This window comes from Chryseobacterium angstadtii (genome assembly GCF_001045465.1).
In the GTDB taxonomy this organism is placed as follows: domain Bacteria; phylum Bacteroidota; class Bacteroidia; order Flavobacteriales; family Weeksellaceae; genus Chryseobacterium; species Chryseobacterium angstadtii.
The window spans coordinates 346,029-461,371 of sequence record NZ_LFND01000001.1; the positions used below are offsets into that span (position 1 = coordinate 346,029).

105 protein-coding genes (2 of these 105 cut by a window edge) are annotated in these 115,343 nt (G+C 38.2%); 70 read left to right on the plus strand and 35 right to left on the minus strand.

The annotated features are described in order from the left end of the window. The 28 genes from ACM46_RS01505 to ACM46_RS01640 all read left to right on the plus strand — a co-directional run. A protein-coding gene (locus ACM46_RS01505; RefSeq protein WP_048505556.1) for a UDP-glucose dehydrogenase family protein crosses the window boundary here: on the plus strand, positions 1-558 show its final stretch. The gene continues 759 nt to the left of window position 1, outside the view; 558 of the gene's 1,317 nt are visible here — the last part of the coding sequence; its start codon lies off the left edge, out of view; the stop codon is at positions 556-558. Then, the gene (rfbB, locus tag ACM46_RS01510) at positions 559-1,638 is read left to right on the plus strand and encodes a dTDP-glucose 4,6-dehydratase (protein ID WP_048504849.1); all 1,080 of its coding nucleotides are present in this window, start codon (positions 559-561) and stop codon (positions 1,636-1,638) included. Positions 1,639-1,645: 7 nt separating this feature from the next. Continuing rightward, positions 1,646-2,095 carry a hypothetical protein gene (locus ACM46_RS01515; RefSeq protein ID WP_048505557.1) on the plus strand — a complete coding sequence of 150 codons (450 nt, stop codon included), beginning with the start codon at positions 1,646-1,648 and terminating at the stop codon, positions 2,093-2,095. A 2-nt stretch (positions 2,096-2,097) separates the two neighbouring features. Next, on the plus strand, positions 2,098-2,961 hold the full coding sequence (gene rfbA / locus ACM46_RS01520; protein ID WP_048504850.1) for a glucose-1-phosphate thymidylyltransferase RfbA: 864 nt from the start codon (positions 2,098-2,100) through the stop codon (positions 2,959-2,961). A 201-nt stretch (positions 2,962-3,162) separates the two neighbouring features. Next, positions 3,163-3,576 carry a sugar 3,4-ketoisomerase gene (locus ACM46_RS01525; protein ID WP_048504851.1) on the plus strand — a complete coding sequence of 138 codons (414 nt, stop codon included), beginning with the start codon at positions 3,163-3,165 and terminating at the stop codon, positions 3,574-3,576. A 54-nt stretch (positions 3,577-3,630) separates the two neighbouring features. After that, positions 3,631-4,158: a GNAT family N-acetyltransferase gene (locus ACM46_RS01530; RefSeq protein ID WP_048504852.1), complete on the plus strand. Its 528-nt coding sequence runs from the start codon at positions 3,631-3,633 to the stop codon at positions 4,156-4,158. Between the two features lie 4 nt (positions 4,159-4,162). After that, on the plus strand, positions 4,163-4,393 hold the full coding sequence (locus tag ACM46_RS01535) for an acyl carrier protein (protein ID WP_048504853.1): 231 nt from the start codon (positions 4,163-4,165) through the stop codon (positions 4,391-4,393). Between the two features lie 10 nt (positions 4,394-4,403). Continuing rightward, the gene (locus ACM46_RS01540; protein WP_048504854.1) at positions 4,404-5,372 is read left to right on the plus strand and encodes a 3-oxoacyl-ACP synthase III family protein; all 969 of its coding nucleotides are present in this window, start codon (positions 4,404-4,406) and stop codon (positions 5,370-5,372) included. Positions 5,373-5,396: 24 nt separating this feature from the next. After that, positions 5,397-6,497 carry a DegT/DnrJ/EryC1/StrS family aminotransferase gene (locus ACM46_RS01545; RefSeq protein WP_048504855.1) on the plus strand — a complete coding sequence of 367 codons (1,101 nt, stop codon included), beginning with the start codon at positions 5,397-5,399 and terminating at the stop codon, positions 6,495-6,497. A 270-nt stretch (positions 6,498-6,767) separates the two neighbouring features. Further along, the gene (locus tag ACM46_RS01550; RefSeq protein ID WP_048504856.1) at positions 6,768-7,616 is read left to right on the plus strand and encodes an ABC transporter permease; all 849 of its coding nucleotides are present in this window, start codon (positions 6,768-6,770) and stop codon (positions 7,614-7,616) included. Positions 7,617-7,633: 17 nt separating this feature from the next. Continuing rightward, a complete protein-coding gene (locus ACM46_RS01555) occupies positions 7,634-8,890 on the plus strand; it encodes an ABC transporter ATP-binding protein (RefSeq protein WP_048504857.1) in 1,257 nt (418 codons plus the stop codon). Between the two features lie 58 nt (positions 8,891-8,948). Continuing rightward, entirely contained in the window at positions 8,949-9,926 is a 978-nt protein-coding gene (locus ACM46_RS01560) for a hypothetical protein (protein ID WP_048504858.1), read from the plus strand. Between the two features lie 16 nt (positions 9,927-9,942). Beyond that, positions 9,943-10,839, plus strand: a complete 897-nt coding sequence (locus ACM46_RS01565; protein ID WP_048504859.1) for a glycosyltransferase family 2 protein — start codon at positions 9,943-9,945, stop codon at positions 10,837-10,839. 4 nt (positions 10,840-10,843) lie between these two features. Next, positions 10,844-11,716, plus strand: coding sequence for a glycosyltransferase family 2 protein (locus ACM46_RS01570; RefSeq protein WP_048504860.1), 873 nt, complete (start codon positions 10,844-10,846; stop codon positions 11,714-11,716). A 3-nt stretch (positions 11,717-11,719) separates the two neighbouring features. After that, the gene (locus ACM46_RS22745; RefSeq protein ID WP_053082655.1) at positions 11,720-12,646 is read left to right on the plus strand and encodes a glycosyltransferase; all 927 of its coding nucleotides are present in this window, start codon (positions 11,720-11,722) and stop codon (positions 12,644-12,646) included. 73 nt (positions 12,647-12,719) lie between these two features. Continuing rightward, entirely contained in the window at positions 12,720-13,388 is a 669-nt protein-coding gene (locus ACM46_RS01580) for a Rossmann-fold NAD(P)-binding domain-containing protein (RefSeq protein ID WP_048504861.1), read from the plus strand. 7 nt (positions 13,389-13,395) lie between these two features. Beyond that, entirely contained in the window at positions 13,396-14,346 is a 951-nt protein-coding gene (locus tag ACM46_RS01585; RefSeq protein ID WP_048504862.1) for a glycosyltransferase family 2 protein, read from the plus strand. Positions 14,347-14,355: 9 nt separating this feature from the next. Next, positions 14,356-15,144, plus strand: coding sequence for a glycosyltransferase family 2 protein (locus ACM46_RS01590; protein WP_048504863.1), 789 nt, complete (start codon positions 14,356-14,358; stop codon positions 15,142-15,144). Positions 15,145-15,154: 10 nt separating this feature from the next. Beyond that, positions 15,155-16,117, plus strand: coding sequence for a glycosyltransferase family protein (locus ACM46_RS01595; RefSeq protein ID WP_048504864.1), 963 nt, complete (start codon positions 15,155-15,157; stop codon positions 16,115-16,117). A gap of 5 nt (positions 16,118-16,122) precedes the next feature. Continuing rightward, on the plus strand, positions 16,123-17,256 hold the full coding sequence (locus ACM46_RS01600) for a hypothetical protein (RefSeq protein ID WP_048504865.1): 1,134 nt from the start codon (positions 16,123-16,125) through the stop codon (positions 17,254-17,256). A 25-nt stretch (positions 17,257-17,281) separates the two neighbouring features. After that, entirely contained in the window at positions 17,282-18,229 is a 948-nt protein-coding gene (locus ACM46_RS01605; RefSeq protein WP_048504866.1) for a glycosyltransferase family 2 protein, read from the plus strand. Positions 18,230-18,245: 16 nt separating this feature from the next. Beyond that, on the plus strand, positions 18,246-20,042 hold the full coding sequence (gene asnB / locus ACM46_RS01610) for an asparagine synthase (glutamine-hydrolyzing) (protein ID WP_048504867.1): 1,797 nt from the start codon (positions 18,246-18,248) through the stop codon (positions 20,040-20,042). Positions 20,043-20,096: 54 nt separating this feature from the next. Then, positions 20,097-20,915 (plus strand): FkbM family methyltransferase, encoded by an 819-nt coding sequence (locus ACM46_RS01615; RefSeq protein ID WP_048504868.1) that lies wholly within the window; start codon positions 20,097-20,099, stop codon positions 20,913-20,915. Between the two features lie 2 nt (positions 20,916-20,917). Continuing rightward, on the plus strand, positions 20,918-21,853 hold the full coding sequence (locus ACM46_RS01620; RefSeq protein WP_048504869.1) for a glycosyltransferase family 2 protein: 936 nt from the start codon (positions 20,918-20,920) through the stop codon (positions 21,851-21,853). Between the two features lie 2 nt (positions 21,854-21,855). Further along, positions 21,856-22,791, plus strand: a complete 936-nt coding sequence (locus ACM46_RS01625) for a glycosyltransferase family 2 protein (RefSeq protein WP_048504870.1) — start codon at positions 21,856-21,858, stop codon at positions 22,789-22,791. Then, complete coding sequence (locus ACM46_RS01630; protein ID WP_048504871.1) at positions 22,788-23,786, plus strand: acyltransferase family protein; 999 nt, start codon at positions 22,788-22,790, stop codon at positions 23,784-23,786. Before ACM46_RS01625 ends, ACM46_RS01630 begins: the two co-directional genes overlap by 4 nt. 60 nt (positions 23,787-23,846) lie before the next feature. Continuing rightward, the gene (locus tag ACM46_RS01635; protein WP_048505559.1) at positions 23,847-24,803 is read left to right on the plus strand and encodes a glycosyltransferase family 2 protein; all 957 of its coding nucleotides are present in this window, start codon (positions 23,847-23,849) and stop codon (positions 24,801-24,803) included. 77 nt (positions 24,804-24,880) lie between these two features. Beyond that, the gene (locus ACM46_RS01640) at positions 24,881-25,822 is read left to right on the plus strand and encodes a glycosyltransferase family 2 protein (RefSeq protein WP_048504872.1); all 942 of its coding nucleotides are present in this window, start codon (positions 24,881-24,883) and stop codon (positions 25,820-25,822) included. 235 nt (positions 25,823-26,057) lie between these two features. On the opposite strand, the gene ACM46_RS01645 is transcribed toward ACM46_RS01640, so the two are convergent. The 9 genes from ACM46_RS01645 to ACM46_RS01680 all read right to left on the minus strand — a co-directional run bounded on the left by ACM46_RS01645 (position 26,058) and on the right by ACM46_RS01680 (position 33,790). Beyond that, positions 26,058-26,981, minus strand: coding sequence for a hypothetical protein (locus ACM46_RS01645; RefSeq protein WP_241485949.1), 924 nt, complete (start codon positions 26,979-26,981; stop codon positions 26,058-26,060). A gap of 1 nt (position 26,982) precedes the next feature. Next, positions 26,983-28,395: an MBOAT family O-acyltransferase gene (locus tag ACM46_RS01650; RefSeq protein ID WP_048504874.1), complete on the minus strand. Its 1,413-nt coding sequence runs from the start codon at positions 28,393-28,395 to the stop codon at positions 26,983-26,985. 2 nt (positions 28,396-28,397) lie between these two features. Next, positions 28,398-28,778, minus strand: a complete 381-nt coding sequence (locus tag ACM46_RS01655) for a VOC family protein (RefSeq protein WP_048504875.1) — start codon at positions 28,776-28,778, stop codon at positions 28,398-28,400. Then, the gene (locus ACM46_RS01660) at positions 28,778-29,017 is read right to left on the minus strand and encodes an acyl carrier protein (protein ID WP_048504876.1); all 240 of its coding nucleotides are present in this window, start codon (positions 29,015-29,017) and stop codon (positions 28,778-28,780) included. The genes ACM46_RS01655 and ACM46_RS01660 overlap by 1 nt, the downstream gene beginning before the upstream one ends. 9 nt (positions 29,018-29,026) lie before the next feature. Further along, complete coding sequence (locus tag ACM46_RS01665; protein ID WP_048504877.1) at positions 29,027-29,932, minus strand: class I SAM-dependent methyltransferase; 906 nt, start codon at positions 29,930-29,932, stop codon at positions 29,027-29,029. Next, positions 29,929-31,656 carry an HAD-IIIC family phosphatase gene (locus ACM46_RS01670; protein WP_048504878.1) on the minus strand — a complete coding sequence of 576 codons (1,728 nt, stop codon included), beginning with the start codon at positions 31,654-31,656 and terminating at the stop codon, positions 29,929-29,931. Before ACM46_RS01670 ends, ACM46_RS01665 begins: the two co-directional genes overlap by 4 nt. A gap of 16 nt (positions 31,657-31,672) precedes the next feature. Beyond that, positions 31,673-31,804 (minus strand): hypothetical protein, encoded by a 132-nt coding sequence (locus ACM46_RS23775; RefSeq protein ID WP_277619843.1) that lies wholly within the window; start codon positions 31,802-31,804, stop codon positions 31,673-31,675. Positions 31,805-31,834: 30 nt separating this feature from the next. Continuing rightward, complete coding sequence (locus tag ACM46_RS22900) at positions 31,835-32,863, minus strand: acyltransferase family protein (RefSeq protein ID WP_083997312.1); 1,029 nt, start codon at positions 32,861-32,863, stop codon at positions 31,835-31,837. A 156-nt stretch (positions 32,864-33,019) separates the two neighbouring features. Continuing rightward, positions 33,020-33,790 carry a class I SAM-dependent methyltransferase gene (locus ACM46_RS01680; protein WP_048504879.1) on the minus strand — a complete coding sequence of 257 codons (771 nt, stop codon included), beginning with the start codon at positions 33,788-33,790 and terminating at the stop codon, positions 33,020-33,022. Between the two features lie 106 nt (positions 33,791-33,896). Between ACM46_RS01680 and ACM46_RS01685 the strand changes: the two genes are divergently transcribed. From ACM46_RS01685 to ACM46_RS01695, 3 genes are read left to right on the plus strand one after another with little or no spacing between them, the layout of a single operon-like run. Beyond that, on the plus strand, positions 33,897-34,439 hold the full coding sequence (locus ACM46_RS01685; RefSeq protein ID WP_048504880.1) for an acyltransferase: 543 nt from the start codon (positions 33,897-33,899) through the stop codon (positions 34,437-34,439). A gap of 6 nt (positions 34,440-34,445) precedes the next feature. Beyond that, positions 34,446-35,285: a glycosyltransferase family 2 protein gene (locus ACM46_RS01690; RefSeq protein WP_048504881.1), complete on the plus strand. Its 840-nt coding sequence runs from the start codon at positions 34,446-34,448 to the stop codon at positions 35,283-35,285. Further along, a complete protein-coding gene (locus ACM46_RS01695; protein WP_048504882.1) occupies positions 35,285-36,451 on the plus strand; it encodes a glycosyltransferase in 1,167 nt (388 codons plus the stop codon). The genes ACM46_RS01690 and ACM46_RS01695 overlap by 1 nt, the downstream gene beginning before the upstream one ends. Here the strand turns inward: ACM46_RS01695 and ACM46_RS01700 are convergent. From ACM46_RS01700 to ACM46_RS01710, 3 genes are read right to left on the minus strand one after another with little or no spacing between them, the layout of a single operon-like run. Further along, a complete protein-coding gene (locus ACM46_RS01700; RefSeq protein WP_048504883.1) occupies positions 36,448-37,206 on the minus strand; it encodes an SDR family NAD(P)-dependent oxidoreductase in 759 nt (252 codons plus the stop codon). The two genes, ACM46_RS01695 and ACM46_RS01700, sit on opposite strands and share 4 nt — an antisense overlap. Further along, positions 37,206-37,439: a phosphopantetheine-binding protein gene (locus ACM46_RS01705; protein WP_048504884.1), complete on the minus strand. Its 234-nt coding sequence runs from the start codon at positions 37,437-37,439 to the stop codon at positions 37,206-37,208. The genes ACM46_RS01700 and ACM46_RS01705 overlap by 1 nt, the downstream gene beginning before the upstream one ends. Before the next feature lie 34 nt (positions 37,440-37,473). After that, the gene (locus tag ACM46_RS01710) at positions 37,474-38,448 is read right to left on the minus strand and encodes a 3-oxoacyl-ACP synthase III family protein (RefSeq protein ID WP_048504885.1); all 975 of its coding nucleotides are present in this window, start codon (positions 38,446-38,448) and stop codon (positions 37,474-37,476) included. Between the two features lie 44 nt (positions 38,449-38,492). Between ACM46_RS01710 and ACM46_RS01715 the strand changes: the two genes are divergently transcribed. From ACM46_RS01715 to ACM46_RS01750, 8 genes are all read left to right on the plus strand, one after another. Next, positions 38,493-39,062, plus strand: a complete 570-nt coding sequence (locus ACM46_RS01715) for an acyltransferase (RefSeq protein WP_048504886.1) — start codon at positions 38,493-38,495, stop codon at positions 39,060-39,062. Positions 39,063-39,107: 45 nt separating this feature from the next. Further along, positions 39,108-40,259, plus strand: a complete 1,152-nt coding sequence (locus ACM46_RS01720) for a glycosyltransferase (RefSeq protein ID WP_048504887.1) — start codon at positions 39,108-39,110, stop codon at positions 40,257-40,259. Positions 40,260-40,270: 11 nt separating this feature from the next. Continuing rightward, positions 40,271-40,822, plus strand: coding sequence for a serine acetyltransferase (locus tag ACM46_RS01725; protein ID WP_048504888.1), 552 nt, complete (start codon positions 40,271-40,273; stop codon positions 40,820-40,822). Positions 40,823-41,274: 452 nt separating this feature from the next. Then, complete coding sequence (locus tag ACM46_RS01730; protein ID WP_048504889.1) at positions 41,275-46,239, plus strand: T9SS type A sorting domain-containing protein; 4,965 nt, start codon at positions 41,275-41,277, stop codon at positions 46,237-46,239. 335 nt (positions 46,240-46,574) lie between these two features. Next, a complete protein-coding gene (locus ACM46_RS01735; RefSeq protein WP_048504890.1) occupies positions 46,575-47,243 on the plus strand; it encodes a carbonic anhydrase in 669 nt (222 codons plus the stop codon). A 21-nt stretch (positions 47,244-47,264) separates the two neighbouring features. Then, positions 47,265-47,564, plus strand: coding sequence for a hypothetical protein (locus ACM46_RS01740; protein ID WP_048504891.1), 300 nt, complete (start codon positions 47,265-47,267; stop codon positions 47,562-47,564). A gap of 142 nt (positions 47,565-47,706) precedes the next feature. Further along, a complete protein-coding gene (locus ACM46_RS01745) occupies positions 47,707-49,299 on the plus strand; it encodes a SulP family inorganic anion transporter (RefSeq protein ID WP_048504892.1) in 1,593 nt (530 codons plus the stop codon). Between the two features lie 45 nt (positions 49,300-49,344). Continuing rightward, complete coding sequence (locus tag ACM46_RS01750) at positions 49,345-49,980, plus strand: carbonic anhydrase (RefSeq protein WP_048504893.1); 636 nt, start codon at positions 49,345-49,347, stop codon at positions 49,978-49,980. Between the two features lie 193 nt (positions 49,981-50,173). Here ACM46_RS01750 and ACM46_RS01755 read toward each other — a convergent pair whose 3' ends face one another. The 3 genes from ACM46_RS01755 to ACM46_RS01765 are packed head-to-tail and all read right to left on the minus strand — an operon-like array spanning position 50,174 to position 54,231. Then, positions 50,174-52,702, minus strand: a complete 2,529-nt coding sequence (locus tag ACM46_RS01755; RefSeq protein ID WP_048504894.1) for a TonB-dependent receptor — start codon at positions 52,700-52,702, stop codon at positions 50,174-50,176. Next, positions 52,687-53,646, minus strand: coding sequence for a FecR family protein (locus tag ACM46_RS01760; RefSeq protein ID WP_048504895.1), 960 nt, complete (start codon positions 53,644-53,646; stop codon positions 52,687-52,689). Before ACM46_RS01760 ends, ACM46_RS01755 begins: the two co-directional genes overlap by 16 nt. 9 nt (positions 53,647-53,655) lie before the next feature. Beyond that, positions 53,656-54,231: an RNA polymerase sigma-70 factor gene (locus tag ACM46_RS01765; RefSeq protein WP_048504896.1), complete on the minus strand. Its 576-nt coding sequence runs from the start codon at positions 54,229-54,231 to the stop codon at positions 53,656-53,658. 175 nt (positions 54,232-54,406) lie between these two features. On the opposite strand from ACM46_RS01765, the gene ACM46_RS01770 reads away from it, so the two are divergent. Then, entirely contained in the window at positions 54,407-55,024 is a 618-nt protein-coding gene (locus ACM46_RS01770; RefSeq protein WP_048504897.1) for a hypothetical protein, read from the plus strand. A 346-nt stretch (positions 55,025-55,370) separates the two neighbouring features. Here the strand turns inward: ACM46_RS01770 and pth are convergent, their stop codons facing one another. The 7 genes from pth to mfd form a co-directional block, all read right to left on the minus strand. Then, complete coding sequence (gene pth / locus ACM46_RS01775; RefSeq protein WP_048504898.1) at positions 55,371-55,934, minus strand: aminoacyl-tRNA hydrolase; 564 nt, start codon at positions 55,932-55,934, stop codon at positions 55,371-55,373. 86 nt (positions 55,935-56,020) lie between these two features. After that, positions 56,021-56,887, minus strand: coding sequence for a hypothetical protein (locus tag ACM46_RS01780; RefSeq protein WP_241485950.1), 867 nt, complete (start codon positions 56,885-56,887; stop codon positions 56,021-56,023). 164 nt (positions 56,888-57,051) lie between these two features. Then, on the minus strand, positions 57,052-57,927 hold the full coding sequence (locus ACM46_RS01785; RefSeq protein ID WP_048504900.1) for a hypothetical protein: 876 nt from the start codon (positions 57,925-57,927) through the stop codon (positions 57,052-57,054). A 153-nt stretch (positions 57,928-58,080) separates the two neighbouring features. Next, positions 58,081-58,824, minus strand: coding sequence for a hypothetical protein (locus tag ACM46_RS01790; RefSeq protein ID WP_048504901.1), 744 nt, complete (start codon positions 58,822-58,824; stop codon positions 58,081-58,083). Between the two features lie 8 nt (positions 58,825-58,832). Continuing rightward, on the minus strand, positions 58,833-59,648 hold the full coding sequence (locus ACM46_RS01795) for a hypothetical protein (protein ID WP_048504902.1): 816 nt from the start codon (positions 59,646-59,648) through the stop codon (positions 58,833-58,835). A 3-nt stretch (positions 59,649-59,651) separates the two neighbouring features. Continuing rightward, positions 59,652-60,473: a hypothetical protein gene (locus tag ACM46_RS01800; protein WP_048504903.1), complete on the minus strand. Its 822-nt coding sequence runs from the start codon at positions 60,471-60,473 to the stop codon at positions 59,652-59,654. A gap of 336 nt (positions 60,474-60,809) precedes the next feature. Continuing rightward, positions 60,810-64,178, minus strand: coding sequence for a transcription-repair coupling factor (gene mfd / locus ACM46_RS01805; protein ID WP_048504904.1), 3,369 nt, complete (start codon positions 64,176-64,178; stop codon positions 60,810-60,812). A 254-nt stretch (positions 64,179-64,432) separates the two neighbouring features. Between mfd and ACM46_RS01810 the strand changes: the two genes are divergently transcribed. The 19 genes from ACM46_RS01810 (at position 64,433) to ACM46_RS01900 (ending at position 89,892) form a co-directional block, all read left to right on the plus strand. Beyond that, on the plus strand, positions 64,433-64,825 hold the full coding sequence (locus tag ACM46_RS01810) for a hypothetical protein (RefSeq protein ID WP_048504905.1): 393 nt from the start codon (positions 64,433-64,435) through the stop codon (positions 64,823-64,825). Between the two features lie 183 nt (positions 64,826-65,008). Further along, a complete protein-coding gene (locus tag ACM46_RS01815; RefSeq protein WP_048504906.1) occupies positions 65,009-65,284 on the plus strand; it encodes a hypothetical protein in 276 nt (91 codons plus the stop codon). A 130-nt stretch (positions 65,285-65,414) separates the two neighbouring features. Then, positions 65,415-66,914, plus strand: coding sequence for a GH3 auxin-responsive promoter family protein (locus ACM46_RS01820; protein WP_048504907.1), 1,500 nt, complete (start codon positions 65,415-65,417; stop codon positions 66,912-66,914). A 69-nt stretch (positions 66,915-66,983) separates the two neighbouring features. Beyond that, positions 66,984-67,346: a hypothetical protein gene (locus tag ACM46_RS01825; protein WP_048504908.1), complete on the plus strand. Its 363-nt coding sequence runs from the start codon at positions 66,984-66,986 to the stop codon at positions 67,344-67,346. 93 nt (positions 67,347-67,439) lie between these two features. Further along, a complete protein-coding gene (locus ACM46_RS01830; RefSeq protein ID WP_048504909.1) occupies positions 67,440-68,675 on the plus strand; it encodes an MFS transporter in 1,236 nt (411 codons plus the stop codon). Positions 68,676-68,767: 92 nt separating this feature from the next. After that, positions 68,768-70,903 carry a T9SS type B sorting domain-containing protein gene (locus ACM46_RS01835; protein WP_048504910.1) on the plus strand — a complete coding sequence of 712 codons (2,136 nt, stop codon included), beginning with the start codon at positions 68,768-68,770 and terminating at the stop codon, positions 70,901-70,903. A gap of 99 nt (positions 70,904-71,002) precedes the next feature. Beyond that, positions 71,003-73,120 carry a T9SS type B sorting domain-containing protein gene (locus ACM46_RS01840; RefSeq protein WP_048504911.1) on the plus strand — a complete coding sequence of 706 codons (2,118 nt, stop codon included), beginning with the start codon at positions 71,003-71,005 and terminating at the stop codon, positions 73,118-73,120. 273 nt (positions 73,121-73,393) lie between these two features. After that, positions 73,394-74,983 carry a replicative DNA helicase gene (gene dnaB / locus ACM46_RS01845; RefSeq protein WP_048504912.1) on the plus strand — a complete coding sequence of 530 codons (1,590 nt, stop codon included), beginning with the start codon at positions 73,394-73,396 and terminating at the stop codon, positions 74,981-74,983. A 78-nt stretch (positions 74,984-75,061) separates the two neighbouring features. Further along, complete coding sequence (rnhA, locus tag ACM46_RS01850; protein WP_048504913.1) at positions 75,062-75,538, plus strand: ribonuclease HI; 477 nt, start codon at positions 75,062-75,064, stop codon at positions 75,536-75,538. 158 nt (positions 75,539-75,696) lie between these two features. Next, positions 75,697-77,949, plus strand: coding sequence for a T9SS type B sorting domain-containing protein (locus tag ACM46_RS22750; protein ID WP_053082657.1), 2,253 nt, complete (start codon positions 75,697-75,699; stop codon positions 77,947-77,949). Positions 77,950-78,193: 244 nt separating this feature from the next. After that, positions 78,194-80,452, plus strand: a complete 2,259-nt coding sequence (locus tag ACM46_RS22755) for a T9SS type B sorting domain-containing protein (RefSeq protein WP_053082658.1) — start codon at positions 78,194-78,196, stop codon at positions 80,450-80,452. 130 nt (positions 80,453-80,582) lie between these two features. Beyond that, positions 80,583-81,209: an NAD(P)H-dependent oxidoreductase gene (locus ACM46_RS01865; protein ID WP_048504914.1), complete on the plus strand. Its 627-nt coding sequence runs from the start codon at positions 80,583-80,585 to the stop codon at positions 81,207-81,209. A gap of 30 nt (positions 81,210-81,239) precedes the next feature. Then, a complete protein-coding gene (nadB, locus tag ACM46_RS01870) occupies positions 81,240-82,811 on the plus strand; it encodes an L-aspartate oxidase (protein WP_048504915.1) in 1,572 nt (523 codons plus the stop codon). Positions 82,812-82,829: 18 nt separating this feature from the next. Further along, positions 82,830-83,471, plus strand: coding sequence for a hypothetical protein (locus ACM46_RS01875; RefSeq protein ID WP_048504916.1), 642 nt, complete (start codon positions 82,830-82,832; stop codon positions 83,469-83,471). Positions 83,472-83,482: 11 nt separating this feature from the next. Continuing rightward, positions 83,483-84,343 carry a carboxylating nicotinate-nucleotide diphosphorylase gene (gene nadC / locus ACM46_RS01880; RefSeq protein ID WP_048504917.1) on the plus strand — a complete coding sequence of 287 codons (861 nt, stop codon included), beginning with the start codon at positions 83,483-83,485 and terminating at the stop codon, positions 84,341-84,343. A 209-nt stretch (positions 84,344-84,552) separates the two neighbouring features. After that, complete coding sequence (locus ACM46_RS01885; RefSeq protein ID WP_048504918.1) at positions 84,553-87,249, plus strand: TonB-dependent receptor; 2,697 nt, start codon at positions 84,553-84,555, stop codon at positions 87,247-87,249. 89 nt (positions 87,250-87,338) lie between these two features. After that, the gene (locus tag ACM46_RS01890; RefSeq protein WP_048504919.1) at positions 87,339-87,770 is read left to right on the plus strand and encodes a hypothetical protein; all 432 of its coding nucleotides are present in this window, start codon (positions 87,339-87,341) and stop codon (positions 87,768-87,770) included. Between the two features lie 74 nt (positions 87,771-87,844). Continuing rightward, entirely contained in the window at positions 87,845-88,837 is a 993-nt protein-coding gene (locus tag ACM46_RS01895) for an aspartate-semialdehyde dehydrogenase (RefSeq protein WP_048504920.1), read from the plus strand. 53 nt (positions 88,838-88,890) lie between these two features. Continuing rightward, positions 88,891-89,892 (plus strand): cation diffusion facilitator family transporter, encoded by a 1,002-nt coding sequence (locus ACM46_RS01900; RefSeq protein ID WP_048504921.1) that lies wholly within the window; start codon positions 88,891-88,893, stop codon positions 89,890-89,892. A 187-nt stretch (positions 89,893-90,079) separates the two neighbouring features. On the opposite strand, the gene ACM46_RS01905 is transcribed toward ACM46_RS01900, so the two are convergent. Continuing rightward, positions 90,080-90,520: an exosortase F system-associated membrane protein gene (locus ACM46_RS01905; RefSeq protein ID WP_048504922.1), complete on the minus strand. Its 441-nt coding sequence runs from the start codon at positions 90,518-90,520 to the stop codon at positions 90,080-90,082. Next, positions 90,507-91,037 carry an exosortase family protein XrtF gene (gene xrtF, locus ACM46_RS01910; RefSeq protein ID WP_048504923.1) on the minus strand — a complete coding sequence of 177 codons (531 nt, stop codon included), beginning with the start codon at positions 91,035-91,037 and terminating at the stop codon, positions 90,507-90,509. The genes ACM46_RS01905 and xrtF overlap by 14 nt, the downstream gene beginning before the upstream one ends. 289 nt (positions 91,038-91,326) lie before the next feature. Between xrtF and ACM46_RS01915 the strand changes: the two genes are divergently transcribed. From ACM46_RS01915 to ACM46_RS01935, 5 genes are all read left to right on the plus strand, one after another. Continuing rightward, positions 91,327-92,346 carry an aminoglycoside phosphotransferase family protein gene (locus ACM46_RS01915; RefSeq protein ID WP_048504924.1) on the plus strand — a complete coding sequence of 340 codons (1,020 nt, stop codon included), beginning with the start codon at positions 91,327-91,329 and terminating at the stop codon, positions 92,344-92,346. A 134-nt stretch (positions 92,347-92,480) separates the two neighbouring features. Continuing rightward, positions 92,481-92,897: a RapZ C-terminal domain-containing protein gene (locus ACM46_RS01920; RefSeq protein WP_083997313.1), complete on the plus strand. Its 417-nt coding sequence runs from the start codon at positions 92,481-92,483 to the stop codon at positions 92,895-92,897. Between the two features lie 66 nt (positions 92,898-92,963). Then, positions 92,964-93,677, plus strand: a complete 714-nt coding sequence (locus ACM46_RS01925; protein ID WP_048504926.1) for a nucleotidyltransferase family protein — start codon at positions 92,964-92,966, stop codon at positions 93,675-93,677. An 8-nt stretch (positions 93,678-93,685) separates the two neighbouring features. Next, positions 93,686-94,438, plus strand: coding sequence for an LOG family protein (locus ACM46_RS01930; protein WP_117614416.1), 753 nt, complete (start codon positions 93,686-93,688; stop codon positions 94,436-94,438). Between the two features lie 58 nt (positions 94,439-94,496). After that, entirely contained in the window at positions 94,497-94,967 is a 471-nt protein-coding gene (locus tag ACM46_RS01935) for a DUF6702 family protein (RefSeq protein WP_241485952.1), read from the plus strand. Between the two features lie 352 nt (positions 94,968-95,319). On the opposite strand, the gene ACM46_RS01940 is transcribed toward ACM46_RS01935, so the two are convergent. The 4 genes from ACM46_RS01940 to ACM46_RS23850 form a co-directional block, all read right to left on the minus strand. Then, a complete protein-coding gene (locus ACM46_RS01940; RefSeq protein WP_048504928.1) occupies positions 95,320-95,688 on the minus strand; it encodes a hypothetical protein in 369 nt (122 codons plus the stop codon). 174 nt (positions 95,689-95,862) lie between these two features. Further along, positions 95,863-97,260 carry a M949_1556 family lipoprotein gene (locus ACM46_RS01945; RefSeq protein ID WP_048504929.1) on the minus strand — a complete coding sequence of 466 codons (1,398 nt, stop codon included), beginning with the start codon at positions 97,258-97,260 and terminating at the stop codon, positions 95,863-95,865. A 20-nt stretch (positions 97,261-97,280) separates the two neighbouring features. Beyond that, positions 97,281-99,194 carry a TonB-dependent receptor gene (locus ACM46_RS01950; protein ID WP_420911824.1) on the minus strand — a complete coding sequence of 638 codons (1,914 nt, stop codon included), beginning with the start codon at positions 99,192-99,194 and terminating at the stop codon, positions 97,281-97,283. Between the two features lie 10 nt (positions 99,195-99,204). Further along, the gene (locus ACM46_RS23850; protein WP_420911825.1) at positions 99,205-100,152 is read right to left on the minus strand and encodes a carboxypeptidase-like regulatory domain-containing protein; all 948 of its coding nucleotides are present in this window, start codon (positions 100,150-100,152) and stop codon (positions 99,205-99,207) included. Positions 100,153-100,398: 246 nt separating this feature from the next. On the opposite strand from ACM46_RS23850, the gene ACM46_RS01955 reads away from it, so the two are divergent. Further along, complete coding sequence (locus tag ACM46_RS01955) at positions 100,399-101,586, plus strand: endonuclease/exonuclease/phosphatase family protein (RefSeq protein ID WP_048504930.1); 1,188 nt, start codon at positions 100,399-100,401, stop codon at positions 101,584-101,586. Positions 101,587-101,641: 55 nt separating this feature from the next. After that, complete coding sequence (locus tag ACM46_RS01960; protein ID WP_048504931.1) at positions 101,642-102,061, plus strand: DUF6146 family protein; 420 nt, start codon at positions 101,642-101,644, stop codon at positions 102,059-102,061. Positions 102,062-102,239: 178 nt separating this feature from the next. On the opposite strand, the gene ACM46_RS01965 is transcribed toward ACM46_RS01960, so the two are convergent. After that, entirely contained in the window at positions 102,240-102,836 is a 597-nt protein-coding gene (locus ACM46_RS01965; RefSeq protein WP_048504932.1) for a superoxide dismutase, read from the minus strand. Positions 102,837-103,193: 357 nt separating this feature from the next. Next, entirely contained in the window at positions 103,194-105,047 is a 1,854-nt protein-coding gene (gene rho, locus ACM46_RS01970) for a transcription termination factor Rho (RefSeq protein WP_048504933.1), read from the minus strand. Between the two features lie 145 nt (positions 105,048-105,192). On the opposite strand from rho, the gene ACM46_RS01975 reads away from it, so the two are divergent. The 4 genes from ACM46_RS01975 to ACM46_RS01990 all read left to right on the plus strand — a co-directional run bounded on the left by ACM46_RS01975 (position 105,193) and on the right by ACM46_RS01990 (position 109,790). Further along, positions 105,193-105,582, plus strand: coding sequence for a DUF4293 family protein (locus ACM46_RS01975; RefSeq protein ID WP_048504934.1), 390 nt, complete (start codon positions 105,193-105,195; stop codon positions 105,580-105,582). Between the two features lie 894 nt (positions 105,583-106,476). Continuing rightward, positions 106,477-107,397, plus strand: coding sequence for a M28 family peptidase (locus tag ACM46_RS01980; RefSeq protein ID WP_048504935.1), 921 nt, complete (start codon positions 106,477-106,479; stop codon positions 107,395-107,397). Positions 107,398-107,582: 185 nt separating this feature from the next. Further along, complete coding sequence (locus tag ACM46_RS01985; protein ID WP_048504936.1) at positions 107,583-109,415, plus strand: ABC transporter ATP-binding protein; 1,833 nt, start codon at positions 107,583-107,585, stop codon at positions 109,413-109,415. A gap of 27 nt (positions 109,416-109,442) precedes the next feature. Beyond that, positions 109,443-109,790, plus strand: a complete 348-nt coding sequence (locus ACM46_RS01990) for a DUF1801 domain-containing protein (protein ID WP_048504937.1) — start codon at positions 109,443-109,445, stop codon at positions 109,788-109,790. Between the two features lie 53 nt (positions 109,791-109,843). On the opposite strand, the gene ACM46_RS01995 is transcribed toward ACM46_RS01990, so the two are convergent. The 5 genes from ACM46_RS01995 to ACM46_RS02015 form a co-directional block, all read right to left on the minus strand. Further along, positions 109,844-111,643 (minus strand): autotransporter outer membrane beta-barrel domain-containing protein, encoded by a 1,800-nt coding sequence (locus tag ACM46_RS01995; protein WP_048504938.1) that lies wholly within the window; start codon positions 111,641-111,643, stop codon positions 109,844-109,846. Between the two features lie 253 nt (positions 111,644-111,896). Then, the gene (locus ACM46_RS02000; RefSeq protein ID WP_048504939.1) at positions 111,897-112,889 is read right to left on the minus strand and encodes a helix-turn-helix transcriptional regulator; all 993 of its coding nucleotides are present in this window, start codon (positions 112,887-112,889) and stop codon (positions 111,897-111,899) included. Positions 112,890-113,507: 618 nt separating this feature from the next. Then, entirely contained in the window at positions 113,508-114,161 is a 654-nt protein-coding gene (locus ACM46_RS02005) for a phosphatidylserine decarboxylase family protein (RefSeq protein ID WP_048504940.1), read from the minus strand. 4 nt (positions 114,162-114,165) lie between these two features. Then, on the minus strand, positions 114,166-115,038 hold the full coding sequence (locus ACM46_RS02010; RefSeq protein ID WP_048504941.1) for a phosphatidate cytidylyltransferase: 873 nt from the start codon (positions 115,036-115,038) through the stop codon (positions 114,166-114,168). A 24-nt stretch (positions 115,039-115,062) separates the two neighbouring features. Then, positions 115,063-115,343, minus strand: partial view of an LUD domain-containing protein gene (locus tag ACM46_RS02015; protein WP_048504942.1) — the final stretch only. Its footprint extends 301 nt past the window's final position; 281 of the gene's 582 nt are visible here — the last part of the coding sequence; the start codon falls outside the window, past its right edge; it ends in the stop codon at positions 115,063-115,065.

The following is a 115,343-nucleotide window of genomic DNA, read 5'->3' on the forward strand; positions in this document are numbered from 1 at the left end:
GGAATCGGGTACGGCGGAAGCTGTTTCCCTAAAGATGTAAAAGCACTGATAAAATCCGGAATACAGGAAGATTTCAATTTCCAGATCCTGGAGGCTACAGAAAAAGTAAATACCACCCAAAAGGTAATTTTAGTTTCAGAAATTGAGAAATATTTCGGAGGAGACATCCGCGGAAAGAAAATTGCGATGTGGGGACTGGCTTTTAAGGCCAATACAGACGACATCCGTGAAGCATCATCTTTAGACAACATTGCACTTTTACTTGAAAAAGGCGCAGAAATTGCTGCATACGATGCGGTAGCCGAAAACAATGTACAGAAAATTCTTGGTGACAAAATACAATATGCAAAAGGAATGTATGATGCCCTTGAAGATGCAGATGCCTTGTTTATTGCTACGGAATGGCCTGAATTCAAAAATCCTAATTTTGAACTGATGGCCAAAAAGATGAAAAACAAAGTTATTTTTGACGGAAGAAATATGTATCCGCTGGAAATCCCAGAACAGAACGGGTTCCATTATAAAAGTATAGGAAGAAAGACCATAGAAAATAAATAGATGAAGAATATAATTATTACCGGAGGAGCCGGATTCATAGGTTCTCATGTTGTGAGAGAGTTTGTAAAAAATAATCCTGGCACCACCATCATCAACCTTGACGCTCTTACTTATGCCGGGAATTTAGAAAACCTGAAGGACATTGAAAATGAACCGAATTATGTTTTCGAAAAAGCCGACATCACCCAACCGGAAGAATTAAGAAAGGTTTTCGAAAAATACAATCCGGATGCAGTAGTACACTTAGCAGCAGAAAGCCATGTAGACCGAAGTATTACAGATCCTATGGCATTTATTAATACCAACGTAAACGGTACAGCCAATCTTCTCAACCTATGTAAAGAATTCTGGACCCTGAACCCCGATCATACCCACGGAAGATTCCCGGACGAAAAAAGAACCAACTTATTCTACCATGTTTCTACCGATGAAGTATACGGAAGTCTTGGTGAGACCGGATTTTTCCTTGAAACAACGGCTTACGATCCACAATCTCCATACTCAGCCTCAAAAGCAGCGTCCGATCACCTGGTAAGAGCATACGGAAATACGTACGGAATGCCGTTCATTGTATCTAACTGTTCGAACAACTACGGGCCTAATCATTTCCCTGAAAAGCTGATTCCGCTTTGTATTTCAAATATCATCAATGAGAAGCCATTACCTATTTATGGTGACGGAAAATATACCAGAGACTGGCTGTATGTGATAGATCATGCCCGGGCGATTCATCAGATATTCAATGAAGCGAGAACAGGAGAAACTTACAATATCGGAGGTTTCAACGAATGGCAGAATATAGATCTGGTGAAAGAGCTTATCAAACAAATGGATGCCAAACTTGGGAAACCGGAAGGCTATTCCGAAAAGCTGATCACCTTTGTAAAAGACAGACCGGGACACGACAAGCGTTATGCTATAGATGCAGACAAACTGAATGAAAATTTAGGATGGAAACCATCTGTAACTTTCGAAGAAGGTTTAGGAAAAACCATTGACTGGTATCTTGAGAACAAAGAATGGCTTGAAAACGTAACCAGCGGTGATTACCAGAAATACTACGAAAATCAATATAACTAAGAGCATCATGAAGTGTATTCTTCTGTTGTTTTCCATTGTATTTTTTTCTTTGGCAAAGGCTCAAGTTCCTCCGCCTCCGGCAACGGCGAATTTGGTTCAAAAAGAACTTATCAATGAATTCATAGAGGTTTCCCACTATAAGGAAGCATTGATTAATTATGCCAAAGATTATATCAGCCTCAAGAGGATTGATTACAATGTAGACCCTCCTAAAGAGCTTTTCACCAAAGAACAGGCCCGCTCTATTATAGATCAGTTTGATTTTGAAGAGTTAAGATTTTCACTGCAGAGTGCCCTTTCCTTTATACCGGAAAAAAATTTAAGGGAACTGATTAAGTTTCATAAAAGCTTAGGCGGTACCCTGTCAAAAGACAACACCATACTTTTAATGAGCCCGACTATTGATCTGAATATTAAAAATCAGATAAGTTATGCCATAGAAAACATAAACAAATAATAATGAAAGGAATCATATTAGCCGGAGGATCCGGAACAAGACTTTACCCTCTTACCATCGCCGTAAGCAAGCAGCTGATGCCTGTTTATGACAAACCGATGATCTATTACCCGCTTTCGACTCTGCTTCTGGCAGGAATTAAAGACATTCTGATCATTACTACTCCACACGATCAGCCCGGATTTATCAAACTTTTAGGTGATGGATCCCAGATTGGATGTAATATAGAATATGTTGTACAACCCAGCCCGGACGGACTGGCACAGGCTTTTATTTTGGGAGACTCCTTTATCGGGAATGATCCTGCAGCATTGGTTTTGGGCGATAATATTTTCTACGGTTCAGAAATGGGTACCTTATTAAAGAACAAAACCAACCCGGATGGCGGAGTGGTTTTCGCTTATCACGTTTCTGATCCGGAAAGGTATGGCGTGGTAGAATTTGATGACGACTTTAAAGCTATTTCAATTGAGGAAAAACCTTTAAAGCCGAAATCAAACTATGCAGTTCCCGGTCTGTATTTTTACGATAATGACGTGGTTGAAATTGCAAAGAACATTCAGCCTTCCGCGAGAGGAGAGCTTGAAATTACAGATGTGAATAATGTTTATTTAAGCAAAGGAAAACTTGAAGTAGGCGTTCTGGATAGAGGTACAGCGTGGCTTGATACCGGAACTTTTGATTCTCTGAATGATGCTTCTGAATTTGTAAGTGTCATTGAAAAAAGACAGGGCTTCAAGATAGGGTGTATAGAGGAAATAGCATTCCGAAATAAATTCATCAACGAGGAAAAACTGCTAGAAACAGCAAAAAAATACGGAAAAAGCGGCTACGGGGAATACCTGAAACAGCTGGTGAAAAAGTAATACCGTATCATAATAAATATAAATAACTATTGGCTTTGCGGCTAATAGTTATTTAACATAAAAATCTTACTTATTTTCTTAATCCGAAGCAGATCTCCGGTATATAATTTAACGTATCACCACATAATAATGACAGGGTTCTTTCCGATAGTAATTTTATAATTAACTTTGAAAACTTTAAAGAATTATTTAGAAACATTAATGGAATACAATAAACCACAAATCATCACATTCGATAAAATAGGATCATCTCAATTAGGCTATATCACTATAGCTGAAACCCAGAAAAATGTTCCTTTCGAAATACAGCGTGTCTACTGGACGTACTACACCCCTCACGATGTGACACGAGGCGGACATGCCCATAAAGAGCTGCAGCAGATGATATTCGCCGTTTCCGGCACCATTATTTTTAATACGGAAGATAAGGACGGCAACAAAGAAACTTTCACTTTAGATCACCCTACAAAAGGCTTATACATTCCTAAACTGGTATGGAGAGACATTCAGTTTTCGCACAATGCGGTACTGCTGTGTCTGGCTTCTGAAATATATGATGAGGAAGACTATTTCAGGGATTATGAAAGTTTTAAAGAAACAGTAGGCAAAAAATAAATCTTCCTGTCTCAGTAACCTGGACAATGAAGACATTAATATAAATAACAAAAGATGATAATTGAATACAAAGGAATTAAACTGAGATTCGTTGAAACGGAAGATGCTGCATTTATAGTATCCATCCGGAACAACGAAAAAAAGTCAAGGTTTATTTCAAAAACTTCTCCGGATGTAGAGGCACAAAAACAGTGGATTTTAAATTATAAAGAGCGTGAGCAGCAGCAAAAAGAATACTACTTCATTGCATTTGACGAAAATAATGAAGAGTTTGCTACGTACAGAGTATATAAAATAGATTCCGGACTGCCTGAAATAGGAAGCTGGGTTTCCAAGCCTGACTATTCAAACGTAAAGAATTCAATCAAAGTGGATATGGCTGTGAAGGATTTCGTGTTGAATGAATTAAATTTTGACACCATCCAGTTCGAAGTAAGAAAACAGAACACTTCAGTGAACGGCTATCATAAACTTTTCCAGCCTGAGCTGGTGAGAAGTGATGATGAAAACAATTATTATCTGTTAAAAAAAGAGACCTTTAATACCATCCTTCCGGATATTCTCAAAAAATTTAAAATATAAGATTATGTCAGTAAATGAATTTATCAAAAATTTTCAGTCTCAACTGGAAAATACGGATACAGCAATAGAACCTGAAACTGCATACAGTAAAGAAAGCTACTGGGACTCACTGACCGCAATGGTTATAAAAGTAATGATAGAAGATGAATATGGTGTAGATATTGAGCCGGAGCAAATCACTGCATTTAAAGATATCAACGAGCTTTATTCTTTTATTGTTGAGAAAAAACAGTAAATACTAAACAATGGCTTTTATAAAATATATTTCCACCTATATTCCCGAAAAAGTTATTTCCAATGAGGAGATTTCAAAAAAATTTCCTGACTGGGAAAGTGATAAAATTCTGGAAAAAATAGGGATCAGAAACCGTAATATCACCGGAGACGATGAGTTTACGTCCGATATTGCAGTTAAAGCACTTAATAAACTCGTTGATGAGTATCAGATTGACAAATCTACCATAGATTATCTGATTGTCTGCACCCAAAGCCCGGACTATTTCCTTCCTGCTACAGCCTGTATCGTACAGTCCCAGGCAGGTTTAAATACCAGCTGTGGCGCTATAGATATCAACCAGGGATGTTCGGGGTATATTTACGGATTATCTCTGGCCAATGCCCTTATTGATTCCAAAATGATGAAGAATGTTGTTCTGATAACAGCAGAAACCTATTCTAAACATATTCATGAGGACGACAAAGGAAACATCAGCCTTTTCGGGGATGCTGCTGCAGCTACCCTGATCTCTGAAGACGGAGATTTTGAAATTCTGAAATTCTCTGTAGGAACAGATGGAGAAGGAGCCAAAAACCTCATCGTAAAAAACGGAGCGGTAAGAAATAAAAAAACAGAAGACAAAGAAGACAAAGACAATTACCTTCACATGAACGGTCCGAAAATTTTTGATTTCACCTCTAAAGCCATTCCCGGTCTTGTAGAAGAAAATTTAAAGATCAACGGATTCGAGAAAAGTGATATTGATACTTTTATCTTCCACCAGGCCAATACTTTCATGCTCGATTTTTTGAGAAAAAGAATCAAGATTCCGGAAGAAAACTTCGTTATAGATATGCTGGATTACGGAAATACCGTGTCATCTACCATCCCGATTGCCTTTAAAAACTCAATGGGGTCGCGGGATTCAAAAAATGTAATGCTCGTAGGCTTTGGCGTAGGTTATTCCTGGGGTGCAGTATGTCTGAGAAAAAAATAACTGACCTTTTTAAACCATACTATTATGATAAAATTTCTTGATCTTCAAAAGGTCAATTTACAGCATCAGGAAGAGATCGAAAATAAACTTTTAAGCGTTTTCCGAAGCGGCTGGTATCTGCAGGGAAGCGAACTTAAAAACTTCGAAACCAACCTGGCATCTTATATCGGTTCTGAATATGCTTTAGGGGTAGCCAACGGTTTGGATGCGCTGCGTCTGATCTTCCGCGCCTACATTGAATTGGGTGTTATGAAACCCGGCGACGAGGTTCTTGTTCCGGCCAATACCTATATCGCTTCCGTTCTGGCTTTATCAGACAACGGACTGGTTCCTGTATTTGTAGAACCGGATGCCAATACTTATAATATTGACATTGCAAAAATTGAAGAAAATATAACTCCGAAAACCAAAGCCATCCTGATTGTTCACCTTCAAGGAAGAATTGTATTTTCGGAAGAGCTTAAAAATATCGCACAAAAGCACCAGTTAAAGATTGTAGAAGACAACGCCCAGTCTATCGGAGCGGAATGGAACGGGATCAAATCCGGAAATCTGGGTGATGCTGCCGGATTCAGTTTCTACCCTGGTAAAAATCTTGGAGCTTTGGGAGATGCCGGAGCCGTAACGACGAATGACAAAGAGTTGTTTGAAGCCATCCGTGCAATTGCGAACTATGGTTCAAATCAGAAATACGTTAATATTTACAAAGGATTAAATTCCAGGCTGGATGAAATTCAGGCTGCCGTTTTGGATGTGAAACTGAAATATATCGGCCATGAAAACGGAACCCGAAGAGCGATTGCCAAAAGATTCATTTCTGAAATCAACAATCCAAAAATCATCCTCCCGGAAAATCCTGCTGATGAAAACGAGCATGTATGGCATGTTTTTGTAGTGAGAACGGAAAAGAGAGATGAACTTCAGGCTTATTTAACGGAGAAAGGAATCCATACGATTATCCACTATCCTATCCCGCCTCATAAGCAGGAAGCGTACAAAGAATATGCGGACCTTTCATTCCCTATCACCGAAAAAATGCATGAAGAAGTACTGAGCCTTCCGATATCTTCTGTTTTAGAGGAGGAGGAAATTCAGGCTATCATCAAAGCGGTTAACGGGTTTTAGTTGAGCTACACAATGAAGTAAGAGCAGATACAAACCCTTTATCACAGCGGAAAAAGTTCCTCTGCAATAAATGATCCGGAGACTTCATTACAAACAAAAACAATTATTATAAAATTAAAGAACTATTGGCTTTATGGCTGATAGTTTTTTGCTCATACTAACAAATATTAATATATTAGTTGCTGTTTTTAGTTTTATGTGAATAATTATTCACTAATCAGTAAAGTTAGATAAGAATTAAATATTTTAAATTTGCAAAAACTTACACAAATGAATAACCCACAGCAAAAGTGGACAGAAACGATTGATGCCAACCATTCCTTGTTTGATTTACGGCTTAGAGAAGTTTGGAGATACAAGGATCTGATCTATATGTTTGTAAAAAGAGACTTTATATCAAGTTTTAAGCAGACTATTTTAGGCCCGATATGGTTTTTCATCAATCCTATTTTAACAACAATCGTATACCTGATTGTATTTGGCAGAATCGCCAACCTTCCCACAGACGGAGCTCCGCCTATCCTCTTTTATCTGGCAGGAGTTACCCTTTGGAATTATTTTTCAGGCTCCCTTCTGGGAACATCTTACACGTTTGTAGGAAATTCAAATATATTCGGAAAAGTATATTTCCCCAGATTGGTCACCCCGATTTCCATCGTTATATCCAACCTTATGAGGCTTGGTGTACAAATTTTATTATTTGTAGTCGTATGGGCCTATTACCTTGCCATAGGTGAGATTCACCCCAACATATGGGTACTGGCCACTCCTTTCCTCATTCTACTCATGGTGGTTTTTGCTTTAGGTGCGGGAATGATTTTCTCTTCACTTACGACAAAATACAAAGACCTCGGCATGCTATTAGGTTTCGGGATAAGTTTGTATATGTATGCAACGCCGGTTATTTACCCCGCCTCTGCATTGATCGGACCGTTTAAAAAGCTGTCTTATTATAACCCGTTAACAGGTATTTTTGAATGTTTCAAATATGGCTGGCTGGGTGTAGGAGATTTTTCTCCCCTTATGCTGGGAATAAGTACGATCATCATTTTTGTGATGTTCGCAATAGGCCTTGTTATTTTCAACAAAGTTGAAAAAACATTCATGGATACTGTATAATTTAAACTTAAAAAAAAATGCTGGCTTTAAAAGCGGAAAACATATCAAAACAATATCGTTTAGGACAGGTGGGAACAGGAACCCTTTCTCACGATCTGAACAGATTCTGGCATAAAGTAAGAGGAAAAGAAGATCCTTATCTCAAAATAGGAGAAGCTAATGACAGAGCAAGTAAAGGAGAATCTGAATATGTATGGTCTTTAAGGGATATCAATTTCGAACTTACACAGGGAGATGCCATAGGAATCATAGGAAGAAACGGAGCAGGAAAATCTACCCTTCTGAAACTTTTGAGTAAGGTAACCAAGCCCACAACGGGTAAAATCTATACGCAGGGGAGAATAGCCTCACTGCTGGAAGTAGGAACCGGTTTCCACCCTGAAATGACAGGCCGTGAAAATGTGTACCTCAACGGAGCTATCCTGGGAATGACCAGAAAAGAAATCACAAGGAAATTTGACGAAATAGTAGACTTTTCAGGAGTAGAAAGATATATTGACACCCCTGTAAAAAGATATTCTTCCGGAATGTATGTGCGTCTGGCTTTCGCTGTGGCAGCACACCTGGAATCTGAAATCCTGATCGTAGATGAAGTTCTTGCCGTTGGAGATGCCGAATTTCAAAAGAAATGTCTCGGAAAGATGGGCAGTGTTACCAAAGGCGAAGGCCGTACGGTTCTTTTTGTAAGTCACAATATTACAGCGATAAAGGAATTGTGCAACACTGCACTCCTACTCGACAAAGGTAAACTGATTTCTCAGGGTGACGTTAACAAATGCATCATTGAATATCAGAAAAACAGTGACACAAAACTGTTCTACAACTATCTGGAAGATCCTACAGTTCTCGAAAACGAGAACATTATGGTGAAATCCTACAAAGCAGAACCTATCAACGGAGATATCATCACTACTAAATCCGGTATCCGGATCACGGTAGGTTTTACCTCCAAGATGGAAGGCGTGGATATTGATCTTTCATTCTTCCTGAAAAACAGTCATGATCTTACCATTATGAGTACAGGTTTAATGATCAGCCAGAATAAAGATATAGAGAAAAGAGATTATACGGCAAGTTTTGAAATTCCTCCTTATACCATTAATGAAGATTCTTATTATTTTGATTTCTTCTGGGGTATCAACAGGACGGATGTAGCATTCAGAACAGAGCTGTTCGGTTTCGAAGTACATGGAATACAGAATGAATTTGGTGAAATTGTAAAATCACCGGGAATTCTTTTTCCAAAAATCGTTCATTCAATCGAGAAATTATAATCAGTTTCTCCTGCATGATCTATCGCCAAGTACTGCCAACCCTAAACTCCTATCACTTATGATACTTAATGTAATATTTTCTTTCAACCGGGCCTTACAGCTGGACTATCTGCTCCAGTCTTTTATCCAACGTTTTAAAGCGGATGCCAAGGTTGTTATTTTATACCATACCACCGGAGCCCATCAGCAAGGCTATGACTTGCTGAAGAAAAAATACAGCCAACACTCAAATATATCTTTTGTAGAAAGAAAGCATGTGTTTTTTGATACCTCTTACATCCATGCCCTTCATACAAAAAGAGACTGGGAGTTTTTCAAAGAAAAAAATCTGTTCAAAAAAAACGGCGACAATTTTAAAGGAGCTCTTCAGAGAATCATCAAAACCAGCGGCTGTGAATTTGTTATGTTCTGTACGGACGACAGTGTTTTCTTTGAAGATGTGCATATCCCGGATGAAATTTTAAGCATTATAAGAAACAATCCCGAAAATGCGTCGTATAGACTTTATGTAGGGGAAAACCTGGAAGACTTCCCTAGCTATCTGGAGAAAAAAGACAATTATTATCAATGGGATTATTATGCAGACACCAATATTCACCATTGGTCTTATCCTTTTGCCGTAGACGGAACCATCTATCACTCCGAAGGACTGCTGAAGCACCTGAAACCTATTCCTTACCATAACCCGGTTACCCTGGAAGACAAAGGATTCAGCTACATCAAATACCGTAAGCTTTTCCGCATCGGGATGAGCCCTATCAAGTCAGAATTACTGGCTACCAAACTGAACAGGGTTTCTGTAGACAGCCTCAACCCTACCCTGCATATCAAACCGGATTTTCTTAATGAAAAATTTCTGGAAGGATATACTCTGGAACTTACGATTCCCGAACACGTAGATCAGTCCAGCATTGTTCCACCGGAAATCTTTCTGGTAAAAGGAGATGTGCGTGAAATGATTTATTCGATGGATGAGCAGGGGAAAAAAGTGCAGAGCATGCTCGGCATCGAGGGATCAAAAGAACAAATGGAATAAACAGGTATCAATAGCAATGGAGAATCCTTTAGTAACCGTAGTTGTTGTTTCCTATAATCATTCAAGGTTTATCAGGGAAAATCTGGACAGCATAAAAAACCAGACCTACAAAAACATTCAGCTGATTGTAGGTGATGATGCTTCTCCAGACCACTCGGCCGATGTGATTGAACAATGGCTGCAGGAAAACAGCTTTCCGGCAGAAAAAAACTTCCATACCAAAAACACGGGACTGGCCACCATGCTTAATGAATGTGTGGCGCTTGCCAAAGGAAAATACATCAAGCTGATTGCGGCCGATGATTTTCTTCACCCTGAAGCCATCGAAAAATCGGTTGAAAAACTGGAATATTCGGGAGAAGAATTCGGAATGCTTTTCACCAATACTCATACAATAGATAACGACAGCATTATCATTGACGATATTGCTGATTATGATACGTTAGGAAACGTTGATCCTTATGTTTTCAGAAAAGAACTGGTAAAAGGCAACAGAATAGCAGCCTTAACCGTAATGCTGAGAACGGATGTTTTAAAAGAAACAGGGAAATATGATTCCAGATTTACGGTGGAAGACTACTTTCGCTGGCTGAAAATCAACGAAAAATATTTAACGGCCTATATCCCTGAAAAACTGGCTTATTACCGTTTACATCCTGAAAATATCTCAAAAGTAAAAGCAGAAAAAATAGAAATGGAAACCATTCTTCTTCAAATGATGTTTGATAAGGACGGTACCGTAAAAGAAAGGATTAATGTACAGACGCTGAAATTTTATCTGGAGGGAAGAAAATTTCCACCGGAATACAGATTAGCCTACAGTAAATATCCGTTTCATATCAAAAGACTGAGCCTTGCTGTAAAAAACAGGCTCCCTCTTTCACTTTACAAACTTTTGAATAAATTTATTTAAAAAAATGAGCCCGAAAATTTCTGTCATAATCGCCTGCTACAATCAGGGTATTTACCTCGATGAATGCCTGCAGTCTGTAATGGATCAAACCTTTGCAGATTGGGAATGCATCATCGTGAATGATGGTTCTACAGATGAAACAGAAAAAATAGCCGGAAAATGGACCGGAAAGGATCCAAGATTTCAGTACATCTATAAAGAAAACGGAGGAATCTCTTCCGCAAGAAATGCCGGACTTGAAAAAGCGTCGGGTGCCTACATCCAGTTTCTGGATTCTGATGACCTGCTGGACCGGGAAAAATTCACCAAAAGCCTTTCCGGAGATAAAGAATATCCTTTAATACTAAGCCAGTTCACCATTTACAAAAACAAAACGCATTATCCGGGTTACAACCGTATTGAAAAGGAGTTTGCTGCATTTGAAAGCATCGTATTCGGGTGGAATCTTAAATTTACGATTCCTATCCACTGCGGACTGATTTCCAGGACGCTTCTTGAAGGTTTCAGGTTTGAACCAACGTTAAGCATCAATGAAGACTGGCTGATGTGGATTTATATTACCAGAAACAACCCTGAAGTTCTTCTGATTGATGAGCCGCTGGCCCATTACCGCAAGGAAGACGATAAAACAAGTTTATCATCAGATCCTTATAAAGTGATCCGCCAGAGAACCGCCATACTTCCCCTGTTAAAAAAATTATACGGTGAAGAGCTTCACGACAGGCTTGCCTATCATATGATTGAAGTATACACCACCCAGCTTTCCCAGCTGAAAAATGAATTCAATAAAGCAACAGGCGGAAAAGTAGTTTCCGGATATCTTGCAATGAAGCGATATTACTACAACCTTTTACAGAAAAAACCGAAAAATACATAAACAATGACCTCATCTGTAGCCCTTTGCACCTATAATGGTCAGACTTATATTGCCGAACAGCTGGAGAGTATTCTCAACCAGACCTGTCCGGTGTCTGAGATTATCATCTGTGATGACGGTTCTACGGATGGTACCCTGGAAATTCTTTCCGGCTATGCAGAACGGTATCCCCAAATCATTAAGGTTCATCAAAACCCTGAAAATCTGGGCTATGTAGGAAATTTTGAAAAAGCCATGAGTCTGTGCAGCGGCGATATTGTATTGCTGTGTGACCAGGACGACCGATGGCTTACAAATAAAACCGAAACCATTACGAAAATCTTTGAAAACCGTAATGACATCAATATTATATGCCACAGTATAAGGCTTTTCGGAGATTCATTAAAAAGTTCCGATGAAATGATTTACTGGCATATTGAATCTTTTGATCCGGACGACTTTACACAACCCGAAGATATCATGAAGCGCCTGCTGTACCAGGGAAACCTATTTCCGGGAATGAGCATGGCTGTACGAAACAGCTTTCTAAAAGTCCATCTGCCTTTGAAAAGAATAAATTCTGTGGTTATCCACGATTATGAACTTCTTCTCCTGGCTGCAGATCAAAACGCTATTTGGGTTGAAAAATCCGTTTTAGGAGAATACCGCATACACCCTAAGCAAAATATCGGCTATAAAGCATTTACTGAATTCTCTGTTTCCGGAAAGAAAACCTTTTCCAGAAAAGAACTTTTTACCGTATTCCAAAGATATCCTTTTGTAAAAAAAGTGATTTCCGGTTTACATCTCAATACCCAACTTGATGCAGGATATAAAGAGTACTGCCATCGGAAATACCAGGACTATCTCAAAAATCTCCCTCTTGTGGATCGTCTTGTGAACCGAATCAAAATGAAATACTATTTTCATATATTTGATTATCTGAAATAACAAAACTCTTGACTTTAGGAAACCTTGAAACCCTGCAATTTTATAAGACACAATTAATGAAAACATTTAGCGTATGATTATTGGAAATGGTATTATAGCCAATGCTGTAAAATCTTATGATACAAACGATGTCGTCTTCTTTGCTTCCGGAGTCTCTAATTCCCTGGAAACAAGACCTTCAGAATTTGAAAGAGAATTGTCTCTTCTTAAAACCGTGATGAAAGAGCATCAGGAAAAAAAACTGATTTATTTCTCTACGTTAAGCATCCATGATCAGTCTAAACAGGACAGTCCGTATGTTCTGCACAAAAAAACCATTGAAGAATATATCAAAAACAATACAGAGAATTTTCTGATTCTGAGAATCGGTAATATTGTAGGAAAAGGAGGAAATCCCAACACCCTTTTTAATTTTCTGACTTCGAGGATTAATGAAAACAATACATTCACACTCCATTTAAAGGCCAGAAGGCTTCTTCTGGATATTGAAGATATTTCAAAATTTCTGGGTTCTCACCGTATGAATCCGGAAAACAAAACCATCAACCTTGCTTTTCCTTATTATTATGATCTGAAAGAAATTGTAAAGGGCATCGAGAAAAGAACCGGGAAAAAGGCTTATTTCTCTGAAACAGATGAAGGTGATTTTTACCGGGTGGATTTTGATGAAGATATCGAGAAATTTTTCTCGGGAATACATCCGCAGGATTATCTGGAAACTTTAACCCAAAAGTATATTTAAGAGTACAATGCCTACAATTCACGTTATTATCGTTACATACAATGCCATGAAGTGGGCCGAAAGGTGTTTTACCAGTTTAAGACATTCTTCCGTTCCCGTGAAATGCACGGTTATAGACAACGGATCTACGGACGGAAGCCAGGAATATATTCAAAAGCATTTCCCTGAAGTTGATTTTATACAGTCGGCCGAAAATTTAGGTTTTGGAAAAGCCAATAATCTGGGAATAGAAAAAGCATACCGGGAACAGGCCGATTTCTTTTACCTCATGAATCAGGACGCCTGGATTTTCCCGGACACCTTTCAGCATATGCTGGAAGTGTACAACAATGCTCCGGATCAAAGTACAATCGGTATTTTAAGTCCTATGCATCTGGATGGCAGTGAAAAAAAATTCGACATTCATTTCGAAAATTATCTGGCCAAAGATGTCAGAAACAACAGAATGTTTTCCGATGTGTATTTTGGAGAGGCAAAACCGTCTTACGAAATAAGCTTCGTCAATGCCGCCCACTGGTTTATTCCAAGAAATATCATTGAAAAAGTAGGCGGTTTCAATCCTTACTTTTTTTATGGTGCCGAAGATTATGAGTACGTGAACAGAATTACGTACTTTGGATTAAAAATATGGGTCTGCACAAAGAGTAAAGTGGTACACGATGCTGTACAGTCTTTCCACAAAAAGCAGCCAAAAGATAAGGCCGAATTGCTGGCCAATACACGCCTTTCGATGAGAATGCAGCGGGAAACCAAGTATCTTGACCCGAATTACGATTATAATACCAAGAGAGAAAAAACAGCCATTCTTTCTTATATTTTAAAATTAAGTGCAAAAGGAAACCTCAACGAATCCAGGTTTTATCTGGATCAGTATTCCTACTTTTCAAAAAAATTTAAAGAGATAGAAGCGGCAAGAAAGATCTCAATGACTGGCAAACACCCTTTTCTCAATCTTTAACTGATTCCTATGGAGAAATTACCTATAAGCATCTGCATCCTCTCCTGGAAAACCGGAGGAACGCTGAAAAACACGTTAAAATCTTATAAAAAATACGGTCTTCTGGAGATGACTGATGATATTGTCATCCTTTTTCAGGAAGTAAGTGAGCAGGATAAAAAAACGGCCGGAAAATACGGAATCAGATACATAGGACTGGATGAAAATATCGGGATTGGCAAGGGCATGAAAATGCTGGCCGAAAACGCTTCCTCCGAAAACATTCTCTTTCTGGAACACGACTGGGAACTTATTGAAAACCGCGAGATGACCCTTTCACAGCTTAAAGGCGGTATCAGGCTTCTTAACGAGGGATTTGATGTGGTACGGTACAGAAGCAGACAAAATCCGGGATACCCGCTTATCTCTATCCGGCATAAAGGAAATGAGCTGGATTACTATGACGACTGGCACGAATGCACCTCTCCTCACCTTTTGGAATCTCTCCACTGGCTGGATCCCGCAAAAGAATTTCCCGACAAAATACAGAAGCAGGGTGAATACTTTGTTACGACATCCCGCTGGGCCAACTGGACCAACAACCCTTACCTTGTCCGAAAAGATTTTCTGCTGGGCAAAATCATCCCTTTTTCCGGGGAAACAGCTTCCCTTGAAAGAAATATTGCTCCGTGGTGGGTAAAGCAGAATTTCAAAATTGCACAGGGCGAAGGCCTTTTCAAACACAATGATCTTACGAAGTACCCTAAGAAAAACATTATTCGAAAAATACTTAGTAAATTGAAAAATAAATTTAAATAAGCAGGACACAATGAAAATTCTTTTCCACGAGAATGAACTCAACTACCGCGGAACTTCCATCGCCTTGTATGATTATGCAGATTTCAATGAAAGATATCTTGGGAATGAATCGTTGATTGTATATGATAAAACTTCAAAAACCAATCATCCATTAGGCATTGAAAAATTCTCAAAACGTTTTCAGGTGTTCGGCTATTCCGATTTCAAAGAAGTAGATGATCTTATCCTAAAAAACAATATCGATCTGTTTTATGCCATAAAAAACGGGGATATCGACCAGATAGAGACTAAGGAGTGTAAAACCGTTATTCATAGTGTTTTCAAGCATTTTGAACCTCACGGAGATGTCTATGCCTATGTTTCGGAATGGCTGAGTGAAGAAATGACAGGTTCCAAATATCCCTATGTTCCTCATATGGTCAATTTTGAAACAGGAACAGATCAGGATCTCAGAAAAGATTTACATATTCCTCCTCATGCAAAAGTATTCGGGTACTATGGAGGCCATGCCAGCTTCAACATTCTTTTTGCCCAGCAGACGATAGAAAAAATAGCATCCAGATACAAGGACATCTATTTTATTTTTATGGGTGTAGATCCGTTTGTAAAAAAAAGATGGTGGAAATCTGTTCCTTCCAATATTATTTTTCTGCCGCCCAGTTCAGATGTTCTCATGAAACAGAAGTTCATCAATACCTGTAACGCCTTGCTTCATGCCCGGGAAAGAGGAGAAACCTTCGGAATCACAGTCGCTGAATTTGCCATTAAAGGAAAACCTGTGATCGCATTTGCCAATCCTCCGGAAAAAGCCCATATCAGCCACCTCGGGGATAAAGCCTACTATTACCGCGATGAAAAAGAGCTTAGAAATATCCTTTTGGATGCAGATCTTCATGTATCTGCTGAAGAACTGTTCCGGAAGTTTCTTCCGCATCCTGTGATGGATACGTTTAAAAAAGTTTTTATTGATTAACAGACATGAAAACTAAAATAATTAATTATCTCATTAGCCTTGTACTGATCATTTATTATTATGTCAGTATAACAACTACCTACTCTCTGATTGTCACTAAAAAAGGAGGCTGGTATCTTGGTGAATGGCTGATTAATTATCAGGATGGCGGTTTTAAAAGACGCGGATTTTTCGGGTCCTTATTTGTTTTCATCAATGAAGTTACCAGGGTCAACTTAGAATATATTGTCTTTTCTTTTTTACTTCTGGTGTACACCTGGTTCTTTTACCTGCTCATCAGGCTTTTCCTGAAAGAAAAAAACAATCTTCTTGTACTGGCGCTGGTACTGCTTCCGGCAGGATTCGGTATGATGATAAAGGATCCTACTATTGCGGCCAAAAAGGAAATCCTATTTTTTCTTTTATATCTTATCTATATCATATGCCTTCGTGCTAAAGTCACGATTAAAGATTATGTGCTCACTTTATTTATCCTTATTGCTATTTTAACCCATGAGGCAGCATTTTTTTATCTGCCTTTTGTAGGCTTTGCCTATTTTATGAAGAATGAGGGTTCTGCTTTGGATAAATTAAGAAAGATCTTTTTTTATCAATTTCTTCCGGCTGTCATTACCATGCTCCTTCTGTACAAATTCGGTCTCAGCGTCAATACCGAAAATTCGGTGCTGTTTCTGAAAAACCACGGACTGGTATTTGATGAACTGGGAATTTATGAATACGATACCAATTACAATGTCCGAAGCTTTTATAAAGCTCATATATACTCCTACCAGACTTATGCTATAAGCGTACTGTTCGGATCTCTTACTTTTTTGATATACTGTAAACTGAACAGACTCAAAATCAATCCCGTATTTCTGATTATTCAGACCACCTTTTTAATTCCTTTATTTTATATGGCTTTGGATTGGGGCAGATGGATCAATATATTTTTTATTTTATTAACTCTATATGTGGCTGCAGAAAACAAACTAACCCTGACAAGGAAAGGAGAACTCATTGCCATTATCGTGATCGTATTTAATCTTTCATGGAGAATGATGCTTAAAATAGAAGGCTTTTCCACTTTCCCTGCCTTAGATGCTTTTCTGAAGCAGGTCTATTATTTTGTGTACTATAAAATCATTAATCTGATATAATCTGATCAAAAAATTAAAGTTGAATATGCCTGAGATACATATCATAATCGTTACTTACAACGCCATGAAATGGGCGGAGCGATGCTTCAGCAGTTTAAGAAAGTCTTCTGTTCCTGTGAAGTGCATTGTTGTGGATAACGGTTCTGCAGACGGGACACAGGATTACATCAAAAACAACTTTCCTGAAGTAGAATTCATTCAGTCTCAAACCAATCTCGGTTTTGGAAAAGCCAACAATATCGGTATTGAAAAAGCTTACGAAAACGGAGCCGATTTTTTCTATCTGATGAATCAGGATGCCTGGATCTATGAAAACAGCATGGAAGAAATGCTGAAAGCATACAATTCTTATCCCAATAAAGACGAAATTGGAATTATCAGTCCCATACATATCGACGGGACAGAAAAATACCTGGATATTTTCCTCGATCAGTATATCGCCAAAAATTACGAAAAGACCAGAATGATTTCAGATCTGTATTTTCAGACGCTGAAACCCTGGTACGAAATTCATTTTGTGAATGCCGCACACTGGCTTCTTCCCAAAAAAACAATAGAATCTGTAGGCGGATTTAATCCTTATTTTTTCCATTACGGAGAAGATGACGAATATGTAAACCGGGTTCATTTTCACAGGATGAAAGTATTATTGGTTCCGGGCAGCAAAGTGGTGCATGACGGTGTTCAGCTCCTTCATAAAATAGATTTTACAAAATATGAAGATGTCCGTGTTGAGATTAACGCCATGAATCCCAATTTACCCAACGGTCTTCATTTGGAAAAGAAATCTCTTAAACAGAGTATGTTTAAAAACCTCATCACAGGAAATATCGGCAGCTACAAAAAGTTGTCGGAAAAGTATAAAAAAATAGCATCCGAAAGTACAAGACTCAGCAGTCTGAGAAATCAGGTGATGCAGAAAGGACCGGTTTTTCTTAATCTGTCGTACATTAGCATAGACAAAAATAAATGATGAAAAATAATACAGTATGTGTGGAATAGCAGGAATCATAAGCAGTAATGCCAGAAACTACAGGAACGAGATCCAGAAAATGACGGATTCTCTGATACACCGTGGTCCCGATTCATCACATTTTGAATTTTATGACAATGCGGCTCTGGGCCATCGCAGGCTTTCCATTATAGATCTGTCTGAAAATGGTAAGCAGCCTATGTTTTCAAATACCGGAAATGAATGTATTGTCCTTAATGGTGAGATCTACGGATATCAGGACATTAAAAGAAAATATGCAGATTATCCTTATCACGGAGAATCCGATACGGAAGTGATCCTTGCCATGTACCAGAGAAAACAGGAAAACCTCATCCATGATCTTCCGGGAATGTTTGCATTTGCCGTCTGGGACGATCAGCAGCAGCAGCTTTACTGTGCCAGAGACAGGTTTGGTGAGAAACCGTTTTATTATGCGTTCGGCAGTAATAATGAATTTATTTTTGCTTCTGAAATCAAAGCGATTCTGGCTTCAGGATTAATTCAGCCTAAAGTAAGTCCGGAAGCCCTCTCCCATTATCTTCAGTATGGCTATGTAAGCACTTATCAAAGTATCTACAGTAATATTTTCACCCTTCCGCCAGCTCACCAACTGGTCTGGAAAGACGGAAAAATTACGGTTTCCCGCTACTACAGCCTTCCTGCAAAAGACAGAACCATCAGTTTATCCGAAGCTAAGGAAGAATTTCTTTACCTCCTTAAAAATGCAGTCAAAAAACAGCTTATTGCAGATGTAGAAGTAGGAAGCTTTCTGAGCGGAGGCCTGGATTCTTCTTCGGTAGTGGCTCTGGTGGATGAATTTCTTCCCCATCAGACAACCATCAGCTTTGGATATGACCATAAAGACAATGAGCTGAAATATGCCAAAGAAATTGCCGATAAATACAATACCAATCATATAGAAGTTCATGAGAAAAAAGAAGACCTTGTTGCATCCCTGCTGAAGATCTCCCCTTTTTTTGACGAGCCTTTTGCAGATGCTTCTTTTATTCCCCATTATGAAATATGCAAATATGCCAAAGAAAATCTCACCGTAGTATTATCCGGTGATGTAGGTGATGAGCTTTTCGGCGGCTATCATTTCTATACAGTTGAAAATAAACTGAGAAATCATTTCAGTTATAAAAATATGGTGGCTCAGTTTGGACTGAAGCTCTATAAAAAAGTAAGGCCCACGTCTTATCTCACCCAGAAAAACCTGGAATATTCTTCTGTCATGGATTTCCATCTGAACTCCGTGAGAAATGCATTTAACAGAAAAGAACGGGCTCTTCTAGGCATTACCGCAGATTATCTTCAGTATTACAGTTTTCAGCCTGATCCGGACTCTCTGAACGATATTATGAGAGTGGATCTGGAAAACTATGTCCCTGCCAATATGATGGTAAAATCCGACAGAATGGCTATGGCCAATTCACTGGAAGTAAGGACGCCATTCCTTGATCTTGATTTTGCAGAATTCTGTATTCAACTGCCTGACCAGCTGAAACTGGATGAAAAAAATGACAAGATCATCCTTCGTGAAGCGATGGGATCCTACTGGACGGAAACTATCAGAAAACGTCACAAACAGGGATTCGGGCTGGGTGTTAAAAACTGGTTTGAGGAAGAAAATCTGATGAATCTTTCCAATGATCTGCTTAAAAATTCCAATCATAAGATATTCAATTTCATAGATTATAAAGCCACCCAGCAATTTCTGAATAAGGATGAGAAACACTGGAATTTGCTGCAGCTTACGCTTTGGGCGGAGAATAATCAGATTCACTTTTAGTATAAAATTATTTCTTTATTTTTAATACTAATACAAATCATAAAAACTATTTATATGCCCAGCTATTTAAAATCCATTCAAAGTATTTTTTTTCAGGAGGGATTAATGAGTTTTATCAAAAGAAAGTTCAATATTTCCTATCTTGATAATCGGAAGCTTTTTACTATTAATTATAATAACAGAAAAACGAAAATCTATCTGAATAAAAAATTCGGATATGTTGATTTCTATATTTTTGAAAATGGAATTTATGAAAAGTATATTATTGATGATATAAGATCGGTTCTTACCAAAGACAAGGTTTTATTAGATATCGGAGCCAATATCGGGCAGCACAGTTTGCTTCTTTCCCCTTATTGCAAACAGATTTATGCATTTGAGCCTATTCCTGATGTTTACCATGAGTTTAATGAAAGCATCAAACAAAATAACTTCCGGAATATTAAGCTTTTTAATTGCGCTGTGGGTAATTCTTCAGAAGTAAAATCTTTTAATTATGTAGTTGGGCATGCCGGAATGAGTTCATTTGTCGCAACGAAGAATCCAGGGCAAAAAAAAATAAATGTTCAGATTGAACCTTTAGAAAAAATGATCAATGATGCAAAGTTTGATGTTGTGAAAATGGATGTTGAAGGATACGAAGCTATCGTTATATTGGGAAATAAAGATATTTTCTTAAAAAACAGGCCTGTTTTCTTTTTAGAATTTTGCCCGTCTGCCATTGATGAACTGAAAGAGCATTCTTCCCGTGATTTATTACAGTTCTTCTTTGATCATCATTTTAAAATATACAGCAGAGTGCTTAATAAAGAATTTCACCACATAGAATCTGAGCTTTTTGTTAATGACAATCTAATAATTACACCCATATAACAATGACAATATCTGTCATCATACCTGTTTACAATGCTGCCGGTTTTCTGGAAAAGGCGGTGAATTCTGCGGCACAATTTGAGGAAGTAAGGGAAATTATTCTGGCTGAAGACCGGTCTACAGACGGTTCACTGGAAATCTGCAGGAAATTGGCTTCCGAAATCCCGAAAGTAAAGCTGTTTCAGCATCCCAACGGAGAAAACCGTGGTGCCGGTGCGTCAAGAAATCTAGGGATAGACAAAGCTACAAGTGATTTCATTGCATTTCTGGATGCCGATGATTATTACCTTCCGAATAGATTTGATGCTGAAAAGGAATTATTCAATGAAGCTCATATAGATGGGGTATTTGGTGCTATCGGCACGGAATATTTAACCGAAAAAGGAAAGCAGGAATTTGAGTCTAAATTTAAAGAGGTTTCTTTAAGTACCGTCAACTATCCTGCGGAGGGAGAAGAAGTATTCAGAGGACTTTTAAGTTTAACACCTAAAACTTTCGGTACTTCTTTTCACCTGAATTCACTTACCTTGAGAAGAAGTTCACTGGAATCTCACAAAATCCGTTTCAATGAATCTCTGCGGGTTCATCAGGACACGGAACTGATTATCAGGCTCGCCTATCATTGCTGCTTAAAAACAGGAATTATAGACCGTGCAATTGCTATACGAGGAATTCATGATGACAACAGAATTACAAAAATCATAAGATACAGCCCGCAATATAACCAGAGACAGCACCTTTACTGGGGATCTCTGTACCGTTGGGCGGTGGCCAATAAGATTCCTGATGAGTATAAAAAAAGAATCTATCTGGTATATAAATCGTTTGATCTGTCATTAAAAAAAGGTCTGTCTAAATACGGCAGCATCCTTTTAGAAATCCTCAAAAATCCGGAAATCGCGAAAACCAAGTACCGCTTTACCTATTACAACAGATAATCATGAAGATATCAGTCATCATTCCTGTATACAATGCCGAAAAATATGTTTCTAAAGCTGTGGAATCTGCTCTACAGTTTGAAGAAGTGTATGAAGTGATTCTGATAGAAGATCAATCTCCGGACAATGCACTTATGGTTTGCCGGAAACTTGCAGAAAAAGAGGAAAGGGTGAAACTTTTCCAGCATCCGGATAAAGGAAATCATGGTGCTGGCGCATCAAGAAATTTGGGAATAGAAAAATCTAACGGAGATTTCATCGCTTTTCTGGACGCAGACGATTATTTCCTGCCGAACAGATTTGATGCTGAAAGAACTTTTTTCAAAAGCCCTGAAATAGATGGAGTTTTCAATGCTATCGGTACGGAATTTCTGACTGAAAAAGGGAAAGAAGAATTTTTATCAAATATCAATGACCCGCATCTCCTGACAGTCAATTATGCAGCGGAAGGCAGAGAAGTTTTTAAAGGGCTGTTGGGGCAGACTCCAAGAGTTTTCGGTACATTTTTCACTCTGGATGCACTTACGGTAAGAACATCTGCGCTTGAGAAAAGCGGCCTTACATTCAATGAAGATTTACGGGTTCATCAGGATTCTGATTTCATCATTAAACTCGCTTATCACTGTCATTTAAAATCCGGGATTATAGATGAGGCGGTGGCGGTACGCGGTATGCATGATGACAACAGAATTACCAAAATCTCCAAATATTCTCCTCAATACAACCAGAAGCAATTTCTTTTCTGGAACTCTTTATATGTATGGTCCCAGGAAAACAAACTGGATCCGGATACCAAACGGCACATCACTTTGCAAAAAAGGGCTTTTGAGCTTTCTGTAAAAAAAGGATTCTCTAAAGCTGCACTGCTATTGGCTGCCATTTTTAAAGATCCCAAAATTTTAAAAACCAAGTACCGATTTACCTACCTCCAATCATGAAACTGAACAATCTACAAATATTAAGAGGCATAGCTGCCCTGCTGGTGTGCTGCTTCCATTTCCTTGAATATATCAATTTTAAGGATTTGCGTCTTGGTGATATCTTATTTAAAAGAGGAAGTATCGGGGTCAGTGTTTTCTTTGTGATCAGCGGGTTTATCATGGCTTTTACAACATTAAAAAAAGATTTCAGCATTAATACTTCCAGGGAAGTTATTTTATTTTACAAACGGAGAATTATCAGAATTGTTCCGCTTTATTTTTTGCTCACCGGAGCCTGGATGGTTGTGGGAGGAACTTTGATGGTGTATTTCCAGGGAGAAGGTTTATCCAGACTGATTCATTCCATTTTTTTTCTGCCCCAGAAAAATACTTTCCCTGTACTTTATCTGGGCTGGTCTCTTAATTATGAAATGTTTTTCTACCTGATATTCGGTATCGCTCTGGTATTCAGAAAAGGAAGGTATATTTTTATTGCTGCATTTTTTATTCTTACTTATGTAGCGGGGCTGTTCTACCCCACTGAAAGTTATTATCTGAAAATGATTTCCAGTCCCCTGAACTTATATTTTGTGGCAGGAATTGTTTTTGCTCTTTTACTGGACAAATTTACGATCAGTAAAAAATGGGCAGTTGTTTTATCTGTCATTGGTATTTTGTCGTTTTCAGCCGTTTTATTTAGCTTCATAACGATATCAAACAGTCTACTCATGTTGCTGATTGTATCATCATTTGTATTTACATTTTTACTATTCGATTATACATTTCACTTAAAAGGGAATAAATTCTTAATATTTTTAGGTGATATCTCATATTCATTGTATCTTTCACATCCTTTTGTAGAATTATTCTTCAGAAGATTCAAAGTAGAAGGATACATCAACATTCCTTATTTTGTATTAAAACTCATGATTGTCATTGCTGTTGCCGCATTTTTATATTATTTTGTAGAGAAAAAAATAACTGAATATTTAAAGCACAGATTTAATGCTTAAATGAGGCAGTATCATTTGAATTATAAACACGAATATTATTTTAATTGTTCAAAAATGAAGATGAAAATATCAGTAATTATCCCTGTTTACAATGCAGAAAAATTTGTTTCTCAGGCTGTAGAATCTGCATTGCAATTTGAAGAAGTATATGAAGTTATTCTGATAGAGGACAAATCTCCCGACAATGCATTGCAGGTATGCCAGCAGCTTACCGAAAAGTATGAAAGGGTAAAGCTTTATCAGCATCCGGACAAAGGAAATCATGGAGCCGGGCCCACCAGAAATCTGGGAATGACAAAAGCAACCGGTGATTTTCTGGCATTTCTGGATGCCGACGACTATTATCTGCCTAACCGCTTCGACGCAGAAAAAGTACTCTTCGAAGATTCTGATGTGGAAGGGGTGTATGGAGCGCTTGGTGTACACTACTATTCAGATAAAGCAAAAGAACAGTATTATCATCTGTTTGGAGACAGGCTTACCACAGTGTACAAAAGACATCATCCAAAAGATGTTTTCTTTGGTCAGATGCATATGCTTGGTCCTTTTGGGCTGTTCAGTATTGATGCGCTTACGATCCGCAGAGAACCCTTAGTAAAAAAAATGGATATCTGGTTCAAAGGCCATTTAAGACTTCACGAAGACACTGAATTTCTGTTCCGCTTGTCGTATTATCTGAATCTGTATCCCGGAATTACAGATAAAGCGGTAGCCGTACGGGGTGTACACGAGAACAACAGAATTACAAAAGTAGATACCCGAATTATAAATCCGGCGATTACTAAAGGCCTTCTCTGGCAGGAAGTACACAATTGGGCAGAAAAAGAAGGCACGGTTTCGGAAGATGCCAAAATTCATATCAAAAGAATACTCCGCAGCTTTGAAATTGCAAAAGCTCCCAAAATAAAAAAATGGCGTATGGTCATGAAATATTTAGTGACGGACTATCCCAGTATACGTTCCGGTTTGTACAATGTTAACTTCAAACATTCTTTATTTTTTAACATAAAAAAATAATCCGGAATATGGTATGTCAGAAGACACATTAATTTTTTCCCTTCCTTATATTTGTTATTGCAAACTTTTAATACAACATGAAGATCTCAGTAATCATTCCCGTTTACAATGCTGAAAAATTTGTTTCTCAGGCAGTAGAGTCTGCCCTTCAGTTTGATGAAGTACATGAAGTCATTCTGATAGAGGACAAATCTCCGGACAATGCTTTGGAAGTGTGTCGGCAGCTTGTGGAAAAACATGGCAGAGTAAAGCTTTACCAACATCCGGACAAAGGGAATCATGGAGCCGGGCCCACCAGAAATCTGGGTATAGAAAAATCTACGGGAGATTTTATTGCCTTTTTAGATGCAGATGACTATTATCTTCCCAACCGTTTTGATGCTGAAAAAGAACTTTTTGTAAAATCTGAAGTAGAAGGAGTATATGGAGCACTGGGTGTACATTACTACTCCGAAAAAGCAAAAGAACAATATTATCCGTTATTTGGGGATAAACTAACTACTGTTTATAAAAAACACAGCCCAAAAGATGTTTTTCTCGGGCAGATTTACATGCTGGGAAGTTTCGGCCTTTTCAGTATTGATACCCTGACTATCCGCAAGGAATCCATGATCAAAAAAATGGATCAATTATTCAGAACCAATTTAAGGCTTCATCAGGATAGCGAATTTCTTTTCCGACTTTCTTTCTATCTTGATCTTTATCCCGGAATTTTAGATAAGGCCGTTGCCATGAGAGGTGTTCATGAAAACAACCGGATCACATTGGTAGACTCAAAAAAAATAAAACCCGCCAGTACAAAAGTCCTTTTCTGGAAAGAGGTGGACAGCTGGGCTGCCGATGAAGCAAAAATTCCGAAAAATGTAAAACAGCATATCAGCAGGATGTACAGAAGCTTTCAGATTGCCAATGCACCTGCCCTGAAAAAATGGTCCATGATCCTGAAATACCTGATTGTGGATAATAAAAGTATCCGTTCAGGCCTTTATAATATTAATTTCAGGAACAATCTATTTTAACGTGAGTCCGGGATTCGTGATATGGGATATGGGTTTGAGAGTTGGAGGGTTTGAGGGTTTTAGAGTATGGAAGTTGCTGGTTACTGGTTGACAGTTATTGGTTGCTGGTTGACGGTTGCTTGCTGGATTGAAGAGCTTTACATTTACATTTCACTTGCGTAGCAAAATTGACCAATGATCTTTCTCAATCTCAGCCTTAGCCTGGAGATCTGAAATATTTCTATACAGAACCAGATTATTTTAAATTTTTACGGTCTCTTTTAATAGAATCTGCTATTTGTGAAGTCAGTAATTTGCCAGAGTCTTTATACATATGATTTCCGTCTACGTACACAAAATCATCAGGATGACCGGAGAAATCATAAAATTTCACATTCTGTTTTTTAGCCAGCTCTTTCATCAGTCCATTGAATTCCGGAAACCTTTTATTTTCAAGGGTAAGAATATTTTTAGAAACCGGGATTCTTACCAGATAAACACTTCCTTTAGGCTTCAGATAATCTATAATCCCGTTGATGGCTTTCATACGCTCCTGAGACAGTGAATATCCATACATCATCTCTTTAGTATCTTCGGTTTTCCTTGCTGTTCTGGCGGCTATGGAATCTTTGTTCATATCTACATTTACTTCCATCCATCCGTCTTTATGAAGAAAAGTATTGGATCTTCCTACGGCTTCCCGGTCAAGGTATATTCTGAACCAGCTTTTATGCAGGTTTTTGATCAGATACTCGTAGTTGGGAGACATATCGTAAAAGTACATATTATTGAATGGAGACTCTTCTTCCGGAAAGTCTTCTTTTTTCTTCACATCATTTCTCAGAGCCAGATTCCATGGGTTTACGGTAAGGATAAAGATTCCGTTTTTAGTATCCGGATCCAGTTTTCTTTTTAAAGCTTTAAGATAAATTTCGCCGTAAGGAGAATGGACAATATTCAGTGAAAAATTGTCAAAAGGCATATCCAGCTTATTCTTCAGCACATCAGGAACAACTCCCTGTACGCTTCTGGAATCGCCCAAAATAATATTCTGAGGTTTCGGAACAGCAAAATGCATATAATTATCGTCCGTATTACTGTCTGCGTAGGAACCCAGAAGCAGCAGAACGGCCGCAATACCTATGAAATAAAATGATATTTTAAATAAAAACTTTCCCATATTAAAACTGTTCATAAATAAAACTTCCGTTGGAAAATACACCGTAGTACATGATCAGGAAGATGAGAAAAACATACAAAGCTCTGCGGATTACAGGATGGAATCTTTTGATATCAAGCCCGTGTTCCTGATCTTTGTTGATCCAGTCAATTAAAACAATGATGCCTATTAATCCTAAAATCTTAATTTTAATAAACTGAGGAATTGAAAAAAGTGAAAAGCTGAAAATTTTTCCGTACATCCCAAAAGCCTCTTTTAAGCCAGGAGCCACGAATAAAACCAATGCAAAACAAACCAATGCCATCGTATAGACCATATTCCCCAATTCTTTGAACGTAGGAATGGTTTTGGACAGCTTTTTCTTTTTATTGATCTGATTATTAACAACCAAAGGGACATAATACAAGCCCTGCAATGCCCCATACACAATAAACGTCCAGTTTGCGCCATGCCAGAAGCCTATGATGACGAAATTGAGAAATACGGCAAGCATCAATCCTTTTTTATCATAATCCCTAAAGGCAATAACCAGTGGCGTGAATACATATTCCGTAAGCCATGAGGTAAGGGAAATATGCCATTTTCTCCAGTAGTCTGCAATATTCTGGGCAAAAAGAGGAAAGGCGAAATTTTTGGTTGTTTTAAAGCCCAAAAGCTTTGCAATTCCTATTGCCATATCAGAGTATCCCGAAAAATCGGCGTACATCTGAAAGAGAAAAAGGATGGCGCCAAAAGCTACAGTACTTCCGGAAAGATGTTCGTAATTCTGGAAAATATTCTGTGTAATAGGAGCAATACTGTTGGAAACCACCAATTTTTTAAAGGCCCCGAATAAAATTTGTCTTGCTGCATCTGAACCGTTTTCTAGTGTAAAAACTCTTTCCTTTTTCAACTGTGGAAGAAGCAGTCCTCCTTTATCAATAGGCCCGGAAGTCATACTTGGGAAAAAAGAAATATAATTAAAAAATGCCAGCGCATCTGTTTCCGCTTTCAGTTTATTATTCTTAATATCAATCAGATAACTGATCATTCTGAAAGTATAAAAACTGATTCCCAGCGGCAGAATGATCTTTAAAGTCAGATTATTTTTAATTCCAAACAAGTCGGTAAAAGACTCAATAAAGAAGTTGAAATATTTAAAATACAGCAATGTTCCGATAGAAAAGATGAGTCCTAAATTAACCCACAGCTTTCTCCTGGAATCATTTTCGGCAATTTTCAGCCCTAAAAAGTATATGATGACAGAGCTTCCGATCAAAAGGATAAGAAATCTCCAGTCCCAATAAGCATAAAAGACATAATTGGCTGCCAGCAAAAAAATATTCTGAGCTTTGAAATTCTTCCCTAAAATCCACCAGTAAACTGCAAAAAAAACGGAGAAGAAAAGAAAAAATACCAGAGATGTAAACTGCATGATCAGTTCTTATTTAAAAGTTCAACAATTCCATAAGAAAGCATTAAAAAAGCTACTTTCCGGTTATTGAAAAGTATAGCTTCTTTAGGTGGTGAGATGAGCAGTCCTCCTTTTTCTGTAAGATTTTCTATAGTTTCATCAATATTTTCCACCTCATAACAGATGTGGTAGTATGAAATTCTCTTTTTCAAAAGGTTTTCTACCGGTTTTCCTGATACAAGTTCGATATTGAGACCATCTTCAACAGTGATCATGCATAGTTCTGCCTGCTGATTAGGATCAAAAACCACCGGAGTTTCTTCTATGATTTTATGTAACTGCCTTATACTTTGGAGTTCTGCCTGTATATCTTTACAGGCAACTCCTACGTGGTGAAATTTCATTATAATTTGGAAGCAACAGAATCTGCCATTTCGCCTACATTGTTCCAGCTTTGAATTTCAGAAGACGTAAAACGGATTCCAAAAGCTTTTTCAACGGCCACAATTAACTGGATGTGAGAAAGTGAGTCCCATTCTTCCACGTCATTTGCAGTAGTTTCAGCAGTTAGCGTAATTTCTTCGTTGTCTAATTCTTCACGGAAGATTTCTGATAGTTTTGTTAAAATTTCGTTCTTATTCATAGTGTTTGATTATTTTTTAATTTTTAAAAATGATGCATACATCGTAGCCACTTTTCTTTTTTCTGCTTTTTCAAGGTCGATATCTTCACTTACAAAATACCTTTCGTTGATGATCTCCAGCCCCGCTTCTTCAATCAGATCCCTGATTTCCTGAATGTTGTTGAAGAGATAAATGTGATCAATAGAAGGCGCATTCGTAGGCGTTGTAATAAAGATGGTTCCTTCAGGTTTGATTAAGTTTTTAATTTTCTTTAATAATGACAGCGGATCTTCTACATGTTCCAGCACTTCGCCCATCGTAATAAAATCTTTCTTTTCATCATCATCGTTGTAATCGAATACATTTTTAAGATGATAAACCACTTTATCGCTTTTAATCAGGCTTTTGGTCAATTCAAGGGAAGATTCGCTGATATCAAGTGCCTCGAAGCTGCAATCCTCTCCAATTTTCTCCATAGCAGCCTCAAAATACAAACCGTGCCCTGCACCAATTTCAAGATACGTTTTTATAGGTGAATAATTCTGAATATTATTTTTAAAATACTGATAAACAGCATAATGATGCTTCCATAAAAACTGGGAAAGCAATAAACCATGCATATGAGATACCATCACATCAGGGTTATTATACATCGCCTTATTTACGGCATCAAATGATGTATTTCTGTATTTTCCGGTTCTCACAAAATCGAGCATTTCTTCATTAAAATCTCCGATCATTTTCAGATAATAATTAATGGAATCGTCTAAAGTAAGATTCTTTTTCTCAAGAATTCCTTTATACTTATTGATGAAAACAGTATAGTCCTCTATAAAATTGTCTTCCTCTTTCAGTAAAGAAAAATTCTTTTGAAGCTTTTTACCGTGAATGGCATTTTTGGCTGCAATATTTTCGATTAAGTGTTCTATTTTCATATTTTGGTGCTTATAAAAACTTCTTTCGTCTGATAATCGCTTACATTCAAAATCCATTGATCTTCTTTCACTGAAAACCCAAGTCTTTCATAATGGTCTTTTACCATCTGGTTTTTGGCTGTCGGAAGATACTCTCCCACCACATATTGGTAACCGTTTTTTCTGGCGGTATCTACAATCGTATTAAGGGTAAAATCTTCCATTCCTCTTTTCAGAACCCTGCAGCTCATCAGCCATGTATCAATGAAAAGGGTTTCCGGAGCTTTCTTTTCCAGGACAATCACACAGATCAGTCCGTTGTCTCCGTATTTATCTTCCAGCGTAAATGAAAGGGTATAATGCTCATCAGAATGAATCAGATGGTCTACATCCTGCTCCGTATATCTTACCGTTCGTAAATTAAACTGGTTGGAACGCTGCGTAAGCTGGGAAACTCTTGGTTTTGAAAAGCTGTCGAAAGACTTCACATCAGATGTCATATTCATACTTTTCAGGAAGTCTTCCACATTCGTAAAGCTGTCCAGATCAACAGCCCGCTGTGCTTCCACCTGATACTGTTTCGTTCTTTCCGCATCATTTTCTGAAAAACTGGCGGTTTCAAAAAGATTCAAACCATACAGATATTCCAGATATTCTGCCGGATCTTCAGGCAGTTTGGGAACACAGACTTCAGGAAGGTTTTCACGGACAATATTTCTTTCGAATGGGTTGTCATCCAGAAATACCATAGAATCAAACCCAATATTCAGGATGCTTTGAATTTTTCTGATATTATCTGCCTTATTTTCCCAATTCGCTACAAAAACGGCAATATCATCCAGTTTAAGGACCATATCGGGATGTTTTTCAAATGGTTCTTTGGCTTTATCTTCATCATTTTTACTACACACCGCCAGGATCACGCCTCTTTTTTGAAGAGCTTTGATCCAGTACTGGAATTCTGTAAACGCCTTTCCGATTCCCAGACTTCCGATCTGAATTTTCTCCAGTCCATCGTCCCCAATAATTCCACCCCATGTGGTATTGTCCAGATCCAGGATAAGACATTTCTTAAATTTTCCTTCCAGAGAAGAAATAATTCCTGTGATATGATGCGCTACGATTGGCAGAGCATCCAGTGAAAGTACCATTTCCGTATTCACATAAATATTGGGCGAAAACATAAAGTTTCTTCCCCATTTATTCTGAATCGAAAGAAGGTCTGCAATAAAGAAATTATCATAAGCTATCGCAAGTTTCGCCGACAGCAGATAATTAAGTTTATTCAGCTGGAAAACAAATGATGATTCTACCTTACCGGAAAAATTTCCAAAAACCTGATTATCAATTCCCGGGAAATTACAGTAAATCACCCGGCTCTTGGTTCTGCTCTGGATGGTGCGGTAAAGGTCTTCTATGTAGGAAATCTTCTGATCTGCAAAACCAGCCTGTGCATCGTAAGATTTATAATACTGGCTCAGCAGTTTATGAGAAGATTCAAAAATAATGGTATAGTCTGCATTGAACTCATAATATTCTGAAGAAGGATCCAAAATTTGGCGTGAAATCTGACCAAAATCGGCTTCGAAAATTTCAAATTCAAAACCTTCATTTACCGCAGTTCCTTTCAATGCAACATTGAGAAACTGGGTAGCGGTATCGCCAAGCAGGGCAATTTTGATCTTCTTTAGATGAGGGACTTCTCTGCGGAGTTCTTTTTTCAGTTCCGAAAACGTTTTGTACATAAATTCTTTTATCGTGTTAAAATATGAATGTACCCGGTCTCAATTCTATGTGTTCTTTTGTATTCTTTTTACAGCCTTCCCCAAGTTCAGGATTCGGGCTGTAAGTAGATTCTGTGTATGTTTGGGGAACATTGATGATCTCTTTCATTGTGTTTGCTTTATTACAAAAATAAAAATTTTATCTGATATTTACTTTTTTAAGATAATCTCTGAGCGGTTTTTCGATAAATTGATAAAATAATATCGACGTGATCACCAGAACCGCTAGGTAAATCCAGAATACACTGTTGATATCCAGCTTAAAGTTTTGCCACTTCAGAACTTCCCTGAGGATATACAAAACCGGGATATGGGTGATATAAACCGCATAACTGGCTTCTCCCAGATATTCCAAAGGTTTTAATGAAAACAGTTTGGTCACAAAACCATTATTCCATGAAATTAAAATGATCAGTGGAATAAAAAGTACCGCCATCAACCCGTTGTGATAAAAAAGCGGAACAAAAATCAGCGAAAGCATAATGGCTGTAAAAATCAGAATCACCGGAATATCATAATTCTTCTGCTTAAAATGATTCACAAAAAACAATCCCGCAAGATTTCCGACCAGAAATTCACTCACATGCATGAGAGGAAAATAGTACAGAAATTCATGACTGTCCGTATGCGGTCCTTTATAAGACGGCGAAGCTTCATAAAGATGAGAAAATACCTGCGTAATAACCCACAAAGCAATACCGAATACCCAGATACTTTTATTCTTTTTGGAATACAGATAATTATACAGCAGCGGAAACATCAGATAAAACAGAAATTCTACGGAAATAGACCATCCCGGAAAATTCAGAATCATCGCTTTGCCCGGAATCCAGCTCTGTACCCCAAACAGGTATAAAAACATATTTCCTATGCTGAAATTTGAATACCGGGTCACCAGATAAAGCAGCAATCCTACGACATACAGCGGATATATTCTTGCAAACCTGTTCTTGTAATATTCAAAATAATTGATTTTCTCTTTTTTATGATACGCCACGATCATAATAAATCCGGACAGAATAAAAAAATAACTGACCCCGACATTGGCTTTTAAAAAGATATTTGAAATATAATCCGTCTTGTAGACAAACATATCTTTATTAAAATGAGAAATCACGATGGCTATGGCAGCAAGAAATCGGGTAAAGGTAATCTGACTTATCTTCATTCAAAAAAGCTGTTCAGCAGCCTCATATAGTTTCACTTCAATATAAATAGCATTCAGGGATTTCAAATAAAAGACAGAGTCCGCCCGTGAAATTCAACAGTATCTAAAAGTGCTGTTAAAATATATGAACGAACATGCCATATTTCAATTTAAAATCTATTTGATAAAGACGCCGATGTATTTTCCTTCGTACTCTACAACCGTAGTTTCTATGCTGTTTTTTTCACAGAAATCCTGATAAGCAGAATTGTCTCCGATATCGTCACTGATAAAAACCCCACCTTTTTTCAGGTGCTTATACAACTCGTCATAAGCCCACATTCTTCCGTTGTAGCTCTTATCCGAATCATAATGAAGGACATCAAAAACCTGATTTTCTTCAAAAATTTTCGGAAGCGATTCTTTATCTGCAAAGCGGAACAGTTTCCAGCTTTTTTTCAGATTTTCCGGAACTACATAGCCCACATACTGATCGCCATCCTGTGCCAGATAAGGCATATCTGAGCTGTACAGCGTTCCGTTTCTTTTGGCAAGAGACAGAAGAGAAGCCAGCGAAGACCATCCGTAAGCTACGCCTGTTTCCACAACATGTTGTGCATTGGCAAATTCACATGCATAATAAATAAGCTCTAAAGCTCCGGGACCACCCATTTTCACTGGACAGGCTTTTTCCTTTTGCTCTGCAATTTTTAAAACATCCGCATAGTCTGTACGAAAAGCATCTATACCCAAACCAAACAATTTTGAAACTGCTTCTGTCTGGGAAATCGATCTTTCAGCAGCCCATGAATTTGTTTTTTCTTTGCCTTTGAAAGCATTTCCTCTGTTGACGGTGTTTTTGATAATTTTCCGGCCAAGCTCCGGATAGAGATCAGGCCTTTTCAAATAGCCGATAAATGTTTTGAGAACCCTTGTTATTTCACTCACTGTGTTGTCTTTAATACCGCAAAAATAAATATTTTTTTCTCATTTATGTAAAAACAGATTATATTTGTGAGACTCAAGTGAAAATGAAAAAAATAAAAGCTTCAATATGTTCTACAATCTTTTTGAGAAAATATACAGAAAACAGCAGCTTTCGTTCCTAAAAAATCACCCCAACGTTTTTTTTGAAAATATCCGTCTGGGAGTAGGCGGCCGCTTTATTCTTGATAAAGACCTGAAAAAGGTAAGCATCGGAAAATCGGTGGAATTCAGGAATTACACCTGTATTCTGGTTACGAAAGAAGCTCAGCTGGAAATCGGCGACCGGTTCTTTATGAACAATTTTTGCTCCATTAATTGCCTGGAACATATCTCAATCGGTGAAAATACTTTGTTTGGTGAAAATGTAAAGCTTTACGATCATAACCATACTTACGAAACCTCTCCGGTATTTAAGCTTCATCCCTCTAAATTTACGAAAGCCCCTATAAAAATCGGCAACAACTGCTGGCTCGGAAGCAATGTAACCGTGCTGAAAGGCGTAACGATAGGCGACAACTGTATCATTGGAGCCGGATGTACCATATACAAAGATGTTCCTGCCAATACGCAAGTCGTAAACAAACAGGATTTAGTATTCAATTCTCTATAAATTTAAATGAAATTCTCCGTACTTATTGCTCACTACAACAATGCTGTATTGTTCAAAGACTGCTACAGCTCACTGCTTGCCCAAACGTACACAAACTGGGAAGCTGTCATTCTGGACGACGCTTCTTCCGACGAAGAAAAAGCTCAGATAAAAGCAATCATTGAAGGAGATCAACGCTTTACGTTTTTTGAAAACGAAAAAAATTCCGGTGTAGGTGTTACGAAAAGTAAACTTATTGAGCTCGCTTCGGGAGAAATCTGCGGTTTTGTAGATCCTGATGATGCCATTCTTCCTGAGGCCATAGAAAAAGCCGTTCATGTATTTACACAGAAAAAAAATGTGGTTCTGGCTTATTCCCGTTTTATGAGCTGCGACCAGAATCTTAAACCCATAGCTCCGTTTAAATCTGCAATGCAGGTTCAGAACAAAGATCCTTATTTTTTCAACTATCCTATTCAGATTGCTCATTTCGTGACATTCAGAAAAGAGGTATACGAAAAGACAGAAAAAATGAATCCTGCTTTGAAGATTTCCGAGGATCAGGATCTGTATTTAAAAATGTATGAAAAAGGAGACGTCCACTTTATAGACGATACCAATTATCTTTACAGAACTCATACAGGAGGAATTTCACAGAACGAGAATAAAGCAAAATCGTACGAATATTTTGCGCAGGTGGTATTTAATGCCATGAAAAGAAGAAATCTCAAAAATATTAACGGAATGAAAGTTCCTGAAACGTATCCCGGCCAGCAGGAAATCTTCAGGCTTCTGGAGTATCAGAATTCCATTCCTTACAGAGTAAAAAGAAAAATATCCATTACTTTACAAAAAATTTTCAGGTAATGTCTTCAGAAAATCAGAAAATAAAAGTTCTTTTCAGGCACCGTTCTATGGAAATGGGTGGTGTGGAAAAAGTAATTCTCAGCATTCTTCATCATCTGAATCCTGAAAAATTCGACATAACAGTCTGCCTGAATCTTAATCAGGGTGAACTGAGGGATGAATTCCCGAAACATGTAAAGAAAATCTATATCACAGACGGTAAAGAGGATTTCTCTACAAATCCGCTGATCCATAAAATTCAGCTGATCCGAAGAAGGCTTAAACTTTCCCGTGCCCTGAAAGACCACAAGGTTTCCGACCGTCTTTTAGGCAATACAAAATTTGACATTGAAATCGCGCCAACGTATTCAGCCTTTAGCTCTGTCATTAACTCCAGCAATACAGCTTCAAAAAAAATAGGATGGTTTCACTCTGAGATCAATGTTCCCACTTTGCAGCCGCTGGTTCCTGATATCCTTAAAAATTTCCCGCAGTTTGATCATATGATTTACTGCTCACAAAAGATCAAGGATCTGATGCACCAATATTATCCTGACCTGGGATATCCTGAGGAAAGTGTTGTCATTAATGCCATCCCGATCGACCAGATCAAAATAAAAGCAGAAGAAAAAATAGAAGATCTTCCGGAAGGACCTCTTTTTGTTTCCGTGGGACGTCTTCACAACCGCAAAGGATATCACAAACTGATTGATGCCCACAAAAGATTAATAGATGAAGGATTTCACCACACAGTTATGGTTTTGGGCAGCGGTGAGGAAATGAAAAACCTTTCAGATCAGATTCGTTCGAATCAGGTTCAGGATACTTTTATTTTAGGGGGCAACAGAATGAATCCTTATCCTTACGTTAAAAATGCGGATTACTTTATTCTGCCTTCAGAATCCGAAGCGTGGCCATTAGTCATTGCTGAAGCATTAATCCTTCAGAAGCCGATTATTGCTACCGATACAGGTGATGTGGGCGTAATGATCAAAGACAGGGAAACCGGATACCTCATCAATTATGAAACTGATGAAATGTATGCTGCCATGAAAACTTTCCTAACCGATCCCGAGCTGATTGCCAGAATCAGAAAAAACCTGGAAACGATAGAGGACCAGTTTGATAATCAGAAAATTTTCGATGCTGTGGAAGGAATTCTTGAAGGCCTTCACTCAAAAAATTAGTGAGCGGAATAACCTCCGTCTACTACCATATTGGATCCTGTAATCCATTTGGAAGCATCTGATAACAGGAAAATACATGCATTGGCTACATCTTCAGGCTGTCCTATTCCCAGCGGATGTTTTTTAAGGATCTCTTCAGCTGCATCTTCACCGATGTTTTCAAACATTTTTTCCAATATCGGAGTGTTCACCATAGCCGGACTTACACTGTTTACCCTTATTCCGCTTCTTGAAAGTTCCATAGCCAGAGAACGGGCTCCGGACACTACAGCGCCTTTACTGGCCGAATAAGCAGCTTTTCCTATTTCACCTACCATTCCGGCTACCGAGGAAATAAAAACAAAACTGGAAATTTCGTTTTTGTATTTTTTAAGGGATAAAATTTTAGCAATTTCGAAACCGGAGATCACATTGACGGCAAAAATATCTGCATACAGCTGTGCATTGTGTTTCTTCAGCGGAAGTGTTTTCTCTATACCTGCACAATGAATAAACCCTGAAATCTTTCCTAAAGTGGTTACTTTTTCAGCAATCAGCTCTTCCAGATTCTCTGTTTGGGTAATATCTGCAATAATGGTTTCAGCTTTGGTATCTGCAGCCAGTAAAGAAAGGGTTTTCTGCAGTTCTTCTTCATTTCTTGCGATAAGAATAAGGCTCGCTCCGCTTTTGCTGCATTCTACAGAACAGCTTCTCCCGATGCCGGAAGAAGCCCCTGTAATAAGAATTGTTTTATCTTTTAAAGAAAACTTATTCATTAATCTTCAAAGTTTTCTTTACCAATCACATTCATCAGATCAGAAACAGTTTCTATATCTTTAAAGTGCTTTGTATCGATTTTCTTATCGAAATTCTCATCCACAAATGCAATCACGGAAAGCAGACTGATAGAGTCATAACTTTCCAGATTTTTTAAATTGGTGTCAAGCGTAAGCGTTTCATCTTCTTCTAATTCTTCCTGTAATTTCTCTAAAAAAACGGATGTCTTCATATATTTTTTATTTTATGACTTTATCTATTATTATTTAAATCTCAAGTACGGTTGCTCCCCAGGAATACCCTACTCCAAAACCTGCCATCAGCACACGGTCTCCTTCTTTCAATCTGCCCTTTTCCATCATGTCTTTCAGAGCAATCGGAATGGTGGCAGAAACGGTATTTCCCGTATTTTCCATATCAATATAAAACTTTTCTGCCGGAATTTTAGTCTTTTTTCTTAGATAATTCAGCATAAAAGAATTGGCCTGGTGAAAAACAAAATGATCAATATCCTCCATGGTCAGACCATTTGTTTCCAAAGTTTCTTTTACAAGCCCGGGAATATTTTCAATGGTGAAATTAAAAATTTCGGGCCCGTTCATGTAAAGATTTTCAGGATCAAAATCATTTTCAGGATTAAGTTCAAAATCGGTTTTGAATGCTCCTTTCTTTACGATCAGGTTTTCGGCACCGCTTCCGTCTGTCCCCAGGCAAAACTGATAGTCTTTAGCGTTTTCGTCTTTCTCTACAATGGCAGAAGCTGATGCATCTCCAAAAATACTACGGTTTCCTTTATCTTTTGGATGAAGATGTTTGGTATAGGTTTCCGAAGTGATCAGTAAAATGCTCTTTGCAATTCCGGACGCTACTAATCCTTTAGCAAAAGCCAGTCCATAAACGAATCCGGAACAGCCAAGATTAAAATCTATAGCTCCGATATTTTTTCTGAGCCCTAATCTGTCCTGAAGGATACAGGCCGTAGTGGGAAGAAAATAATCCGGGCTTTGGGTACAGAAAAGGATAAAATCTACTTTATTTCGGTCATAGTTCTCGAAAAGTTTTTCGGAAGACTTTACGGCAAGTTCCAGTACAGTCTCGCTTTCTGAAGAAATATGACGTTGTCTGATGCCCACTTTTTCATGAATTCTGTCGGAACTCCATTCGGGAAATTCTTTCTCAAGATCCTCATTTGTAAGAATCTGCTGGGGCAAATAATATTCTATTTTGGAAACTTTTATCATATAAATTCTTTTTCTTTGCAAAAGTAAAAAACAAATTTACAAAAATGATCTTCATATTCAGAATCGTATTAAAAATACACTCCGTATATCATGCTTTTCTCAATAAAGCAAGCCTTGAGGCGGCAAAAAACCGCGGCATGAAGGTCGGAAAAAATTTCAATATGCCGGACAAAATCTATTTCGGCACAGAACCTTATCTGATTGAAATAGGCGATGACGTCAATATTGCCGCAGGGGTAAGATTTGTGAACCACGGCGGTACCACTACCCTTCTGAGAAAGCTTCCTGGGTATGAAGATGCCAGGATATTCGGAAGGATAAAAATCGGGAACAACACGACCATCGGAATCAACTGTGTAATTACTCATGAGGTGCAGATCGGAAACAACTGTATTCTTGGAGCCAATTCGGTTTTATCACAATCTATGCCTGACAACACTGTATTTATCGGTAATCCGGCCCAATTTTTATGTACGATTGAGGATTATGGTGATATTGTTTTGAAAAGCAGTCCCGAATATCCGAGGGAACTGGAAAACGACAGAAAAAAACTGGACGAGTATATTAAGGCCAACCTCCCTTATAAATTCAAAAAAGCCAGAAGAATCAAATAAAAACACAGACCAGAAAAAATTTATTCGCGTTATTAATTAACATCTATGCCCCAAAAGAAAAAAATACTGATCAGAATAGGCTCGCTCCGACATGGAGGTGCAGAAAAAGTTCTCGTTAACTTTCTTAAAAACCTTCCTGAGGACAAATATGAAGTTGACCTGCTGATCAACCTGTACACAGGAATGTATATCAAAGAAGTCCCATCCTGGGTTAATTTATATTATCTGTTGAAAGGTGAAATGATCACCACCAACAAACCTCACGAAATTCCTGTAAAAGCATACAGAGTTCTTTATCAGAAAATGTTTTTGTGGTTTCCTTCTCTTCTTTACCGATTTGTTTTAAAAAATAAGAAGTACGACGTAGAAATTGCAGCTATCCACGGTATGTACAGAGAACTGCTTTCCAGCCCGCAAAAGGATTCCAAGAAGATCATCTGGATTCAGAATGATATTTTTAACCTGAAAGAATATACACAGGATGTCATCAGACAGCTTTTTAAATTTGACAGGATCCTGGTGATTTCCAACAAGCTGAAAGAGGAAATGCAGAAGCTGGCACAAAATGATCTGGAGAAACAAGCAGTTGTTAAAATTTTTAATCCAATTGATAAAGAGGACACTTTAAAAAAGGCGAATACAGCTATTGACGATTATCCTTTTTCCAACGATATCCCTACTTTTATCACCATTGGAACGGTTTATCCGCAGAAAGGCTACGACAGGCTTCTTGATGTTCATAAAAAGCTGACGGATGAAGGACTGAAACACCAGATCATCATCATTGGTGACGGTTTCGAGTTTGAGAAAACCCAGGCACAGCTTAACGAATTGGGGCTTCAGGAAACGGTAAAAATGCTGGGCTTCAGAAGCAATCCTTATCCTTATTTGAAAAAGGCAGATTTTTATGTGATGTCTTCCCGACACGAAGGATTTCCTACCATCATTGCAGAAGCGCTGATCCTGAACAAGCCTGTTGTTTCTACAGATGTTTCCGGAATCAAAGATCTTCTTCAGGACGGAAAACTGGGACTGATTACCCCAAATTCAGAAGACGGAATATATGAAGGTATGAAAAAATTCCTTACAGAAAAGGAGCTTGCGGGCCGTTATGAAACTGAAATTAAAGTTGCGGATCTGCCTTTTGTATTGGAAAAATCGGTAGCGCATCTTCAGGAAATTATTGATGAATTATAAATAGTTTAGACATGGGTTATACACAGATACAGAAAGACTTTTACAGGGAAAGCGGAAAATGGCTCTCTTCATTTGAGATCTGGAAAAAATGTATCAATCCTAATCTGCATTTTATTTATATCCTGCGAAAAACCCAGAAGCATGGCAGAAAACCTGTTTTGGGACTATTCTGGAAACTCGTTCTCAGACATTATCAGATCAAATATGGCTATCAGATCTATCCCGAAACAGAAATCGGGGAGGGTTTTTATTTAGGACATTGGGGAAGTCTGGTTATTAATCCCAAAACTAAAATCGGGAGAAACTGCAATATCGCTCAGGGCGTAATTCTTGGCCAGCAAAACCGCGGCAAGCTTCAGGGCGTGCCTGTCATTGGAGATGAAGTCTGGATTGGAGCCAACGCCGTTATTGTAGGAGGCATCAGTATTGGGAACAATGTTTTAATCGCCCCTAATTCCTATGTTAATTTTGATGTCCCGGCCAATTCCGTTGTTGTCGGAAATCCTGGAGTCATCTCTCCAAACGAAAGAGCTACAGAAGCTTATATTAATCATAAAGTATAAAATACGTCGTATAGATTTATATCGATATCGGTTATTTTTTCGTCAGAAAATCAATTTCTCTATTGTGGGAAAAAATTTTTTTGTTGATTTTTGTTATATAAATTTTTAAGAATTAAACTTTTAGTTAAAATTTTTAATCATTGTAAAAAAAACAACATAATTCTGAAACACACACATGAAAAAAAATAACTTTTTAAAGGACTCTGTACTTTTCTATAGTACCCCCTTTCCCACTGGCTCTGAAAATTCCTCATCTGCTGGAACTTCATTTAAATCATTGCTATAGCCTGTTTAAATAGACCGTAGTTACTTTTTCATTGTATAATTTCCTTTTTCTTTTCCCAAGTAGATATTGGAATTTCATGAGTTATCATTGATATTCTTCTGTCATTTACAGGATCTTATACGGACTACTTTCTGATTCATAAAAAAACACTTTTAATTCTATACGTATGAAAAAAAAATCGACATTGAAGATTTTTGCTGCAGTCTTTTGTATTGCATCGACTCATGCTTTTTCGGAAACCATACCGATTCCGAAATCTAATGAGAAACCCGGAAGGACCGGATTTAAAATGCCTACACCACCCGGTGTTTATGATCTGGATCCTCTGATTGTCATTTCACAAAATGTGAACGAAAAAGGATTGGTTGTGATGAACGGACAGCTTTCCAAACCTTTCACCAACAGCAACATCCTTCTCTCCATCAAGTATCAGAATGCACAGGGAGAATGGATTACAGGATGGTGCAAAACACTGTACTCTTATAACCAGTACAACGAAATTTTAAATGCTAATTTTGAACTTCCGGCTTCTGTAAACTCCTCCTACAATCTGAAGGTGGAATTAAGCTCAGACTCCGGAACAGCCAATTTCAGCAGCGTAGTCTGGGGAAAGACAGTGAACCACTACAAACAGGGAGATTATTCCATTGGAAACTGTGAACTGGATGAAAATGAATATACGATGCTTTTAACCCCTAAAAAAGCAGGAACCCTGATTACAGACCTCAACGGAAAAGCAACAGGAATTAAAGACAGGGTAACCTCAGCCCATTCCTGGAACAAACTGAGTAATGTTTTAATGGACAATAAGAAAAATGATGTTGTTTTTTCCCCAACCAATCCGTCAGATATTATTACAGAGTCCAATGATACCAAATCTGTAAAACTGGCCAATACCGGAGCAATTGCCAGCACGCTTGGTTCTACTCCCGAATTTATCTACAATGAAGCAGCCGGGCACCCGATTCCTTATCTGTACAGCTATGATGATCCGGTGTATATGTTTGCCGGTAAATTCTCAGCCAATGGTTTCTTCGTGAAATTCAGCCAGTGGCCGGGAGAGCCAGACGGTCCGGGCTATTTCAATTTCAAGGATCCGGCCCGTTTGGAAAGCAGGTATTTCAATCTTTATAACAGAACATGGAAAGCCTTATCTGAATTTGTTCCGGATCAGCAGCCTTTAGTAATTGTATCAAGTCTTGCTACAGGTTTAAGAGCTTATAAAAGTGACGGTACCTATATTGATTTAAACCCCAACACGACCAGTAATTACGGAGGTCCTTATTTTGGATATACCAATACTCAGGGAATTCGAAGAGGTCCCGGATCTGAAAATCTGATTATTTCCGATACTTCTGAAATGACACTTTATGGCGTGGGAGCATTAAGAAATGATGTGAATACCTCTTATGAAACCAAAAGATCATTACAGGACATTGAACGGGAAATTTCCAAATTCATTAAATATACCGGAGTTTTCGGAAACTCTACAGCTTATAAAAATGAATCATCGGAATGTTCTGTTAACTGTTACACGATCAATCCGGGAGCGCAGCCCACTCTTGTCACAGACTGGACCAAAGCTCCGAACAGTTACATTTTCACTGGAAAAGATAAAAACGGAAGCCCGGTAGACGGCTTATATATTCCCGTAAAAAAAGCTTACGAAATGTGGGCGAAAGGCGGTGAATTCATGAAAAACGATAACGGAGATTACACCAAAATTCCGGACGGCACCGCTAAAGCAGGACTTTACTGGGAAGATGAACCGGGTCTTATAAAATCTGTTACTCTGGAGGGAACGGGTGAAAATGCCAGAATCAAGGTACTCGTTAATAAAATAAAAGAAGGAAATGCTGTGGTATCTTACAAAGTAAACGATCAGATTTACTGGACCTGGCATGTATGGGCTACCGATGATCCAAGTATTAACGGAAGCACTTATCATCACGGTTTTGAAAAAGATAAAGAAGGAAATCTAGTGACCAACTGGAAGTGGATGGACAGAAACCTGGGAGCCACCAATGCCAGTTTTGTAGGAAACGACTGGCACAAATCTGCGGGACTTCAGTATCAATGGGGCAGAAAAGATCCTTTTCCATCGTTTGGACTTAAAGATTTAAGCCTTTATCCAATCAATGGTGAGATCAATTTATCTTATACTGATCCTGCTTTCCAGTCTAAATTCATTAAAGTAAGAGGAAATAAATACTCTGCTCAGCTTAATACGGGAACAGACACCCCGAACGGAAACGTAAGATTTTCTATACAAAACCCGATCAGTTTTATTGCAACTCCGATATTTGTTGCTAAAAAAGGAGAAGCCTTACTCAATGACGGGGAAGACTTTTTAAAACAGAATGATAACAACAGCTGGACTCAGGTGGGGATTACCAACTGGTTTTCAAAACAGAAGTATAAAAAGTACAATCCTCCTTATCGTGAAAATATAGCTGCGTGGGATTTATGGGGAGACACCCGCCAGGGTAATTATTCGGATATAGATGACGCTGCGGTAGGAGAAGCCAGTGCCAGATATGCCATGAAATCGCCATATGACCCGTGTCCTTGTAACTGGAGAGTTCCTTCAAGCTATTTTTCAGGAGGAAGAAATTCCAGTACACCTATGCCGAATGAAAACAGATACAGTCCGTGGGGAAAACATACCGGAAACACTGTTGATCCGGAATTCAATGCCACTGCTTTAAATGCTGATTATCCGGGGATCAAAGTCTATCCACAGTTTGGATTTGATTTTTCAGGCGTTTCAGGAATGAATCTGGGTAAATTCCCTATTAACGGAAATTACGAATCCTATCCGAACGGAACCAGTCCTTTAAAATACGGAACAGGATGGATAACTCCGGTGATTAATTTCCAGGATCAGAGTGCAGACGGCGGTTTACTGACTTCTACATTTATGACAGCTACAGAAGTGATCAATCAGGTAAGATATCCTTCTTTCGGAGCAGCAGGACTGACTTTAATTTCAGATCCATTGAGCGGCAGCAAACCAAGACCGGGATGGCATAGATTCTCAACCAGCGCTTACACCGGAAACGGAGGCGTACGTTGTATATATGATCCTAACAGTGCTTTTATGCCGAAAGCGTTTGAAACTGAATTTGTAGCTTCATCTCCTGAAACTTATTCTACCGAAACTATAAAATCATGGACGAAATTACCTAACAGCTACGTAGAATATACCAATCCGGCTTTAGTAACTCCTAATCCGAACGGAAACAAAGTGGATCCTAACAAAGACAATGACAGGATTATTGAAATTCCGTTAAGAAAGGCCTATGCCATGCACAAACTGCATTTAAGCACCGACTTTTCTTTCCCGGCAGAGAGCACAAAATCTTCATCGGTAGTCTGGACCAACAATACGAATCTGATCCAAAAGATGGAGATCATAGATGGTTCTATAGATACTGCTGTATTAAAAGTTACTCTTAATCCGAACGCTACAGGAAATGCCGTAGTTGCACTCCATGTAGGCAGCGGCACCTGGACGGCCAACAAGCACAACGATCCTGTGCTTTGGAGCTGGCATATCTGGGCACCGAGATCTGTCATCGAAACCTATACTTTTGATCCGGAAAATGCTGCAAATGGCGGAGTTATTCCTGCCAATGATCAATTTGTAGATCCTATGACGAGTGCAGGAGTTCCTATGAAAACTACTTTTATGGACAGGGATTTAGGAGCCAAGCTTCCTTTTATTAACGAACATATTTACGGATACAATACATCTGCCTACACAGGGCCGCTGGGATCTTACAATAACAACAACCCTGCTGCAGTGGCAAGATTGGATCAAATGCGCGACAGCGGAGGCCTTCACTTCCAATGGGGAAGAAAAGATCCTCTACCTGTATTCTATAATCCCGGAATGTTCTATAACCACGTCGTGAGCGGTAAAAGACCATTCAATGACTATTTTGTATACAGACAGAACAATCCTGCCAATGCTACTACAGGAGTTATTCCTTATGCAGGTAATATGCTGGAACCTGAATATTTAACCAATTATACCCAGCCATACAATACCTATTCTGCAACGGCCAATGTTTCTGCCTCTGACTCAAAGGCTGATAAACTGAAGAAAGTCGTTAAATATTCGGTAACCAATCCGCTGAGCTATTTATATCAGTCTGATACGGCAAAAACGGACTGGGTTTCGGATGAGAATGGCAATATGCCGGAAAGATGGGGCCATGCTACAGAAAAGTCGGCCTATGACCCTTGTCCTGCAGGCTGGAGAATTGTAGATATGGAAAGTGTTTCTACAGGTGTTATCCTGGGGAATCTTATTTCAAAAGGAAATACGCCGTGGTTCTATAATGCAAAATTCACGAATTCTTATGGATTGGATCCGGGTAAAGACAACACTTATGTGAACAATGAATCTTATGATATCAATAAGCCGAATTATGTAGGTAGCTTTGTGTATGGAAATGCTTCAGGAATTGGTTCATTCAGATATGGATTTGTTTTAACGAAACCGGAATACAATATCGGAACTTTCCCGAATAACGGAATAAGAGGATTCAATGGCGGAAATACTCTGGATGCTTCCAAACTGGGAGGTAACCCTGATACGTTTATGAAATCCGGAATCTGGACTTCTGCGAATCAGGGAGGTGCCGGATCTTCTCTGGGTATGTTATTTAATGCCGTGATTACGCAAACCGTAGGAGCAACTGACAAGTTGTATTACTTAACACCCACTTTCGGATTCCGTCCGCAGGCTGCTATGTCCTGCCGTTGTGCAGAAATAAAGTACGATGCCAGCGGAAACGAAATCGGAAGATATGAGCCTTTTGCCATTCCGGTTCCTAAGAATGCTTTGGCTAAAGCAAACAATGTTCTTTCAAAATCGGTAATCGAGGAGAAAGTAGCTCAGAACAAACTTGAGTTCTTCCCTAATCCGGTGAAAAACATGCTTTATATCAAAGGAAATGATAAGGCTAAAGAGTATTACTATCAGGTTTACAATCTATCCGGACAGCTGGTAAAATCAGGGAAATTTGAAAATGAGCGCACCGATCTCTCTTCTTTAATTTCCGGAGCTTATCTGGTAAGAATCAACAATTCTGAAACAGTAGTGAAAATTATTAAAGAATAATTTTTATATAATGTAAAATTTAAACCGTCTCAAAACTGAGGCGGTTTTTTTTGCAGAATTAAGAATATTTTAATCTTCAATTTTATTTTTTTCGTTTATAGTTTGTAATTTTAGATAGAGTTTTAGAGTTTGAATTATCAATTTTTCAAATAAATTATCCGGAATTGGGCTGTATAGGGCCATTTAAACATGATTTTAAGCATATTTTAATATTAAATATTGTTAAAAGTGATTGGCTTTTCCGTAAAAATTATATTTTTGCATGATTATTGATTTAATCTATTGAATTTGAAAATAATTTAAACGAAATAAATAATTATATATCTTTTAAAATTATGTCACAATCGTACGAAGTTATTTTTGAAAACAATAGAAAATGGGTAGAATCTAAAATCGCACAGGATCCGGAATTCTTCCATGAACTTTCAAAAACTCAAAACCCTGATTATCTGTACATCGGATGTTCAGACAGCAGGGCCACAGCAGAAGAAATCATGGGTGCAAAACCGGGCGAAGTCTTTGTTCACAGAAACATTGCGAATGTGGTGAATACTTTGGATATGAGTTCAACAGCGGTCATTCAGTATGCTGTAGAACACCTTAAAGTAAAACACATTGTAGTTTGCGGACATTACAACTGCGGTGGCGTAAAAGCTGCGATGACTCCTCAGGATCTGGGATTACTGAATCCCTGGCTGAGAAACATCCGCGACGTTTACAGATTACACCAGGCTGAGCTGGATTCTATAGAAGATGAGGGAAAACGTTATGACAGACTTGTAGAACTGAATGTTCAGGAGCAGTGCATCAACGTGATCAAAATGGCCTGCGTACAGGAAAGATACATCACTGATGAATATCCTATTGTACATGGCTGGGTATTTGACCTGAGAACAGGTAAGATCATAGATTTGGATATTGATTTCGAGCAGATTTTGAAAGACATCCAAAAAATCTACAACCTTACAAGTTCTGATTGGGTAATGAGCAGAAAAACACATTAGTTTTTCTAAAATAAATAAGAGATGAAATTCTGGAGTATTATTGTATTGACTTTTTTCCTGAACTTTACAGCGCTGCCTAGCATTGCTGCTGTTGCGGGCTGGGATCTGGTAAGAACCAATATAATAGTCAATGAAGAGGAACCCCATTCTCACCCATCATCCTTTATCGTGTACGAAAAGACACTACCGAAACCTTTAGATGTATTCGATTATGTCAAGTTTTCCGAACCTGATCTTCAGGGGGTTACTTTTGAGCTGATAGATGATTCCTTTCATCTGTCTCCTTTACTTACCATATTTTCTCCGCCTCCGGAAGCCTAGTTTTTAAGTATAGTTAGATTTTTTTAATAGTATTCATGTCAGAACTGATATCGGATACGTGTGCTTTAAAACTAAATTTCCAATCTTTTATAACTGATGCTCTGAATGCAGATCAGCCGGTTATACTATTTTTCAAAACATTATGAAAAAAACATCATTCGTAGGAGGAATCAAGGAGAATTTCCCTTCCGGACTCGTTGTATTCTTAGTAGCGCTTCCCCTATGTCTTGGGATCGCTTTAGCATCTGGTGCACCACCATTGTCCGGTATTATCGCCGGTATTGTAGGAGGTCTTGTTGTAGGATCTATCAGTAATTCAAATATATCGGTATCTGGTCCTGCTGCAGGACTTACTGCCATTGTTTTAACCGCTATTACAGACTTGGGAGCTTTTGAGCTTTTCCTTTGTGCAGGTATTATTGCGGGACTTATTCAATTGGTTTTAGGATTTATCAGAGCCGGAAGTATATCCAATTATTTCCCGAACAACGTTATTGAGGGAATGCTTGCCGCCATCGGTATCATTATTATTTTAAAACAAATTCCTCATGCCATGGGGTTCGATAAGGATTACGAAGGGCATGAATCTATATTTGACAATGGTATTAATTTCGGATACTTCACAGAACTATTCGGAGCTATACATGTTGGAGCCATCGTAGTAACGCTGGTTTCGGTAGCCATTCTTATTGCATGGGATAAAATTCCAACGCTAAAAAGAATGAAAATGCTTCCCGGAGCATTGGTAGCCGTAGTAGCAGGAATACTTCTGAATGAATTATTCAAACTATCCGGAAGCTCACTGGCCATTGGTACACAGCATTTGGTTTCACTACCCGTTCCTAAGTCATTGGATGATTTCAAAAATCTTGTTACGATGCCTGATTTTGGAGGATTCACCAATCCTAAGGTTTGGATTGTAGGAGCTACAATAGCCATTGTAGCTTCTATTGAAACCCTGCTTTGTATTGAAGCATCAGACAGACTGGACACCCAGAGAAGAATTACCGATACCAACCTTGAGCTTAAAGCACAGGGAATCGGAAATCTGATCAGCTCATTTATCGGAGGGCTTCCTATGACTTCCGTAGTAGTAAGAAGTTCTGCCAATGCCAACGCAGGGGCAACTTCAAAACTTTCTGCGATGATTCATGGTGTACTTTTGCTGGTATGTGTACTTACTATTCCGTTTATATTAAACTTAATTCCGCTTGCCACCCTTGCCGCAGTACTGATTCTGGTTGGATATAAACTGGCAAAACCTGCCACATTCAAGCATTTCTGGCATTTGGGTAAATTCCAGTTTATTCCGTTCGTTGCAACTGTTGTGGCTGTTGTGGCTACAGACCTTCTGAAAGGAGTAGGTATTGGTCTTGCGATCTCGGTATTCTATATCCTTCAGGGAAATATGAAACGGGCATATTATCTGAGCAGAGAAAAGCTGGATGATGCAGACGGAATTACTATTAAGCTTGCCGAAGAAGTTTCTTTCTTAAACAAGGCTGCTATTAAAAAGACCTTAAAAAACATAAAATCTAACTCATCCGTAACCATTGATGCGAGAGGAACTTCGTATATTGCAACGGATGTACTGGAAATGATTCAGGATTTTGCCAATATCAGAGCAAAAGAAGAGGATATTAATGTGGAACTATTAGGCTTCAAAACTTCATACAAAGACTATGAAAGAGATGAAGACTCTCACATCCTGATCACCCACAGAAGAGCAATGTAAGCTCATGACAATAATTATTAATTTTAAAAAGAACAAAACAATCATATGAAAGCACATACACACGAAACTCAATCTACCATTACTCCTGAGAAGGCATTAGATTTTCTGAAAGACGGTAACCAAAGATTTGTTAATAATCTGAAAGCCAACAGAGATCTTTTGGAACAAGTGAACGCAACGCGTGAAGGTCAATGGCCTTTTGCTGTAGTTTTAAGCTGTATAGACAGCCGTACTTCTGCAGAACTTATCTTTGATCAGGGGCTGGGAGATATTTTCAGTATCAGAATTGCCGGTAATTTTATCAATCAGGACATTTTAGGTTCCATGGAATTTGGCTGTAACGTAGCAGGCTCCAAGCTTGTTGTTGTTTTAGGACACACTAAATGCGGTGCATTAAAAGGAGGTCTTGATGCAGCACAGATCCAGGGAATGGGAATGGATAACCTGAACCATTTGATTAATCATTTCGACCCGATCATCAATGAAATTATTGAAGAAGGAGAAGAACGTTCATCAAAAAACGGTGCTCTTTTGGAAAGACTGAATCAGCAAAACGTAAAAAGTGCCATCGAAGATATCCGCCTACAGAGCTCAACACTTAAAAAGCTTGAAGACGAAGGTAAGATTAAAATCGTCGGAGCCAATTATGATGTTGAAACCGGAGTTGTAACCTGGTTGTAAGCAATACAATTTGCACATTTTTATTACACATACATAAAAAATCATGTTATAGTTAGATTGGAAACTGATTTTTTAAAGCACAAAAGAAGACCATCGGAAAATCCGATGGTCTTTATTTTTGAGTAACAGGCCAATCAATAACTATGCTTTTCAACCATAGATTAAAGCACACACAATCATTCACAAAAGAATCTTAAAATCTGAAAGAATAGCTAATATAGGGCAAAAACTTAATGGATTTGGTTTGATATATCCGAGATCTATTATCTTCGGTTTCTGTATTAACGAATAACGGAGCAGGATTGCCAATCACATTATTCATCCCAAAGCGCAGCACTCCCTGCCTGCCGGACCGGTATATTTTTGAATAGGCCGCTCCCAGATCAAGGTTATAATTATCTGAAAGTTTATAATTATTGGGTTCCCGATCATACCCAACAAAATTTTCTACCCTTTTTTTACCACCCAGCCCGTCACTAATATCTTCAAGCGCATACTGTGCTACAGTGATATATCTTCCCGTACTATAATTAAATACACCTGAGATACTCCATCTTTCACCCAGATCAGCTGTTACCATACAGCTTACCTGATTTCTTAAATCGGTCGGGGCTTTGAACGGTTTTCCTTCATTGATCTGCGCAGATGAATACATCGTTTTACTAAGGGTATAATTAGCCTGTAATGTCAGCCAATTTAATTTTTGTTTATATTCTATTTCTAAACCTTTACTATACCCTTTACCGGAAATGATCCTGTCCGGCCAAGGGGCAGTTTCATCAATGGGCATATAGTTTTCATCCAGCCTGTACATTAAAATATTGTTGAAATTCTTACGGTACAATTCAATACTGATCCCTGCTTTAGAAGAAAATGAATGCCGGTAGCCCAATTCAAAAATTACAGACTCTTCAGGTGGCAGATCCTTATTGCTGGGTGCACGAAATTCATTGGGTACAGATATGCCGCTCAAACTGATCTGATGATAAAACTGAGCCATAAAGGAGTAGCCGGCAAAAAATCTGCCGGAGGCATTCAGATCATAAGAAATTGCGGTACGCGGCTGAAAAGAATGATAGGTTTTATTTTTTACAACAAACGATGTGTAATGTAGACCTGCCTTCAATTTCAATTTATCCGAGAGGCTGATATCATTATCCGAATAAAACTTTAAGTGCACCGATTTCTGTGTTTCTACATTCGGTACAGGTTCAGAATAAAATTCTGATGCGGCGGCACTGAATCTTGTAAAATTTACCCTAAAGCCAATAAAACTCTGCAGGTTGTTATTCCACTGATAGGTTAAATCATTATCAATGCCTACATCGGTAATCCTGTTGAACTGTTTAGTGTCTGTTGTCCCGCCATCTTCTACAACGTTGCTGTAATGACTTAATAATAATGTGCTGTTCTGAAAAAGCCTGCTGTTATGAACCTTGTTCCATCGGACAGAAATCAGCTTGTTACCCCAATTGAGTGAAAAAGCCAGACGGTTTTCATCGGACAGCCCTAAACTAAACCGATCGCTGCCCAAATAAGAGGAAAGATAGACCCTGCTGGTTGAATCAATTCTATAATTCAGCTTAACGTTTACATCATAAAGATAATATTTAAAGTCTGAAGATCCTTTATCCAGAAGGCCAATAAGGCCATCAATCCAGCTCCGGCGTGCACTTGCGATAAAAGAAACCTTGTCTTTTACGATTGGTCCTTCAAACATAACCGAATTGGTAAGAAGTCCCAGGTTCGCAGCTCCGTGATATTCACGCATATTACCTTCTTTTGTTCTGACATCTATTACGGATGACAGCCTGCCTTCATAACGTGATGGAAAAGAGCCTTTATAAAAATCGATATGCTTAACTATATCTGTATTAAAAATTGACAGGAGCCCTGTAAAATGATTATAGTTATATACAGGGGCGCCATCCAGCAAAACCAGGTTTTGATCTGAAGTTCCACCCCTGACATTCATGCTGCCACTAGCCATACTCCCCGAAACACCTGCCCTAAGGTGTATTGCTTTTAATGGGTCCTGCTGCCCCAGGATGAAAGGCAGTCCGGAGGCTTCTTTCAAATTTACTGCATGCGGATCCTTAAACTGGTTTTGCCTGCCCAATATCTTTATCTCAGCCAATTTTATTTCCCCTTTTAAATGGAAATCATGCACTTTATCACCTTTTAGGTTAATGGTGTCAATCTGCGGCGGATAACCGATATGACTAGCCTCAATAATATAAGTGCCCGGTTTCAGATCCATACTGTAAAAACCATAATCATTTGCTCTGACAGTCAAATTATTAAGTGGAGATTTTAAAGTTGCATAAGGAAGCGCTTCAAGACTGTTGTCCATATATACAAAACCGCTGAGTTTAAAATTTTGGTTAGGCTTTAGCTGAATGGGATACAGTAAAATTTTATTTCCAAGGTCTTCAAAATTCACCCGTTCTTTAGCCAAGAGTATGGGCAGTAAGGAGGACATTTTGTACCTTCCTTTTTTCATTTTAATTTTTAATGTTAATCTAAGCTGGTTACTGCTGTAGGATAAAGGGATGCCCTGCGCCGCAATTTCGGAAAGATACCCTCCGAGCGTTCCATTTTCGTTTGTAATGTTGACTTCTTTATTTAGCAGACCTTCTTTTACCTGTGCAAACAGGCAGCTGAAGCAGCAAACAATCAGCAGGGAACATAATATGGTAAGTTTGATTATTTTTTTTCGCATATCACTCCGGATACGGTTACCTTTGTGCCAGAAAGTTGATAAGTAAAACCAAAAATACGGCTCATTTCTTCGAGTACTTTGTTAAGAGGCTGACGATCAAACTGTGATGTTAATAAGCATGAACCTTTATAGCCATCCTCAACAACTATTGAAACATGATAATAATCTTCCAGCGTAGTAAAGACCTTCTGTAAAGGCACATCTTTAAAATTGAGTTTTCCGCTTTTCCAGGCAAGGTAATTTTCGTTGGCCGACTCCTTTAGTATGGTACCATTGGAAATAGAAACGGCCTGATTGGCGCTCAAAATGGCAGATTGACCACTCTGTTCATCCTTTACGGACACTTTTCCACTGTTTACATATACATGCTGAGCTTTTCCATAATTTTTAACAAGAAAAGTAGTTCCTAAAACCTGGACCAGCAATTGATTTGACTTCACCTTAAAAGGTTTTCCCGCATCATGTTTTACTTCAAAATAAGCTTCTCCGGCAAGCTCAATTTCGCGGTTTGATGAAAAATATCTTGGATAGGTTATTTCGGAGTTACCGTTAAGTGTAACTATTGAGCCATCATGAAGTGAAACTTTTTTAATTTCGTTGGCCAGTGTATTCACAGTTACTGAACTGTTGAAATAATACAGTAATCCTGAAACCATTATCAAAACTATTGATGCAGCAGCAATCCAATAATTAGACTGCTTTTTCCTCACATTGCCTTTTTCTGTTAAAGCTGAACCTATCTGTTGTTCTGTTTTCTCCCAAGCCTTATCCACAGGAAATAATTGAGGACTGGTGATCTCATGGGTATCCGCCCAAAGAATTTTCAAGGCCACATATTCTTCACGATGGTCTACAATCCATTTTTCCAGAACTAATTCCTGTTCTTCGGTAGTTTCGTTGGCAAAATGTCTGGCCAGCAATATATTTATTTGTTCTGTATCCATGTTATTATCTCATTTATAAAACGCATTATCTACAAAACCCCCTACGTATTCATATAAAATATAAAGCATAAACAAAACGAAATATAGTGGGTTCCTGTCAATAAAATCCCGCATATGTTTAATGGCCTTGCCCATTTGGTTTTCAACCGTTTTTATAGATATGCCCAGATGTTCTGCAATTTCAGCATATTTTAATTTCCCAATGCGGCTGAGCTTAAAAACTTCAGCACATTTTGGCGAAAGATCCTCAAAAGCTTTTTCGAGAAGTAAGGATATATCTTCCCCATTATGCTCTTTGTTAGTATCTTCAATACTTTCAAAATTGTGTTCATCAATAGGAACAAATCTGATATTATTTTTTTGACGGAGCATAGAAATACTCTTGTTCCGTACAGCGGCAAAAAGATAGTTCCGCATAGCCTGATCGTTTGGTATTTCTTTTTTTAGCTCCCAAAAGCGGATCAGTACCTCTTGTACCACATCCTCACTCTCATCCCGGTCAGAAAGATATTTAAAAGCGTGGTTACAAAGCGGCTGATAATATTTGTAAAAGAGCGCTTTGAAATTCTGTATCTCTTTTTCCATATTTTAACAGATGCAACAAAGCTACATTTTATAATATAGAAAGATAATTAATATTTCAATGACATTTTAATTTTTTTAGAGATGGCATAGGGGTATTTATTTTTTGTGCGTATTTAAAGAGAAACCAGCTAACAAAATGCTGGAGAATTTAGCAAAAAAAATAAATATTTAAAAAATGAAAAAGTCAATTATTATTATCGCAACCGGTTTAATGTTCTCAGCTACAGTAAAAGCGCAGACGGGCAAACATGAAATACGTATTACCGGTTATAGCGAAGGCAGTTCCATAAGAATAAAGGATGATGTTTCAGACGGTTTTGCAAGAGCACTTGCATCCGCATTAGTGCCTGGCTTAGATATCTATGTTCAAAAAGACTACAAACTGTATGGCTTTTTTGGTCTGGGCTACCGCAATCAAATTACAGAACGTATTAAAGTTGGAGGTGATTTGGGGTATATGAAATCAGAGCAAACATTCGGCCCAAAAACAGCCACTACGAGCAATACCGATGATATTAAAAAAACACGGCATATGTTTATCGCCATGCCTGTAGTGGAATATTCTTATATCAAAACCCCTTGGTTGAATTTTTATGGTTCGGCAGCTGCAGGCATTAACTTTACTTCATCAACAGAGCGTAAAAACCGCCAGACCGAAAAAGACAACAAAGTAGGCTTCGCTTACCAGGTAAGTCCTGCGGGGTTAAGGGTCGGCAAGAAATTGGCAGGATTTGTTGAAGTTGGATATGGGAATAAGGGGATTGTTACCGCAGGTATCAGTTATGGATTCTGATAGAAAGATAACAGATTAAAAATATGGAACGTTTATTAAAGTTAGTTTTTCTATTTGGCTTTATTGCTTCTTTTTTCTTTGGTAAGAAAGACAATGACGAAAAAAAGTAACTTTCCTCAGGAAAGTCCATAATATACTATCATCCATTAAAAATACAAAACAATTATATATTGATTAACCTGAGTCGGGGTCTGAAGCCTGAAGAGGAAAATTATAAAAATCAAAAGGCAGAAATGCAGTCGAATTTTATTCTTTCTACTGTTCAATACATTAAAGGGTAACTATTTAATAGTACATTCTATATTCCAGCCTTTTACTATTTACTTCTTAACCCCGGCTCATATTTTTACTTCCCATTAAATGCGGACATGGTATTTCCAATTCCGGCAAAAACAAAAGACAGGCTGGCTTTAGCAAACTTTTCAATCCGTTCTCCAAGTTTTTCAGATTCTTCTTCATTCCATGTTCCCAATACATAATCTGCCTGGCGGCCTTCAGAAAAGTCTGCAGAAATTCCGAAACGGAGCCTGGCGTAATTTTGGGTGTTTAACATTTCATTGATGCTTTTCAGTCCGTTGTGACCTGCATCAGAGCCTTTCATTTTCATTCTCAGGGTACCGAACGGTAAGGCAAGATCATCGGTAATAATGAGTACGTTTTCCAAAGGAATATTTTCTTTCTGCATCCAGAATCTCACGGCATTTCCGGAAAGATTCATATAGGTATCCGGCTTCAGTATAAAAACCTTTCTTCCTTTATGCTTTCCTTCTGCCATCCATCCGAAATTTGTAGTATTGAATGATGCTTCAAGGGTTTCCGCTATTTTTTCAGCAACTTTGAATCCTATATTGTGACGTGTATTTTCATATTCGGGGCCTTTGTTTCCGAGGCCGACAATTAAATATTTCATTTAGAAATTTTTTGCAAAATTAAGGGATAAAAAATAAAAAAGCCCAATCTTATTCAGATTGAGCCGGTATATTTAAAATATTCTTATTAGAAAGGTTTATAAATATAATTAATACCAAATCCTTTTCTCATATAGGTCTGAGGATCGTAGTTATAATTTGTTGTTCTTATAACCGGAACAGGAATCGGAGGTACAAGATCTGTTACAGATGCTTTTTTAGGATTGTTCGGTGATAAGATATGGCTTTCTCTGTCATTGGCTTCCGTAGATAGAAGTCTTGAAATTTTATAGGCCGTTGGAAGCAGTGTAAACGGACTGATCTGAGTATCATACTCATAGAAGTCGTAACCCAGTCTTGTGATAGGTCTTCCAAATACTCCATTATTATAAGGGCCATATTCTCTTACAACTTTAGAAACATTATCTCCTAAATACGTATACTCTGTCTTAGAGTAATCTGTAAATGCGAAATTAGTTCCTGCAACATCAGGTCCGTTTTGCATAAGGATGGAATTCATCTTAGCTGTAGAAGCATCATATCCTAAGGTATAAAGGGATTTTGCTTTTCTAAGAAGCGCCATTGGACCAGGTGTAGTAGCCGGAGGTACCGGTGGCGGTCTTCTGAACACCGAACGGTTTTCAGAAATTGTGGTAAGCCTGCCCCCTGGACCATAAGTAAACAGCTGAGTATAAGAAATACTGTCTGTATCTATTGTTCCGTCTCCATCCAGATCCAGGAAACCGTTAAAAGTAATCTGGCTCACTTTATCTCCACTGTAAGAGAGATCCGTAACGGATTTCTTAGGAGTCAGGACTCTTGTCATCAAAAGTCCGCTGTAGTGATATTCTGCGATTGTATCTTTGTCTGTAATTTCTCTGTATAATCCTCTAGGCCCTATTAAGCCTCCGGTATCATTAAGATCCAATAGAGGATCCCCATCTTCGTCCAACATATTTTTGCAGGAATGTATTGAAGATAACCCTGCTATTAATAAAATAAAGTAGAAAAGTTGTTTCATTTCCAGGTAATTGTTTATTTTTTGACAAATATAACTTTTTTCTGAACAAAAGTTATGTTTTTATTTATATTCCAATAAAACCGATAATCAAATATGGTTTATAACGTTCTGTATGTATATTTTAGTATCTGATCTTTATCCGAAACAGGATAATTGAAAGCATCATACACATACGTCATCGGAGTGTTTACTCCCGGCGCCGGAGAAGGAGGCATTACAAATAACGATGTAGGGTTGTTCGGAGAAATTCTGTAGAAATTTTCAGGACGCGCCAGACTCCATGCCGTAAAAAACGATTTTGGAATCGTAGAAAAAGGATTGATTTTGGAATCATAGTTCTGGAAGCTGTATACCGTCAGCTTTGCTGTAGCGAGATTAGGATCTCCGGTTGCCGTAAGGGTTCCTTTGGTGCTTTCCACTTTGAAAATATTATCTCCGTTATAGGTAAAAGTATTTTCCGTGAACAGGCTGTATGCCGTATTTCCGGCTACTTTTCTTTTCTCAAGAATTTTCGTCAGTTTTTTTCCTGATGCATCATAGGTGAAAATATAATCACTTACATAGGAGTCCAATGCTGTAGCAGCTGTAGCAGTACAGGTAGCACTGTAAACATTTCCTTTACTGTCTTCACTTACACTGAAGTCATAGGACATACTTCCGCCAATACTGCCCAGAAATTTTATTTTCCCTATTTTATTGTTGATATAAGTTACAGTTCCTGTATAGTAATTGTTGGTATTTCCATCTCTCAGCATTCCCTTCTGGAAAGCTGTTCCATTCATTGTATACTCTTCCTGAACATTGTTGTTCAGTGTAATTTTTTCGATAACCCTGGCTGGCGGCGGCGTTGTATTTCCATTGTTTCCACCATTATTAGCACTCGGTTCAAATTGGTCTGAAGAAGAATTGTCACATGAAACCAGAAGTCCGAAAAACACTCCGGTAATGACTTTAAAAAGGTAGTTTTTTCCCATGAAAAAATATTTTAGTGAGTTCACAAATATAATTCATTTTTTTGATGAAAACATTCATTTATTAAACAAATCAACAACGATCTATATCTTTTTTCAAAAAAAACCTAAAAACATGGAGTTTTTAGGTCTTTTAATATGATTATCCTATGAAAATTAATATGGCTGCAATACGGAGGTCGTTAAAACAGACTGGGACATTTCGCTGTTTAAGAAGGTTGTATTCACAGCTGTACCTATTCCCAGGGTTCCTGAGTTAAGATTTCTTTTGGTACACGCCATCTTTACCGTATAATTATTTTGTGGAGTAAGATTGGTAAGTGTAGCATTCAGATTAAAGATTTTATAACTTCCTTCCGAACCTATCAGAACGTCCGTTCTTACTGCTCTGAGTGTATTGTTTACAAAAACCCCGCAGGCAAAACCTGAGGAAGAGTTTCCATTTCCTGTTTTCTGTGCTGTTGTCTGAAAAGTAAACACTACTTTATTCACACCATTGGTAATTGAAAAAGTATCGTTGGTTCCGGGCAGTACCGTCCAGTCACTCGTAAGAGCTGTTCCTTCTGTGTAAGGATTTGTAGAGCCATTTGGTGAGGAAAATACCGCACCGGTCTGGTCCGCAACCGTATTCAGTGAAAATACAGACATACTTCCCTGCCCGTCCGCTATTTTAATACCCTTCCAGTCATTCGCCGTAAGCTCAGAATTATTGTGAAGAATAGTTCCTGCAGTACCCGCCGAACCTTTAAGAAGGTTGGTTCCTCCTGTTCTTACTTCTTTTCTTACATTCACATCTCCGTTTACATCAAGAATATTAACAGGACTGGGCGTATTTATTCCGACCTGGGCACTTGCAAAAGCAGCCAGTAAAAGAGATTTTATAATAATTATTTTTTTCATGACCTGGTTTAATTGATGATAGGATTGAATACCTGAGGAATTTCGTATACATCTACTTTAAGAGAAGACTGTGCTATGAAATCATTAATATTGGTGGCCGCATTAATTCCTACGGCAAGTACCACATCATTGGCTGTTCTGTAAGATCCCAACCTTGAGCAGGCCACACTTACCATATGTGATCCTTTGGAAAGGTTGGAGACCACTCCAATCTGATTATGTGTAATGAAGGTACTGGTAGCACTACTGGCTTTCAGGTTTCTCTGTCTTAAATTCACCAGTTTGTCATCTACAAAAATCCCGCAGGCATAGTCTATAGAAATATCCGTTGTTCCATTAGCAGGAAGATTAGCCTGTACCACCGTTTCAAACTGAAAATACGTTTTACTTTCTCCACTGTATACACTGATTGGCTGTGACAAACCTGCAATTTTCTTAAACCCCGGAAGGCTGGAAATATCAGCACCTTTTGTAAAAGCTGCACTTTTAGAAGTAATAGAGGACTGCTCAGTGCTGGTGAACTTCACTCCCGCTCTGTCTGAAAAGGAATTATTGAATATCAGATAAAATTTGTTCGGCTCGTATTCCGGAATACGAAGACTTTTCCAGATGGGTGGATAACCTTCTCCCTGAGAAACCAGAATCTGATCATTATTCCCCTGAGAAAGGGTATTATCCGAAGTGTTCAGAACCACAATTTTATTTCTTAAATTAACATCTCCATTGACATCCAGCCTGGCTTTTGGCGAATCGGTGCCTATTCCCACCTGGCCAGAAAGAGACAGTCCTGCCATAAGAAACAGGATTGATATACTATTTTTCATCAATTAATTGCTTTTATAAGTTACGTATTCAATAACATCTATCTTCATGACAGATTCAAGAGTAAATGCATTGGAAACCGTATTGGTATCTGAAACATTCCGCCCTACTGCGAATTGTGAATTTAAATTTGAGGTATCAATTTTACGGCACGCCACTTCAAGTTTCTGTGCCCCCACCGGTACATTCTGCTCGGTATAATTAAGTGTAAAAATATAATCCTGAATACCGGATTTCTCTGTATTATTATTAGAAACAACCTTATCCGGTCGTACCGCCACCAGTTTTCCGTTTCTGAAAACACCACAGGTGAAAGTGATAGACTGGGAAGCAGCCCCGTCCGGAGCCTTCATTTCTATCCCCGTCTGAAATTGGTAGGTAAGTCTGTTTTTTCCGTTTTTTATAATAAAATTGTTTTCAAGGCCGGCAATTTTAGCCCATCTACCCTTTGAGGTATCACCAACATCGTCTCCTACACTGTTTTTGTAAATACCATCTGCAGCTATTCCGTTTGAAAGGTTTGTAATACCCGCCTGATCTGATGACAGATACGAATTGATCAATTTGTACTGCCCTTCTTCCATAAAAGATACATTCAATGATTTCCAGACCGGAGGTAAGCCTTCGCCCTGCGAAACCAAAACCTGGCCGTTCAACCCAGCAGTTCCAACCTGGCTGGAAGTGCCGCCTACTCTGAGTTCTTTTCTCAAGGTGATTTTCCCGTTGACATCGAGAGTAGATTTGGGAGAAGTCGTCCCAATTCCCACCTGCGCTTTGACGTTAAACGACAGAATTCCTGCCGCACAACAATAGATTATTCTTTTCATAATGAGGGCTGCAAAGGTATGAATTTAAATCATAAAAAACCATTTACAACCCCTTAAACAAGTAGAAATAAAGAGATTACGATGTAAAATTAATCGTACAAAAAAGTAGAATTATTACTACAAAGCACAACTTTTTGCTGTGTTTTCACCAAACAACTTCCTCTAAACCCTGATGTAGTGGCAGATAGCGCAAATATTTTTATCATTATATAGTGATTTTCAAGCGCTTTCAAAGTGGTTTCATCTTCTGCTATACTGATAAAAAAAGACCTGAAAAATGAATTTTCAGGTCTTTTTTTAACAATGCACCGAATACAAAATCCGGCCTGCTTCTTATTAATGATGTCCTATAATGGTCTTCAAAAGCACATTAACCTCATCCACGTTTTTCACTTTTTCTTTTCTCATCATCAGCAGATTCCCTTCTTTTCCTACCTTTTCTTTCAACTGCGCTTCTGCCGGATTTTGGGTTAAATAACTGATGATATGTCTGAATCTTTCCGTCTGATAAAACTTATCCTGTGGATTCGCAGGGAAATATCCTAAAAATACCCCGTTTTTCATGACAATCTTTTCAAAACCAATCTCCGAAGCCAACCACTTCAAAGCAACACTCTTCAACAGATTGACAGCTTCTTTCGGAAGTTCCCCAAAACGGTCGATCAGTTCAAGTTCAAACTGATGAAGATCTTTTTCATTGTCGATTTCTGCAATCTTCTGATACAGTAAAAGCCTTTCTTCCGTATTCGAAATATAAAAATCGGGAAGCATCAGCTCCAGATCAGTATCAATATTAACATCTTTCACAGATTTGAAAAGCTTCTGCCTGTCTTCTTCATTATCGAACAGATTTTCAAACTCTTCATCATCTTTCAGCTCTTCCAAAGCTTCCTGCATTAGTTTCTGATAGGTTTCAAAACCCATTTCATTAATAAATCCGCTCTGCTCTGCACCCAAAAGATCTCCCGCACCACGGATTTCCAGATCTTTCATCGCAATCTGAAAACCGCTTCCCAGATCAGAAAACTGTTCAATCGCTTCGAGACGTTTTCTGGCATCGGAAGTTATCATATCATAAGGAGGCGTAATGAGATAACAGAATGCTTTCCGGTTGCTCCGCCCTACTCTACCTCTCATCTGATGCAGATCTGCCATCCCGAATCTGTGGGCATCATTAATGAAAATGGTATTCGCATTAGGAACATCCACTCCACTTTCTACAATGGTGGTTGCCACAAGAACATCATATTTCCCTTCCATAAAATCAAGAACATTCTTTTCCAGCTGCTTTCCTTCCATCTGTCCATGCCCGGTAATAACCCTTGCATCCGGCACCAACCGCTGAATAAGCCCCGCAATATCTTTAAGATTCTCTACTCTGTTATTGATAAAATACACCTGCCCGTCTCTCTGAAGTTCGTAAGACACAGCATCTCTGAGGATTTCCTCGTTGAAACCTATCAGCTGAGTATCCACAGGCTGCCTGTTCGGCGGCGGTGTTTTGATCACAGAAAGATCTCTCGCCGCCATCAGCGAAAACTGAAGCGTTCTCGGAATCGGAGTTGCAGTTAAAGTAAGGGTATCCACATTATTTTTCAAGGTCTTCAGCTTATCTTTAACCGAAACACCGAATTTATGTTCTTCATCAATGATCAGTAATCCAAGATCTTTGAATTTCACAGAAGCACTTACCAGCTGATGAGTTCCTATAATAATATCTACTTTTCCATTTTTAAGTCCGTCCAATGCTTCGGCCTTCTGTTTGGCCGTTCTGAACCGGTTCACATAAGAAACATTTACAGGGAAATCTTTCAGCCTTTCCTTAAAACTTCTGAAATGCTGAAACGCAAGAATAGTAGTAGGAACTAACACCGCCACCTGCTTACCGTCTGTTGCCGCTTTAAATGCAGCACGGATAGCCACTTCCGTTTTTCCGAAACCTACATCTCCGCAAACGAGTCTGTCCATCACCGTATCGGCCTCCATATCACGTTTTACATCAATCGTTGCCTTTTCCTGATCCGGTGTATCTTCATAAATAAAACTTGCCTCCAGCTCATTTTGCAGGTAAGAATCCGGTGTATAGGAAAAACCTTTTGCCGTTTTTCTTTCTGCATAAAGCCTTATAAGATCGAAAGCAATCTGCTTTACTTTTGCTTTTGTTTTCTGTTTCAGAGATTTCCAGGCCGGAGAACCAAGCTTGCTCAGTACAATTTCTTTCCCGTCCGGGCCATTGTATTTCGAAATTTTATGAAGTGAATGGATGCTTACATATAAAAGGTCACCATTTTTATAGGTGAGTTTAAAACATTCCTGAATCTTGCCGTCATTATTCACTTTCACCAATCCCATGAATTTTCCAATTCCATGATCGATATGGGCTATATAATCGCCGATCTTCAGGGACATCAGGTCTTTCAGGGTAAGCTGTTCAGATTTCGCAAAAGTATTTTTTGCTTTGTATCTCTGGTACCGGTCAAAAATCTGATGATCTGTATAAACCAGAATTTTATGGATGTTATCTACAAAACCTTCATGCAGTTCAGACTTAAAACTTTTAAAAGGAAGCTGATGTTCCAGTTCTTCAAATATAGATTCCAGTCTTTCTTTCTGTTTTTCCGTTGAAAAAGAGATCCAGGTATCATATCCCGCATTCTGCTTTTCTTCCAGATCTTCTATCAGCAGTTCAAAATTCTTGTGAAAAGAAGGTTGTGGAAGCTGCTCTGCTTTTATTTCAGTGATTTCTTTCAGTCCTTCCATAGAAGTTCCGGCAAAATCAATGGTTTTAAATTTTTTAAAATCAAACAGAAATTCCTGATCAGAAATAAAAAGTTCCTGTGGTCTTCTGTGTGCGATATCTTTACTTAACGCCTCATATTTCACCAATGACTTTTCATAAAAGGTTTTGATCTTCTGCATACCGACAGCTCCATTTCTGGTGACTACAAAACTATCATCCGGAATCAGCTGCAATAATGAAACCCGGCTTCCTGTTACCGAGAAGTTCATATTGGAAACCAGTTGAAAGTCTTTTACTTTATCTACGGAAAGCTGAGTTTCAATATCAAAGGTTTTAATACTTTCCACTTCATTTCCAAAGAAGGTAAGACGGTATGGTTTTTCATAGGAATAGGAAAACACATCCACAATCCCTCCACGTACCGAAAATTCTCCCGGCTCAGAAACAAAATCCGCCTGCTGGAAGTGGTAATGATTCAGTAATTCATCCACAAAATCAAAATCCAGCTGGTCTCCTACTTTTATATGATGCGAAATGGCTTTAAAATCTTCTTTCTTTAAAACCTTTTCTGATAAAGCCCCTGCGTAAGCCACAATAACTTTGGGAGATTTCTCTGAGTTGATTTTATTTAAAACTTCCGTTCTGAGAACAAGATTGGCATTCTGGGTCTTTTCCACCTGATAAGGTTCAAGATGAGTCGCCGGAAAATACAATACTTTTTCTTTTCCGAGCAGATCTTCCATCTCCGTATTGGCATAAAGAGCATCTTCTTTGTCATCTAGCAGATAAAGAACTGTTTTCTTCTGCGTCAAAAAAAGTTCGGCAACGAAAATAGAAACCGAAGAGCCTGCACTTCCTTTCACGGAAATATGCCGGCTGTTTTCCAACTGAATAAAAATTTCTTTTCCAAATTCTTTCTGAAGCAGATCGGGAAGAAACTTTTCGTGAATAGGTTTTAGCTGCATAAATAGTAATGATATAAACGACAAAAGCGATTTCGGGAGTATTCCGAAACCGTTTAAGCATAACAAAGGTAAGGATATTTTTTCGTTCAGCTGAAGCCTGAAATTATCTAAATAATCAACAAAATCAATTTAAAATATGAAAATCTTAATTTTTCATCAAATTACTTAATTAAAAGTTAAAAAAAAGCAGAAACATCTACATGGCATAATGTTTGGCAATTTCACCCTATCCAAACTTTTAAAGAAATAGAATTATGAAAAAAGCAATCAAAATCTTAGGAATTTTTATGCTGGTGTTGATGACCACGCTATCATTTGCCTCGTGCAGTAAGGATGATGATCCGGCCAACAATGACTTCTTTGCAGGAACATACAAAGGAAAAATTTCGTATAATGACGGGACTACAAGTAACACCAAAGATAACGGAAGCGTATTTGTAACCAAAATTGCCAGCGGCACGAAATATAATTTTGCCTTCTCTGATGGCATCCCGGATCTTAACGGAGTGGAGTTTCAGAAGCAGGGAGACAATACTCTGGTGATGGTAGGTTCCAATGCTACAAGCTATATCAGAATAGACAATAACGAACTGAAAATCCTTTATGGAAAAGACGGTAAAACATGGACCGCCAACTGTACCCGATAAACCAACTATTCATACCTATATCAAAGCCTGTTTTCCTCATGAAAGCAGGCTTATTTTATTCTTTCAACAGCTGCTTTAAGTTTTTTTTAATCAGTAATAAACTTTAGTTAAGGTTGTAAATACCTATTTTCCAGCCCGTTTTTTGTATATCTTTACTCAAGAAAAAATAAACCATACACCCTCATGAAAAAATTATTAACAGCAATGTCTCTAGCATTAGGACTAGGCTTTGCAACTGCTCAACAGACTGCTCCGGCTACTGCCTCAGCTCCTCATCCAACTACAAAAGCTGTAAAAGCTCCGGCAGCTAAAGTAACACAACCTGCTGCTAAAACAGCGCAACCCGCTCAGCCGGCAGCCAAAATGAAAAAGGACGGAACTCCGGACAAAAGATATAAAGAGAACAAAAAGCTGAAAAAAGACGGTACTCCGGATAAGAGGTACAAAGAAAACAAGTAAACTTTAACATATAGTTGTTATTTTCATAATCAAATTTCGAAGAACCGATGAAACTCATTCATCGGTTTTTTTTGTGGCATATCTGAATCAAAATGATTTCATATTCTCTACTTATTTATAAATTTGAGGCATGTTAAACTTCTTCAAGAAAAATGCGGCGCTTGTCTGGGCAAAAAAACATGTTCAGAAAACCGGGGAATTCAAAAAAAACTCAGAAAAGAATCAGGAAACGCTTTTGTTGTCTCTCGTAAAGACAGCCCAGAAAACGCTTTTTGGAAGAGAACATGATTTTGAGAATATTCATTCCATCAAAGAATTTCAGGAAAAAGTACCCGTTGCAGACTATGAAGATCTAAAACCCTACATCGAAAGAGTAAAAAAAGGCCAGGCCAATATTCTCTGGACAGAAACTCCCGAATATTTTGCAAAAACCTCCGGAACAACTTCCGGTTCAAAATACATTCCTATTTCAAAGGAGGGAATGCCTTTTCAGATTGCCGGTGCACAAAGTGCATTGTTCCATTATATAGCACAGAAAAACAATGCTGATTTTGTGAACGGAAAAATGATCTTTCTTCAGGGAAGTCCGGAAATGGAAGAGGTTTTTGGAATAAAAACGGGAAGACTTTCCGGAATTGTGGCCCATCATATCCCTGCCTATCTTCAAAAAAACAGGCTTCCAAGCTGGAAAACAAACATCATGGAAGACTGGGAAGCAAAAGTAGATAAGATCATTGAAGAGACGGAACATGAAAATATGACGCTGATCTCAGGAATTCCGCCATGGCTGATTATGTATTTCGAAAAACTTACCGAAAAACACGGCAAGAAAATCAAACAGCTTTTCCCTAATCTTCAGCTTCTGGTAACCGGAGGTGTGAATTATGAGCCGTACAGGGATAAAATGGAAGATCTGCTCGGTGGAAAAGTAGACATTATTCAAACATTTCCTGCATCTGAAGGCTTTTTTGCTTTCCAGGACGATTATACTAAAGAAGGATTGCTGTTGCTGACCAACCATGGGATTTTCTATGAATTTATTCCTCTTGAAGATTATGGCAAGCCGGGAGCGCGAAGATTAACCTTAAAAGAGGTAGAAATTAATAAAGATTACGCTCTGATTCTTACCACAAACTCAGGTTTATGGGCCTATTCGATAGGAGATGTTGTGCGGTTTATTGATAAAGATCCGTACAAGATTTTGGTAAGCGGAAGAACTAAGCATTTTACATCTGCCTTTGGGGAACACGTAATTGCTTTTGAAGTAGAAGAAGCGATGAAAGCCACTTTGGAAAAATATCCTGCTCAGATCACAGAGTTTCATCTTGCCCCACAGGTGAATCCTGCCGAAGGACTTCCCTATCACGAATGGCTGATTGAGTTTGAAAAGGAACCAGAAAACAGGGAATTGTTCAGACTTCAGCTTGACCGTGAACTCCGGGAGAGAAATACTTACTATGATGATCTTATTTCGGGAAATATTCTTCAGCCTCTCCATATTTCTGTTTTGAAAAAAAATGCTTTTCATGAGTATGCAAAATCTCAGGGCAAGCTTGGAGGACAGAATAAAACACCAAGACTGGCCAATGACAGAAAAATTGCAGATCTATTAGAAATTTATAAACTTTAAAGATATTTTTTCAATTCAAAAAACATATATTCAAAAAAAATTATAAATTTGGGAAAATAAATAATAATAATGAAAGCATCTGTATTCTTAAAATCATCTTTACTAACATCTTTATTTGTCATTTCATCCTGCGCTACCACAAAGTACAGTGAGGATGTTTCAAAAAACAATTATTCCAACCTTCAGGCTGGAAAAATGTATGTTGTTACCATGAAAGATGGTTCTCCAAAACAGAAAATGCTATTTCGAAATATTGACGGTGATAACCTTATAGGAACTGCCGGAAAAAAAGACAGCACAGAGGTGATTATTCCAAAAGCCAATGTAGCAGCCGTAAAAGACAGATCCAAAGCCAGAGTAACAGCAGGAGCTACCGTAATTGGTGCGGCAGGTGTTGCTGCTATCGTCATCAGTTCTTTGAGAGCGGACTAAAATAGATTTTATCTTTCGGAACCTATTTGATTTATCATTTAAAAAACCAGCATATAAACGGCCTTAAATAAATATTTAAGGCTATTTTTGTGCATGATTTCTCTTACGCCGTTAAAAACATTGCAAAATGTTGAATTCAGGAATCTTCTTACCGGAAGATTTTTTATTGTTTTAGCTTTCAGAATGCTCGCAACTTTATTGGGATGGTGGGTATATCAATTAACAAAAGATCCGTTTTCAATAGGCCTGATAGGTCTTTCGGAAGTAATCCCTGCGGTAAGCTGTGCCTTGTATGCGGGACATGTTATTGATATGAATGAAAAGAAAAGGCTTCTTCTGATCTGTAATTACACCTATATTTTCCTGATCGGGCTGTTGCTAATTCCTGCATTTTTTAATGTAGAAATGCATTTCAACGGACATGAAATCACCTACTTTATTTATGGAGTGATATTTTTCACCGGGATAGCAAGGGCTTTCATAGGACCTATTGTTCCTTCTATGATCCCGAAAATTGTAAAAAAGGAAAATCTTCCGAATGCCATTACCCTGAATCAGGCTACGTTTCTGATCTCTTCAGTCTGCGGACATGCTGCCGGAGGACTTCTTATCGGGTTATTCGGCGTAAAATGGACACTTATCGTCATTATTTCATTAATATTTATTGCTTCTTTATTCTTCTGGCAGCTGAAACAACAGCATTCTGAATATAAAAAAGAAGAAGTTAAAGTTATTGAAAGTATGCGCGAGGGAATTTCTTACATCTTTAAAACCAAAGAAATTTTAGGAGCCTTATGTCTTGACATGTTTGCGGTTTTATTCGGAGGAGCAGTGGCTATGATTCCGGTCTTTGCCACCGATATTCTGGATGCCGGAGCTGAAGGTTTCGGTCTTTTGAATGCCGCATCAGATATAGGTTCCATGTGCATCATCACTCTTTTATCTATTGTTCCGTTAAGAAAAAACCAGGGGAAAATTCTTTTGATTGCGGTAACCGGATTCGGGCTTTGTATTATTGGTTTTGGTTTGTCTAAGCTTTACTGGCTTTCCTTTATGTTTCTTGTGATGAGCGGAATGCTTGATGGAATTTCGGTGGTTATCCGGGGAACTATTGTTCAACTGAAGACCCCTGACCACATCAGAGGACGTGTACTGAGCGTTAATTCCATTTTCATCATGTCAAGCAATGAAATGGGACAGTTTGAAAGCGGGCTGATGGCCAAATTACTAGGCGTAGTAAGGTCTGTAGTGTTTGGAGGGAGCATGACTGTACTGGTTGCTCTTCTTGTAGCAAGTACAAATCCCAAGCTGAGAAAAATGAATTATTAAACAATAATATCCTCATTCTATTAAATATATCACAAAAACTTTAATTTAACTTTAATAATTTTTTATATTTGTTTTTTATTAAATCCCCCTTTATGAAAAAAACATTACTCATTTTTCTAATCGTCTGCTCACGCATCTTATATGCTCAGTCAGATTGTATTAGTGCAATATCTGTCTGTGGAAACTCTGACATCTCTTACACTCCTTCCGGGCCGGGAAATATACTGGAAGGCATTGGGGTAAACTCATGCCTGAGTGACACGGAAAATGAACACTTTTCGGTGTGGTATTCTTTTACGGCAGCCACTTCCGGGACATTGGCATTTGTTATCAACCCTGTTATTGACACGGATGACTACGACTTTGCCGTGTATGGCCCTACAACAAACGGCTGTACTTCGTTGAATAACAACAATATTTTTGTGACACCGGTAAGATGTAACTTCAACGGAACAGGTGCCTCTCAGGGGAATACAGGTTTACTTTTGACTATTCCGCCGCCACCACCGCCAAACACCAACGGAAGTGCTGGAAACCAGGCAGAATGGAGCCCGCATATGGTAGTTCAGGCGGGTGAAACTTATTATCTTGTTGTAGATAACTATAGAAGTTCTCCGGATGGGTTTTCATTAACCTGGTCTGGTACTGCAAGTTTAAGTTCTGCATTCAATGATCCTGCTTTGTCTCCGAACCCTTTTACTACGCCTGGGCTTCCTGCAGCTAACCCTGCAAATCCAAACGAGGTAACGGTATGTTCACTGGCTACTCCATTTAACTTTACGTCATTGAGTGTAGGAATCATTAATGGTAACAGTCCAAATTTCAAGGTATCTTACCATAAAAGCACCAATGATGCCATTACAGGAGGGAACCCTGTGACCACTGAACTGGTCAACCTTCCGACTACTTATTTTTACAGAATTGTTTATCAGGATCCTACAAGCCCTAACGACCCGAGGAATGGCTGTTTTATTACAGGAAGATTCAAATTCAGGGATGGCAACTTTGCCTTAACTAATGCCACGCTTACCAGCTGTAGCAATAACGGTTCCGGCACTGCACTGTTTGATCTTACCACGGCAGCAGTAGGAGCAGGACCTACTCATACATTGAAGTATTATCCTACTATGTTTGACCTGAATGCGGGGACAAATGAAATTACAAGCCCTGCCATTTATCAGTTTGTATCGGCAGAAGGAAGAGTATTTGTAAAAGCAACTAATGAATTCGGATGTACGGCAACTGCTGAAATCACGCTAAGATTCCATCCTCTGGTAGTGGTTACGGATGCATCTTTAAGAGCTTGTTTCCTTGAAACCAATCATTCTTTAGGAACATTTAATCTGAGCAATGCGCCTGTAACTGTAGGAAATGCTCCGAAAAAATATTACAAATCTCTGGCTGACGCAGTAAGCGGAACCAATGAAATATTAAACTTCCTTACCTATGATGCTCCAACAGGGGTTGTTTATGTGAAAGTATTCAATGCACAGGGATGTTATTCGATTGCTAAAGTAACATTAACCGTACTTTCGCCTGTTTACTCAAATGTTTTACAGGACAAAATAATCTGTATTGAAGATAAAACAACGCTGGATGCCGGACCTGGATTCAACGGTTACGAATGGAGTACGGGAGCAACTACTCAAGCTATCAACAATGTAGCTGTAGGAACTTACTGGGTTAAGCTAAAGACAGGAGACTGTATTACTTTACAAAATGTAAAAGTATATGCTTCAGACCAGCCGGTTGTTTCAAACATTGACATTTCCAATACAACGATCACCGTAAATGTTATCGGAGGAACTCCGGATTACAAATATTCTATGGACAATATCAACTGGCAGGATTCTAATGTATTCACCAATATTTCCAGAGGAGATCACAAAGTATACGTAAAAGACGCCTATGACTGTGAGCCTATTGAAATCAATGTTGTAGTACCTAATCTTATCAACGTAATTACTCCAAACGGAGACGGCGTGAATGATGTGATAGACTATTCTGCATTATCAGGAAAACAAAGCTTAATATTAAGTATCTTTGACAGATATGGCACAAAAATCCACCAGGCTGATAAGTCTAACGGATATAAGTGGGACGGAACTGTAGCCGGTAAAAAGATTCCAACAGGAACATACTGGTATTCTGTAACATGGAATGAAAATGACAAAAAGAATACGCCATTCAAATTCTCCGGATGGGTAATGGTAAAAAACAGAGAATAATTTATAATCAAAAAACCGCTCTCCGGAGCGGTTTTTCCTCATAAATGCTGATAACTTATTTATTTTCTCAAATCTTGTTTCACAAAAATCATTTTAAACATGAAAAAAACATTACTTTTTTTAATTTTATTCATAACACAGGTGTTTTACGCACAGTCCGATTGTGTTTCGGCTATTCCACTCTGCGGAAACTCTGATATCTCCTATACTCCATCCGGACATGGAACTATTCAGGAAAATTTATCTGCAGCCGGATGTTTGGGTAGAAATGAAAACTTCTCGGTATGGTATACTTTTACGATAGCAACATCAGGTACATTATCATTTACCATTGATCCTAATGTAAATACAGATGATTACGATTTTGCTATATATGGCCCTACCACTAATGGATGCACCTCTTTAAACACCAATGGTACTTTTGTAACACCTATCAGATGTAACTATGCTGGTAGAGTACCTAACGGAGATACCGGACTTAGCCTGAACATTCCACCTCCCGGAGCTCCCAACGGTACCGGAACTGCTGGTAACCAAGGAGAATGGAGTCCTTATATGGATGTTGTAGCGGGACAAACCTACTATCTTATTGTAGACAATTTTGAAAGTTCTCCTGATGGATTTAGATTGATTTGGGGCGGTACAGCTACTTTAAGCTCTGCATTTAATAATCCTACTCTGGCTCCCAATCCATTCATTCCTCCGGGTATACCAGGAGCAGCCCCTACTGATCCAACAACGATTATGGTATGTGGGCTTCCTTCACAATTTAACTTTGATACTCTTACTGCCGGAATTATTAATGGTAACAGTCCTAACTTCAAAGTTACTTACCATGACAACACCAATGATGTAGTTACAGGAGACGATCCTCTAACCATTGCTACGGTAAATGCAACCACCGACTATTACTACAGAATCCGATATCTGGATCCTGTCGATCCTAACAATGTGATCAACAAATGCTTCATAAGCGGTAAGTTTAAATTTGTAAATGCCAGCATCACTGCGAGGAACGCCACTATTTTTGCATGTAACAACAATGGGGAAGGAACCGGAAAATTTGATCTTACAACAGCAGATGTCTTTACCGGAGGTACCAAAAAATACTATCCTACCCTTGCTGACCTAAATGCAGATACCAATGAAATTACAAACCCGACCAACTACATTTCTGCACAGAAAATAGTGTATGCAAAAGTAATTTCTGCGTTCGGATGTACGGCTGTAGGAAACATTACCCTGTCTTTCCACCCTGTTGTAACGTTAAAAGATGCTACTCTACAGGAATGTTATATCGAAAATGATATCACACAGGCTAAATTTGATCTTACCAAAGCAGACGTAGGCATGATAGCAGGCCAAACGCAAAAGTTCTATAAAACACTGAACGATGCTAAAGCGGAAACCAACCCTATTACCAATCCGGATGCTTACGTTACAACCAGCACGGATGTATATGTAAGAGTAACCAATGCCAACCAGTGTTATGCTATTGCTAAAATTACACTGAAAGTTCTTCCTCCTGTAAAATCTGCAGTTCTGAAAGACAAAACCATCTGCGCTGAAGCGAAGACCACACTGGATGCAGGACCTGGATTTGACGGATATGAATGGAGCACAGGTGCTACCACACAAGCGATCAATAATGTAGGTATCGGTGTTTATTGGGTAAAACTGAAAACAGGAAAATGCTTTACACTACAGACTGTAACTGTTTTTGCTTCTCAGCAGCCGGTAATTTCAAGTGTAGAAATCAGTAACAATACCATCACGGTAAATGCTTCAGGCGGAACTCCTCCTTATATGTATTCAACAGACGGTGTTAACTGGCAGGAATCCAATGTTTTCAGCGGGCTTCCTAGAGGAGACAATAAAGTATTCCTGAAAGATTCTTTCAACTGTAACCCAATCCAGATTACCATTACAGTTCCTAATCTTATCAATGCGATTACTCCGAACGGAGATAAGATAAATGACGAGATTGATTATTCTGCACTGGCTTATAAGAAAAATCTGGTCTTCATTGTGTATGACAGATACGGAAACAAACTTTATGAGGCCAACAAAATAAGAAACTATAAGTGGGACGGAATGGCTTCCGGTAAGAAAATCCCTACAGGAACTTACTGGTACACGATCTCATGGAACGAGAATGATAAGAACGGTACCGAAACGAAATATTCAGGCTGGATACTGGTAAAAAATAAAGAATAATTAATTTCTTATAACACATAAAAAAGACTGTCGGTAATGACAGTCTTTTTTTGTGCTTTTATTTTCCAGCTGGCTTATGGCTATCCCCCCAACATTAGAAAAATAAAAAAATATGAATCATTTTCATCATACAGACTGTTACTTATTGAAAAATTTATATTTTTGACCCCCTACATTTTCGCCAACGTCTTTTTGTATTCTGTTCATAACACCTTCAGAGGAATGCTGGTAACTTGTTAGTTATTATTTTTTTAAATAAACTATCTTTGCACCATGGCGCAGAAAGAAACATTATCATCCCTTACACACGGAAACTTTGCAAAAGAGCTGTCTATTGCGGATGGAAAAATGCCTCCCAATGCTGTAGATTTTGAAAGACTGGTTATAGGAACTTTTTTGATAGATAAAAAGGGACTGGACCACTCTATTGACCTCCTTACTCCGGAAGTATTTTACGACCCAAGACATCAGGTTATTTTTTCCACCATCTTAAAGCTTTATGAAGGTAACCATCCTGTAGATCTGATGACGATTATTCAGGAGTTGAAAAAAGAAGATAAATTAAGTTCAGCAGGAGGAGATCATTACATCATAGATCTTACGATGGGAGTAAGTTCATCTGCCCATATAGAATACCATGTACGTGTTATTCTTGAAAAATATATTTTAAGGAGCCTTATTAATGTTTCTGCCAATGTGATTGATTCTTCCTATAAAGAATCTACAGATGTATTTGAACTTCTGGACAAAGCTGAACAATCTTTCTTTGAAATCACCAACGGAACTATCAAAAAAGGATTTGATACAGCCAATTCATTGGTAAAACAAGCCATTGACACTATCAAATCCCTAAAAGATAAAGAAGGTCTTTCCGGAGTTCCTTCAGGATTCAGGGATATTGACAAAGAAACCGGAGGCTGGCAGAATTCCGACCTTATCATTATTGCGGCACGTCCGGCGATGGGGAAAACAGCATTCCTTCTATCCATGGCCAGAAATATTGCCGTAGGACACAAAATCCCTATGGTACTTTTCTCTCTGGAGATGGCATCGGTACAGCTTATCACCAGGATGATTGCTTCCGAAACAAAAATTTCTTCCGAAAAACTGAGAAAAGGAACTTTGGATGATGAAGAATGGCAGAGACTGTTCTCCAATGTATCTGAACTGGAAAATGCTCCACTTTTTATAGACGAAACGCCTTCCCTTTCGATATTCGACTTCCGTGCAAAATGCCGAAGACTGGTGATGCAGCACGGGGTAAGACTCATCATGGTCGACTACCTTCAGCTGATGACTGCCGGAGGCGGAGGAAAAGGAGTCGGAAACCGTGAACAGGAAATCTCCATGATATCACGTTCCTTAAAAGCGATTGCCAAAGAACTTAACGTTCCTGTGATTGCACTTTCCCAGCTGTCGAGAAGTGTGGAAGCCCGTCCGGGAAAAAGACCTCAGCTTTCTGACCTTAGGGAATCAGGAGCGATTGAGCAGGATGCGGATATCGTATCATTCATTTTCAGACCGGAATACTATAAAATTGCCGTTTGGGATAATGATGAAGAAGGTCAGGAAACATCAACGGAAAACCAGGCCGAGCTGATTATTGCCAAGCACAGGAATGGTGCTACCGCTGATGTGAGGCTTTCATTCTTAAAACATTTTGCAAAATTCGGAGATATTGAAGCGGCTTTTGATGGTGGTTTAGGTGGCTATCCTTCCAATTTCGGATCCAATGAGCCAAGCGGTTTTGATAAAATTAAAACTACGATTCAGCCGGGTGCGGCATTTGATCTTCCGGACAGCTCAAAACTATCAGGATCTTCTATGAATGATTTCGATGATGACGATGACTTCCCATTCTAAAACGCACAGCATTTACATTTAATAACAATCCTGTATTCCTTATTATTTTAAACAGAATACTATTTTTACATACAGCTTTTGAGAATAGAAATATATACCGACGGTGCATGCAGCGGAAATCCCGGAAAAGGAGGTTACGGAATTCTCATGCGTGTTCCTGAAAAAAATTATCAGAAAACATTCTCCAAAGGCTTCAGAAAGACCACCAACAACAGAATGGAACTCTTGGCTGTAATTACCGCCATGGAAAAACTAAAGTCTTCGGAAAACGACATCCACATTTATACAGACAGCAAATATGTAGCTGATGCCGTGAATCAAAACTGGATTTCAGGATGGATTAAAAGAGGATGGAAAAATGTAAAAAATCCGGATCTCTGGAAAAGATTCATTGAGATGTATAATAAGCATACCCCAAAAATGCATTGGGTAAAAGGTCATGCCGGACACTTCGAAAATGAACTTTGCGACAAGCTTGCTGTTGCTGCCGCCAATTCATCCGACCTTGAGATTGACTCTTATTTTGAAGGATTAGAAAGCAATTCTCTTTTTTAATCAATATAAATTGATACGCATTACATACGACATTATCTGATTTAAGGTCTTTTTTATTGAAATATTACTATAATTTTAGTGAAATTAACATTAAATACACATTAATTAATTGGGATTTAATATATTTACATCATCTAATATAAAGTAATCCCAATTCAATGAATAAATTTCTCCTACCTTATATTTTTCTCCTTTTGCTCTTTTTATCAGGAGGATTGTTTTCCCAAACCTATCAACTTTCCGGAAATCCAGTGAATACTACCGGATGGACAATGGTAGCTCCTACACAAGTAAACGGAGACTTCGTCCAACTTACCCCGGATACAAATAATCAATCCGGATCCATAAGACTTAACGACCCGATTAACTTAAAATACTGCGACAAATGGAGAGTAGAATTTGATTTCAGAATGGATTCCAACCAGACTTCAAACGGGGACGGAATTGCATTCTGGTATCTTGCCAACCCTCCCGTTGCCAGTGTATTAGGCTCAGGGCTTGGTGTTTCCCAAAACGCTGTTGGCTTTATTGTAGGGTTTGACACGTACAACAATACCACAACGGCTACGATGAGCAAGGTACATGTTGCTTACGGACAGGTTCAGAATACAACCGACAACAACAACGTAGAGTTCTTCAATGTACCGGGAAGTTCCTTTCACTCTCCGGATCTGAATACTACCCAGCCATTTCAGGGAACTACTTTTAAACATGTTGAAGTAACCGCCGAAGTAGATCCTGCTAATCCTGTCAACTGGATTGTAAAAATTACCATTGACGGAACAGTGATCTGCAATCAGTCTTTCGCTCCTTCCGGAACTGCTGCAGCAATGACTGTAGGATATTTTGGGTTTTCGGCTTCTACAGGAGGTGCAAGATCAAGACATTCTATTAAAAATGTAAAAATTTACACAGATAAAGTTCCTATTCTTCAAAATACGGTAACCCAGTCTTTCTGTCCAAACCCCACAACAGGATTCGGCACGGTGAACTTAACGACTTTCAACCCTCAATTTGTAAACAACCCTACCAACTACACATTCACCTATCTGCAAGGGGTGACTCCTATTGCCAACCCTACGAATTTTCAGTTCAATGCCAATACAAATGTTACGGTCATTGTAAAAGATAATGCAGGAATACTATGTGATAATCCGGACGGGAAAATACAGCTTGTCCTCGCTCCTCTTCTGCTGACTGATAAAACGTTAACTACCTGTAATAATAACAGGATAGGAAACGGAGTATTCAACCTCAATGCAGCAGATGTAACCGGCGGGATCAACGCGGTTAAAAAATACTACAGAACTCTGAACGACCTGAATGCAGGAACAAATGAGATACTTAATCCCGGCAGTTACACTTCGGCGGCAGGAAGCGTATATGTAAAAGTGACTACCCCTTTGGGATGTACAGGTAATGCAAAAATTACCCTGGCATTTTATCCGGACACACCGGTACAAGAGGCTACACTGCGTTCATGTTTCCTGCAGAACAATATTACGAACGCTGTGTTTGATCTTACTTCTGCCAATGTAACAACCCTGATAAACGGCTATACCAAGAAATATTATACTTCTATAGCAGATGCTCTCAGCGGAACCAATGAAATTGTAAATCCATTGCAATACATGTCTGTAAGCACGGCAATTTATGTAAAGGTAACTGATTCCAATGCATGTTTTGCTCTGGCCAAAGTGAATCTTATTGTACTTCCTCCTGTAATGTCTACGGTTTTAAAAGATAAAATAATCTGTATAGACGGGAAAACGAACCTGGATGCAGGTCCTGGTTTCAACGCTTACGAATGGAGTACCGGAGGTACCACACCTTCTATCCAAAATGTAGGCGTAGGTCTTTACTGGGTAAAACTAAAAACAGGCGACTGTATTACCCTGCAGACGGTAAAAGTGATTGCGTCTGCGAACCCGGTTGTTACGAGTATTGATATCAATAACACCACCATTACAGTCAATGTATCCGGTGGAACGCCACCTTATCAGTATTCTTTGAATGGTGTCGACTGGCAGGACTCCAATACCTTCTCGGGGCTTCACAGAGGAGAAGCCAGAGTTTACGTTAAAGATTTTTACAACTGTACGCCTGTTGAAGTACAGATCACTGTCCCTAATCTAATCAATGCCATTACTCCTAACGGAGACAACGTAAACGACTTTATTGATTATTCTGCACTGGCTTACAAGAAGAATCTTGTTTTCATAGTGTATGACAGATATGGCAATAAACTTTACGAAGCCAACAAAACAAGAAACTACAAATGGGACGGAACTGCTTTTGGTAAAAAAATCCTTACAGGAACTTACTGGTACTCTATCTCCTGGAACGAAAATGACAAAAACAATACCCCGACTCAATATACAGGCTGGGTATTGGTAAAAAACAGAGAATAATCTGAAATACTAAAAATCACTCCTTAATTGGGGTGATTTTTTTAATAAAATCAATAACAAACAAATTATTAGTTTATTTTTTTATCTAATACACTAAAAAGAGAATATTATTTTATTAGTAATATTATTCCATAAATATTAACTTAAAATTGACAATTTAAACCAAACAATTGACAATTATTCATTATATATAAGAAAACAAAATAAATATATTTATATCGATAACCTTAAACCAACTCGCTTCATGAAAAGAAAACTACTCATTTATTACTTAATCACACTACTTAGTTTTTCAGGACAGCTGTCTGCCCAGACCTATCAGCTTGCAGGAAACCCCGTTAATACCACAGGATGGAACCTTGTTTCAAATGCAGCTGTTGACAACGATTTTATCCGGCTTACTACAGATAACACCGGCTTATTCGGAGCTATAACACTGGCAGACCCTATCACATTAAGTTATTGTGATAAATGGAAGGTGGAATTTGATTTTAGAATTGATGGAAACGGAACCACACAATTCGGCAGGGGAGACGGATTCACTTTCTGGTATCTGGTAAACCCTCCAACAGGTTTTGTATCCGGAGGAGGACTTGGAATTCCGGCAAATGCATCCGGGCTTATGGTAGGATTTGATATCTTCAACAATACCACAGAAGGCCAGATGAGTAAAATACATTTACTGTACGGAACCAATAATACGGCCGGAAATAATATTGAATTCAACAATACACCGAACAGTACTTTTCACTCTCCGGATCTGATCACTACACAGCCTTTCGTAGGCCCGACCTTTAAACATGTTGAAGTAAACGGCGAAACGGATCTTATGAACCCTACGAACTGGATTATAAAAATCAGACTTGACGGCGTTCTTATTGTTGACCAATCATTTGCGCCATCCGGAGGAGCAGTGGGAATGACACAGGGATACTTTGGTTTTTCTGCTGCAACAGGAGGAGCAAGTGCAAGACACTCCATCAAGAATGTGAAAGTATATGTGGATAAAGTTCCTATCCTGAATGCCACCGTTACACCATTTGTATGTACCAATCCGGCTACAGGTACCGGAACAGTGGATCTTACCTCTTTCAACGCACAGTTTGTAAACAATCCTGCAAACTATCTGTTTACTTATTATGTTTTAGGAAGCCCGACACCTATCACCAATCCAACGAGCTTCCCTTATTCAGGCAATACAACCATTAAAGTCGTCATTAAGGACCCAAGCTCTACGCTCTGCGACAATGGGGACGGAGTTATACAGCTTAATCCGACACCATTTGCCGCAACAGATGCAACACTCACGGGATGTAACAATAACAATGCAGGGACAGCAACATTTGACCTTACTACTGCAGCCCTCACCAATGTACCGGGAGCTACCATGCAGTTTTACAACACGATGTTTGATCTGAATGCAGGAATCAACCAGATCCCGAATCCTACTGCATATGCATCAGGAGCAGCTGTACTGTTTGCAAAAGTGACAACCCCACAGGGATGTGTCAGCACAGCAAAAGTGACATTGAACCTGCACCCGGTAGTAGTCGTAACCGATGCTTCTTTAAGAACATGTTTCCTTGAAACCAATCATTCACTAGGAACATTCAATCTGAACAATGCACCGGTAACGGTAGGAAATGCTCCGAAAAAATATTACAAATCTCTGGCTGATGCTGAAAGCGGAACTAATGAAATATTAAATTTCCTAACCTATGATGCTCCATCAGGAGTAGTTTATGCAAAAGTATTCAATGCACAGGGATGTTATTCCATTGCAAAAATTACATTAACGGTTACAGCCCCGGTTCTTTCTAATGTTCTGAAGGATAAAATCATCTGTATTGAAGATAAAACCACACTGGATGCAGGTCCTGGATTCAACAGCTATCTTTGGAGCACCGGCGCCACAACGCAAGCTATCAACAATGTAGGAGTAGGAACGTATTGGGTAAAACTAAAAACCGGAGACTGTACCTCATTACAATCCGTAAAAGTGTATGCTTCTGAACAACCGGTAGTGACCAATATTGACATTTCAGGAAGTACCGTAACCGTATTTGTGAACGGAGGAACCCCGCCATATCAATATTCAATGGATAATATAGGCTGGCAGGATTCCAATATATTCACCAATGTTGCCAGAGGTGAGACGAAAATCTATGTAAAAGATGACTATGATTGTGAGCCTATTGAAATCAACATCACGGTTCCTAATCTTATCAATGTGATCACTCCAAACGGAGACGGTGTAAATGATGCTATTGATTATTCTGCACTGGCTAACAAAAAAAATCTGGAAATCGGAATCTTCGACAGATACGGATATAAACTTTTCCAGGCTGATAAATCCAACAGATACACGTGGGACGGCACTACGAACGGAAGTAAAAAAGTTCCTACCGGAAATTACTGGTATTCTATCACATGGAATGAAAACAACAGTAAAAATACACCAATCAAATTCTCGGGTTGGATTATGGTAAAAAACAGAGACTAAAATTTAAATTGATTATTTTAAATACCCTGAGATCACTCCGAATGTGGAGTGATCTTTTTTTGTTTTTTTGTGAAGGGAGATATTTCATTTTAAGCACCCTTTATTCGCATTCAATTCTTAAATTTGTCCTATGAATTATTTGGAAGCTTTAAGCAGAAGATATTCTGTGAAAAAATTTAATCACGAAATCATTCCTCAGGACACACTGCACAACATTCTTGAGTCAGGAAAACTGTCTGCCAGTTCACTTGGACTTCAGCCCTACAAGATCATTGTGGTTGAAAGTGAGGAAATGAAACAGAAATTAATTCCCGCTTTCTATAATCCGTCTCAAATCTCCACCTGCTCGCATCTTATTGTGATCATTTCGAAGAAAAGTATTGAGGAGAATTATATCCATGGTTATTTCAATCATATTTCTGAAGTACGGGAAACCCCCATTGAGAACCTTGATCTTTTCAGAAAAAGCATTAACCAGCATATTACCCAAAAAACACAGGATGAAATTTTCAACTGGGCTGAAAAGCAGTCTTATATAGTATTGGCCAATCTCATGTATGCCGCCGCTATTGAAAGTATAGACTCGTGCCCTATGGAAGGCTTCCGCCAGGATCTGATAGAAGAAATCCTGAATATAAATCCGGAAACAGAAAAAGTAACCGTTACCCTCGCTTTAGGCTACCGTTCTGAGGAAGATCCTTTCCAGCACATGAAAAAAGTAAGAAAACCAAACGAAAAATTGTTTAAATTTATTTAATATTTAAATGATTGTACCTAAAGCAAGCCTATGATAAAAGCGGATGTATTAGTAATTGGTTCCGGCATCTCGGGACTTTCCTATGCCATTAAAGTGTCTGAACAGCTCCCTGATGCTAAAATCATCATCGTAACCAAATCTGACGAGGACGAAAGCAACACTAAGTATGCGCAAGGCGGGCTGGCCGTAGTCACCGACTTTAAAAATGACAATTTCGAGAAGCATATTGAAGACACCATGCGTGCCGGAGACGGAGAAAACAAACGCGATGTGGTAGAAATGGTGGTAAGGGAAGCTCCGGCAAGATTCAATGAAATTGTAGAATGGGGTGCCAATTTCGATATGAAAAACGGGCAATTTGCTTTGGGAAGAGAAGGCGGACACACCGAAAACAGAATTGTACACCATAAAGATATTACGGGATTTGAAATAGAAAGAGCGCTGCTGGAAACGGCAAAAAACAGCCCGAATATTGAAATCCTTGATCATCATTACGTTATTGATATCATTACCCAGCACCATGTTCCGGGAAAAGAAGTAAGCGAAGGTGATATCAACTGCTATGGCGCTTATATCCTTGATGAAAAATCAAAAATCATCAAAAAAATCACTTCAAAAATTACATTGGCAGCCACCGGAGGTGCAGGCCATGTGTACAAAAATACCACGAATCCTACCATTGCCACCGGAGACGGAATTGCTTTCGTTGCCCGTGCCAAAGGAAAAGTTTCGAATATGCAGTACTACCAGTTTCACCCTACGGCATTATACAGCAAGATCAATGGAATGCTTTTTCTGATTTCTGAGGCTGTAAGAGGGGATGGTGCTAAATTAAGAACTAAGAAAGGCGAAAAATTCATGCACAAATATGATGAGCGTGAAGAATTAGCCTCAAGAGATATTGTAGCGAGAGCCATTGACAACGAAATGAAAATTTCCGGTGATGAATATGCCGGCCTCGATTGCCGTGAAATGAATCACGAAAAGTTTCTTGAACATTTCCCGAATATTTATAAAAAATGCAGAGAAGAAGGAATTGATCCTTTTACCCAACTGATTCCTGTAGTACCTGCCTGCCATTATCTGATGGGAGGAATTGAAGTAGACCGTGATGGACAATCTTCCATCAGAAATCTTTTTGCTGTAGGAGAATGTACCAATTCCGGACTTCACGGAGCGAACAGGCTCGCTTCCAACTCTTTGCTGGAAGGTCTTGTTTTCGGGCATAATGCAGCGATTAAAACAGTGGATCTTCTCAATGAAAACAATTTCAATTTTGATGATCTGAAGGCCGTTCCGGAATGGAATGAAGAAGGGATGAAAATTATGGATGAAATGGTTATCGTAAGCTACCTCAGAAAACAGCTTCAGGAAATGATGAGCGACCTTGTAGGTATCGTAAGAAGCAACAGACGTTTGAATATGGCTTTGCAGAAACATCAGGAGATCGCAGCCGCTGTAGATGAAATTTACCACTACTCTATTCTTTCGCCACAGCTGTCTGAACTAAGAAATCTTACAACCGTTGCCCACCTCATCATTACCCAGTCTATAGAGATGACGGAAAATAAGGGGGCATTTTATAATAAAGATTTGGCTTAAAGGAATTAAAGCAAGTCAATGGAAATATTCAGACTGAAAATTCTTACAATTATTAAACTTTTATATTTTCTAAGAGGTTTAATTATACTCGTAATTTTAGGTATTTTCTGCACTCTTTTTTATGTCGTTAAATTTAACGATTCAAGTGATCTTCTATTCTGGATACTAGGAGTTGTTGCTGTATTATTCGGAAGAAATTTCTTCAATTACCTGAAGAGAGTCATTATTTCAAAGGCAAAGCATCCTCTTCCTTTAAACTTGTTATACAATATCCTGGAATTGGGAAAGCCATATTATTTCGGAAAAGATCAATTTGATCCGGATGAAATTATTGATGACAATCAGCTTCCATTAACATTTTATTATATCAATAATCATCAACATCCTATTCTGCAATTTAATAAAGACAAAGTTCTTTTTCACCATCAGGAATATTACTGGAAAAACCTCAACTGGAAATATTTTTTTTATTCCGAAAATCCATATTCATCTAGACCCCGAGGTAAATATTTAATAGAATTTTCAGCAACCAATCAAAACAATATTCGAATAAAAAATAAAATCGAGTTTGAAAAAATGAAAGCTAAAGAAAATGAAGTAATTTTGCTTTTTATAATCCACGATTTGTTATTCGGAACAAAAGCATCTTACTATTATTAAAATTAAAAATAATGAAAAGACCAAGCTACGCTACAGATAAAGTATTAAAAACGTTTATAAAAAATGCCCTGGAAGAAGACATTCAGGATGGAGATCACTCTACCCTTTCTACTATTCCGGCTGATCTGAAACAAAGTGCTAAACTTCTGGTAAAACAGAACTGCATTTTAGCAGGTGTTGAACTGGCAGAAATTATTTTTAAAACTTTTGATAAAGATTTAAAAGTTGAGATATTTATTAAAGACGGAGAAGCTGCCAAAGTAGGAGATATCGCTTTAACTGTTACGGGAAGCGCCCGGTCTATTCTTTCCACAGAAAGGCTTATTCTGAACTGCATGCAAAGAATGAGCGGAATAGCTACCCTCACCCACGACTGGGATTCCAGATTGGTAGGAACCAAAACCAAGCTTTTAGACACCCGAAAAACCACTCCTAATTTCAGAGTATGTGAAAAATGGGCAGTTGCCATAGGTGGCGGAACCAATCACAGATACGGTCTTTATGACATGATTATGCTTAAAGATAATCACATCGATTATAACGGAAGCATTACCAATGCGGTAAAAATGGCGAAAGATTATGTTAAAAATTCCAAGAAAAAGTTAAAAATTGAGGTTGAAACAAGAAATCTGGACGAAGTAAAGGAAGCCATCAAAGCCAAAGTAGACAGAATCATGCTTGATAATATGGATGTACCTACGATGAAACAGGCCGTAGAAATGATTAACGGTTCCTGTGAGTCTGAAGCCTCAGGCGGAATTACCCGCGATATGTTAAAAGATATAGCCTCAATAGGGGTCACTTATATCTCTGCGGGAGCCCTTACCCACTCTGCTGAAAATATCGATTTGAGTCTCAAAGCAGTGAAATAGCGTTGTATTTTTAATAAAAACAGCCCCTATTTGTTAAAAACTCAATAATATGATTTTCTTCATGTAAAAAACCAATTTTTATTCATCGTACTGATTTTCAACACATTAATTCTTATTAAGATTGAGTAAAAATTAACATACAGTTAATATTAGTTAAATTTTATTTCGCGAATTTTGCAGAAAATTAAATCTAACTATTACTAACGATTATGAAATTAATCAACAAATCGATGCTATCTGCAGTGATTACGTTATCTACAGCCAGCGTCTATTATGCTCAACAGGTTCAGGATACAGTGAAAGCTAAATCCAACGACATTGAACAAGTTGTACTAACTGGGGTTGCTGATATCGCAAAAGATAGAAAAACACCGGTAGCAGTTTCGACAATCAAAGAAGCACAAATCGTACAAAGATTGGGGAATCAGGAATTCCCTGAGATTTTATCTACAACTCCTTCCATCTATGCTACAAAAGGTGGCGGTGGTTTTGGAGACGGACGTATGAACGTAAGAGGCTTTGATACTTCTAATACCGCAGTAATGATTAATGGGGTTCCCATTAATGACATGGAAGGTGGTACAGTATATTGGTCTAACTGGGCTGGGCTTTCTGATGTAACTTCTGCAATGCAGATACAGAGAGGTCTAGGAGCTTCAAAATTAGCAATTGCTTCTGTTGGAGGTACAGTTAACATTGTTACAAGAGCAGCAGATAAAAAGAGAGAAGGTAATGTAACTGTGGGACTTGGTAATGATGGTTATCTTAAAACTCTATTTTCTTATAATACAGGAAAATCTGCAAAAGGATGGTCTACTTCATTTTTGATGAGCAGAACAGCCGGAGCTATGTATATTGACGGTTCAGATTTTGAAGCGTACAACTATTATTTTGCTCTTGGATGGCAGCCAAACAAAAAGCATGATTTCCAATTTACCTTCACAGGAGCTCCACAATGGCATAATCAAACATTTAATAACACCATCGCAACTGATTTAGATATGGGCGATGGAAGATTAGACGGTGTTTTGTCTGATAAACCAAACAGAAAATACAACTCTAACTGGGGATATTTGAACGGAAGACAATATTCACAAAGTGTAAATTTCTATAGCAAGCCTGTTGCATCCATCAACTGGGACTGGAACATTTCTGAAAAATCAAAATTATCCACGGTAGGATATGCATCTTGGGGTAGAGGTGGTGGAACTGGAATTTTAGGTTCTATCAATGGAAAAGGTATCAATGCATTGCCAAAATCAGCAGACGGTTTAATTCGTTTTGATGATATTTATGCATGGAACACAGGACAAACAGTAGCCGATTTCGGAGCAAATAATAAAACTCCTTTTGTTGGCACAAGTTCCAATGGTATTACCAGAAGAGCTAGTGTAAATTCACACGACTGGTATGGAATCCTATCTAATTTCCAACATAAAGTGAACGAAAACTGGAACTTCTCAGTAGGTCTAGATGCAAGATACTACTACGGTTATCACCCAGGTCTTGTTACTGATTTCTTAGGAAACAAAGAATATCGTGAAGCAGGAAACTTCAACCAATCTCCTTACTATACCGTTACACAATCATATGATGCAGCACCTTCAGCAAACCCGTTTGCAACTGCTGTAAAAGACAAATCACAGATTGTATATAGAAATTACGACGGTAAAGTTCTTTGGGGAGGAGTTTTTGGACAAGTAGAATATACAAACGATAAAATTTCAGCATTCATTCAAGGTTCTGCATCTGAGCAGAGCAACCAAAGAATCGATAAGTGGGTTTGGGATGGAACATCTGCCGTTCCTACTGGTGTATCTACTACACAGCAAGGACAAGCGGTAAGCCAAACAACAGATCAAAAATTCAGATTTGGATATAATGCAAAAGCAGGTGTGAATTATAACATCGATGAGCACCACAATGTTTTCGTAAATATGGGTATTTATTCTAAACAACCAAATCAGAATGCTATTTTCCCATATAATTTACCAACAAAAACATTTGGTTCTTTGTATCAACAAATCGAGAACAAAGATATAAGAAACGAAAAAGTATCTTCTGCTGAGATCGGTTATGGATTCAAAAGTGGAAAATTCAGAGCAAATCTGAATGGATATTATACGGATTGGAAAGATAGATTTGTTCGTGTTACTGGTATTACTTATACTAATGCTGATAATACTATCGGTACAAACGGTACTGCAAGTTTGACAGGTGTAAGAGAAGTGCATATGGGTGCTGAATTAGAAACATTCTACAAACCTTTGGACTGGTTAGAGTTTAACGGAATGCTTTCTATAGGAAACTGGAAATACAAAAACAATCCAACAGGAAGAATAACTGACGTAAACGGTGATCCAATTTCCACAAACGGGAAAGACGAAGTTACTCTAGCTTTGGATGGACTGAAAGTTGGGGACGCTGCACAAACAACAGCTGCATTAGGAGCTACAGTTAGACCTATTAAAAACCTTGATATTTTCGGTACATGGAGATATTATGATAATTTATACGGAACATTTAGCATCAATAATAGCTATATTATTAAAGATGATGGAAGCATTCCTGCTGCCAGAGCAGAAAAAGGATCTTTAAAAGCACCATCTTATAATCTTACTGATGTTGGAGCTTCTTATACATTTAATTTGAAAAATGGTAGCAGACTAATCGTTACAGCGAATATCTATAACTTATTTGATACCACTTACATTTCAGATTTGAGATCATCAGTTAAGAAAACATTCTCAGACTTTAAAGATATTGCAGGTGGGCAAACAGCTCAACAACAGCTGGATGCTTATAATGCCAATCCAAAAAATTTCTACAAAGGTTTAGATGTTAGCAACAACGTTTATTTCGGTTTCGGAAGAACTTGGGCAGCTTCACTTTCATATAGATTCTAATACAATATTAGATTTTATAAATATCTATCCCGGCTTTTCGCCGGGATTTTTGCTATATTTGTGTTTAGAAAAAACAGAAAAAATTGAATATGGATTTTTACAAAATTTTGCTTAGTGCACACAAAGGATTCGGGTATCTTGAGCTTCTTTTGGCCTCATTATTTATTATTGCCCTTTTAGCTACTATGTTTGGCTTCAGTGGTAAAGTGAACAAATTTTTAAAGAAGACAACCCTCTTTACGATGATTTTCTTCCATGTTCAGTTTTTAATCGGAATCATTATGCTCGTGATCAATTTCACTAAAGGATTGGATATGGGATCGGTCATGAAAAATGCTGACCTGAGATTCCAATATGTGGAACACCCGTTCTCTATGCTGATTGCAGCTGTATTGATGACGATCATCAATAAGAAAGTAAAATCTAATGACACAATTTCTCTGGGAATCGTGATCATGGGACTTATTGCTGTAGGTTTATTCGCATTCGCATTCCCCTGGACAAAAGTCTTTGGGGCTTAAAAATAAAGGACTGAGTTATCAACAATGAGTGGATAACCCGGTCAAAGTTTAACCTTAAATTTTTAATTAAATCAATGAAAGTAGCTGTAGTAGGTTCAACAGGAATGGTTGGACAAGTTATGCTGAAAGTTTTGGAGGAGAGAAACTTCCCTGTAACAGAATTAATTCCGGTAGCATCCGAAAGATCTATAGGAAAGAAGGTGAAGTATAAACAGGAAGAATTTACGATTGTAAGCATGAAAGACGCTATAGCTGCCAAACCGGATATCGCCATTTTTTCTGCCGGAGGAGGTACTTCCCTGGAATTTGCTCCCCTTTTTGCAGAAGCCGGCACCACGGTAATTGACAATTCTTCTGCATGGAGAATGGATCCTACCAAAAAACTGGTAGTTCCTGAAATTAATGCCGATGTATTGACCAAAGAAGACAAGATCATTGCCAATCCGAACTGCTCTACCATTCAGCTGGTAATGGTTTTGGGGCCATTGAATAAAAAATATGACCTGAAAAGAGTGATCGTTTCTACGTATCAGTCTGTAACAGGAACAGGAAAAGCTGCTGTAGACCAATTAAACGGTGAAATAAGCGGAAATGAAAATGTTGATAAAGTATATCCTTATCAAATCTTCAAAAACGCCCTTCCTCATTGTGATGTCTTCAGTGATGATGATTACACGAAAGAAGAGATTAAACTGATGAAAGAGCCTAAGAAAATTTTAGGTGACGATACGTTCAACCTTACGGCAACAGCAGTAAGAGTACCGGTTCAGGGTGGACACTCAGAAAGTGTAAATATTGAATTTGAAAATGAATTCGACCTTGATGAAGTAAGAAAAATCTTATCTGAAACACCGGGAGTAATCGTAATGGACAACGTAAAAAACAACGAATATCCAATGCCGCTATATTCCGAAGGGAAAGACGAAGTGTTCGTCGGAAGGATAAGACGCGATCTCTCGCAGCCCAAAACGCTCAACCTCTGGATCGTAGCAGACAATCTGCGAAAAGGAGCCGCAACAAACGCTGTACAGATTGCAGAATATTTAGCAGCCAATAACTTAGTTTAAACTAACAAAATAAAAAAGAGTCTCAGAATTGAGATTCTTTTTTTTATCAAACTATGGAAAATAGAAAGACCATTACCAGCAAAGACAAAATAGGTTTCCAAAAGCTTATTGCCGTTTTCGGAGTTATCTTATTCGTAGGAAAACTCATTGCCTGGAAGCTTACCAATTCCGATGCTGTATTTTCCGATGCCATGGAAAGCGTCGTGAATGTCATCAGTGCATTTATGGGATTGTATTCCCTGCATCTTGCAGCAAAGCCAAAAGATGACGACCACCCTTACGGACACGGAAAAGTAGAATTTGTCACCTCCGGTATTGAAGGAGCATTAATCGCCATCGCAGGCATCATGATCATCTACGAAGGCATCAACAGCCTTATTGTAGGAAAAACCCTGTCCAAAATAGATCTGGGAATATGGATCATCGCTGCCACTGCTGTAGTCAACTATCTTCTGGGATACATTTCCATTAAAAAAGGACAGGCAGAAAACTCACTCGTACTTGTTTCATCAGGGAAGCATCTTCAGTCCGATACCATAACAACACTCGGCGTGGTATTGAGTTTAGTGGTTGTATATTTCACAAAAATCTATTGGCTGGATTCTGTTGTAGCCCTTGTTTTTGGTCTTTATATAATTTTTGTAGGCTATAAAATTGTCAGAAAATCGTTAAGTGGAATCATGGATGAGCAGGATCCGGATCTCCTTAACCAGATCATTAAAGTGCTGGAAGAAAACAGAAGAATAGAATGGATAGATGTCCATAATATGAAAATTCAGCAGTTCGGGGCCAATCTCCATATTGATGCGCATATTACGCTACCCTGGTACTACAGCCTTCGAGAAGCTCACAATGAAATGGAGAAAATGATTATTCTTTTGGCCAAAAATACCAAGAGAAGTGTAGAATTTAATTTCCATATGGACGACTGCAAAACAGTGTCATGTTCTGTCTGCCAGATTAAAGACTGCCCTGTCCGTGAAAAAGATTTTGTGAAGCGTGTAGAATGGACCCCGGAAAATGTAACGAGTGTAGATAAACATACTGTAGATTAGGTTTGAGAGTTGGAGTGTTTTTGAGTTTCGGAGTTGAATTGCTGAGCTACCACGAAACCCGTATCCCGAAACTTTCATAACGTAGATGAAGTTGGAGTGTCTGAGTGTTTTTGAGTTCCGGAGTTGAATGGCTCGGCGACCACGAAACCCGCATCCCGCATCCCGAAACCTTATCAGAAACTAAAATTTACTTCTCCTTACCTATTTCCAACTGCTTCCTGTAATAAAACATCGGCACAATCAGAAGCAGTATTAGCGGCTGGATCACAAATCTTCTCATGTAAAAGGAAAAAAGGTAGCCCACCTCAAACTTATCATAGATGCAGTACAGATAGATCGGAAACGTAATCACAAAAATAATGGCGATCAATAATGCTCCCTGAGCCGTCCATTGCCTGTTTTTAAAGAGACATTGAATAATCAGGCATGAAAATAGAAGGTTCAGAATAAACCGGAAAAGATGCCCTGCAATAAGTTTTCCCCATTCAAATTGTGGAAAAGCAATATTCTTATTAGCCTCGTGAAAATAACCAAGAAAAGGATCATAGAAAATGCTGTCTTCAAGCACACGTACCCCTATAAGACCGCAGATTCCTGCTATGACCAGAAGCCAGTTAAGAATTTTCATTTTTCAGTGCAAACAGTTTAATCCATATTAGCCAAAGAACAACCACGGTTCCATAGATCACAGCCGGAAAAATAAAATCGTGAAACATTTTTCCATACTCTACATAATCTCTCATGACAATATTCAATCCAACAATTCTGAAAAGATTCATAATATACAGCAACAAAAGACCTGCAAAAGCAAAGGCAAATGTTTTGGCTCCTTTATAAAATGCAAATACAAAAGCTACAAAAAGAATCATTACAGAAACAGCATTGCAGCCTTCCACCATTCTTGTTACATATACTTTCTTTACATAAAACCAGACCTGTTCATTTTTCACATCGTCATACTGTAATGTGGCATATCCAATCCCTTTCTGGATAGAGGCAACCTGATCAGCAATCAGTCTGGAAAAAGGATCCAGACCACATGCCTTACTGTCATTCAGATAAAACTGGTACGCAAAAAGAAGCACCAGATAGATGACAATGAACCTCAGCAAAATCTTTAAAACTGGTTTAAAATCCTTTAGCATAATACAAAGATAGAAATTAGACGGAAATGTAAGCTATGAAATGTTTTATTTAGATGCTTAACACCAGATTTCAGACACCAGATATCAGACGTCATACTTCCCCAAACCCGAAACCTCGCAACCCGTATCCCGTATCCCGTATCCCGTATCCCGAAAAAATACTATTTTAGACATCAGATTTCAGATATCAGATGCCAGACTCCCCGAAACTAGCAACCCGTAACTCGTAACTCGTATCCGGAACCCCGAATCCCAAGACTCAAAAAATTAGTATATTTGTTTCCATATGATGACTTCCGAAAACGCAAAACGATTTTTTGAAAATTATCTGGGCGAAACTTCTTCCAAGTTTGTTACGCTGGCTCAAAGCGGTTCTGCAAGGGTCAATTTTCTGGCAGAAACCAATTCCGGGAAATACATTATCACCAGCAATGAAAACATTCCGGAAAACGAAAGCTTCCTTTATTACTCCAATATCTTTTCTGAACTGGATCTCAATACACCCCGTATTTTTGCAGTTTCAGACGACAGAAAGGTTTATGTACAGGAATTTCTTGGAAGCCAGACTCTTTCTGAGATCATTGCCCGGGAAGGTCTTTCCTCCCATGTAAAAGCTTTGGTACAACAAACTTTAGAAAAGCTTTTCAAGCTTCAGATCAGTACTCAGGGGAAAATAGATTTTACAAAAACATTCGAATACGAAAACTATGATGAACTTCCTGTGACCCATGATTTGTATTATTTTAAAAATTTCGTAGCCGATGTTCTGGAAATCGGATACCACAAATCTTCTCTTCTGAAAGAATTTAAACAGATTGTTTCTCTTATAGAAAAGCTTGAACCGAAAGGAATCATGATTCGCGATTTTCAGGCCCGGAATATTATAGTTGATGATGAAAGTAAAGTTTCGTTCATCGATTATCAGTCGGCCATGAAAGGACCTTTGATGTACGATGTAATCTCTTTTCTTTTCCAGGCCAAAGCTGAATTTCCGGAAGATTTTAAAAATAAAATGCTCAACTACTACATCGAACAATTTGATAATGAAAATATTAAATCTCAACTAAAAGATTCGGTAAAACCAATTCAAATGATGAGATTCCTTCAGGTGCTTGGTGCTTACGGCTTCAGAGGGCTGATCCAAAGAAAGCAGCATTTTATGGCAAGCCTGGAAAAGGGAATTCAGAATATTAGCCAATTTGCAGCGTCCTGGGAACAGATGAAAGATTATCCTGAACTAAAAAAAGTAATAGAAAAACTTTCTTCGGAAGAATCGAAATTAAAAATTAATGAGATTTTGAATAACTAACTTTCAACTTCTGTTTTTGGGAGTTACAGTATATTCGGATCCTATTAGAAATGTCAGCCTGAACGAAGTTGAAGGCTAAATATCAATAAAAAACTTAAAAAGCCTTAATGGTTTAATAAAAAATAAAAAGAAGAATGCTACACATCGACATACACAGTTTTTCGTATAAGAAAGGAGGAATTCCAAAGGATCATTCCGGAAACGGCGGAGGTTTTACCTTCGACTGCAGAGGAATTTTAAATCCCGGAAGAATTGAAGAATATAAAATCCAGACGGGAAATGACATCGGGGTTCAGGAATATCTTGAAACCAAAACAGAGATGCCTAAGTTTCTGGAACTTGTAAAATCTATTGTATCCATCAATATCGACAACTATCTGGAAAGAGGATTTGAAAACCTGCAGATCAGTTTCGGATGTACAGGAGGACAACACAGATCTGTATATTCTGCCATCAAAATTGCCGAATTTATCAGAGAAAAATATCCTGAAGGAACAGAAATAACCCTTCATCATGACGAGCAGCCGCAACTGAACGTGAGTAATCCGTAATGAGTAATAAGTAATAATTTTACCAGCTCATCAACTCTTGAAATCACTCATTACCCATAATAAAATATGAAAGCTTTAATTTTTGCTGCCGGAAAAGGCACAAGGCTCAAACCCTTTACAGATTATCATCCGAAAGCATTGGCTAAGGTAAATGGCATCCCGCTTTTGGAAAGAAATATCAATTATCTTAAAGGCTTTGGAATAAAAGATTTTGTGATCAACATTCATCATTTTGGAAATCAGATTGTTGAATTTTTAAATAAAAACAGTAATTTCGGATGCAACATTGAAATCTCAGATGAGACCAATGAACTGCTGGAAACCGGTGGCGGCTTGATTTTTGCTAGAAAATTCCTCGATCACGGGGAAGATTTTCTGATCATGAACGCTGATATTTTAACGAATATCAATATTGATGCTCTGGTTGAGTACCACAAAAATATAAAAGATTTTGCTACTTTAGCAGTTTCAGACAGAGACAGTTCGAGAAAGCTTCTTTTTAATGACGATATGGTTTTAAGAGGCTGGCTGAATGTACAGTCAGGAGAACAGAGGCTGGCAGAGTTCAATAAAGGCTTCAAAGCTCTTGCTTTCAGCGGCGTTCACTGTATCAACCCTGTCATCTTTGAAAAAATAAAGAGAACCGGCAAGTTTTCTGTTATGGAGGAATATCTGGACCTGATGCAGACGGAACATATCCACGGATTTGTACATGACAGCATTCTGGTAGATGTGGGAAGACCCGAATCTGTAATAGAAGCCGAAAAACATTTTAAATAATTTTTGCAATGGAAATGGATGGAACCAAAGATGAAAGTTTAACAAACCCGGCCTTAGATATCAACGAAACAAAGCTTCACAACAGTCTCAGACAGAAGACCTGGGACGAAACCATTACCAAAGACAGCTGGATGGTTTTCAAAGTAATGGCCGAATTTGTAGACGGCTATGAAAAGCTGGCAAAAATAGGTCCGTGTGTGTCAATATTCGGTTCTGCAAGGCTGAAGCCTGAAAGTAAATATTACGAAATGGCTGTAGAAATTGCAGAAAAGATCACCAAGCTTGGCTTCGGAATTATCACCGGAGGCGGCCCTGGAATCATGGAGGCAGGAAACAAAGGGGCATTCAATGCTCAGGGAAGATCTATCGGGTTAAATATCGATCTGCCGTTCGAACAACATTTTAATCCGTATATTAACAAATCCTATTCTATGAACTTCGATTACTTTTTTGTAAGAAAAGTAATGTTTGTAAAATATTCTCAGGGCTTTGTAGTAATGCCGGGAGGTTTTGGTACCCTGGATGAACTTACAGAAGCTATGACACTGATTCAGACCAATAAAATCGGTAAATTCCCGATAGTTTTGGTAGGAAGCGAATTTTGGAGCGGATTATTGGACTGGTTCAAAGCAACACTGTTAAAAGAAGGGATGATCGCAGAAGATGATCTTGACTTATACAGGGTGGTAGACACCGCTGATGAGGCTGTAGCCCACATCAAGGCGTTTTACGATAAATATTCTGTGAATGTAAATTTTTAATTGGCATATTATTTGTGACTTATAACTAGCAAGTATGATTGTAAATCTATTAATTAAGATGAAAAAACTTTTATATATATCAGGAATTTTAACATTTTTTGTGTTAATGAGTTTTATGTATGTAGACTTTTTCTCTTCAATGACGAAAGTTGATTATATAGATGGAAGTAAAACATTGAAGTTTACCACAAAAATGAATACCAACCATATTTCTGATGCTATTAAAATCAATCCGAATACAGCAGGATTTGAAGCAGAGGTTAAAAAATATGTGAATAATAATTTTGATGTGTACATCAATGGTTCTCCGAAAACTATAACATTCACCGGAAGTCAGGTAAGCGGAGAAACGGTATGGGTATATTTTGAAACCGGCGGTGTGTCGGACATCAGTACCATGAAGGTAAAAAATACGATTCTTTTAAGCGCTTTTCCTAAACAGTTCAACATTGTGAGTGTTTCTTACAAAGGAAACCAGAAAGTAATGAATTTCCAGCGAGGAAAAGAAGTGAATGAAGTTTCTTTTTAAAACGGAATAATTTTTAAAATATAACCACTGCTTATGCGGTGGTTTTTTTGTGTTCTTGCCACTTTTGTTTTACCAAAATAATGAATTAATCTCAAAGCTTGGGGAGCAGAATAAATACAATCTGTTTAAAATTGACCTTAATTTCTTTAATCTCAATAAACTTTAGTTTATTTCTTAATTTAAACATTAAGGATGTAAGCAGTATGCTTATTGCTATGAATGAAGAAATCAATAAATTGATTTTTTTTAAGTTCTTTAAGCACCCTATCTTTTAAGATCTTAATGTCTAAATGTTTAAATGTTTAAAAAAGATTGCCCTCCAAGTTTTGAAACTGATCCAAAATAATAGCGATTAAGGTCCTTTCCTAAGAGTAGTATCTATGTCATTACATTTCTCCCATTCATGCGTTATTATGGTATCTTTCTTGTGAATATTAAACGTTAATTCGCCTCTCTTTTTTACCACCGTATCTCCAAACTCTATTTCATCGGCATATAAGTTCCACCACCGGTTGTGTGTTTTGCAAACTTTAGGCTCCTGCGTTATAGGATCATGTCCTTTAATCTCAAACCAGACTGAATTAGCAGGTTCCAGATCTACAATAATGTTACACTCTTCTTTGGAAAGTATCTGGCTGTACTTCAAACAATCATTTTTTTCGCAGGAGAAAAGTATGATAAGTACAAACAGACAGGTCAAGGTTTTGGTTATTTCGTTCATACAGGATGAGTTTAACTTTTATATATTCTAATATACTCATTCTAAAAAAGACAAGGATAAATAAAAAATATCAGGATTCAAATAACTTCAAATATCCTGATCATTATAAAATTCATAACTAAACAAAAAAGGCCGTCTCCTAAAAGACGGCCTGTATTTAAAATATCAGATTGATTATTGAACCTGAATATTATCTAACTGAATAGTAGTAGTAACACCTGTAGATGCTCCCGTATATTCAAACAGGATAAATCCGTTACCCGTTACTGAAGCAGGTAAAGTATAAGTTCCCGCAGGAGCCAATGTCCCGTAACCGGTAGCAGGGGCTTGAGGAATAGTAAACTCAGAGGTAATATCTGTTTTAGTAGCCGTTGTAATATCTCCCAGCGGAGTATAATTCGTGGTGTAATATACTTTTAAAGCATTACCATTCCAGAATCCAACGTTAACGTCAAATTTCACGGTATTAGCTGCTGTAAAGTCAACCGGTACGGCAAAATATGTTAAATAGTTTCCAGAACCTGAATTCGCACCCAATTGGATGTATTTATTGTTGCTGAACGTTTTTAACTGCCAGTATCTGTTTCCTAACACCGCATCGTTTACATATTTAGGATATACTTCAAGGTTAGCCGGCGTCAGAGAATAACTTTCGAAGTTTTCAAGGAAAGATCCTGAATACGTAATATCAGTACCTCCTTTAGGCGGCGTTGAATCTACTCTTGTTCCATCGAATTTGATATCGGATAAACTTCTGATCAGCATCTGCCATGTTGTATTGTATCTGCTTACTACGAAGGTAACTGTTCCGCTTCCTTTTGGTAAAAGCTCTCCTCCACTCTTAAAGAATCCTGAGTTTCTGATTACGGCTGTTCCTCCTAATTTATCTTCAATATTTCTGTCTGTATCCAAACCTTGGTTTCCTGCATCATAATCAAGATATTTTTTCTGAACCGGGAAAATTTCGCCGATGCTGAATTGTACGTCGGATACAGTAACCAAAGTATTGATTAAATTAGCCTGTTTTGCATCATTCAATGAATTAAGTTTTGTAGGAACAAGCGTCTGGATATCCAGGCCGTTTCCGTTACAAACTCCGGAAACATATCTTCCAACAAGAGCCTGAGGAATTCTACCAATGGCAAAATTCGGATCTTCAGAACCAAGCTTAATAGCACCTCTGTCAAGACCTAAACGAAGACCTTTTGCATTAATTCTGATGTGTGCTCCTACCGGAAAATCAGCAAAGTTGCTCGCTTTATCTACTTCGATCTGTAGACCAACTGTAGGGTTAGCTGTTTTATCCTGGAAAGAGATTGTTTTGTAGAAATTCCCCTGAGCATCAGAAGAAACGATATATCCGTCAAAGATCTGATCTGTAGTGATCAATTTATATCCGGTAGCAGGAGCCTGAGCGGCAAAATCAGCCATTGACATCGTAGGCGCCGCGAATTTATTAGAACACGCGATTGGTGGGTTTTCCCAATCATCATTCTTTACACAAGAAGACAATGCCGACAGTACACCTACTGCCACGAATGCCGTTTTGAAAAAGTTAGTGAAATTATTCATTGTTATTTCTTTATTTTTTATTAGAATCTGAATTGTAAATTAACAAAGTAAGAACGTCCCTGAGTATACCAATATTTAGGTCCGAAAGAAGGTGTAGAGCTGTAATAGTCTGCCGCAAAATCTTTAGCTTTCGTTTCTCTTGTCTGTTCAAAACCTCCCGTTATGAATCTTTTGTTGTTTAAGATATTATTCACAGAAGCCGTTAATAATATATAATACTTTCCAATCATGAACGATTTTCCTGCGTTGGCATTTAAGAAAAATGCAGAAGGAAGCTGTACCGGTTTCAACATATCACGTACATCACCTTCGGTAAGACCCAGGTAAGGTGTACTTGAATATGGGTTCTGAATAAAGTTATTCGTTCTTAAAGCCGGAGCCGGATCCAGATAATTATTATCAAAATAATTCCAGTTTGCTCCTACCCACCAATATTTCGGATTGTTGTATCTGAAACCTAATGAGAAGGCTCTCTGAGGAGTACCACCCTGTTTGTAATCTTTCAGATATGCTTTCCCGAAAGAAGTCACGCTGCTTCCAGAAGCATCAGAAACCAGGTATACCTCAGGATTGTTTCTGTAGGTATACTGTCCTAAGCTGGCAAGACCCTGTAAAGATAAAGTAGGAAGAACTTTAAGGTCAACCCCTAGTTCAACTCCCATATTTCTTTTCTCTACATTGGACATTACCTGAGTAACGAATGCACTCTGTACCTGAGAAACAGATCCGTCCGGATTGGTACTGCTCAGCTGAATTCCGTCCGCAAAGAATCTCTGTACGTTTGTTTCATTCTGTGTATCTACAATAAATCCTGATGCTCTTAATTTAAGGAAAGGAGTATTCACTACATAACTTAAATCATTCGCTGTATATACGGTACTTCTGATGTTAGGATTAACAAGTGCATTAATTCTAGGATTGATAAATAAATCTTCCAGGAATGGTGCCTGATTGTAAACTGCCCCGTTGTAGACTAAGAAGTTACGTCCGTTGATACGGTAAACGATCTGCCCTTTCAGACCAAAGTTCCAGAAATTGTAATCTTTACTTTTTCCGTAAGAGTTTTCATATAAATAATGCTTGAAAAGACCTTCTCTGTTTGAAGTAGAATATCCTGCCATAGCAGAAACAAATACATCAAAATTACCTGTAGAGAATTTCAGACCCGGATTTACTTTAGCCTCCTGTCTTCTCAGGATATAGTTGTAAGTCATACGGTCTCCTTCTCTTAACTGAACGTTAGGATCAAGAGTATTGTATAGTCCGGAAGAACCTGGTTTAGCAGATTCTTTGAACGGGTCTACACCAATTGCATAATCGCCTCCTAAAAGATCCTTCATTTCACGATAAAGCTCAGACTTGTAATTCTGATAAGAAACGTTCATAATGAACTTCGTTCTATCGTTGAAATTGTAAGTATAGTGTGTACCTGCGTTGAAGATCTTATCATCACTTACATCATCTACCAGATATATTTTAGAACGTTTTCCGGTTAATCCGTATAAACGTCCCATTTCCGCCTGGTCTACAACATCGTTCTTTTGGTTGTTGGCATAAATCTGATCCCAATTGATCTGTGTCACATTAGGGTCTCCATTTTGCCATGCTGCCTGGCTTGTATTATAAGCATCAATAAGCGTTGCATACTGTGACGGATCAGTTATCCCTGTCCCGTTGGTTGTATTGTAAATAATACTGTTAAGAGAATAACTTGGTAAGTTTCTGTAATAAGTCGGAGACGGGTTGGTAACTCCATTCCAGTCTAAACGCGAACCTTTATCTTTTCCGAACTGGTAAGATGCAGTAGTCCAAAGGCTGGAGTTTTTATTGATCTTCCAGAAGTCCTGGATCTGGAAAAGCGGCTGGAATCCTCTTCGAACTCTTTCACTTCTCTTTTCTCCATCCTGCCATCCCCAGTAAGAGTTGTAATGCACTCCTCTATAGTCATAAACCTCCTGAGTATTCGGGCTGGCCGTAGATCTTCTGTATGGCGCACCAATCGCGTTGAGTATGGCTGTCGCTGAATTTTTTCTCTATCCCAATGTAAGCTCCGTAAGCATCATAGAAAGTTCCTTCCTGGATTCCTTCTTCAGCCCATCTTCTGGCTCCCATTACGGTAAACGCCCATCCTTTCTTGCTCATTCCTGAGGTATAACGCAAAGATGTTCTGTTTCTGTAGTTTCTGTTAGTTAAGGATTGTGTAAACTGGAATCCTTTTCTATACTCACTTGCTTTGGTGTTTTTGTAAACCACAGAGCTGTTTCCACCAAAAGCATATTCAGACGGAGAGTGGTTGGCTGCTATTTCGGGATATCTTGTAATCTCGTTTAGCCCACCCCAGTTGCTGAAGTCTACATTACCATTATCAGATTTCACCATAGAAACACCGTTCAGCATAGATTCGCCTGTTCTTCCGTCGATACCTCTTGGGCGGAACCAGTAAAATCCTAAATCAAACGCAGCAATTCTGCTGAAAACATCCATTGAAGACTGAAGTAAACCTACTGTGGAAGCCTGTCCGCTGCTGTTACTGTCGTCGTCATCTGTGTCTATAATCGCCAAACCTTGATCTGCGCTAGTAAGATTAGAATACAGGGTAATAATTCCCAGATCCTTTCTTTTCTCATCGGCTACGTCAAACTCCATTATTTTGGTTTCGAAGTTTGGTTTCGTAATCATAATTTGATAATGGCCCGGCTGCAGGTCTACAAACTGGAAATATCCAATTTTATCAGCCGTTACATCATTTTCACTCCCTTTAAGATCTACTTCCGCCTTTTCAATAGGCTTGCCTTCTGCATCTTTAAGATACGCAAACACAGTAGTCTGCGCAAAATAAAAGGAAGCAGGCAGTAAAGTAAATAAAGAGACTAATGATAGTTTTTTAATCATGAGTATATTATTTTTTTTAATACTTTTCTTCTTAATTTTCAACGTTTTAAAAGTTGGGGGCACAAATTTAGTCAAAATTTAGAATTATCAACTTTTTTAACATTATTTTTTCTTAACATTGCACCCTTTTATGATTCATTATATAAGAGAAGTATTTGATATTGTTTTAAATTTACAAATATTTAAAATGGGTTGAATTAAAAAAAGGTAAATTTGTCGTTTAATTAATTTTAATACTCTAGAAGGATGAAGAGATTTATGAGTTTTATAGCTGTTGTTTTTTCAATAATGGCTTTTGCACAACAGGGGAAGCTGAGAAAGGTGGCTGCTGTTGGTTTTTTGAATGTAGAAAACCTTTGGGATACCATTCGTTCTGCAGACTATATTGATGGTACGAAAGACATCCACAATCCTGCTTTTCACAGAAGCATCCCTATTGATTCCATCCAGTTTTTAGAAGCCGAAAAACATGACGGACCCTGGAGCGACACTGCTTTGAAAGGTAAAAAGGCTGTAAGATACCAAAGCGGTTCTGAAGAATTCACGCCTAAAAGCGGTAAAAACTATAATACCAAAATATACAAAGCAAAGCTGGCCAACGAAGCAAAGGTAATCTCTGAGCTTGGTGCACAATATACCAAAACAGCTCCTGCCGTGGTAGGACTTATCGAGGTAGAAAACAGACAGGTGATTGAAGATCTTGTAAAGCAGCCTGCCCTTGCCAAATATTACTATGGAATTGTACACTACAATTCTTACGATTACAGAGGTATTGATGTAGCTTTGATCTATCAGAAAAGAAGATTCACCGTAACCAACTCTTTAAAAAAGGAACTAAAGGTATACGGAGATGACGGAAAAAGAGAATATACCAGAGATATTTTGGTGGTAACCGGTTTCCTGGACAACGAAAAAGTAGCCTTCTTCATGAATCACTGGCCTTCAAGAAGAGGAGGTGAAGCCGTTTCATTGCCTAAAAGAAATGCAGCTGCCGCTTTACTGAAACAGCAAATGGACAGCATCAGAACAGCAGATCCTTCTACAAAACTTTTTGCGATGGGTGACTTTAACGACGATCCTGTAAGCTCAAGTTTGAAAAATCATTTAAAAGCTGTTGCAAGCCCTAAAGATTTAAGTGAAACTACGCCTTACCTGAATTTAATGTATCCTTTATATAAGAAAGGTATTGCTTCACTGGCTTATCAGGATGCTCCTAACCTATTCGACCAGATTATTGTTTCTAAAAATTTAATCTCTGATCAGGTGACTAAAGAATATTCTGTATACAAAGCAGAAATCTTTGCTCCGCCTTATTTGGTGAATAAAGAAGGAAACTACAAGGGCTATCCATTCAGATCCTGGAACGGAGATCAGTTTACAGGAGGATACAGTGACCACTTCCCGGCATTTGTCATTCTTCAGAAAGAACCATAAAAAAACAACTTAGGCACTCATTTTGAGTGCTTATTTTTTATATAATCCTTTTATTATGAAAAATATCATCACCATACTTCTCTTCCTGTTTATTCCTTTCAGCTGCTTTTCCCAGGACAGCCCAAAGAAAGACGAAGAGAAGTCTGAAATGAAGCCTTCTAAAAATGACGACGGCGAGTGGGATCTCACTGTAATCGATACTCAGTTCGATTACTTTTTAAATGCAGTAGCAAGACCGATAAGTCAGTATTCGGAATCTTATCTGAAAACTAAAAATACATTTCTGGTTGCTGAATGGAATTCTTACTACAATTCAGGAAAATACCGGAATATTATAGAGTCCGGCATAGACTACGATCCGAGAGAGCAGTACGGAATTAAATTTGAGTACAAGCTGTATCAGGTCTTTGCCTACGTAAAATGGAAATACGGACTGAAAATGAACGGGCTTACGGGAAGTGATGCGACCAGATAGATATTTTGCTGTTTGAAGAAACTACCCTTGTCAAGGTTTTGAGCCTTAACAAGGCTACTAAACTCTCAGTCTGGTTTCGTAAAATATTAATTTCCTTTACCCGGACTCAGGTTCATTTAAAACAATAAAAAAGGTTCAGAATGTCTTCTGAACCTTTTATTTTTATAATAGCTGAAAATTATTTGTTGAATAATTCCTCTACTTTATCCCAGTTTACTACGCTGAAGAAAGCTGAAACATAATCAGGTCTTCTGTTTTGGTAGTTCAGATAATAAGCATGCTCCCAAACGTCTAATCCTAGAACCGGAGTTCCTTTTACGTCTGCAACAGGCATTAATGGGTTATCCTGGTTTGGAGTGGAAGAAACGGAAACAGATCCGTCTGCATTTTTCACCAACCAAGCCCATCCTGAACCGAATCTTGTTTTAGCAGCCTCAGAAAAATCATTTTTAAATTTTTCAAGACCTCCGTAAGCTTCGATAGCAGCTTTTACGTTTCCTACAGGCTCATTGCTTCCGCCCGGAGTTAAAATTTCCCAGAATAAAGAGTGGTTGAAGTGTCCTCCTCCGTTATTTCTTACCGCTGGTTTGTCAGTTCCTGTCTGGCAGATTTCTTCAATAGTCTTACCTGCTAGTTCAGTTCCTTCGATTGCTTTATTTAAATTGTCAATATACGCCTGGTGATGTTTTGTGTGGTGGATTTCCATTGTTCTTGCATCGATAGTAGGCTCCAATGCATCGTATGCATATCCTAATTTAGGTAATTCAAATGACATAATTTTTATTTTTAATGTTATATCCAAATTTAGCCAATATTTAAGCTATAATCAAAAACTGGGGATTACTTTAATAAATCTTTAACATTGATATATTGATTTAGAATGAATTAATTTTTATAAGAGGGAAGCCCGAAGTTGGAAGATGGATGTTGTCTCAGTCCAAAATTAGATCTCAAAGTCTTTCTTTAAATTGATGAAAGAACGATAACTGAACAAAAAATTTACAATCTTCCCTCTTTAAACTCTCCCACACTCCTACTCTCAAAGCCTACTACGCTCCTACTCTCCAGCCTCAATAAAAAAGCACGGAAATCCGCTGATCTCCGTGCTTTTTTTAACAACAATTAAATTAATCTATTTATTCATAGACATCAGGAATTCTTCATTATTTAAAGTTCCTCTGATGTTCTTATTTACAAATTCCATTGCTTCTACAGGATTCATTTCAGAAAGGTATTTTCTGAAGATCCACATTCTCTGAGAAGTCACTTCATCTAAAAGAAGATCATCTCTACGGGTACTTGAAGCTACAAGATCAATTGCCGGATATATTCTTCTGTTGGCAATTTTTCTGTCTAACTGCAGTTCCATGTTACCGGTTCCTTTGAATTCTTCGAAGATTACTTCGTCCATTTTAGAACCTGTATCAATAAGTGCTGTAGCAATAATCGTTAATGAACCACCCCCTTCAATTTTTCTGGCCGCCCCGAAAAATCGTTTAGGCTTGTGAAGTGCATTGGCATCTACCCCACCGGAAAGTACTTTTCCTGACGCAGGAGTCACCGTGTTGTAAGCTCTTGCCAATCTCGTGATAGAGTCAAGCAGGATCACTACATCATGACCGCATTCTACCATTCTCTGGGCTTTTGCCAAAACAAGGTTTGCTACTTTTACGTGCTTATCTGCTGCTTCATCAAATGTAGAGGCAATAACTTCTGCATTCACACTTCTTTCCATATCGGTAACTTCCTCAGGACGTTCGTCGATCAGAAGGACCATCATATATACTTCAGGATGATTGGCTGCAATAGAGTTCGCAATATCTTTAAGCAACATTGTTTTACCCGTTTTAGGCTGGGCTACAATCATTGCTCTTTGTCCTTTTCCGATAGGAGCAAAAAGATCTACAATTCTGGTTGAAAGAGTGGATCCGTTTCCTGTAAGGTTGAATTTCTCTTCAGGGAAAAGCGGCGTTAAATATTCAAATGCTACACGGTCTTTGATGAACGCTAAGTCACGTCCGTTGACTTCGGTAGGTTTCAGCAAAGAAAAATATTTTTCACCTTCTTTCGGAAGTCTTACAATTCCTTTAACGGTATCTCCGGTTTTAAGGCCGAAATTTCTTATCTGTGCCGTAGAAACATACACGTCATCAGGAGAAGAAATATAACTGAAATCTGATGAACGAAGGAATCCGTAGTTATCCGGAAGGATTTCCAGAACACCTTCAATACTTACCATTCCATCAAAACTGAATTCTTTTCTGTGTTCAGAATGATGCTCCTCATTTCTTTCAGCGTGTTGTCTTTGCTGATTTTGATTTGGATTCTGATGTTGATTAGGATTTTGGTTTTGACCCTGGTTTTGGTTTTGATGCTGATTAGGGTTCTTATGCTGGTTTCCGCTGTTTTGCGGGTTGTTGTGACCTTTTTGTTGAGATCTGGCCTGAGGTTGGGAAGCAGCAGGCTTTTCTTCTGAAGGAGCAGATTCCTGAGATTCTGCATTTTTAGGAGCTTCCGCTCTTTCCTGTGGAGTTTCTGTATTGCCTGTGTTGGCCGTTACTCTTTTTCTTTTTTTCTTAGTCTGTGCTGAATTGTTTTCTTCAGGAGCCGGAGCTGTTTCTGCTTTGGGTTCTGCCTGTTTTGTTTCTTCAGCGACTGGTACTTTTTCTTCTACTTTTTCTTCAACCTGAGGTTTCGCTTCTGTTACAGCTGCTTGTGTTTTTGGTTTGGCAGGTTGCCTTTTAGGTGCCGCTTTTTTCACAGGGGCTTTGACAGGTTTTTCTGCCGGTTTTTCTTCAGTATCCATACTGGTTTCTGTGGCGTTGAAATAATCTTTTGCAACTTTAGGGTTAGAAGCCTGAAAGTCAAGAACGGCAAAGATCTTATCATTATCATTGCTGTTTCTAGCAACTTTAACGCCTAAATCTTTTAAGATTTTAGTCAGTTCCGTTACGGATTTTGACCTTAACGTTTCTATGTTAAACATACTTAATGTAAAAATGTAATTAATTGTGAGTAAGAAAAGTAAGTCCGGTGACTTTTGTTTTCAAGTACATATGTATAATGCAAATCTACACTAATTTTTGAATTGTGCAAAATTTATGTTATTTTTGCCAGGTATTTAATAATCAATGTTACAGAGAATACAGACTATATGGACTCTTTTGGCAGTTTTGGCTGCAGTTTTCCTTTTCATCACAGGTCAGGATGTTGACGTTTTCGGCAATATTCCGGTGATTGATATAGGATGTATAGCCCTTGTTTTGGCAGGTGCATTGAGTATTTTTAGTTTTAAAAACAGAAAAAGACAAATTGTGCTGAATACGTTCAGCATCATTATAAACGTTTTGTTGATTGGCGTATTGGCGTACTGGTTACTAAACTTATCCGGAGGAATTCAGATTCCTGAGAAGGGTATTGAGCCGATTTTCCCATTAATTGCGGTGATCTGTCTGCTTATTGCAAACGTAATGATCCGCAGAGATGAGAGGCTCGTGAAATCTGTAGACCGACTACGATAGCCTTACAACGATTTTTTGAGTGAGAACAGTTCCGAAAGGAGCTGTTTTTTTTATTTGGTAAAGCTGTTTAAACTTTTTATTAAATCACAAAAGCCACAAAAATTTTTTGATTGTTTTAGTTTAAAGATGAAAATATATGATGTTATTAAAGTTCATATAAGTATTTTAAAAATCTGCGTAATCTGTTTGACCTGCGAGATAATTTTTAAACATTAAGATCAATGAAGATGGTAAGTAAAGTTAAGATAAAATCCAATGGATTTTTTTAAGCTACAAGGAAATACTTAAAGCAAAGCTTACCTTAATTATTCTTCAATGCTTAAAAAGCTTAATGGTTTATTATTTAACCACAAAAGTTTTATTTTAAACACTTTAAAAGTGATTTTTAAGTTTAAATACTTTGCGCATAGAAGTTCAAATAAGCCTTTAAAAATCTTTGATTTTTATTCTTTTGAGAACTTTTATCATATCTAACAGCTGTGCAAATAGCTTTTGTCTCTTTTGTGGTTAAACTTAAAATGTTTTTAAAGACACCATAAAATTTGATTTCAAATAATTTTAAACCCTACGGTCACAAAATATTTTTCAATTCAACCTGAAAGAAATGTTCGCAAGGGCGTTTCACTCAGCAAAAACAACAATCAGCCACTGCTTAACAGAGTGCCTTTTGCGAACGGAAAATAATAGAATGAGCAGAGCTTTGCGGATATCGCGTTAAAAATAATATAAACGGGAAGGATATTTATAAACAATCTTATCCCGGACTCAGGCTAGTTATAATTAATCTCTTCAACCTTCTTAATGGTTAAAATATATTCTATCTGATTAATTTTTATACCATTTCATGCAACATTTCCGTTAAGAATACGACTGATCTTATAAATTGTATCATACATGAAAAAACTAACCTACCTTGCCCTGTCGTTCTTCTCACTGAGTACGTTTGCGCAGGATGTCTCTAAAGAAAGAGTAAAAACAATCCTTTCAACCCTGGCTTCGGATGAAATGAAAGGCCGCGAGATCGGAACTCCGGAAAACGACAAGGCAGCAGAATATATTGCAACGCTTTTTAAGGAAAACAATCTCGAGTACTGTACCGGAAATTCTTATCTGATCCCGTTTGATTATCAAGGAAAGACCGCTTATAATGTATGTGGTATCAAAAAAGGAAAAACGGATAAATACCTGGGCTTTTCGGGACATTTCGATCATATCGGGACAAGTGATAAAACGGGAGACAATATTTACAACGGCGCAGATGATGATGCGAGCGGAATTACCACTCTGGCTGGTATTGCCGATTATTTCAAAAACAAAAAACCTGAATTCTCGATGGTCTTTATGGCTTTCAACGGTGAAGAAAAGGGAATGCTGGGCTCAAAAGCTATTTCTACAGATTCCAATTTAGATAAAATATACAATAATATGACGGCCCTTTTCAATTTTGAAATGGTGGCCACAGAATCTCAGTTCGGGAAAAATGCTTTGTTTATGACGGGAGATGAGTTTTCGGATTTTGATGAACTTTTTAATAAATATGCAGCCAACGGCCTGAAAGTAAACCCGGATCCTTATGCCGCACAAAAATTATTCTACAGATCGGATAATGTAAGTTTTGTAAAAAAGAAGATCATTGCTCACTCATTTTCTACAGTTGATATGACGAAAGCGTCCCATTATCACAATGAAAATGATGATGTAAACGTAGTGGATTTTGATAATTTAACAACCATCATCAACAACGTTGGAAAAACATTAGACAAACTGAGCCCTAAAAATTTTACTCCGAAATATAATGACAAGGTAAAATTCTAACCGACAATAACAGAAACCGCTGAAATGGCGGTTTTTTCATATCCTATATTTCTGTGAAAAGCCAAAATTAAACAAGCGTTTGTAACAAAATAGGTACAGATGAAACATATTAATTAAAGTAAAAGAGGATTAAGAACGTCTTTTCCTTTAATTTTACGTAATTTTGCTATCCAATTTTTCATTGAATGAAACCATTACAAAGAATACTTTATTTCGCGAAACCCCATCAAAAATACCTTTTCGGAAGTATGTTTTTCAATATTCTGTACTCCTTACTGAATATTCTATCTGTGGGAACAATGCTTCCTATTTTAGGATTGATGTTCGGTACTATTGAAAAACAGGCAAAGGAACCGGTATGGAGCGGTGCTTTCGGTGACTATTTTAATTATATAAAGGATAAAGCGTACTATTTTGTGCAGATTCAGATAGACCAGCATGGTGCTGTGTATGTGCTTGCCGTTCTTTGTGCCATTACCGGAGTTTCATTTTTATTAAGAAATATTTTCAGATACATAGGGTCTTTCCTTTTAGTGAATTACCGTGTAGGGATTACCAGGGATCTTCGTACCGCGATGTACAATAAATTTCTTCAGCTTCCGGTTTCATTCTTTACAGAACAGAGAAAGGGAGATATGATGTCCAGAATTTCTAATGATATTGGTGGTGTAGAAGGAGGAATTATGGGTGTATTGGTGGATATTATCAATGCTCCGTTCATGATTATTTCTTCACTGATTGCTTTATTCTTACTTTCTCCTCAGCTTACCCTTTTCTCATTGCTTGTTTTCCCTATTATGGGCTGGTTGATTTCATGGACTGGAAAAAGTTTAAAGAAACAGGCGCATTATGCTCAGGCTGAACTTGGAAATCTTTTTTCACTGGTAGACGAGACATTAAAATCTTCAAAAGTGATCAAGATCTTCAATGCAGATAAAATCCTTAAAAACAGATTCAACGAAACTACAAACAACTGGCAGAATTTCGCAATCGATATGAGCCGAAGAAGAGAGTTAGCCTCTCCTATGAGCGAATTCCTGGGTTCTATTACCATCCTGATTATTACATGGTATGCGGGAACACAAATTTTAGAGGAGCAGACGATGAAACCTCAGGCGTTCCTGGTTTTCATCGGAATGTTTTTCCAGATCCTGGACCCGGCGAAAAAACTTTCCAGCGCGATTTCTTCTATTCAGGGAGGTATGGCCAGTTTAGAAAGAGTAGCTGAAGTTCTTGATTATGATTTAAAAGTAGAAGAAATTGCAGAACCTGTTTCTATCTCAACCCTTAGTAACCAGATTGAATTCAAAAATATTGGATTCTACTATGATAAAGACAACGTAATCCTTAAAAATTTCTCGCTGATTATTCCGAAAGGAAAAACAATTGCACTTGTAGGACAAAGTGGAAGCGGAAAAACAACAATAGCCAACCTTCTGGCAAGATTTTATGATGTGAACGAAGGCGAAATTTTAATTGACGGCGTAAACATCAAGCATTTAAAATTAAAAGAATACCGCCAGCTTCTTGGAATGGTAACTCAGGAATCTGTATTATTCAATGATTCTGTGTACAACAATATTCTGATGGGTAAACCTGAAGCCACCAAAGAAGAAGTTGTGGAAGCGGCAAAAATCGCTAACGCCGATTCTTTCATTTCCAACCTTCCTGAAGGATACAACTCCAATATTGGTGACGACGGTAATAAACTTTCAGGAGGCCAAAAACAGAGGGTTTCTATTGCCAGAGCAGTATTGAAAAACCCTCCGGTAATGATCCTTGACGAAGCTACTTCAGCACTGGATACGGAATCTGAAAGATTTGTTCAGGATGCTTTGGATAAAATGATGGAAAACAGAACTTCTCTGGTCATTGCCCACAGACTTTCCACCATTCAGAAAGCAGACTGGATTGTAGTAATGGAAAAAGGAATCGTTGTAGAACAGGGAACACACCACGATCTTATCTCCAAGAAAGGCATGTACCACAAACTGGTGGAACTTCAAAATTTTGACTAATCGTTTATTGAATTAAACCTCATTTAAATGAATCCTATACAAGAGTACTTCTACAGAATCGATGAGCCTGAAAGAAGTACTCTTTTGTTTTTACGGAAGATGATTCTGGAATCTGATCCGGAACATATTACTGAAACACTAAGCTTCGGACTTCCTTTCTTTAAGTACAAAAAGAAAATGCTGTGCTATTTTTACTACAGCAAAAAATACAAGCAGCATTACGTAAGTTTTTATCATGGAGACCGCCTTGATCATCCTCTTTTGATTCAGGACGGCAGAAAAAAGTTTAAAATACTTCTTATCGACATGGAAGAAGATTTACCTGTAGAAACTATTTTAAGCCTTACAAAAGAAGTTAAACAGTATATAAAATAAAAGCTTCGGCATGGTTTCACCATGCCGAAGCCCCATTTAAGAATTTCTCTTCATTACTGGGTATTAATTCCGCTGAATTCCGCCTGTTTAACGGCCCAGGCAATCATATTGGCAAATAATATAGAGTTTTGCACCTGCATACCACCTGCCGAATAGCCGTTTCCTGCAGATCCGTAGGTTGCTTTCTGAACAGGGAAATATCCACCTGAACTCGGCGCAACGAAAGGTTCAATGGTATTGCTTGAATAAGGATTTCCGTTAGCATTTTCATTACTTAAAAAACCACCATCCCCAAACCATACAAAGTTCAGACTGCTGTTTCTCAGTCCGGAAATGCCGGTTCTTGCTGTAGTACTGTTAATCGGTTGTGCATAGCTGTAAGGAATAAATCCGCTGGTAAGGCCTGATATATTGATGGTGGTAGAAGCATCTTCGCCCCAGTTCTTTCCTCTTACATCACCGAAAGGGCCATTCAATATAGGATCATCTGTATTGGAAAGTGCATATACCGATCCTGCCCCTGATCCATTGCTTGTCGAAATGGTAGGATCTGAAAAAATAGCTCTGAATAAATTCTGTGCCGTTCCTGTGTCATCGGTAAGCGCAATCACAATTCCTTTCCTATTAAGATAAGAGGCGAGATAACCTGCATCTGTAGCATTCGGTGTATAGCTGTATCCAATGATGACAATATCCGGTTTGGCGTTCAGAGCGGTCTGAAGCGCTGCGGAAGACGGTGAGTTTCCAAGAGAGGTATGGGTAAAACCTTCATATTTTACAATACTGGACGCTGTAGTTCCGAAATTGGTAGGAGAATCCATAAGACTTCTGGAAGGTCCTGTAAAAGCGCTGTATCCGTAAGCGGTTTCCAGACCTATATGAAGCACTGTTTTTTTAGGAATCACTACAATGATATTCACATTACATGTTGTAGGAACACCGCCCTGACTGTCTGAGGTAATGGTAATGGTCTTCACCGCTGTAGAAGAGGGTGTTCCGGTACCGTTCAGAGTTATATTTTGATTTCCTGTCGATGTAAATGTACCTGAACCTCTGAATGAAATCCCATCTACGGTATTTGTGGTAATGGTATAGCTTCCCAATGATGCAACATTAACGGGTAATGTAATGGTATTAGAAGAATTAAGGGCTGTCCCTACTTTATAAACACCATTCGCTATAGCGCTACCACAACTCATGGTATAACTTCCTGCTGGGCTCAGAACATTGACAGAGACCGCAGGTGTACAGGTCACAGCATTTCCGTTAGCAGATAACGACACATCATCAGTCTGAACATTCTGAGGAGTACCCTGTCCGGTAACCTGAATAGTCTGTGTACCTGTATTCAGAAATGTTCCGGTTCCGTAAAAGTTATATCCGTTTATTGTGGTTCCCGAAATAGTGTAGTTTCCTATTTTCGTGACATTAACAGAAATATCCAGGTAATTTGAAGTAGTCAGGTCTCTTCCCTTCACATAGGTTCCCATAGCTTTGGTGTTGGAACAATCGACTGTGAAAACAGCTTTTCCCAACTGCCCGCAGACACTTTTCCATTCATTATCGGCAAGACTCCAGTAATTAAGGCAGTCTTCTGTAATGTTATAAATGGTAAGACCATCATCCTGCGGCCGGTTAATCACAATTGCATTTCTCTGGGTTTCTGTAAGCCTGGGAATAAGTATCCCTTTATTGTTGCTTCCGGAGACCACATCCAGCACTGAATTTACATTAGGTGAAGAAGTATTGATCCCTACTGAACCGTTCTGAATTTGTGAATAGAACTGTCCAAAAACCAAAAGCATCGCAAGAAGCAAAGCCTTGACTTTTGCTGTTGTAGAATTTGTTTTCATCGTTTCGAAATAATTAGGTTTGGTTATGTTTTAAATTGACTTTCTAGTCCACGCAAAAATATCATCCGAAAAGACACTTCAAATAAAAACTGTCTACGCAATTCTACGCGTGAGTAATAAAACTCACAATCAGTCAACGATTTAAAAATAAACACTCAGAAAAGGAAGAAAACAGGTGTGCGTTTAGAATTCTTTTAAAGATCTAAAACCCCAAATTGAAAAACAGAGGAAAAGGCTATAGTTTATAAACCAACTATATTTTAAGAATAAAGCTGTTGATATTCATTTCGGAAGGGATATTCAGTTTTTTCCTGATCCTGTATTTTTTACTTTCCACAGCCCGGATACTGCTGTTTGTACATTGTGCAATTTTTTTCGTATCAAAATCAATTTTCATCAGTGCACAGAAATACAGTTCCGAATGAATAAGATTGGGGTTAATGGCCAAAATCTCAGGAATAAAATGTGGAAAAAACACCTGAAATTTATCGTAGAAAAATGGTGAGTTGCTTTCAGCAAGCTGATAAATTTCTCTGATATTTTCTTCCGTAAGATGATTGATCAGCATCTGCTGTTTCAGGAGCCCGGTATTGGTTTTTTGCAGATCTTCTATTGTAGAATTTTTAATTCTTGTATCTTCAATGAGCCCGTAAATCAGGTCATCTTTTTGGGTAATAAAAGAAATATCCATCACAAACGAAGCAACAGAAAACAAAATATTAAGCAGTTTAACCGTTTTGAAATCTCCAGCTTCAAAAAACCTGCTTTTAGGAAGAAAATCGAAATCAAAATACAGACAGGCAATAAAATTTATACTGATCACAAAAGCAATGGCCAGAATCAGTAGCGGCTCTTCTTTATAACTGAAAAAGAACGGAATAACAAATAAGAGAGAAAAATAGAAATACTCTACCCCTGCATTTTTGAACGTATAAATATGAAAGAAACTGACTATAAAAATCAGCAGGATAAAAACAAAAATAATACCTCCCTTCAGAATTTTACGGTAATGGCTCGTCTTACCTTTGATGGTCATTAAAAAAAACCAGAAAAGTGTAATGATCGTCAGAAATGTAGAGATCAGGGCATCTCCAAAAAAAATCACAATAAATACAGAATAAAACAAGAACAACAAAAAAAGAAAAACCAGGTATTTATTGATGAGATTCAGATAATTACGCTCGTATTCATCATCCACATTTTCAGGTTCTTCACTGATTATTCTGAAGAAAAATTTAAAAATCATCTTATTTGTTTTTATGTTTTTTAATAGTGCCCAGATTGCTTTCGGTACAAATTAAATAATTTCAAATCATATCAATGCTCAATAAAGCATAACAGAGAATTTACAGAACATCTGAATCTGTTGCCGTTTATATTCAATGAAAATAGAGAAAAAGTATGTTTTTTTTAAGCTAAATGGGACTTAATAACTTCGTATAATTTTGAGCATATATACGTAAAAAAACGATATGCTGATCATCACAATTGGCTAACAAATTAAAAACTGTTATGCATTAAGCAGAATTCACTGAAAAATCTCACTCAATATTCCAAACTGTCAGAGACAAAAATACGGGCCCGGGTTAATATGTGCTACAAAAAGCCTACTCAAGAGCTCTCGTGAGTGTAAAAACTCAGGAGCTTTAGAAGTGAAGCCCGGAAATTGTTCTCAAACTTATTTCGGGTTAAGAAAGTTAATATGATGCGGTCCAACCTAAGATTGGTAGCTCCTGTTCTTTTTACTATCCATGTCAAGGTTTAAAACCTTGACATGGATTCTTTTCTGTCTTTCGGAAGTTAGTCAAAACAAAAAAGGAGAAAACTTAATTTCTCCTTTCTTTTGTATGGTAATAGTATGCTTTTAATTTTTCAGTTTGGCAATCACATCCAGCCCTCCTTTCGTAATATCTCCGATCTTACAGATGATCTCCGTATCCAAAGGCAGGAACACGTCCATTCTCGAGCCGAATTTAATAAAACCGAACTCATGTCCGGCCTTTGCCTGATCGCCCTCATTACAGTAGAAAACAATCCTTCTGGCCACATATCCGGCAATCTGTCTGAATACGACCTGGTGATTCGTAGCCGTTTCTACAGCTACCGTGGTTCTTTCGTTCTCTGTAGACGACTTCTCATGCCATGCCACAAGATATTTTCCCGGATGGTATTTTTTGTAGGTCACCTTTCCAGAAGCCGGATATCTGCAGATATGAACATTCAGTGGAGACATAAAGATAGAAACCTGAATGGCTTTTCCTTTCAGAAATTCTGTTTCTTCCACTTCCTTGATCATCACCACTTTTCCGTCTACCGGTGCAATCACATTTTCTATGTGCTCCAGAATATTACGTTCAGGAACTCTGAAAAACCAGAATACTAAACTGTAAATAATTAATATCGGCATAATGATCAGTAACGACCACATTTTAAGAAAATAGATAGCCAGCACACTGATGATGATAAACAGTATTGTTGCTACGGTAATCGTTCCTTTTGACTCCTTATGTAGTTTCATGAGATTAAATAAATTTTTCTAAAATAAAGTACAAATATACGACAGGAACGCAAATTAAAAAACTATCCAGTCTGTCTAGCACTCCTCCATGCCCCGGAATGATGTTTCCACTGTCTTTTACCCCGAAATTTCTTTTAAGCTGGCTTTCCACAAGATCCCCAAGCGGAGCAAATGCAGCCACCAGGAAACCTACCACCATCCAGTTCCCGCGAAGTTCCGGCTGATTATGCTCAATAAAGTAGGATAAAACCAGGGTTAAGACCACTCCTCCTGCATATCCTTCCCAGGTTTTCTTTGGAGAGATTTTCGGGGCCATTTTATGTTTTCCGAAAAATTTTCCGGTAAGATAAGCAAAGGTATCACTGCTCCAAATCAGAATAAACAGGAAAAGGACCTCCAGAGAGAATGTTCCTTCAAAACTGGAAAATTTAGGCAGACCAAGCGCAAAGCTGAAAGGAAGTGCCACATAAATGACCGTGAAAATCAGCTTTCCACTGTCGTAATATAATTCATTGGGATATTTGAATAAAGTCACAACCGCAATCACGATAAGGGCAATCGCCAGTATTTCGTTCAGTCTGAAATCGAAAAAGAAATCGTGGTTAAAATATCTTTTGGAAAAAACGTAGTAAATGAAAATCACCAACGGAAGTACGATCCATTTTTCATAACCTTTACCGAATTTCATGATCTTGATGCATTCCCACGTACCTACCAGCAGTAAAAGACTGATCAGTCCGTGATACAGATATTCCTGCCTGATAAGGTCCGGATGGATCTTGTTAATCAGCTGAGCGCCGAGTGGCGTTGTGCAAAGAATGATAACGGCAACGTAAACAAGTCCGGAAATGGTTCTTTGAATAAGGTTTTTGTCCAAGATGTAAAATTTATAAGTTGATGCTTAATCTTCAAGCAGCAATAAAAACAGTTTTGTATTTGTATTGGAGGAAGTATCTAAACTTGACTGGCCTCCACTGATGGAAGTCAGGTTTTTGATATTACCGTTTCTTTTTATTTTTCCCATGGCGTCATTAAGGTTGTTCACAATCTGTGAAACATTGGCCATGATAATGATTTTACCCGGAAGTCTTGAAGAATGGTAATGCAGGATATTATTGTGCGAAAGCATGATTCTTCCGTCGTAGGCAATAAGATATTCGCAGGTGATAAAGGCAGCATCGT

Bases quoted from the DNA above. Each gene is read 5' to 3' on its own strand.
- ACM46_RS01995 (WP_048504938.1), bottom strand. From the start codon at position 111,643: ATGAAAACAAATTCTACAACAGCAAAAGTCAAGGCTTTGCTTCTTGCG.
- ACM46_RS01690 (WP_048504881.1), top strand. From the start codon at position 34,446: ATGAAATTCTCCGTACTTATTGCTCACTACAACAATGCTGTATTGTTC.
- ACM46_RS22900 (WP_083997312.1), bottom strand. From the start codon at position 32,863: ATGAAGATAAGTCAGATTACCTTTACCCGATTTCTTGCTGCCATAGCC.
- ACM46_RS01625 (WP_048504870.1), top strand. From the start codon at position 21,856: ATGAAGATATCAGTCATCATTCCTGTATACAATGCCGAAAAATATGTT.
- ACM46_RS01940 (WP_048504928.1), bottom strand. From the start codon at position 95,688: ATGAACGAAATAACCAAAACCTTGACCTGTCTGTTTGTACTTATCATA.
- ACM46_RS01615 (WP_048504868.1), top strand. From the start codon at position 20,097: ATGCCCAGCTATTTAAAATCCATTCAAAGTATTTTTTTTCAGGAGGGA.
- ACM46_RS01595 (WP_048504864.1), top strand. From the start codon at position 15,155: ATGAAAATTCTTTTCCACGAGAATGAACTCAACTACCGCGGAACTTCC.
- ACM46_RS01670 (WP_048504878.1), bottom strand. From the start codon at position 31,656: ATGTACAAAACGTTTTCGGAACTGAAAAAAGAACTCCGCAGAGAAGTC.
- asnB (WP_048504867.1), top strand. From the start codon at position 18,246: ATGTGTGGAATAGCAGGAATCATAAGCAGTAATGCCAGAAACTACAGG.
- ACM46_RS01905 (WP_048504922.1), bottom strand. From the start codon at position 90,520: ATGAAAATTCTTAACTGGCTTCTGGTCATAGCAGGAATCTGCGGTCTT.
- ACM46_RS01865 (WP_048504914.1), top strand. From the start codon at position 80,583: ATGAATTATTTGGAAGCTTTAAGCAGAAGATATTCTGTGAAAAAATTT.
- ACM46_RS01725 (WP_048504888.1), top strand. From the start codon at position 40,271: ATGGGTTATACACAGATACAGAAAGACTTTTACAGGGAAAGCGGAAAA.
- ACM46_RS01960 (WP_048504931.1), top strand. From the start codon at position 101,642: ATGAAAAATATCATCACCATACTTCTCTTCCTGTTTATTCCTTTCAGC.
- ACM46_RS01875 (WP_048504916.1), top strand. From the start codon at position 82,830: ATGGAAATATTCAGACTGAAAATTCTTACAATTATTAAACTTTTATAT.
- ACM46_RS01705 (WP_048504884.1), bottom strand. From the start codon at position 37,439: ATGAAGACATCCGTTTTTTTAGAGAAATTACAGGAAGAATTAGAAGAA.
- ACM46_RS01630 (WP_048504871.1), top strand. From the start codon at position 22,788: ATGAAACTGAACAATCTACAAATATTAAGAGGCATAGCTGCCCTGCTG.
- ACM46_RS01545 (WP_048504855.1), top strand. From the start codon at position 5,397: ATGATAAAATTTCTTGATCTTCAAAAGGTCAATTTACAGCATCAGGAA.
- ACM46_RS01985 (WP_048504936.1), top strand. From the start codon at position 107,583: ATGAAACCATTACAAAGAATACTTTATTTCGCGAAACCCCATCAAAAA.
- ACM46_RS01915 (WP_048504924.1), top strand. From the start codon at position 91,327: ATGACTTCCGAAAACGCAAAACGATTTTTTGAAAATTATCTGGGCGAA.
- ACM46_RS01900 (WP_048504921.1), top strand. From the start codon at position 88,891: ATGGAAAATAGAAAGACCATTACCAGCAAAGACAAAATAGGTTTCCAA.
- ACM46_RS01535 (WP_048504853.1), top strand. From the start codon at position 4,163: ATGTCAGTAAATGAATTTATCAAAAATTTTCAGTCTCAACTGGAAAAT.
- ACM46_RS01605 (WP_048504866.1), top strand. From the start codon at position 17,282: ATGCCTGAGATACATATCATAATCGTTACTTACAACGCCATGAAATGG.
- rfbA (WP_048504850.1), top strand. From the start codon at position 2,098: ATGAAAGGAATCATATTAGCCGGAGGATCCGGAACAAGACTTTACCCT.
- ACM46_RS02005 (WP_048504940.1), bottom strand. From the start codon at position 114,161: ATGAAACTACATAAGGAGTCAAAAGGAACGATTACCGTAGCAACAATA.
- xrtF (WP_048504923.1), bottom strand. From the start codon at position 91,037: ATGCTAAAGGATTTTAAACCAGTTTTAAAGATTTTGCTGAGGTTCATT.
- ACM46_RS01720 (WP_048504887.1), top strand. From the start codon at position 39,108: ATGCCCCAAAAGAAAAAAATACTGATCAGAATAGGCTCGCTCCGACAT.
- ACM46_RS01840 (WP_048504911.1), top strand. From the start codon at position 71,003: ATGAAAAAAACATTACTTTTTTTAATTTTATTCATAACACAGGTGTTT.
- ACM46_RS01810 (WP_048504905.1), top strand. From the start codon at position 64,433: ATGAAAAAAGCAATCAAAATCTTAGGAATTTTTATGCTGGTGTTGATG.
- ACM46_RS01955 (WP_048504930.1), top strand. From the start codon at position 100,399: ATGAAGAGATTTATGAGTTTTATAGCTGTTGTTTTTTCAATAATGGCT.
- ACM46_RS01650 (WP_048504874.1), bottom strand. From the start codon at position 28,395: ATGCAGTTTACATCTCTGGTATTTTTTCTTTTCTTCTCCGTTTTTTTT.
- ACM46_RS01685 (WP_048504880.1), top strand. From the start codon at position 33,897: ATGTTCTACAATCTTTTTGAGAAAATATACAGAAAACAGCAGCTTTCG.
- ACM46_RS01660 (WP_048504876.1), bottom strand. From the start codon at position 29,017: ATGAATAAGAACGAAATTTTAACAAAACTATCAGAAATCTTCCGTGAA.
- ACM46_RS01600 (WP_048504865.1), top strand. From the start codon at position 16,123: ATGAAAACTAAAATAATTAATTATCTCATTAGCCTTGTACTGATCATT.
- ACM46_RS01925 (WP_048504926.1), top strand. From the start codon at position 92,964: ATGAAAGCTTTAATTTTTGCTGCCGGAAAAGGCACAAGGCTCAAACCC.
- ACM46_RS01825 (WP_048504908.1), top strand. From the start codon at position 66,984: ATGAAAGCATCTGTATTCTTAAAATCATCTTTACTAACATCTTTATTT.
- ACM46_RS01935 (WP_241485952.1), top strand. From the start codon at position 94,497: ATGAAAAAACTTTTATATATATCAGGAATTTTAACATTTTTTGTGTTA.
- ACM46_RS01885 (WP_048504918.1), top strand. From the start codon at position 84,553: ATGAAATTAATCAACAAATCGATGCTATCTGCAGTGATTACGTTATCT.
- ACM46_RS01980 (WP_048504935.1), top strand. From the start codon at position 106,477: ATGAAAAAACTAACCTACCTTGCCCTGTCGTTCTTCTCACTGAGTACG.
- ACM46_RS01975 (WP_048504934.1), top strand. From the start codon at position 105,193: ATGTTACAGAGAATACAGACTATATGGACTCTTTTGGCAGTTTTGGCT.
- ACM46_RS01565 (WP_048504859.1), top strand. From the start codon at position 9,943: ATGGAGAATCCTTTAGTAACCGTAGTTGTTGTTTCCTATAATCATTCA.
- ACM46_RS01800 (WP_048504903.1), bottom strand. From the start codon at position 60,473: ATGAAAAGAATAATCTATTGTTGTGCGGCAGGAATTCTGTCGTTTAAC.
- ACM46_RS01890 (WP_048504919.1), top strand. From the start codon at position 87,339: ATGGATTTTTACAAAATTTTGCTTAGTGCACACAAAGGATTCGGGTAT.
- ACM46_RS01640 (WP_048504872.1), top strand. From the start codon at position 24,881: ATGAAGATCTCAGTAATCATTCCCGTTTACAATGCTGAAAAATTTGTT.
- ACM46_RS01835 (WP_048504910.1), top strand. From the start codon at position 68,768: ATGAAAAAAACATTACTCATTTTTCTAATCGTCTGCTCACGCATCTTA.
- ACM46_RS01755 (WP_048504894.1), bottom strand. From the start codon at position 52,702: ATGCGAAAAAAAATAATCAAACTTACCATATTATGTTCCCTGCTGATT.
- rho (WP_048504933.1), bottom strand. From the start codon at position 105,047: ATGTTTAACATAGAAACGTTAAGGTCAAAATCCGTAACGGAACTGACT.
- ACM46_RS01550 (WP_048504856.1), top strand. From the start codon at position 6,768: ATGAATAACCCACAGCAAAAGTGGACAGAAACGATTGATGCCAACCAT.
- ACM46_RS01780 (WP_241485950.1), bottom strand. From the start codon at position 56,887: ATGTTGGACGAAGATGGGGATCCTCTATTGGATCTTAATGATACCGGA.
- ACM46_RS01760 (WP_048504895.1), bottom strand. From the start codon at position 53,646: ATGGATACAGAACAAATAAATATATTGCTGGCCAGACATTTTGCCAAC.
- ACM46_RS01665 (WP_048504877.1), bottom strand. From the start codon at position 29,932: ATGAAAATAGAACACTTAATCGAAAATATTGCAGCCAAAAATGCCATT.
- ACM46_RS01750 (WP_048504893.1), top strand. From the start codon at position 49,345: ATGAAAGCACATACACACGAAACTCAATCTACCATTACTCCTGAGAAG.
- ACM46_RS01990 (WP_048504937.1), top strand. From the start codon at position 109,443: ATGAATCCTATACAAGAGTACTTCTACAGAATCGATGAGCCTGAAAGA.
- ACM46_RS01740 (WP_048504891.1), top strand. From the start codon at position 47,265: ATGAAATTCTGGAGTATTATTGTATTGACTTTTTTCCTGAACTTTACA.
- ACM46_RS01815 (WP_048504906.1), top strand. From the start codon at position 65,009: ATGAAAAAATTATTAACAGCAATGTCTCTAGCATTAGGACTAGGCTTT.
- ACM46_RS01540 (WP_048504854.1), top strand. From the start codon at position 4,404: ATGGCTTTTATAAAATATATTTCCACCTATATTCCCGAAAAAGTTATT.
- ACM46_RS01735 (WP_048504890.1), top strand. From the start codon at position 46,575: ATGTCACAATCGTACGAAGTTATTTTTGAAAACAATAGAAAATGGGTA.
- ACM46_RS01945 (WP_048504929.1), bottom strand. From the start codon at position 97,260: ATGAATAATTTCACTAACTTTTTCAAAACGGCATTCGTGGCAGTAGGT.
- ACM46_RS01570 (WP_048504860.1), top strand. From the start codon at position 10,844: ATGAGCCCGAAAATTTCTGTCATAATCGCCTGCTACAATCAGGGTATT.
- ACM46_RS22745 (WP_053082655.1), top strand. From the start codon at position 11,720: ATGACCTCATCTGTAGCCCTTTGCACCTATAATGGTCAGACTTATATT.
- ACM46_RS01785 (WP_048504900.1), bottom strand. From the start codon at position 57,927: ATGGGAAAAAACTACCTTTTTAAAGTCATTACCGGAGTGTTTTTCGGA.
- ACM46_RS01830 (WP_048504909.1), top strand. From the start codon at position 67,440: ATGATTTCTCTTACGCCGTTAAAAACATTGCAAAATGTTGAATTCAGG.
- ACM46_RS01590 (WP_048504863.1), top strand. From the start codon at position 14,356: ATGGAGAAATTACCTATAAGCATCTGCATCCTCTCCTGGAAAACCGGA.
- mfd (WP_048504904.1), bottom strand. From the start codon at position 64,178: ATGCAGCTAAAACCTATTCACGAAAAGTTTCTTCCCGATCTGCTTCAG.
- nadC (WP_048504917.1), top strand. From the start codon at position 83,483: ATGAAAAGACCAAGCTACGCTACAGATAAAGTATTAAAAACGTTTATA.
- ACM46_RS01895 (WP_048504920.1), top strand. From the start codon at position 87,845: ATGAAAGTAGCTGTAGTAGGTTCAACAGGAATGGTTGGACAAGTTATG.
- ACM46_RS22750 (WP_053082657.1), top strand. From the start codon at position 75,697: ATGAATAAATTTCTCCTACCTTATATTTTTCTCCTTTTGCTCTTTTTA.
- ACM46_RS01695 (WP_048504882.1), top strand. From the start codon at position 35,285: ATGTCTTCAGAAAATCAGAAAATAAAAGTTCTTTTCAGGCACCGTTCT.
- ACM46_RS01710 (WP_048504885.1), bottom strand. From the start codon at position 38,448: ATGATAAAAGTTTCCAAAATAGAATATTATTTGCCCCAGCAGATTCTT.
- ACM46_RS23850 (WP_420911825.1), bottom strand. From the start codon at position 100,152: ATGATTAAAAAACTATCATTAGTCTCTTTATTTACTTTACTGCCTGCT.
- ACM46_RS01585 (WP_048504862.1), top strand. From the start codon at position 13,396: ATGCCTACAATTCACGTTATTATCGTTACATACAATGCCATGAAGTGG.
- ACM46_RS01820 (WP_048504907.1), top strand. From the start codon at position 65,415: ATGTTAAACTTCTTCAAGAAAAATGCGGCGCTTGTCTGGGCAAAAAAA.
- ACM46_RS01620 (WP_048504869.1), top strand. From the start codon at position 20,918: ATGACAATATCTGTCATCATACCTGTTTACAATGCTGCCGGTTTTCTG.
- ACM46_RS01635 (WP_048505559.1), top strand. From the start codon at position 23,847: ATGAAAATATCAGTAATTATCCCTGTTTACAATGCAGAAAAATTTGTT.
- ACM46_RS02000 (WP_048504939.1), bottom strand. From the start codon at position 112,889: ATGATTTTTAAATTTTTCTTCAGAATAATCAGTGAAGAACCTGAAAAT.
- ACM46_RS01930 (WP_117614416.1), top strand. From the start codon at position 93,686: ATGGAAATGGATGGAACCAAAGATGAAAGTTTAACAAACCCGGCCTTA.
- dnaB (WP_048504912.1), top strand. From the start codon at position 73,394: ATGGCGCAGAAAGAAACATTATCATCCCTTACACACGGAAACTTTGCA.
- ACM46_RS01920 (WP_083997313.1), top strand. From the start codon at position 92,481: ATGCTACACATCGACATACACAGTTTTTCGTATAAGAAAGGAGGAATT.
- ACM46_RS01730 (WP_048504889.1), top strand. From the start codon at position 41,275: ATGAAAAAAAAATCGACATTGAAGATTTTTGCTGCAGTCTTTTGTATT.
- pth (WP_048504898.1), bottom strand. From the start codon at position 55,934: ATGAAATATTTAATTGTCGGCCTCGGAAACAAAGGCCCCGAATATGAA.
- ACM46_RS01795 (WP_048504902.1), bottom strand. From the start codon at position 59,648: ATGAAAAATAGTATATCAATCCTGTTTCTTATGGCAGGACTGTCTCTT.
- ACM46_RS01555 (WP_048504857.1), top strand. From the start codon at position 7,634: ATGCTGGCTTTAAAAGCGGAAAACATATCAAAACAATATCGTTTAGGA.
- ACM46_RS01745 (WP_048504892.1), top strand. From the start codon at position 47,707: ATGAAAAAAACATCATTCGTAGGAGGAATCAAGGAGAATTTCCCTTCC.
- ACM46_RS01700 (WP_048504883.1), bottom strand. From the start codon at position 37,206: ATGAATAAGTTTTCTTTAAAAGATAAAACAATTCTTATTACAGGGGCT.
- ACM46_RS01560 (WP_048504858.1), top strand. From the start codon at position 8,949: ATGATACTTAATGTAATATTTTCTTTCAACCGGGCCTTACAGCTGGAC.
- rfbB (WP_048504849.1), top strand. From the start codon at position 559: ATGAAGAATATAATTATTACCGGAGGAGCCGGATTCATAGGTTCTCAT.
- ACM46_RS01765 (WP_048504896.1), bottom strand. From the start codon at position 54,231: ATGGAAAAAGAGATACAGAATTTCAAAGCGCTCTTTTACAAATATTAT.
- ACM46_RS01580 (WP_048504861.1), top strand. From the start codon at position 12,720: ATGATTATTGGAAATGGTATTATAGCCAATGCTGTAAAATCTTATGAT.
- nadB (WP_048504915.1), top strand. From the start codon at position 81,240: ATGATAAAAGCGGATGTATTAGTAATTGGTTCCGGCATCTCGGGACTT.
- ACM46_RS01715 (WP_048504886.1), top strand. From the start codon at position 38,493: ATGATCTTCATATTCAGAATCGTATTAAAAATACACTCCGTATATCAT.
- ACM46_RS01525 (WP_048504851.1), top strand. From the start codon at position 3,163: ATGGAATACAATAAACCACAAATCATCACATTCGATAAAATAGGATCA.
- ACM46_RS01530 (WP_048504852.1), top strand. From the start codon at position 3,631: ATGATAATTGAATACAAAGGAATTAAACTGAGATTCGTTGAAACGGAA.
- ACM46_RS01655 (WP_048504875.1), bottom strand. From the start codon at position 28,778: ATGAAATTTCACCACGTAGGAGTTGCCTGTAAAGATATACAGGCAGAA.
- ACM46_RS22755 (WP_053082658.1), top strand. From the start codon at position 78,194: ATGAAAAGAAAACTACTCATTTATTACTTAATCACACTACTTAGTTTT.
- ACM46_RS23775 (WP_277619843.1), bottom strand. From the start codon at position 31,804: ATGAAAGAGATCATCAATGTTCCCCAAACATACACAGAATCTACTTAC.
- ACM46_RS01965 (WP_048504932.1), bottom strand. From the start codon at position 102,836: ATGTCATTTGAATTACCTAAATTAGGATATGCATACGATGCATTGGAG.
- ACM46_RS01515 (WP_048505557.1), top strand. From the start codon at position 1,646: ATGAAGTGTATTCTTCTGTTGTTTTCCATTGTATTTTTTTCTTTGGCA.
- ACM46_RS01645 (WP_241485949.1), bottom strand. From the start codon at position 26,981: ATGGGAAAGTTTTTATTTAAAATATCATTTTATTTCATAGGTATTGCG.
- ACM46_RS01770 (WP_048504897.1), top strand. From the start codon at position 54,407: ATGAAAAAGTCAATTATTATTATCGCAACCGGTTTAATGTTCTCAGCT.
- ACM46_RS01790 (WP_048504901.1), bottom strand. From the start codon at position 58,824: ATGAAAAAAATAATTATTATAAAATCTCTTTTACTGGCTGCTTTTGCA.